The 114,628-nt window shown below is 41.1% G+C and carries 128 protein-coding genes, 1 tRNA gene, 1 other RNA gene, 1 pseudogene and 4 riboswitches (2 of these 135 running past the window's edge); of the genes and pseudogenes, 24 read left to right on the forward strand and 107 right to left on the reverse strand.

All coding sequences use genetic code 11. The annotated features are described in order from the left end of the window. The 26 genes from IRB79_RS24615 to IRB79_RS24740 all read right to left on the reverse strand — a co-directional run. Positions 1-75, reverse strand: partial view of a CD1375 family protein gene (locus IRB79_RS24615; protein WP_243505787.1) — the beginning only. 75 nt of this gene lie to the left of the window's left edge; the window shows 75 of its 150 coding nt (coding positions 1-75); its start codon is at positions 73-75; its stop codon lies off the left edge, out of view. A 50-nt stretch (positions 76-125) separates the two neighbouring features. Beyond that, positions 126-452, reverse strand: coding sequence for a hypothetical protein (locus IRB79_RS24620; protein ID WP_243505788.1), 327 nt, complete (start codon positions 450-452; stop codon positions 126-128). Positions 453-467: 15 nt separating this feature from the next. After that, positions 468-5,444: a phage tail spike protein gene (locus IRB79_RS24625; RefSeq protein WP_243505789.1), complete on the reverse strand. Its 4,977-nt coding sequence runs from the start codon at positions 5,442-5,444 to the stop codon at positions 468-470. Continuing rightward, complete coding sequence (locus tag IRB79_RS24630; protein WP_243505790.1) at positions 5,441-6,910, reverse strand: distal tail protein Dit; 1,470 nt, start codon at positions 6,908-6,910, stop codon at positions 5,441-5,443. The genes IRB79_RS24625 and IRB79_RS24630 overlap by 4 nt, the downstream gene beginning before the upstream one ends. Then, the gene (locus IRB79_RS24635) at positions 6,907-10,020 is read right to left on the reverse strand and encodes a phage tail tape measure protein (RefSeq protein WP_243505791.1); all 3,114 of its coding nucleotides are present in this window, start codon (positions 10,018-10,020) and stop codon (positions 6,907-6,909) included. The genes IRB79_RS24630 and IRB79_RS24635 overlap by 4 nt, the downstream gene beginning before the upstream one ends. A gap of 184 nt (positions 10,021-10,204) precedes the next feature. Then, positions 10,205-10,672, reverse strand: coding sequence for a hypothetical protein (locus tag IRB79_RS24640; protein WP_243505792.1), 468 nt, complete (start codon positions 10,670-10,672; stop codon positions 10,205-10,207). Positions 10,673-10,754: 82 nt separating this feature from the next. Beyond that, a complete protein-coding gene (locus IRB79_RS24645; protein ID WP_243505793.1) occupies positions 10,755-11,342 on the reverse strand; it encodes a phage tail protein in 588 nt (195 codons plus the stop codon). Then, a complete protein-coding gene (locus IRB79_RS24650) occupies positions 11,342-11,779 on the reverse strand; it encodes a hypothetical protein (RefSeq protein ID WP_243505794.1) in 438 nt (145 codons plus the stop codon). The genes IRB79_RS24645 and IRB79_RS24650 overlap by 1 nt, the downstream gene beginning before the upstream one ends. Further along, positions 11,769-12,173 (reverse strand): hypothetical protein, encoded by a 405-nt coding sequence (locus IRB79_RS24655; RefSeq protein ID WP_243505795.1) that lies wholly within the window; start codon positions 12,171-12,173, stop codon positions 11,769-11,771. The genes IRB79_RS24650 and IRB79_RS24655 overlap by 11 nt, the downstream gene beginning before the upstream one ends. Further along, positions 12,166-12,516, reverse strand: a complete 351-nt coding sequence (locus tag IRB79_RS24660) for a phage head closure protein (protein ID WP_243505796.1) — start codon at positions 12,514-12,516, stop codon at positions 12,166-12,168. The genes IRB79_RS24655 and IRB79_RS24660 overlap by 8 nt, the downstream gene beginning before the upstream one ends. Beyond that, positions 12,503-12,808: a head-tail connector protein gene (locus tag IRB79_RS24665; protein WP_243505797.1), complete on the reverse strand. Its 306-nt coding sequence runs from the start codon at positions 12,806-12,808 to the stop codon at positions 12,503-12,505. Before IRB79_RS24665 ends, IRB79_RS24660 begins: the two co-directional genes overlap by 14 nt. Before the next feature lie 8 nt (positions 12,809-12,816). Further along, positions 12,817-13,029, reverse strand: coding sequence for a hypothetical protein (locus IRB79_RS24670; RefSeq protein ID WP_243505798.1), 213 nt, complete (start codon positions 13,027-13,029; stop codon positions 12,817-12,819). A 31-nt stretch (positions 13,030-13,060) separates the two neighbouring features. After that, complete coding sequence (locus tag IRB79_RS24675; protein WP_243505799.1) at positions 13,061-14,272, reverse strand: phage major capsid protein; 1,212 nt, start codon at positions 14,270-14,272, stop codon at positions 13,061-13,063. Positions 14,273-14,311: 39 nt separating this feature from the next. Continuing rightward, positions 14,312-15,037, reverse strand: a complete 726-nt coding sequence (locus IRB79_RS24680; RefSeq protein WP_243505800.1) for a head maturation protease, ClpP-related — start codon at positions 15,035-15,037, stop codon at positions 14,312-14,314. A gap of 1 nt (position 15,038) precedes the next feature. Beyond that, on the reverse strand, positions 15,039-16,184 hold the full coding sequence (locus IRB79_RS24685) for a phage portal protein (protein WP_431833452.1): 1,146 nt from the start codon (positions 16,182-16,184) through the stop codon (positions 15,039-15,041). Positions 16,185-16,214: 30 nt separating this feature from the next. Next, positions 16,215-17,864 carry a terminase TerL endonuclease subunit gene (locus tag IRB79_RS24690; RefSeq protein WP_243509651.1) on the reverse strand — a complete coding sequence of 550 codons (1,650 nt, stop codon included), beginning with the start codon at positions 17,862-17,864 and terminating at the stop codon, positions 16,215-16,217. Beyond that, positions 17,857-18,366: a P27 family phage terminase small subunit gene (locus tag IRB79_RS24695; protein ID WP_279401039.1), complete on the reverse strand. Its 510-nt coding sequence runs from the start codon at positions 18,364-18,366 to the stop codon at positions 17,857-17,859. The genes IRB79_RS24690 and IRB79_RS24695 overlap by 8 nt, the downstream gene beginning before the upstream one ends. A gap of 155 nt (positions 18,367-18,521) precedes the next feature. Beyond that, positions 18,522-18,689 carry a hypothetical protein gene (locus tag IRB79_RS24700; RefSeq protein ID WP_243505802.1) on the reverse strand — a complete coding sequence of 56 codons (168 nt, stop codon included), beginning with the start codon at positions 18,687-18,689 and terminating at the stop codon, positions 18,522-18,524. Positions 18,690-18,703: 14 nt separating this feature from the next. After that, on the reverse strand, positions 18,704-19,033 hold the full coding sequence (locus IRB79_RS24705) for an HNH endonuclease (RefSeq protein WP_243505803.1): 330 nt from the start codon (positions 19,031-19,033) through the stop codon (positions 18,704-18,706). Further along, positions 19,030-19,230, reverse strand: a complete 201-nt coding sequence (locus IRB79_RS24710) for a hypothetical protein (RefSeq protein ID WP_243505804.1) — start codon at positions 19,228-19,230, stop codon at positions 19,030-19,032. Before IRB79_RS24710 ends, IRB79_RS24705 begins: the two co-directional genes overlap by 4 nt. Before the next feature lie 474 nt (positions 19,231-19,704). After that, entirely contained in the window at positions 19,705-20,247 is a 543-nt protein-coding gene (locus tag IRB79_RS24715; RefSeq protein ID WP_243505805.1) for a site-specific integrase, read from the reverse strand. Beyond that, positions 20,244-20,705 (reverse strand): ArpU family phage packaging/lysis transcriptional regulator, encoded by a 462-nt coding sequence (locus tag IRB79_RS24720; protein WP_243505806.1) that lies wholly within the window; start codon positions 20,703-20,705, stop codon positions 20,244-20,246. Before IRB79_RS24720 ends, IRB79_RS24715 begins: the two co-directional genes overlap by 4 nt. Before the next feature lie 93 nt (positions 20,706-20,798). Continuing rightward, positions 20,799-21,515: a BRO family protein gene (locus tag IRB79_RS24725; RefSeq protein WP_243505807.1), complete on the reverse strand. Its 717-nt coding sequence runs from the start codon at positions 21,513-21,515 to the stop codon at positions 20,799-20,801. A 148-nt stretch (positions 21,516-21,663) separates the two neighbouring features. Then, a complete protein-coding gene (gene ssb, locus IRB79_RS24730) occupies positions 21,664-22,098 on the reverse strand; it encodes a single-stranded DNA-binding protein (RefSeq protein ID WP_243505808.1) in 435 nt (144 codons plus the stop codon). A gap of 63 nt (positions 22,099-22,161) precedes the next feature. Next, positions 22,162-22,497: a hypothetical protein gene (locus IRB79_RS24735; protein ID WP_243505809.1), complete on the reverse strand. Its 336-nt coding sequence runs from the start codon at positions 22,495-22,497 to the stop codon at positions 22,162-22,164. Between the two features lie 70 nt (positions 22,498-22,567). Then, positions 22,568-23,242: an Ntn hydrolase family protein gene (locus tag IRB79_RS24740; RefSeq protein ID WP_243505810.1), complete on the reverse strand. Its 675-nt coding sequence runs from the start codon at positions 23,240-23,242 to the stop codon at positions 22,568-22,570. Between the two features lie 207 nt (positions 23,243-23,449). Here IRB79_RS24740 and IRB79_RS24745 point away from each other — a divergent pair, with 207 nt between their 5' ends. Then, positions 23,450-23,608, forward strand: a complete 159-nt coding sequence (locus IRB79_RS24745) for an aspartyl-phosphate phosphatase Spo0E family protein (RefSeq protein WP_221877901.1) — start codon at positions 23,450-23,452, stop codon at positions 23,606-23,608. A 601-nt stretch (positions 23,609-24,209) separates the two neighbouring features. On the opposite strand, the gene IRB79_RS24750 is transcribed toward IRB79_RS24745, so the two are convergent. After that, positions 24,210-24,380 carry a hypothetical protein gene (locus tag IRB79_RS24750; protein ID WP_243505811.1) on the reverse strand — a complete coding sequence of 57 codons (171 nt, stop codon included), beginning with the start codon at positions 24,378-24,380 and terminating at the stop codon, positions 24,210-24,212. Between the two features lie 425 nt (positions 24,381-24,805). Here IRB79_RS24750 and IRB79_RS24755 point away from each other — a divergent pair, with 425 nt between their 5' ends. Further along, positions 24,806-25,225 carry a hypothetical protein gene (locus IRB79_RS24755; protein WP_243505812.1) on the forward strand — a complete coding sequence of 140 codons (420 nt, stop codon included), beginning with the start codon at positions 24,806-24,808 and terminating at the stop codon, positions 25,223-25,225. 7 nt (positions 25,226-25,232) lie between these two features. Here the strand turns inward: IRB79_RS24755 and IRB79_RS24760 are convergent, their stop codons facing one another. The 13 genes and pseudogenes from IRB79_RS24760 to IRB79_RS24820 all read right to left on the reverse strand — a co-directional run bounded on the left by IRB79_RS24760 (position 25,233) and on the right by IRB79_RS24820 (position 31,035). Next, the gene (locus tag IRB79_RS24760) at positions 25,233-25,517 is read right to left on the reverse strand and encodes a hypothetical protein (protein ID WP_243505813.1); all 285 of its coding nucleotides are present in this window, start codon (positions 25,515-25,517) and stop codon (positions 25,233-25,235) included. Positions 25,518-25,622: 105 nt separating this feature from the next. Further along, positions 25,623-25,709: riboswitch (cyclic di-GMP riboswitch) on the forward strand. Between the two features lie 285 nt (positions 25,710-25,994). Beyond that, on the reverse strand, positions 25,995-26,159 hold the full coding sequence (locus IRB79_RS24765; protein WP_243505814.1) for a hypothetical protein: 165 nt from the start codon (positions 26,157-26,159) through the stop codon (positions 25,995-25,997). Between the two features lie 13 nt (positions 26,160-26,172). Then, positions 26,173-26,463, reverse strand: coding sequence for a MazG nucleotide pyrophosphohydrolase domain-containing protein (locus IRB79_RS24770; RefSeq protein ID WP_243505815.1), 291 nt, complete (start codon positions 26,461-26,463; stop codon positions 26,173-26,175). A gap of 17 nt (positions 26,464-26,480) precedes the next feature. Beyond that, positions 26,481-27,022: pseudogene (locus tag IRB79_RS24775) on the reverse strand (site-specific integrase). After that, a complete protein-coding gene (locus IRB79_RS24780; RefSeq protein WP_243505816.1) occupies positions 27,022-27,228 on the reverse strand; it encodes an XtrA/YqaO family protein in 207 nt (68 codons plus the stop codon). The pseudogene IRB79_RS24775 and the gene IRB79_RS24780 overlap by 1 nt, the downstream one beginning before the upstream one ends. Before the next feature lie 208 nt (positions 27,229-27,436). Then, positions 27,437-27,622 carry a Fur-regulated basic protein FbpA gene (locus IRB79_RS24785; RefSeq protein WP_243505817.1) on the reverse strand — a complete coding sequence of 62 codons (186 nt, stop codon included), beginning with the start codon at positions 27,620-27,622 and terminating at the stop codon, positions 27,437-27,439. Next, positions 27,622-28,704, reverse strand: coding sequence for a DnaD domain-containing protein (locus tag IRB79_RS24790; protein ID WP_243505818.1), 1,083 nt, complete (start codon positions 28,702-28,704; stop codon positions 27,622-27,624). The genes IRB79_RS24785 and IRB79_RS24790 overlap by 1 nt, the downstream gene beginning before the upstream one ends. Before the next feature lie 3 nt (positions 28,705-28,707). Further along, complete coding sequence (locus IRB79_RS24795; protein WP_243505819.1) at positions 28,708-28,878, reverse strand: hypothetical protein; 171 nt, start codon at positions 28,876-28,878, stop codon at positions 28,708-28,710. 24 nt (positions 28,879-28,902) lie between these two features. Continuing rightward, positions 28,903-29,256 carry a zinc-finger domain-containing protein gene (locus IRB79_RS24800; RefSeq protein WP_243505820.1) on the reverse strand — a complete coding sequence of 118 codons (354 nt, stop codon included), beginning with the start codon at positions 29,254-29,256 and terminating at the stop codon, positions 28,903-28,905. A 188-nt stretch (positions 29,257-29,444) separates the two neighbouring features. Then, positions 29,445-29,795, reverse strand: a complete 351-nt coding sequence (locus IRB79_RS24805) for a hypothetical protein (RefSeq protein WP_243505821.1) — start codon at positions 29,793-29,795, stop codon at positions 29,445-29,447. 107 nt (positions 29,796-29,902) lie between these two features. Further along, entirely contained in the window at positions 29,903-30,415 is a 513-nt protein-coding gene (locus IRB79_RS24810) for a helix-turn-helix domain-containing protein (RefSeq protein WP_243505822.1), read from the reverse strand. A 76-nt stretch (positions 30,416-30,491) separates the two neighbouring features. Then, positions 30,492-30,782 carry a group-specific protein gene (locus IRB79_RS24815; protein WP_243505823.1) on the reverse strand — a complete coding sequence of 97 codons (291 nt, stop codon included), beginning with the start codon at positions 30,780-30,782 and terminating at the stop codon, positions 30,492-30,494. Positions 30,783-30,807: 25 nt separating this feature from the next. Continuing rightward, positions 30,808-31,035 carry a helix-turn-helix domain-containing protein gene (locus IRB79_RS24820; protein ID WP_243505824.1) on the reverse strand — a complete coding sequence of 76 codons (228 nt, stop codon included), beginning with the start codon at positions 31,033-31,035 and terminating at the stop codon, positions 30,808-30,810. A 160-nt stretch (positions 31,036-31,195) separates the two neighbouring features. Here IRB79_RS24820 and IRB79_RS24825 point away from each other — a divergent pair, with 160 nt between their 5' ends. The 5 genes from IRB79_RS24825 (at position 31,196) to IRB79_RS24845 (ending at position 34,135) form a co-directional block, all read left to right on the forward strand. Then, on the forward strand, positions 31,196-31,519 hold the full coding sequence (locus tag IRB79_RS24825; RefSeq protein WP_243505825.1) for a helix-turn-helix domain-containing protein: 324 nt from the start codon (positions 31,196-31,198) through the stop codon (positions 31,517-31,519). Between the two features lie 74 nt (positions 31,520-31,593). Then, positions 31,594-32,214, forward strand: coding sequence for an ImmA/IrrE family metallo-endopeptidase (locus IRB79_RS24830; RefSeq protein WP_243505826.1), 621 nt, complete (start codon positions 31,594-31,596; stop codon positions 32,212-32,214). Then, on the forward strand, positions 32,214-32,570 hold the full coding sequence (locus tag IRB79_RS24835; protein ID WP_243505827.1) for a hypothetical protein: 357 nt from the start codon (positions 32,214-32,216) through the stop codon (positions 32,568-32,570). The genes IRB79_RS24830 and IRB79_RS24835 overlap by 1 nt, the downstream gene beginning before the upstream one ends. 5 nt (positions 32,571-32,575) lie before the next feature. Further along, the gene (locus IRB79_RS24840; RefSeq protein WP_243505828.1) at positions 32,576-32,956 is read left to right on the forward strand and encodes a hypothetical protein; all 381 of its coding nucleotides are present in this window, start codon (positions 32,576-32,578) and stop codon (positions 32,954-32,956) included. Between the two features lie 12 nt (positions 32,957-32,968). Then, positions 32,969-34,135, forward strand: a complete 1,167-nt coding sequence (locus IRB79_RS24845; RefSeq protein ID WP_243505829.1) for a tyrosine-type recombinase/integrase — start codon at positions 32,969-32,971, stop codon at positions 34,133-34,135. Positions 34,136-34,227: 92 nt separating this feature from the next. Here IRB79_RS24845 and sufB read toward each other — a convergent pair whose 3' ends face one another. From sufB to IRB79_RS24950, 21 genes are all read right to left on the reverse strand, one after another. After that, on the reverse strand, positions 34,228-35,625 hold the full coding sequence (gene sufB, locus IRB79_RS24850; RefSeq protein ID WP_243505830.1) for a Fe-S cluster assembly protein SufB: 1,398 nt from the start codon (positions 35,623-35,625) through the stop codon (positions 34,228-34,230). Positions 35,626-35,733: 108 nt separating this feature from the next. Then, entirely contained in the window at positions 35,734-36,183 is a 450-nt protein-coding gene (sufU, locus tag IRB79_RS24855; protein ID WP_009331729.1) for a Fe-S cluster assembly sulfur transfer protein SufU, read from the reverse strand. Continuing rightward, positions 36,173-37,402: a cysteine desulfurase gene (locus IRB79_RS24860; RefSeq protein WP_243505831.1), complete on the reverse strand. Its 1,230-nt coding sequence runs from the start codon at positions 37,400-37,402 to the stop codon at positions 36,173-36,175. Before IRB79_RS24860 ends, sufU begins: the two co-directional genes overlap by 11 nt. Next, positions 37,402-38,712, reverse strand: coding sequence for a Fe-S cluster assembly protein SufD (gene sufD / locus IRB79_RS24865; RefSeq protein WP_243505832.1), 1,311 nt, complete (start codon positions 38,710-38,712; stop codon positions 37,402-37,404). The genes IRB79_RS24860 and sufD overlap by 1 nt, the downstream gene beginning before the upstream one ends. A gap of 17 nt (positions 38,713-38,729) precedes the next feature. After that, complete coding sequence (sufC, locus tag IRB79_RS24870) at positions 38,730-39,515, reverse strand: Fe-S cluster assembly ATPase SufC (protein ID WP_048008468.1); 786 nt, start codon at positions 39,513-39,515, stop codon at positions 38,730-38,732. 339 nt (positions 39,516-39,854) lie between these two features. Then, a complete protein-coding gene (locus IRB79_RS24875) occupies positions 39,855-40,007 on the reverse strand; it encodes a YuzK family famiily protein (RefSeq protein WP_169799774.1) in 153 nt (50 codons plus the stop codon). A gap of 292 nt (positions 40,008-40,299) precedes the next feature. Next, a complete protein-coding gene (locus IRB79_RS24880; RefSeq protein ID WP_009331734.1) occupies positions 40,300-40,671 on the reverse strand; it encodes a carboxymuconolactone decarboxylase family protein in 372 nt (123 codons plus the stop codon). Between the two features lie 133 nt (positions 40,672-40,804). Next, positions 40,805-41,650, reverse strand: a complete 846-nt coding sequence (locus IRB79_RS24885) for a MetQ/NlpA family ABC transporter substrate-binding protein (RefSeq protein ID WP_243505833.1) — start codon at positions 41,648-41,650, stop codon at positions 40,805-40,807. Positions 41,651-41,662: 12 nt separating this feature from the next. Then, complete coding sequence (locus tag IRB79_RS24890; protein WP_221879456.1) at positions 41,663-42,331, reverse strand: methionine ABC transporter permease; 669 nt, start codon at positions 42,329-42,331, stop codon at positions 41,663-41,665. Further along, positions 42,324-43,349: a methionine ABC transporter ATP-binding protein gene (locus IRB79_RS24895; RefSeq protein WP_243505834.1), complete on the reverse strand. Its 1,026-nt coding sequence runs from the start codon at positions 43,347-43,349 to the stop codon at positions 42,324-42,326. The genes IRB79_RS24890 and IRB79_RS24895 overlap by 8 nt, the downstream gene beginning before the upstream one ends. A 154-nt stretch (positions 43,350-43,503) precedes the next feature. After that, a riboswitch (SAM riboswitch) is annotated at positions 43,504-43,607 on the reverse strand. Between the two features lie 139 nt (positions 43,608-43,746). After that, on the reverse strand, positions 43,747-45,063 hold the full coding sequence (locus IRB79_RS24900) for an O-acetylhomoserine aminocarboxypropyltransferase/cysteine synthase family protein (protein WP_243505835.1): 1,317 nt from the start codon (positions 45,061-45,063) through the stop codon (positions 43,747-43,749). An 86-nt stretch (positions 45,064-45,149) separates the two neighbouring features. Continuing rightward, a riboswitch (SAM riboswitch) is annotated at positions 45,150-45,251 on the reverse strand. 51 nt (positions 45,252-45,302) lie between these two features. Then, the gene (locus IRB79_RS24905) at positions 45,303-45,641 is read right to left on the reverse strand and encodes a hypothetical protein (RefSeq protein WP_243505836.1); all 339 of its coding nucleotides are present in this window, start codon (positions 45,639-45,641) and stop codon (positions 45,303-45,305) included. Positions 45,642-45,783: 142 nt separating this feature from the next. Next, on the reverse strand, positions 45,784-47,055 hold the full coding sequence (locus tag IRB79_RS24910) for an MFS transporter (RefSeq protein WP_243505837.1): 1,272 nt from the start codon (positions 47,053-47,055) through the stop codon (positions 45,784-45,786). A gap of 152 nt (positions 47,056-47,207) precedes the next feature. Beyond that, positions 47,208-47,516 (reverse strand): thioredoxin family protein, encoded by a 309-nt coding sequence (locus tag IRB79_RS24915; RefSeq protein ID WP_217033893.1) that lies wholly within the window; start codon positions 47,514-47,516, stop codon positions 47,208-47,210. Positions 47,517-47,532: 16 nt separating this feature from the next. Continuing rightward, a complete protein-coding gene (locus IRB79_RS24920) occupies positions 47,533-47,886 on the reverse strand; it encodes a toprim domain-containing protein (RefSeq protein WP_243505838.1) in 354 nt (117 codons plus the stop codon). 522 nt (positions 47,887-48,408) lie between these two features. Then, positions 48,409-48,648, reverse strand: a complete 240-nt coding sequence (locus IRB79_RS24925) for a YusG family protein (protein WP_221879462.1) — start codon at positions 48,646-48,648, stop codon at positions 48,409-48,411. A gap of 166 nt (positions 48,649-48,814) precedes the next feature. Continuing rightward, positions 48,815-49,198, reverse strand: a complete 384-nt coding sequence (gene gcvH, locus IRB79_RS24930; protein WP_009331744.1) for a glycine cleavage system protein GcvH — start codon at positions 49,196-49,198, stop codon at positions 48,815-48,817. 89 nt (positions 49,199-49,287) lie between these two features. Further along, positions 49,288-49,647 carry an arsenate reductase family protein gene (locus IRB79_RS24935; RefSeq protein WP_243505839.1) on the reverse strand — a complete coding sequence of 120 codons (360 nt, stop codon included), beginning with the start codon at positions 49,645-49,647 and terminating at the stop codon, positions 49,288-49,290. A 213-nt stretch (positions 49,648-49,860) separates the two neighbouring features. Then, positions 49,861-51,645: an acyl-CoA dehydrogenase family protein gene (locus IRB79_RS24940; protein WP_243505840.1), complete on the reverse strand. Its 1,785-nt coding sequence runs from the start codon at positions 51,643-51,645 to the stop codon at positions 49,861-49,863. Positions 51,646-51,713: 68 nt separating this feature from the next. Further along, entirely contained in the window at positions 51,714-52,889 is a 1,176-nt protein-coding gene (locus IRB79_RS24945; protein ID WP_243505841.1) for an acetyl-CoA C-acetyltransferase, read from the reverse strand. A 40-nt stretch (positions 52,890-52,929) separates the two neighbouring features. Next, entirely contained in the window at positions 52,930-55,311 is a 2,382-nt protein-coding gene (locus IRB79_RS24950; protein WP_243509654.1) for a 3-hydroxyacyl-CoA dehydrogenase/enoyl-CoA hydratase family protein, read from the reverse strand. 269 nt (positions 55,312-55,580) lie between these two features. Between IRB79_RS24950 and IRB79_RS24955 the strand changes: the two genes are divergently transcribed. The 3 genes from IRB79_RS24955 to IRB79_RS24965 all read left to right on the forward strand — a co-directional run bounded on the left by IRB79_RS24955 (position 55,581) and on the right by IRB79_RS24965 (position 56,507). Continuing rightward, positions 55,581-55,712: a YuzL family protein gene (locus IRB79_RS24955; RefSeq protein ID WP_076258846.1), complete on the forward strand. Its 132-nt coding sequence runs from the start codon at positions 55,581-55,583 to the stop codon at positions 55,710-55,712. A gap of 158 nt (positions 55,713-55,870) precedes the next feature. Next, complete coding sequence (locus IRB79_RS24960) at positions 55,871-56,143, forward strand: hypothetical protein (RefSeq protein ID WP_243505842.1); 273 nt, start codon at positions 55,871-55,873, stop codon at positions 56,141-56,143. A 16-nt stretch (positions 56,144-56,159) separates the two neighbouring features. Then, entirely contained in the window at positions 56,160-56,507 is a 348-nt protein-coding gene (locus IRB79_RS24965; RefSeq protein WP_206840266.1) for a spore coat protein, read from the forward strand. A 126-nt stretch (positions 56,508-56,633) separates the two neighbouring features. Here the strand turns inward: IRB79_RS24965 and IRB79_RS24970 are convergent, their stop codons facing one another. The 5 genes from IRB79_RS24970 to IRB79_RS24990 all read right to left on the reverse strand — a co-directional run bounded on the left by IRB79_RS24970 (position 56,634) and on the right by IRB79_RS24990 (position 60,756). Continuing rightward, positions 56,634-56,882: a YusU family protein gene (locus tag IRB79_RS24970; protein ID WP_243505843.1), complete on the reverse strand. Its 249-nt coding sequence runs from the start codon at positions 56,880-56,882 to the stop codon at positions 56,634-56,636. Positions 56,883-57,039: 157 nt separating this feature from the next. Next, positions 57,040-57,789, reverse strand: coding sequence for an IucA/IucC family C-terminal-domain containing protein (locus IRB79_RS24975; RefSeq protein WP_243505844.1), 750 nt, complete (start codon positions 57,787-57,789; stop codon positions 57,040-57,042). Next, complete coding sequence (locus tag IRB79_RS24980; protein ID WP_243505845.1) at positions 57,786-58,610, reverse strand: ABC transporter ATP-binding protein; 825 nt, start codon at positions 58,608-58,610, stop codon at positions 57,786-57,788. Before IRB79_RS24980 ends, IRB79_RS24975 begins: the two co-directional genes overlap by 4 nt. A gap of 89 nt (positions 58,611-58,699) precedes the next feature. Next, positions 58,700-59,755 carry a FecCD family ABC transporter permease gene (locus tag IRB79_RS24985; RefSeq protein ID WP_243505846.1) on the reverse strand — a complete coding sequence of 352 codons (1,056 nt, stop codon included), beginning with the start codon at positions 59,753-59,755 and terminating at the stop codon, positions 58,700-58,702. Next, complete coding sequence (locus IRB79_RS24990) at positions 59,755-60,756, reverse strand: FecCD family ABC transporter permease (RefSeq protein ID WP_243505847.1); 1,002 nt, start codon at positions 60,754-60,756, stop codon at positions 59,755-59,757. Before IRB79_RS24990 ends, IRB79_RS24985 begins: the two co-directional genes overlap by 1 nt. A gap of 224 nt (positions 60,757-60,980) precedes the next feature. Here IRB79_RS24990 and IRB79_RS24995 point away from each other — a divergent pair, with 224 nt between their 5' ends. From IRB79_RS24995 to IRB79_RS25010, 4 genes are all read left to right on the forward strand, one after another. Beyond that, on the forward strand, positions 60,981-61,949 hold the full coding sequence (locus IRB79_RS24995) for an ABC transporter substrate-binding protein (protein ID WP_243505848.1): 969 nt from the start codon (positions 60,981-60,983) through the stop codon (positions 61,947-61,949). Positions 61,950-62,174: 225 nt separating this feature from the next. Continuing rightward, positions 62,175-63,668 (forward strand): spore germination protein, encoded by a 1,494-nt coding sequence (locus IRB79_RS25000; RefSeq protein ID WP_243505849.1) that lies wholly within the window; start codon positions 62,175-62,177, stop codon positions 63,666-63,668. Positions 63,669-63,703: 35 nt separating this feature from the next. Beyond that, on the forward strand, positions 63,704-64,804 hold the full coding sequence (locus IRB79_RS25005; protein WP_243505850.1) for a GerAB/ArcD/ProY family transporter: 1,101 nt from the start codon (positions 63,704-63,706) through the stop codon (positions 64,802-64,804). After that, on the forward strand, positions 64,801-65,859 hold the full coding sequence (locus IRB79_RS25010) for a Ger(x)C family spore germination protein (protein ID WP_243505851.1): 1,059 nt from the start codon (positions 64,801-64,803) through the stop codon (positions 65,857-65,859). Before IRB79_RS25005 ends, IRB79_RS25010 begins: the two co-directional genes overlap by 4 nt. Positions 65,860-65,892: 33 nt before the next feature. On the opposite strand, the gene rodA is transcribed toward IRB79_RS25010, so the two are convergent. The 3 genes from rodA to IRB79_RS25025 all read right to left on the reverse strand — a co-directional run bounded on the left by rodA (position 65,893) and on the right by IRB79_RS25025 (position 69,381). Next, on the reverse strand, positions 65,893-67,065 hold the full coding sequence (gene rodA, locus IRB79_RS25015; protein ID WP_243505852.1) for a rod shape-determining protein RodA: 1,173 nt from the start codon (positions 67,063-67,065) through the stop codon (positions 65,893-65,895). Between the two features lie 472 nt (positions 67,066-67,537). Continuing rightward, a complete protein-coding gene (locus IRB79_RS25020) occupies positions 67,538-68,320 on the reverse strand; it encodes a DUF4931 domain-containing protein (protein WP_243505853.1) in 783 nt (260 codons plus the stop codon). Between the two features lie 314 nt (positions 68,321-68,634). After that, the gene (locus tag IRB79_RS25025) at positions 68,635-69,381 is read right to left on the reverse strand and encodes a FixH family protein (protein ID WP_243505854.1); all 747 of its coding nucleotides are present in this window, start codon (positions 69,379-69,381) and stop codon (positions 68,635-68,637) included. A gap of 297 nt (positions 69,382-69,678) precedes the next feature. Between IRB79_RS25025 and spoIIP the strand changes: the two genes are divergently transcribed. The 3 genes from spoIIP to IRB79_RS25040 all read left to right on the forward strand — a co-directional run bounded on the left by spoIIP (position 69,679) and on the right by IRB79_RS25040 (position 71,795). Beyond that, complete coding sequence (spoIIP, locus tag IRB79_RS25030; protein ID WP_243505855.1) at positions 69,679-70,812, forward strand: stage II sporulation protein P; 1,134 nt, start codon at positions 69,679-69,681, stop codon at positions 70,810-70,812. Then, on the forward strand, positions 70,799-70,981 hold the full coding sequence (locus IRB79_RS25035) for a hypothetical protein (protein ID WP_243505856.1): 183 nt from the start codon (positions 70,799-70,801) through the stop codon (positions 70,979-70,981). Before spoIIP ends, IRB79_RS25035 begins: the two co-directional genes overlap by 14 nt. Positions 70,982-71,048: 67 nt before the next feature. Next, complete coding sequence (locus tag IRB79_RS25040; RefSeq protein WP_243505857.1) at positions 71,049-71,795, forward strand: (S)-benzoin forming benzil reductase; 747 nt, start codon at positions 71,049-71,051, stop codon at positions 71,793-71,795. 31 nt (positions 71,796-71,826) lie between these two features. Here the strand turns inward: IRB79_RS25040 and IRB79_RS25045 are convergent, their stop codons facing one another. From IRB79_RS25045 to IRB79_RS25065, 5 genes are all read right to left on the reverse strand, one after another. Beyond that, entirely contained in the window at positions 71,827-72,462 is a 636-nt protein-coding gene (locus IRB79_RS25045) for an adenine nucleotide alpha hydrolase family protein (RefSeq protein ID WP_243505858.1), read from the reverse strand. Between the two features lie 246 nt (positions 72,463-72,708). Further along, complete coding sequence (locus tag IRB79_RS25050; protein ID WP_243505859.1) at positions 72,709-73,443, reverse strand: amino acid ABC transporter ATP-binding protein; 735 nt, start codon at positions 73,441-73,443, stop codon at positions 72,709-72,711. An 18-nt stretch (positions 73,444-73,461) separates the two neighbouring features. Then, on the reverse strand, positions 73,462-74,163 hold the full coding sequence (locus IRB79_RS25055; RefSeq protein WP_243505860.1) for an amino acid ABC transporter permease: 702 nt from the start codon (positions 74,161-74,163) through the stop codon (positions 73,462-73,464). After that, on the reverse strand, positions 74,150-74,971 hold the full coding sequence (locus tag IRB79_RS25060; protein ID WP_243505861.1) for an amino acid ABC transporter substrate-binding protein: 822 nt from the start codon (positions 74,969-74,971) through the stop codon (positions 74,150-74,152). Before IRB79_RS25060 ends, IRB79_RS25055 begins: the two co-directional genes overlap by 14 nt. Positions 74,972-75,081: 110 nt before the next feature. Beyond that, positions 75,082-75,909 (reverse strand): DUF2935 domain-containing protein, encoded by an 828-nt coding sequence (locus IRB79_RS25065; RefSeq protein ID WP_243505862.1) that lies wholly within the window; start codon positions 75,907-75,909, stop codon positions 75,082-75,084. 129 nt (positions 75,910-76,038) lie between these two features. On the opposite strand from IRB79_RS25065, the gene IRB79_RS28095 reads away from it, so the two are divergent. Next, complete coding sequence (locus IRB79_RS28095) at positions 76,039-76,170, forward strand: hypothetical protein (protein WP_279401040.1); 132 nt, start codon at positions 76,039-76,041, stop codon at positions 76,168-76,170. Positions 76,171-76,203: 33 nt separating this feature from the next. Here IRB79_RS28095 and IRB79_RS25070 read toward each other — a convergent pair whose 3' ends face one another. From IRB79_RS25070 to IRB79_RS25090, 5 genes are all read right to left on the reverse strand, one after another. Next, positions 76,204-76,416: a hypothetical protein gene (locus IRB79_RS25070; protein WP_221879487.1), complete on the reverse strand. Its 213-nt coding sequence runs from the start codon at positions 76,414-76,416 to the stop codon at positions 76,204-76,206. Between the two features lie 103 nt (positions 76,417-76,519). Then, positions 76,520-77,098: a peptide deformylase gene (gene def, locus IRB79_RS25075; protein ID WP_243505863.1), complete on the reverse strand. Its 579-nt coding sequence runs from the start codon at positions 77,096-77,098 to the stop codon at positions 76,520-76,522. After that, positions 77,091-77,282, reverse strand: coding sequence for a helix-turn-helix transcriptional regulator (locus IRB79_RS25080; protein WP_009331775.1), 192 nt, complete (start codon positions 77,280-77,282; stop codon positions 77,091-77,093). Before IRB79_RS25080 ends, def begins: the two co-directional genes overlap by 8 nt. Before the next feature lie 213 nt (positions 77,283-77,495). After that, positions 77,496-78,986 (reverse strand): potassium/proton antiporter, encoded by a 1,491-nt coding sequence (locus IRB79_RS25085; protein WP_243505864.1) that lies wholly within the window; start codon positions 78,984-78,986, stop codon positions 77,496-77,498. Positions 78,987-79,364: 378 nt separating this feature from the next. Continuing rightward, a complete protein-coding gene (locus tag IRB79_RS25090; protein WP_243505865.1) occupies positions 79,365-79,907 on the reverse strand; it encodes a GNAT family N-acetyltransferase in 543 nt (180 codons plus the stop codon). A 270-nt stretch (positions 79,908-80,177) separates the two neighbouring features. Here IRB79_RS25090 and liaG point away from each other — a divergent pair, with 270 nt between their 5' ends. After that, on the forward strand, positions 80,178-81,032 hold the full coding sequence (gene liaG, locus IRB79_RS25095) for a LiaG family protein (protein ID WP_243505866.1): 855 nt from the start codon (positions 80,178-80,180) through the stop codon (positions 81,030-81,032). Between the two features lie 129 nt (positions 81,033-81,161). Beyond that, positions 81,162-81,854, forward strand: coding sequence for a C39 family peptidase (locus IRB79_RS25100; protein ID WP_243505867.1), 693 nt, complete (start codon positions 81,162-81,164; stop codon positions 81,852-81,854). A gap of 240 nt (positions 81,855-82,094) precedes the next feature. Here IRB79_RS25100 and IRB79_RS25105 read toward each other — a convergent pair whose 3' ends face one another. Beyond that, entirely contained in the window at positions 82,095-83,093 is a 999-nt protein-coding gene (locus tag IRB79_RS25105) for an LLM class flavin-dependent oxidoreductase (RefSeq protein ID WP_243505868.1), read from the reverse strand. 141 nt (positions 83,094-83,234) lie between these two features. Between IRB79_RS25105 and IRB79_RS25110 the strand changes: the two genes are divergently transcribed. Then, positions 83,235-83,951 carry a 3-ketoacyl-ACP reductase gene (locus IRB79_RS25110; RefSeq protein ID WP_009331790.1) on the forward strand — a complete coding sequence of 239 codons (717 nt, stop codon included), beginning with the start codon at positions 83,235-83,237 and terminating at the stop codon, positions 83,949-83,951. Between the two features lie 110 nt (positions 83,952-84,061). Here IRB79_RS25110 and IRB79_RS25115 read toward each other — a convergent pair whose 3' ends face one another. The 3 genes from IRB79_RS25115 to IRB79_RS25125 all read right to left on the reverse strand — a co-directional run bounded on the left by IRB79_RS25115 (position 84,062) and on the right by IRB79_RS25125 (position 88,897). Continuing rightward, a complete protein-coding gene (locus IRB79_RS25115; RefSeq protein ID WP_243505869.1) occupies positions 84,062-87,166 on the reverse strand; it encodes an MMPL family transporter in 3,105 nt (1,034 codons plus the stop codon). A gap of 217 nt (positions 87,167-87,383) precedes the next feature. Beyond that, positions 87,384-87,833, reverse strand: a complete 450-nt coding sequence (locus tag IRB79_RS25120; RefSeq protein ID WP_009331792.1) for a MarR family winged helix-turn-helix transcriptional regulator — start codon at positions 87,831-87,833, stop codon at positions 87,384-87,386. Positions 87,834-87,907: 74 nt separating this feature from the next. Beyond that, a complete protein-coding gene (locus IRB79_RS25125; RefSeq protein WP_243505870.1) occupies positions 87,908-88,897 on the reverse strand; it encodes a nuclease-related domain-containing protein in 990 nt (329 codons plus the stop codon). Positions 88,898-89,198: 301 nt separating this feature from the next. Between IRB79_RS25125 and IRB79_RS25130 the strand changes: the two genes are divergently transcribed. Continuing rightward, positions 89,199-89,738, forward strand: coding sequence for a flavodoxin family protein (locus tag IRB79_RS25130; protein WP_243505871.1), 540 nt, complete (start codon positions 89,199-89,201; stop codon positions 89,736-89,738). Positions 89,739-89,772: 34 nt separating this feature from the next. Here IRB79_RS25130 and IRB79_RS25135 read toward each other — a convergent pair whose 3' ends face one another. The 9 genes from IRB79_RS25135 to secG all read right to left on the reverse strand — a co-directional run bounded on the left by IRB79_RS25135 (position 89,773) and on the right by secG (position 98,009). After that, positions 89,773-90,873, reverse strand: a complete 1,101-nt coding sequence (locus tag IRB79_RS25135; protein ID WP_243505872.1) for a mechanosensitive ion channel family protein — start codon at positions 90,871-90,873, stop codon at positions 89,773-89,775. A 99-nt stretch (positions 90,874-90,972) separates the two neighbouring features. Then, positions 90,973-91,341, reverse strand: a complete 369-nt coding sequence (gene crcB / locus IRB79_RS25140) for a fluoride efflux transporter CrcB (RefSeq protein WP_019383291.1) — start codon at positions 91,339-91,341, stop codon at positions 90,973-90,975. Then, complete coding sequence (locus IRB79_RS25145) at positions 91,338-91,748, reverse strand: fluoride efflux transporter FluC (protein WP_243505873.1); 411 nt, start codon at positions 91,746-91,748, stop codon at positions 91,338-91,340. Before IRB79_RS25145 ends, crcB begins: the two co-directional genes overlap by 4 nt. A gap of 28 nt (positions 91,749-91,776) precedes the next feature. Continuing rightward, a riboswitch (Fluoride riboswitch) is annotated at positions 91,777-91,837 on the reverse strand. A gap of 228 nt (positions 91,838-92,065) precedes the next feature. Beyond that, on the reverse strand, positions 92,066-92,782 hold the full coding sequence (locus tag IRB79_RS25150; protein WP_217026100.1) for an MOSC domain-containing protein: 717 nt from the start codon (positions 92,780-92,782) through the stop codon (positions 92,066-92,068). A 549-nt stretch (positions 92,783-93,331) separates the two neighbouring features. Next, positions 93,332-93,691: a transfer-messenger RNA gene (gene ssrA, locus IRB79_RS25155) on the reverse strand. A gap of 144 nt (positions 93,692-93,835) precedes the next feature. Next, complete coding sequence (gene smpB / locus IRB79_RS25160; RefSeq protein WP_009331807.1) at positions 93,836-94,303, reverse strand: SsrA-binding protein SmpB; 468 nt, start codon at positions 94,301-94,303, stop codon at positions 93,836-93,838. A 154-nt stretch (positions 94,304-94,457) separates the two neighbouring features. Beyond that, on the reverse strand, positions 94,458-96,782 hold the full coding sequence (gene rnr / locus IRB79_RS25165) for a ribonuclease R (RefSeq protein WP_243505874.1): 2,325 nt from the start codon (positions 96,780-96,782) through the stop codon (positions 94,458-94,460). 36 nt (positions 96,783-96,818) lie between these two features. Then, complete coding sequence (locus tag IRB79_RS25170; protein WP_243505875.1) at positions 96,819-97,565, reverse strand: alpha/beta hydrolase; 747 nt, start codon at positions 97,563-97,565, stop codon at positions 96,819-96,821. Positions 97,566-97,775: 210 nt separating this feature from the next. Further along, the gene (gene secG, locus IRB79_RS25175) at positions 97,776-98,009 is read right to left on the reverse strand and encodes a preprotein translocase subunit SecG (RefSeq protein ID WP_243505876.1); all 234 of its coding nucleotides are present in this window, start codon (positions 98,007-98,009) and stop codon (positions 97,776-97,778) included. A gap of 201 nt (positions 98,010-98,210) precedes the next feature. On the opposite strand from secG, the gene IRB79_RS25180 reads away from it, so the two are divergent. After that, positions 98,211-99,125 (forward strand): nuclease-related domain-containing protein, encoded by a 915-nt coding sequence (locus IRB79_RS25180; protein ID WP_243505877.1) that lies wholly within the window; start codon positions 98,211-98,213, stop codon positions 99,123-99,125. 158 nt (positions 99,126-99,283) lie between these two features. On the opposite strand, the gene eno is transcribed toward IRB79_RS25180, so the two are convergent. From eno to IRB79_RS25225, 9 genes are all read right to left on the reverse strand, one after another. Further along, positions 99,284-100,579 carry a phosphopyruvate hydratase gene (gene eno / locus IRB79_RS25185; RefSeq protein ID WP_243505878.1) on the reverse strand — a complete coding sequence of 432 codons (1,296 nt, stop codon included), beginning with the start codon at positions 100,577-100,579 and terminating at the stop codon, positions 99,284-99,286. A gap of 41 nt (positions 100,580-100,620) precedes the next feature. Further along, complete coding sequence (gene gpmI / locus IRB79_RS25190) at positions 100,621-102,156, reverse strand: 2,3-bisphosphoglycerate-independent phosphoglycerate mutase (protein WP_243505879.1); 1,536 nt, start codon at positions 102,154-102,156, stop codon at positions 100,621-100,623. Further along, positions 102,149-102,910 (reverse strand): triose-phosphate isomerase, encoded by a 762-nt coding sequence (gene tpiA, locus IRB79_RS25195; RefSeq protein ID WP_221879524.1) that lies wholly within the window; start codon positions 102,908-102,910, stop codon positions 102,149-102,151. Before tpiA ends, gpmI begins: the two co-directional genes overlap by 8 nt. A gap of 66 nt (positions 102,911-102,976) precedes the next feature. Further along, on the reverse strand, positions 102,977-104,161 hold the full coding sequence (locus tag IRB79_RS25200; protein ID WP_243505880.1) for a phosphoglycerate kinase: 1,185 nt from the start codon (positions 104,159-104,161) through the stop codon (positions 102,977-102,979). A 399-nt stretch (positions 104,162-104,560) separates the two neighbouring features. Then, positions 104,561-105,568, reverse strand: coding sequence for a type I glyceraldehyde-3-phosphate dehydrogenase (gene gap, locus IRB79_RS25205; protein ID WP_243505881.1), 1,008 nt, complete (start codon positions 105,566-105,568; stop codon positions 104,561-104,563). 45 nt (positions 105,569-105,613) lie between these two features. After that, complete coding sequence (locus IRB79_RS25210; protein WP_243505882.1) at positions 105,614-106,636, reverse strand: sugar-binding transcriptional regulator; 1,023 nt, start codon at positions 106,634-106,636, stop codon at positions 105,614-105,616. A gap of 135 nt (positions 106,637-106,771) precedes the next feature. After that, positions 106,772-107,020 (reverse strand): glutaredoxin family protein, encoded by a 249-nt coding sequence (locus IRB79_RS25215; protein WP_243505883.1) that lies wholly within the window; start codon positions 107,018-107,020, stop codon positions 106,772-106,774. Positions 107,021-107,037: 17 nt separating this feature from the next. Further along, positions 107,038-108,369 carry an RNA polymerase factor sigma-54 gene (gene rpoN, locus IRB79_RS25220; protein ID WP_243509656.1) on the reverse strand — a complete coding sequence of 444 codons (1,332 nt, stop codon included), beginning with the start codon at positions 108,367-108,369 and terminating at the stop codon, positions 107,038-107,040. A 358-nt stretch (positions 108,370-108,727) separates the two neighbouring features. Continuing rightward, a tRNA-Arg gene (locus tag IRB79_RS25225) sits at positions 108,728-108,799 on the reverse strand. Positions 108,800-109,104: 305 nt separating this feature from the next. Here IRB79_RS25225 and clpP point away from each other — a divergent pair. Continuing rightward, the gene (gene clpP / locus IRB79_RS25230; protein ID WP_009331821.1) at positions 109,105-109,710 is read left to right on the forward strand and encodes an ATP-dependent Clp endopeptidase proteolytic subunit ClpP; all 606 of its coding nucleotides are present in this window, start codon (positions 109,105-109,107) and stop codon (positions 109,708-109,710) included. Positions 109,711-109,753: 43 nt separating this feature from the next. Here the strand turns inward: clpP and IRB79_RS25235 are convergent, their stop codons facing one another. The 6 genes from IRB79_RS25235 to trxB form a co-directional block, all read right to left on the reverse strand. Then, on the reverse strand, positions 109,754-110,011 hold the full coding sequence (locus IRB79_RS25235) for an HPr family phosphocarrier protein (RefSeq protein ID WP_243505884.1): 258 nt from the start codon (positions 110,009-110,011) through the stop codon (positions 109,754-109,756). A gap of 29 nt (positions 110,012-110,040) precedes the next feature. After that, positions 110,041-110,991: a DNA-binding protein WhiA gene (whiA, locus tag IRB79_RS25240; protein WP_221879529.1), complete on the reverse strand. Its 951-nt coding sequence runs from the start codon at positions 110,989-110,991 to the stop codon at positions 110,041-110,043. 118 nt (positions 110,992-111,109) lie between these two features. Beyond that, on the reverse strand, positions 111,110-112,087 hold the full coding sequence (locus IRB79_RS25245; protein ID WP_243505885.1) for a gluconeogenesis factor YvcK family protein: 978 nt from the start codon (positions 112,085-112,087) through the stop codon (positions 111,110-111,112). Next, positions 112,084-112,977, reverse strand: a complete 894-nt coding sequence (gene rapZ / locus IRB79_RS25250) for an RNase adapter RapZ (RefSeq protein WP_221879531.1) — start codon at positions 112,975-112,977, stop codon at positions 112,084-112,086. Before rapZ ends, IRB79_RS25245 begins: the two co-directional genes overlap by 4 nt. A 28-nt stretch (positions 112,978-113,005) precedes the next feature. Next, positions 113,006-113,464, reverse strand: coding sequence for an 8-oxo-dGTP diphosphatase (locus IRB79_RS25255; RefSeq protein ID WP_113883709.1), 459 nt, complete (start codon positions 113,462-113,464; stop codon positions 113,006-113,008). 512 nt (positions 113,465-113,976) lie between these two features. After that, positions 113,977-114,628, reverse strand: partial view of a thioredoxin-disulfide reductase gene (trxB, locus tag IRB79_RS25260; RefSeq protein WP_243505886.1) — the 3' portion only. The gene runs 299 nt beyond the window's last position; the window shows 652 of its 951 coding nt (coding positions 300-951); its start codon lies beyond the right edge, outside the window; the stop codon is at positions 113,977-113,979.

Consider the following 114,628-nt stretch of genomic DNA (forward strand, 5'->3'; position numbering starts at 1 on the left):
CTTTAGTGATTCTGGAACATCCTCAAAAGCAGTCTTTCCTAAAATCACTCGCTGTGCAAAAAACATGGCCATCATGAAATCATCTCCTATTAGTTTTAGTATTTTATATATAAAAAATCGGACTATCATGGGTACACTAGCATTGCCATCTCAGCAATGAGCTCCTCGTGAAAGTCCGATCTATCTGAAGACGCTTGAATCTGCGCTTTTAATAAAGTGTTTTCTTGTTTTAACAAATCAAGTTCTGCCGTTCCTTTTGTTCGGTTATCTTCGTATTCTATATATTCTGCCGTTGCACCCTCTACCCATCCATTCTCTGTCCACCGCGGTTTATACAACAAAGGCGGGACAGGTTCTTTTATTAGGTTTGACTCCAATATGTCCGTATCCTTCACGATAACGGGATCAATAATAAAGCCATTTTCATCGATGATGTTAGCTTCGATAAACAAGTTATTCACCTCTTTTTAATTACCATACAAGAAATAAATTCCGTCAAGAGATAGCCAATTACCTGAAACCGTCGCAGTAACAACACCCGTTGTACTTATGCTTATACGTGATGTTCCAACGGAAGAGTTTGACCATGTGGTGAAAGTTAATAACGCGCTTGGACGATACCCGGCAGGAAGTGTAAAAATGTGTTTCCCGTCAGCAGATCCTGTTAAAAATCCGCGTAAATGAACATGCCCCAATGCGTCTTTATAATAAGCAGCTGTTTGATAACCTCCGCCATAATTTGAAACCCCATTCAGCAGCGTTGGCGCAATCCATCCTCGGTCTGCTGTTGAAATAATATTATCTCCAATCATACTCATGCCCGTGGCTATTAATCTGGCTTTCTCAGCTCCATAAGCTAACAACCTCAAATAATTATCAGCAAAGATATCTATATGAGTAACACCGTTTGTGTTCCCAGCTGAAACGGAACCGCCTTTTAGGTCTTTGTTCAAATTATTCATGAAAAGGCCATTGCCATTTACTTTCGCACTGGTGAGCGCACCTATAAATGCCTCAAGTTGGCTTCCGGACATTTGAACATACCAACCATCTTTCTCTGACTTTATGGTGTCATTTTCAATTGTGACTGTACCTTTTGCGCCTGTTATAGAAATCTTTCCCGAGAAGGTTCCGGAAGCTCCTGTAAGATTTCCTTTGAACCAGACATTACCGGCATTATCGACAATAAATTGATCATTTACATTAAGTCCAAGCAATGACTTTATATGTTTTGCTAAAATAGCCCCATCAACAATTAACTCTTCGGTAACCATTCTATTGACGTGAATATTGTCTACATAGAACCTATTTGTTGTCTCAGTATTGTTAGTGAAAGATACCCACAGTTGAAGGTAATAACAGCCTGACGGAACAGTGTAAACCCCTTCTTTAGTTTCAAAGGAGAGGTTTTTAGTAGCCCATATAAGAGGTGCATCCCAGTTACTTAAAGCTTGCTTAGCAGCATTATACCGCCTGAATCCAATTCTTCCATGGTTTGTTCCGGCTGTATTTAAGTAACGGGCCTCAGCAGTTACATAAAACTTTTGACCAGGGATAACGGGAATTAAATTAGAAGCATAATAGTCTGCATTTCCACCGTTTCTAGCATCTAGCTCCATACATCGATTGGAACCGTTCCCTTGCTGAAAGCTTGAAATGTCTGCTACCCTTCCATAAACAGAGTAAGTCCAAAACTTAGGAGTAGTTCCAGGCGCATCATCTTCAAAATGACCATTTTCACAAAGGTTATGTCCTCCAGGTAGTCCTTGTGGTCCTTGAGGACCAGGGTCTCCGGTATCACCTTTATCGCCTTTAGGACCTTGGATAAGAGACCAAGAATATTTTGTTGGGTCGGTTGAATCAGCTTCGGTATAGTCGCTATAAACACCAATATATGTCTTACCAGTGGATACAGTAGTTGAGAATCCTGCAGTACCTGTTGAGTTAGTAGCCCATGCTGTATGAAAATACGGAGTCCTTCCATCGCTACCAGGATCTCCAGGGACCCCCTTATCACCTTTATCTCCTTTACTTCCCATAGGGGCAAAGAATATGTCGGTAATTTGATTCTTTGAAGAAAGGTCAGTGATTGAGCTATCGATATATAGCTTCAATCCAGCCGATACAGCTTTTGTCCTCTTTAGCTCTCCGTTATGATAGTATCTAATACTTTCTCCATCATAAGTAATCTGAAGAGAATCTCCTTCTGCATACGCTCCACAAGTTTGAACATTAGACCCATTTTCAAATACAAATAAGTTACCTCTATTCATATAGAACGCATAGTCTAAAGACGGATAGTTAGCATCGGTAGCTGGGTCTGAATTCAAACCGAACATTGAGTTTGTTCCAATATCTCCTGCTTTGAAACTTAAGAACGCACCACCAGTAAACGATTCTTGTGTATACGCTTGTTCATTCCAACCAGTTGTTCCTCCAGACTTTCGAATATTACCCTTAGCATCGATTGCAATGTTACTTGTTTTCACCCAATTATATGATATAACTGGTGATAATAAGTCATCGGGATGAGGCGCATATGGAGGGACTTCATCCTCTTCGGATAACATAATATCAGTAAAGAAGAAGTCTCCAGTGGCATCACGAACGTACATTTGAATACGAATTTCTGTAAATCCAGAACTAATTGTCGTAAATGTTGCACTTCTTTTTACAAATGATGTTGACGGATCAAGCGATATTCCATTAGAACCAGATACATAAGCTCCGTTGTTATAGTACTCAATATATAATCGAGTATGGGGGTTAGTAGGTCCCACAGCTTTATTAATAACTTTCAGTAAAGCCGATAAGGTATATTGAGTGTTAGGTTTAGCAGCGAACGATTGCCAAACTATTTTGCTAATACCTATAGCACCTGAAATCTTAAATGCTTTTCTACCATCCTCAACAACCAAAGAGCCATTACCTGTGCCTGTCCAACTTTCAACACCTTTATCAAAGTTACCATTTCTCAAAAGGTTCCAAGTAAAGGAATCGCCTTTATCACCTTGCGCCCCAGTCTCTCCTTTTACCTTATTCCAAGTATACAAAGCGACATTAGTACTATCAGCAGAGTTAAAGTCAACGTAAGTTCCGATCCACTCCCCAACAGTTTCTCCACTATTTGCTGTGAAAGTTTTCCCACCATCATTAGAGTATTTAATATGCAAGTAACTTGTTTTTCCGTCAGCACCCGGCTCCCCTGGTAAACCATCAGTACCTTTTATTAAACTCCAAGAGTAAGATGCGTATCCGGTAGGTGCTGTCGCTGTAGTTGTAACTGCTGTACCGATATATTTAGCATTAGTAGGATCGGTAGCCATTGGGTTTCCGTTGGCATTTTGACTATATCGAACCCATAGATAAGCACTTGTTCCATTGGCACCATCTTTACCATCGAAATAGTCAACCCCTTTAACAGGAGTATAACCAGGGTCACCTTTATCGCCCTTATCACCTTTTACTTTATTCCAAGTATAAGCAGAAACACTTGTACTATCGGTAGAAGTAAAATCAACATAGGTACCAATCCATGTACCTACGGTCTCTCCGTTATTGGCTGTAAAAGTAGCCCCTCCATCGTTTGAATATTTAATGTGGAGGTAACTTGTTCGTCCATCTGATCCACTTTCCCCTGGTAAGCCCTGATCCCCTTTAATCAAACTCCATCGATAGGAAGTATTAGCTGTAGGTGCAGCAGAAGTTGCAGTTGTGGCTATCCCTATATATTTCGCCCCTGTGGGGTCAGTCGTCATAGAGCTACCATCAGCATTTTGGCTGTATCGGACATGCAGATAACTGGAGTTCCCATCCTGCCCATCTTTACCATCAAAATAGTCAACACCCTTTATTGGGGTATATCCGTCATTTCCCTTTTCCCCTTTCGGTCCTTGAATTAATGCCCAGGTGTAATCTGCAGGATTATTCGACTCCTCTTGAACCAACTTATTTTGAGCAATACCAATGTACTTTTTACCGGTTGGATTATCCGAAAGTCCGTACCCGCTTGAATCATCTCCATATTTAATCCATGTATAGGTAGGTTGTCCATTCTCTCCAGTTGGTCCTGGCACCCCTTGAGGCCCCCTGAAAAGTGACCAAGTATAATCGGCAGGATCCATAGAAGGAGTTTCGTCTGTCTGATTATAGGCAATCCCAATATAGTTTTTCCCGGTAGAGTCCTGGCTCATATTGAGACCATTTGCATCATCCGCGTACATAATCCAGGTAACGCTACCGTTCAATGGGATCCATTTATTTAAAATAGAATCCCATGTGTGTGCAACCTCCACGGACCCTCCTGTTTTAATCCAAATAATATTCGGCTTTCCTGGTGGTGCAGTCGGGGATTTTATGACCTTTGTTGCATAGAGATCCTGTAGCTCTCTCCAAGTTTTCATGATATCTTCTTTTTTATATTCAATGACCTCTCCGAGCTTGAAGGTCTTTTTTGATTTATTGAAGACAGAACGATCAACAAAAATAACCCTCGAATCCAAGTACATTGGAGGGTTAAAATGCTCATCTTTGATTTTTGCGGAATCTCCTAACCTGGTTATCTCGTGCTCATAACCGAGGATGTGTTCCAGGCTTACTGCTTCTACTTCATATTCTACAGTTGCAGATATCCGTTTTTTCAACTCCATTTCCCCAAGTTGAGTGAGCCTTTCTAGTGTCATATCCTGATCAGAAGTCTCTGGCTCATATAACGCAATTCGGTGTTTGCCCTTCCGATTCCAGTTCTGATATGCAGCATCATTTTTTACAATCACTTCTAGCCTTGTACCATCCTGTCTTTCTGGTCCTAAACAGTGAAGGGCAGTGACAATACGATTGGACAGCACTCTACGTTTAATGCCAATAAGATCCTTTCCAAATGTAATTTCTTTTCCACGGTTAAGTCCTTGTCTCTTAATAAAATCCACATATCGTCCTGTAACGGTATCTCCATTAGTGGTTACCCTGAACCTCAGCTCGCATTCAAATAAAGAAGCAATAGCCAGAAGAGCATCATAAGCATCAAGATGCTTTTCTACTGTCCATTTTCTAGTACCGCTATAATCTACAATTCCAACCTGCCATTCTAGCCCTGAAAGAACTAATCCAGCAGCTGTTTGAATTGATTGGCTATCCAGAACTTGTGGTGAAACTATTTTGGATTGACGGATTTCGGCAAATGAACCTATTGCTTCAACTTCTTTTGTCATTGACGCTGTGTCTTCAAAAGTATAATTTATAACAAATTCTCGATAGTCCCCATCCTCGTCGGGTATCAGAACACGTGATAGACTATTTAGTTTATCAGCATCAGGTTCATTTACTGTAACCGAAAATTTATAAATATCCTCATTATCCTTTATCCCATTTTGATGGCTGTCCTCAATCACTTTTGTTAACCAACCAATTATTTGGTCAGTTTGATGGTGAAGAATATGAATCATCTATATTTATCCCTCCATTCTCCCTCAACTCGACTTATCACATTTGGTGGGTTAAAAACTAAAGCATTGTCGCCTGGTTGGAGATGAAAGAAACGAGATCCGAAATCTTTGCGCATGAAAAAATCCCCATTCTTGAGGATTCTGCTGGCTCCCATATCAAATTCGAATACGTCTCCGTCTTCCCCAATATACGGAATTTGACTTTCTGTAAGTTGATTAAGTTTATAAACCTCCAAGTCCTGGATGCTCATTCGGGAAGGTGTAGATGTGCCGTATGTGGCAATGTGTACGACAACATGTGCAACTTTTCTAGTAAACTGATTTTCCCTATCCTCCCATTCCACGAATTTTCGTGAGGTACGGTTATTTCGGTCACCATTTATAAACTTGGCTACATAAGCAGTCCATTTATTGCCTTTTTTCGTGATCTGCAGTAAGCCATTGAAGTTATGCCAGGTATTCCAGTTGGTGCCGTATTCCGCAATCATAAAATGATTGACAACATTATCCCCGACACGAAGTTCAGCGATATTTCCACCCTGACCTTTTGACATGTCCTTAATCGCAAGCTTAGCTACAGCCTTTTTATTGACGTCCAATAGGTAGACTTCAATTCTTCCTATTTTTGTTAAATCATCATTATCCAGGATGGGCTGCACTGCTACATCAAAATCAGTTAATTCTTGGCCAAGTGATTTTATTTTTGCCGGTCCATGCCATGCAGTACCTGAACCGAGAGAAGACGCAATGAATTTTGTGCCATCACTTGTCATTGTCCCGGCCACAACTCCTCCATCGATGTCAGAACTCTGGGCATCTCCCCATCCCGTTGTTGTGGACATGGTATCATGAAGGATTAATTCACGCTCGGCAACCGCAAACTCATCGATATTAACAGGCCTGCCAATCCTCATATAATCCTCATCGCCAATGATATCTAAGAAGGTGGTATTATCTTTTAGCCAAATTTTAAAATTTGGAGGAGTACTGACTGTACCTTTGGTGTTTAATACCACAGGCAACGATAAATCAGTAAAAGGACCCTCAGCTTTTGCTGGACCGTATTTATATGGATCTGGGCAGATAAAGGTAATTGTATCTCTATGAACCCCTCCCCATTCAAATGTCTCCTTTACTCCACTCGTAATGGCATAATAAATTCTGTCTATTTCATCTTCAAATACAAGCGATTTTGCTTCTTTTGTAATGAGGACTCCATTTACGATTTCGATTACTTTTCGTAATTTAAAATCACTTACCTCATCAAATGCTATATCAACCTCAATAATACGAACAGGCGTCTTTGTTGATGATACGAGTGCTCCATCCATTCCTGAGAATTCAAGCAGTTCGACATCTTGGCCTAATACTCCTCTACCTCTAATATCTTCTATGTGAAAATATTGACTTAGGATAACGCTATTAAATATTAGAGAGAAATCATCATCAATGGTTATGGGATTCACCCCCTTAAAATGCCAATGTTTTCTTCATAACGTTCATTTTCAGATATCAAATGAGTTCTCAAAATTTTGCCTGCTTTCCGACCATCGATATAAACGTCCCCGTTTTCTCTTTGATTGTTTAAGAAGTCTAATGATGATCTAAATGCATCTTGAATGGCTTTGATTTCCCCAATTTGAGAAGAAAGGTTATAGCTAATGTCTTGTTTAGGAATAGCTGCCGATTCAAGATCCAGATCCGGGGTTGCCCACCTTGCTAATTGTTCTGCTGCATTTTGAACGAACTTCTTCATTTTCAGAATTCCGTTACCTAATCCCTCTCCCGTAAATTCACCTAGCACCGTTGTAACACGGGAAGGTGAATTAATATCCAATATCTCTTCAATCTTACTTTTAACAGAATTGGCTACTTCTCTCACTTTTTCCCTAACAGCACCAATCATAGATCCAATTCCATTGATCAAACCTTGGATAATGTCTTTTCCTACCTGGCTCAAATCAATATCAGTCAAGAAGGATTTTGCTTTATTCCATATTTCCTCGATTTTAGTTTTGACTGCATTCATTTTTTCCTGAACAGCATTTTTCAAAGCTTCAAATTTTGCCCGCACTGTGTTTTTAATTGTCTCAGGCAAATTGGTGGAATTGGTTTTAATGGCATTCCAGATTTCAGAAACTTTCGCCCTTGCTGCATTCATCTTTTCTGAAATAGATGCTCTTAAATTTTCAAATCTGCTGATTGCTGCAGATATAAGGTTTATAATAATGGTCTGTACAGTTGTCTTAATAGACTGCCAAGTATTAGCCAAAAAGCCTTTAACGGAATTAAATATTGTGAGAGTATTTGTCTTGAGATGATCCCATGCCGTGGAAACCAATCCTTTGATAGCCTCTAGAGCACCGCTGAAAATCAGCTTCAAACCATTCCATATACCCAATAACGCCTGGCTTAAATTTTGAAAGATCTGAGTTGCATGTACCTTCATGCTTTCGAAGTCACCTGTAACCAGATCTAAAAGCAATAATAAAGATCCAAGGAATAAGTTTTTGATGAAGTCCCAAACACTAGTAAAATACAGCTTTAATCCTTCGAAAATCTGAGAGACTCCATTTTTCATATTGTTAAAGAAATCTAAAATTCCTTGAACAAAAGGAGCAAGAATGGCTTGAACGGTTGTAACAATAGCCATCCAAGCTACCGAAATCCCCGTTTTTATCGCTTCCCAGGCAGCAGCCATCCCATCTTTAATCGTTGTCCAAGTATTGGTTAGAAAAGCTACAAAGCTATTCCATATATTTGTTATGGACTCTTTGATGGCTGTCCATGTCTCTGACGAAAAAGACTTAATGGATTCCCAGGCGTTCCTTAACCATTCCATTGTCGTTGTCCAGATCTCAATGGTTTTAGCTTTAATGGTGTCCCAATTTTTATAAATAACGATGGCTAACCCTATTACTAGTGCAGATATTATGCCTATAGGTCCGGATAAAGTCGCAAGGGCAGTTCTTAGGAAAGTCATGATGGCCGCAGATTCCCTGACCTTTTTTATTAACATTCCTATAGGACCTACTATTGATCCAATACCTTGCAGAAACATACCCACCATCATTAATAAGGGGCCGATTAAAGCAAGGAAACCTCCTAATGCAAGAATTACCATATGGATAGTTGGTGAAAGATTTGCAAAAGTGATTGCGAACTCTCTAATATAGGGCAGTGCTGTTTGAATAATCTCAAGAAGTGTTTCCCCTAAAGGCATAACAGCCTCTTGCAATTCTCGCAAGGTAGATGTCAGCTCTGCTCCAAGATTATCTTTCATGGAATCAGATGCCTTCTGGGCTGCTCCTTCAAAATCGGTCATACCCTCTGAGGCAGTCGCAAAGAACGCCTGATATTGAGGTCCAAGATCTTCCAAAGGGGTACCCATCAATTCGATTGCTAATCGGTTCCTATCTGCTTCATCACTTACACCAGCGATGGCAGTCATAACCGCCATAAACGCAGCATTGGCTTGATCACCGCCAGCAGCCAAGTCCCCTTCGATTTGTTTAAAATCTAGACCTAGTTCAGAAAGAGAACTCCGGGTGTTGTCTGCTCCATCAGTAATCTGTAAAAAACTTTCTTTGACTGTATCCCCCAATTTATCAAGGCTAAAAATCCCTGATTCCACACCACTGGCGAACATCCCTACCATTTGCTCTGCTGTATATCCCATATTGGCGAACTGAGTGGAATACTCGGATATACTGTCAAGGAGCTCATCCGAGTAATCCCCGCCCCGTTGGAATGCAACGGTTATTAAGTCCATGGCCTTAGTGGAATCTACACCAAACTGCTGCATTAGTTGTCCTGCAGCCCTTGTCGTTTCCTTGATGTCTCCTCCGAAAGCTTCAGCTATCATAAAAGCACTTTCAGCTACAGCTTCCAATTCTCCAACTGGTAGATTCCCTAATTGCTGATAAACGGTTGCAACAGCATCAGTCGTTTCCTGAAGGTTTTCACCAAAGGCATTTCTCCATAAGTTTGCAGCCACTTCCTCTAGCTCTTCCGCTTTTTTCGCTGTGAGTCCCAACTGCGTCTGCAATCTGTCTCCAACTGCATCAAAGTCGTCGGCGGTTTTAAGCGCTAAGGTGCCAATTCCTGTTAACGGAAGTGTTAGTCCTGCCGAAAGAGTTTGTCCAATTTCATTCATTTTCCCGCCGAAATTTGACATTCTGTCTGCTGTCGATTCAACTTGCTCCGCTTGTTGTTCGATTGACTGGTTGGTTTCTATAACTTGATTGGCAAAACGTTGTTCCTCAATTCTTGCCCTGTCAAGTCTTGCAGCCATTTCCTGTGCTGCCCTGGAGTTTTCCCCATACTGGGCTTTAACTGCTTCATATTGCCTCTGTGTTTCGGCCACCCTGCGTCCAGCCAATTCCTGCTGCTTCTGCAGATATTCAACTGTAGCACTTAGTTTCTCTGTTTCTGATGCAGTATGTTTCATCTGCTCCTGCTGAAGTTGAAACTCCCGTTTTAGCTTGGCAGATTCTGAGCTCATTTCCTTCATGCCCTTATTAAATTCCTGATTAAAGACAGAGACCTTAATTTGGGCTTCATTCCTACTTGCCAACTATCACACCTCCTTCACAATGTGGATGGATTGTTGATCCAGCCTTTGAAAGAGATTGCCCCCTGGAAAACCCGTTCGACATTCGCAATTGGCTCATGCCAAAAAAAGTCCGGGTCCATTCCTTGGCCAAGAACAAACCAAACATATTTATCCTCCACGCACTCAAAATCAAGTTGTGGAGGCTTTACTTTTTTTCTTTTGAACTTGGTTTTTTAGTTGATTTTCGAAGGCCTGCAGCAAATTTATTATTGGAATCACCAATGGAGGATTTTAAAATTTCCATATAAAGAGTAAGAGTTTCCGTATAATCGCCATGGTATCTCTGAAGAAAATCATCAAGAGTATATTCGGATTTTGGATTTGCTCCAATAAAGGCTAAATAGATTACGTTTTGCATTTTTTCTTCTGAAAGATCATCGAGTAAGCTTCTGGCAGCTTCATCATCCTCTTTACCTTTAACATTCTTTTCGAGTCCTAATAAATCCTGAATCATACTTGAATCAATGATTCCTAAATCGCGTCCGCGTCTTAAGGAGTGATTGCTCAAAAAAAGTGGGTATTTTTTTTCATTTTCAACCACTTCTTTAAACTCACCTTCAATCTCCACAAACTGAATATCTTTCAACACAACTGAATGAATTTTTTTAACCATCTAAACCCTCCTAAAATAAGTAATTTAAAATAAAAAGAACCTACTTTAAGCAGGTTCTCAAACAGTTTTTGTATATATCGTTTTAAGGAACCGGTACTGCTTCCACTAACTCTCTAGAAAATGCAGTGTGCCATTGCTGCGCCACAGTTGTATCATCCAACTCCGGAACGAGAGCTTCATAATAAAACTGGCCAGCACTATCCGGAAGAACAGTAAACTCTAATTCAATTTGTGCCACTTCTTCCGCTCCATTTTCGATGGACTGAATTTTTAGTCCCGTCGAACTTGTGACAGCTGGGAAGGCAATCAATTTTGTTACATCTTCAAATTCATCGACAACATCACCCGTTAATATAAACTCTTTGCCCTTTGAACTTTGGCCATATGAATAAACACCAGGCTTTAAACCCGTATTGGAAAGTCCAAATACATCTCGCAATACAGCCACAGGAAGATGACCTGTATAGGTTAAGTTCATTTTTTGAGGTTTTGCCAGCGACTTTTTAGTCATTCCAGCACACCTTTTTTCAATAACAATACTTTCTGTTTCCCCTTCAACAGACCCTGTGCACCCAAAAGACCTTGCGCCTCCTGATGTTCCACCGTCCTTAAATTGAGCATTTACATTTTTAACCGAAACAGCATCAAAATCAGTAACCACTGTAGCCACTACAATTCCTCCTCTATTCTTTTGATTAAATCTTCTTCTAAAACATCAACTAAATCTGGCGTACCCTCTTCTAATCCTCTGGCCATAAATTCATGAGCAACCGGGTTACTGCTTCCACGCCCTTCATCTGGAAACACAAGATAGCCAAGAGATCCTCTTTTATTTGCTGCCCCACCTCTTGATTTTATGGTGACGGAGAGGTTACCAAGTTCTTTCTTATGCCACACTAAGTTTCTGGCATGGACCTTATTTCTAATCCCTCTTCCATTAGGATTTCTGGAAATGGGAATAAGGCTTGTAATTCTAGGGACAATAGCTTCCTCTGTTCTCTCCGCCAAAGACTTATTCATGGTTTCTTCTGCTTTGTCACCAAGCCTTGAAATATTCTCCTGGAGTCGATCAAATTCTAAATGGTTAAAGTCAAAATCAGCACGCATATTTAACAGACCTCGTGAAATCAATGGTTACGACATCCACATAACGATCCATGTTCGCAACTTTCATTCTGACCTTCCGTGTTCTTCTAAAACTAACCGTTGGGACTGCATCGATAATCGTTATAATATCAAGGAGAAATTCATCAACATCATCACGATCTTCTGAGTAGTACTCAACAGAAAATGCTTGCGTAAGAATAGCAGCAGAATTGGATGATGGTGAAAAGTCTCCCATGATTAATATGGCAAGATGATACTTAGAATCAATAAAGACTTTCTCCTCATCTTCTGCAATTTCATCTTCAAACAGAGGGAGATTAGGAAAGTTCATTTTTAAGCCTTCTACAATCTTTTTTTTCTGTTCAAGCATCTTTGCTTTTGATTTTTCATTCACTCTTACCACCAACCTTCTGAAGGTAAAAGAACAAATACAATTTGGAAGCATCATGATCTACATTAATTGATTCGTATTCTTCACCATCAATTTGAATCAATAATTTATTCTTATTAATTTTTCTGAAAGAAGGTGGATAAGGAGTCTTCACTTTTATATCAAGCTTTGAACCCGACGCATTGGCGAGTTCATAATCACTTTGCCTGCATGACATTTCGCGATAATATAACTTGCCTTCAGCTGTGAAAACCTCCCCAATCCTCTTCCCAGTTTGTGACCGTTGCGTGGTTTTATGTCCGTATACAAGTACTCCGTCATTAAAGGTTTCTCTATACTGATCCATCTTCAATAACCACCTGCTCAATACCAACCTTAAAAATCAACCGGGAAAGCTCATGTTGAAAATTCCCTTCAAACTCATCTGCTGCATTGTTATATACATACCGGCATCTTTCCAATAACAATGTTTTGGGTTGGCTTTCTTTTGAAAAATCAAGAGACGCCCCGCATAATTCCTGCAGGTACGCCTCCGCTCGTTGGATAATCTTTTTTAAATCCGTATCCTCATCAGCCCAAGTAATCCTCAGAGTACTTTTCAACTCTTCCAGAAGGACTCCTGTCAGTTGATCATCCATTTGACTACCTACTCTTTGGAATCAGACTTAGAGGATTTCTTTTTGCTTTCCTTTTTTATTTCGTTACCAAGAAAAGCAACCTTATATTCATTTTCATCCTTTTGCAGATAAGCTACACGTTCCGGATCAGCATTATACGGCTCTTTCGGATATGTCTCTCCTTTTTTATACAAGGTGTTCTTATGATCTTTTTCATAAAAATCATGAATTACTTCATACATGTGAATCCCTCCAAATATTATTATTGTTTTATTAAGGTGTTGGTGTAGTAGAACCAATAGCCGTGATATCAAATACAGTGAATGAATCTGCGTCTAATGGCTTCCCGTTTGCCAGCTGTCGGATTAGGTAAAGGCGTTGATCTTCAATCATACGTAAAACATCAGTTGATTCCAGCTTCTGATTTGTAGCAATGCCCATAAAGTAATCTTTTGGTTTACCTGCAATCATCCGGTTTAACGGCACAGCAGGCGATTGAACCATTGTTAAACCTGGAACAGAGAAATTATCATAAGTCCAAGTACCATCATCTTTTTGCTTGGCTCCCAAAGCAAAGAACTTAGCAGCATAATCCAGAGGATTGACGATCAATGTGACTCCTGTGTATCTGCGTGTCCCATTTTTTGTTGTAGGTGCTAAGATCTCTTTCCCGATTGTTGCTGGAGTAAAATCACTTAGAGTTACAGGTGTTTTAAGTGGATACTCTCCTCCAACAACTGCTCCGTTTAAATCCCGTGTCATACCAATTGGCTGCTTATTTCCTGTGCCATTAACCACGACGTTTTCTAACTCTTCAGCTACTACTTCAGCCATGAAAGTCCGTACATATTTATCAAGCCAATCAGGCCCTAACTCGAACATCGCTTTGGAAACTACCAGGAATCCACTTAACTTGAACATTCCCATTTCCACAGTGTAAAAACCTTCATCGACCATTTCTTGAATGGCTGCAGTTACATCACCCCAAAATGCTGCAGAAGCACCAGGACGGCGAAGAACCCACTGTGTCACTGCTCCGGTTGTCTGCATGTTAATTAAAGATAACAGAGGATGCTCTTTCTCTAAATCTTCAAATACACGCTGAAAAACAGTAGGAGGCATTAATTTATGAACCTCATCAAAGGACTGTGCTTCTATGGCTGCGTTATAGAACTTCTTTTCCTCGCTTGTAAGAACGCGAATTCCACGTGAAGCAAGAACTTGAGCATCCCAATTTTCATCCTTTGCCTGCTGGGCTTCTTTGATGATGGAATTCATCATATCCTGGATGTGTACCATATTGCTTTCCATATTGGTTACAATGCGCTCCGCTACAGCTTGGGCATCTCCCTTTTCAAATGCTTCCTGCATTGCTGTAATTTGTGCTTCTTTATTTTCAATGACAGATCGGTCAAGATTTTGAACTCCTGTACCACCGAACAATTGAATATTTAATGGCATTAGAAATCTTTTTGGGTTTTTCATTTTGTCATTTCCTCCTATTTTTAGGCAAAATAAAAACGCCTATTGGCGCTTGAAATTATCCAGTATACTCTTAGCAACTATTTTTCCATTGCCATCGTGAGCTACTATTGTTGTTTGTTGATTTTTGTTTCGGAATTTTTGAAGAATAGAATTCTTAAATTCTTCAGGGTCTAACTCATCATCTTCCTGAACATCATTTACTTTATCTGCAAGGCCTAATTCTACAGCCTCACTTGAAGTAAACCATGTCTCATTTTCGATTAAAGTTTCAATTTCAGATCGGTCCCCCTGGTAACGGGTCATATAGATATCTGCAATCGATTTATCTATACCTTGTAATGCATTTAGTGTTTTCTTGATGTCCGCTTTAGTTCCCCAAGTAAATGTAGACGCTTCATGAATCATCAGCATTGAGCCAGTATTCATAATCAATTCATCCGCTGCCATGGCTATAATGGATGCAGCTGAAGCCGCAAGTCCATCTACGTAAACTATGACTTTCGCTGAGTGATTTTTTAATTGATTATAAATTGCTATGCCATCAAACACATCACCACCAGGACTGTTTAAGTGAACTGTCAGTGTGCCTGATGTGACAGTTTTCAAGGCGCTTTCCACATCCTTTGCAGAAGTGGACTCGCTCCACCATGACTCCCCTATATCTCCATAGATGGTCAAAGTAGTATTATCCTCTCCAGCATCTGCTTTGAATTGATGATTCACTGACGCAAGATGATTGTACTTTTCATTTTTAAATCTCCTCAACTCATTCACCCCCTTCCAATCTATCTACATCTTCAACCATTTGATAATTCTTAGTAACAAATCGTTTATTTGCCCAAACCTCATTAAGTGGCTCTCTTCCTAAAAGCTCCAAGTTATCATTAATGCTGTTTACACCAATCGCAAAGAACTTGTCGGCAGCTGTAGCCAGATTAACAATATCTAAGATTTTTATTTTAGAAGTATCAATTTTTATATAGGACCTTTCAAGGTACTCCTCTTTCCGGAAGATTTTCCTATTAAATTCAGCATTAAGGAGATTAGCAATCGGCTTAATACAAAACATCAGGAAGCTATCCACCTGCTTTTCAATATCTGCAAGATCTCCCTTTAATAAAGCCTTCGGCACATGGAATCCCAAAGCAGTAAAGTCGAAAATATCATCAACTAAAGCACGAATATCACGGCTGTTAGCTACAGGATTTCCTCCCTTCCCATTGCCGCTCATGTCTTCTAGTGCAACATTTTCACCTATATGCATCATGGCCCCGGCTTTATCAGCCTCTAACCAGGCTTTAAATTGCCGATTAAATAATTCATTGGCAGCTTCTTGTTCCTTTTCATTGTGAGATTTCAAAAACTTTCCTTTAACCAGGAACCTTTTGGCATTCGCCCTTTTATAAATTCCCATGGCTGAAGAAAGGATCTTTCCATAAGACTCATAAAGAAGATCTATCACTTTACGAATATTTTCATCACTTAGCTTAAAATGCAGGACTTCACTTTCCATAAATATTTTGTTAAAGGTAAACTCTCCAACCTGAACATTTTTGTAATAATTTTCTTTCATGGCGTACTCAACGGTTTCATAATCATCCGCCACATAGAGCATACCATCCTGCATAATGACCAGACATTCATTGTCATAACATAAATGATGAACAAGCTTATGAAGAAACTCTGATGAATTTTGATTTTGGTTGGGAGATACATTGAATAAATAATAATTATTTTTTCTTACCTGTACACCCTTTTCAAAGGTCTGAAATTCACAAGTAGAGATGGCATTAGCGATTAGATCAATGCATGTCTCTATAGCAAGCTTTTTATACTGGTATTCCAATATTATATCTAAGCTGATTTCGTACCCGGATAGAGTACCATCCTTAAACAACAGGCCCTTAAACATATCTGTCCATCCCAATTCATTCACCCCCTTCTAGAACGTCGTTACATTAAACATAAATGGATCAAATGGTTCCGATTCAAATAATTGATCATCAAGGACCAAACTATGCAGCAACGCAAAAAAACCATCCGTTTTCCGTTTCTCTTTATCTATTTTCAAATATTCCACATTGCCATTTGCTCTTTCTTCTTTATAAACATTATTCACGTACCAACGCATAAGGGGATCATCCCCGAATACAATTTCCTTTTTAACAAACATTTCTTCAACCAAGGGAGCAAGCATCCCATGAGTCGCTGGTCCTCTTCGAACTATTTCAACTTCAAAACCAGCTTCTTCAAAAGCATCTTTTAAAATAGTTGAACGGTATAAGTCCATGGCTACTTTTAGAAAATGATACTTTTGAGCTTGTTCAACAAACCAATTTACAACATGCTTACGATCAATCGAAGCTTCATGGACAACAGTAAGCAGCCCTTTTTTTATTGCAAGTTGAATAATATCTTTATTGATATCTTGAAGCTTAGGTGCTGTGTGATGCATGAAAGTATGTTGTTTAAAATACCGCTTACCTTCATGCTTAAATAAAGCTCCAACTGAACAAAAGTCTCGTATTTGCGCAAAGTCAACGGCACCGATGCACTCAAACCCTGAGAAATCAGGAACCGGCTGTTCGGTAGCAAGAATATCTTCATAAGTTGCAACAGCTTTTCGAGTATCTTCAACAGGACTGTTCATCCTTTTTGTCATGAACTCAATTCGAATAGCTGCATTCCTTTGCATTTGGGAATATTCGCTCTTCATCTTTCTTAATAAAACCTCATTGTAAGGTAAAGATGGATTAGCTTTTGCCCAATTGTTTATATCTTCTACTTCTTCAGGCTTGTCCAACTTGCATATGAATGGTAATAACGAAGACTCATCAATTCCGATTTCGCCGTTCAGGATCATTTTTGCCTCATCTTTTAAATCATCCAAAGGACCGCCACGGACATTTCCATCAGTTGATATATGGAATTCACGATAATCCTGAACCTTACCCCCACCACTTGTAAACACCTTGATCGTATCGTAATTGTCGTATTCGTGTTCTTCATCGAATATCACACAGCCTGGACGTTTACCATCTTTGGTTCTCGCATTTGAAGTATTATATTGCATTGAACTCTTTGTGGAGTTATTTCTGATTTCAACTTTCGAACGATAAAAAGCTTTCTTTAAACGCTTTAAGTTTTTTTCATCTTCTAGAACATTGTAAACATCCAGAAATGAACGCTTCGCTTGATCCTCACTTGTAGCAACAATATCAATATCATAGTTTGGTATGCCATGCTGCTTAGACAACATAAAAAATGAATTGTAAGAAAGGTATCCATTCTTTCCGCCACCGCGTCCCATGTATATGAAATACCGATTGAAAACCAAGGTATTGTCAGATTTCCAGCGCAAACCAAAGATAAAGACATTTACGAACTTTTGCCAAGGATAAAGACTATAAGGAAAATATTTTGCTGGTATCTCAATACTATTTTCCACCATCTCGGCATCAATATAGACATCATCACGCTCTAGAATTTTCTTAACATAATCAATCAACAAATGCTGCTCTTCGCACGCAGGGAGCTCTCCTGATTCAATAAGATGGAAGTAATCATCGATGAACGGATGGGAGTTACACATCGTCACCTGAACCATCTCCCTTGCCTATCTCTGTTGCCTTAAGGCCAAGTTCGGAAAGAATTTTTAGCATTTGAGCATTCGTTTTATTAAGTTCAGAAATACTATCGTTCTTTTTTTCACTCACTTGCTTCCCGTTAGTCCATAAAACTACCACACCACGACGTTCGATATCAGCAATTAAATTATTCTTCACGTCCCACATGGATAAGTAATCATTAACAAGATCTATATAATGTGCCTGGGTAGCCCCGGACTCTTCAAGCTGCCTTTTTAAATCTGTCTCGATCAGCTTTCTTTGTTTGGAAATTTGAGGTTTTTTCTTGTGTGCGACTTCCTTGGGATTTTGCATACTTTTCGGTTTGTCCGAAATTATTTCCCGAGACCAATCATACCTTCTCTTCCATGATTTGACGGTATTGATAGAAACGTCATATTTCTCTGCAATGTCCTTGTATTTCATGCCTTTCACATAATCCTCATGTGCTTGCTCAATGTAGTTCACGCACCCTCACCGCCTCCTTTTTTTCGACATAGAAAAAAGGGTGCTGTTTGTGTGCACCCCCTATCACGTGAGAATTTCAAAAAATCTTTTCTCCGACTTCCTCTCCCCGTTGAACAGTTCTCCTAAAAATGTTCAAAATTTTTGACCGGGGGGTATTATTTTTTCAAAAATACTTCGAGCTTTTCTTTTTCATTTTCAATTTCTTTTAAATGATTTTTTTCTGCTTCCAATTCCGCCTGTAGCTGCTTAACATGGTTGTTATGCATTTCTTTTTCTCGTCTTAATCTTTCCAACCTATCCTCTACCAATCTTTCAACGTACATATTGTTCTCCTCCTTTACCATCTTTCTTCGTTTACGAATTTCTTTCCTTGCTCCTGCAGATGAATACCTATCCGATCATGAACTTTATTGTGACAAGGATTACATAATGATTTGAGATTAGATAAGGTCATAGCAAGATGAGGATATGGCTTTACTTCTTTAATGTGATGGACACATTCTGCTTTATGGTACTTACCATTCTCTTTACACATCTGGCATTCATAGTTATCCCGCTCCAAGGCTTCGACTCTAAGTGTTCTCCATTCCTTAGACTTATAGAATTTCATTAACTGACCGGACTTGATGTATTCTATAAGATGTTCACTCGTGGACACCAAACTCATTTCCTCCTAACTGATCCTCTCACCCTTTTGTAAGTATCGCGGTTAGTTCCCATCAGTATAAGTAAATCCCTTTGGCTTAGCAGCTCTTGTTGCTTAGCTATTGGTTTTGATTTCTTTTCCTTCTGATTCCTTGATGTATGTCTTAGTTGGTTAAACTTACGAATCTGTTCTTTATTTAAATGATCAGCAAACTTCATAAGCTCACCTCTTATCTCCATAGAAAAAAGACGCTGCTGGACCCAATCAGCAACGTCTTTATGTACAGATTATCCGCTCTGTACCTGCGCACTCTTTAAAACACCAGGCAAACACCATCTGCCATCGTCCCGCTGTTTCCGCAGCAAGATTGGATGGCGACTTAAATTTTGTCGTTAATATCATATTAGCATGCTTTAAACAAAATGAACTGCCATTATCCTGCCAAAAGTCTGCCACAATCCTGCCAAAAGTCTGCCACTTTTCCTAATCTCTTCACCTTTCCTCATCAGTGTAAGAATCCAATGCTAGATCATCCTCTCTGAATTACCCATATCTTAAATACTGTGGAATTCACCCATAGCCTGTAACGCTATATTTATCAATGGTTTAAGATAATCCTTAAAAATCAATTCCACACTTCAAAAATGAAGGGAATTAATAAAAACAAATAAAAAAATAAGCTTGCTTCAGCTCTAAATTTTGAAACCTTTCATGGCCCGATCCATCTCATCCTGGTCAATGCCGATGTACCCTAGTGTGACTTTTGGGTCTGAATGATTAAATATTTTTTGAAGGATTGCCACATTCTTATATTGCTTGTAGAAATGATAACCGAATGTTTTTCTTAATGTATGTGTTCCAATATCATCTAAATCAACTTGATCTGCAGCTCGCCTTAATATTTTGTAAGCCATGCTCCTGGTGATTGGCTTATTCACACCTTCTCTGCTTTTAAATAAGAATTCATGATCTTCTCTTCTTTCGATGTAATCTTTGAATTCCTTTCTAAGCCCAGGAGTCATTTCAATACGCTTTTTCTTTTGTGTCTTCTGCTCAATGATATTAAAGTATGGCTTCTTAGCATCGCTCACTCTTAATTGCAAAATATCAGAAATCCTTAATCCGCTATTAATACCCGTAACGAACAGCATGTAATTTCTCTCGCTGTCCTCACGTAAAAATCTCTTTATTTCCCTGATTAATTCAGGATCTCGAATAGGTTGGACAAAATTCATACCTCAGCCACCGCCTGCTTTTCATGATAAACAACTAAATTCAGAGCAAAGGCCAAGCGATAAAAAGCCTTGGATTTATGACGATGATACGTCCTTTCACTCATGTGCAAATCAGAATATACCTGATAATCAAAAATATCATCTTCAGTCATATACCGCCTTATTAAAATAGCTCTCTCTTTGTATGCCAAGCGATTAACAGCCATTGATACCCTTTTAATAAATTTACTTCTTTCTATTTCATATTCAGCATTATTAATTGCTGTAGTTTCAGTAGAAGAATGAAATTGATTGCTGAAGGCAGGAAGCTCCAAGGAGAAATTTTGAGTGACTTTTGGAAGTTGGTTTAATTCCTGTGTCAGGAGCATGATCCGATACTTTTCCAAAGCCTCCTCAACTTTTATTTTTGTTTCTTCTCGATTAATTTTCTCTAATTGAAATTCTAACTGTTCTTTCATTATTATCTACCCCCGCCATTTTCAAATAAAAAAGACACTGACAAAACAGCACTAAACTGTTCAATCAGTGTCCTCACGCTTTCGGTCTTGGACTTATGAGACTAGCTTTTTCATTAATATCCGGAACGTTTCTTTCCCTTTAGGTGTTATCAAGGTTTGAACATCCGCCCGGCCATTCCGTTCATATTCCTTTAACTTAAATATTTCTGGTACGAACTTGGAGTATGGCTTTAGCTTACTTTTTGGATCACGATATAAATATTTGTTCTCTAATAGCCATTTAACAAACTGGCGCTCACCTACTTCCAGTTCCTTGGCTGTGTCTCGGAAATTAGTCAATAAATTACGGTCTACCAGAGCATCGAAGTAATCAGCTTTCGGCTGCATAAGAGATATTTGTTCATTTTGCTTACGCACTGTCTCTAAAGTCGCACGAAACATGAGTTTTGTTTGATCGTCAGCATGAGGAAGATAAGTTTGCAGGAACATGTCCTCATTCGAAACATACCCACCGGTTTTTCGAATAGTCGGGAGAACATCGTGAGTAACCCATTTCTTAAACTTTCTCGCCTCTGCTTTTCGGCTAGTTAAGATTAATGAGTAAAGCCCGGATTCATTGATTAGCCATGTTTCCCGGTTTTGACCTGATAGGAATATTGTTCCCATCAGCTTTTCATCATCATCCAGCCTTTCAACTGCTTTGCTGACCTGGCTATGATCTAAGATTTCACAAACATCTTTCGCGACAAACCAGACAGTATCTTTTTTTACAACCGACCTTAACACTTTATTATCAAAATTAAACTCCACGATTTCCCCTCCTTAATAAAAGAAAAAGGACACTAATCACGTGCAAATCAATGCAACATAATCAGTGCCCTCACGCTTTCGGTCTTGGACATATTTGGATTTATTTACATTATACTACAATTTTTATTGAGTTACACATTCTCCATTTCTAAAATGGAAGATCATCATCACTAATACCTGAATAATCATTGTCAGGAAAGGGATTGTCATTCCGATTGTTGTTATTATAATTCGCTTCCTGTTTTTTCGGGCTATCGCTATCCCTTTTAGGCTCTAAGAATTGAACTGAATCTGCCCGTACTTCTGTTATATAAACACGTTTTCCATCTTGACCTTCGAAATTTCGGGTTTGTATCCTGCCGTCTACTCCTGCGAGAGAACCCTTTTTAAGAAAATTGGCAACATTTTCAGCCGGCTTTCTCCAGATCTGGCACTGAATAAAGTCCGCTTCTCGATCGCCTTGCTGATTTGTAAAGGACCTATTCACAGCAAGAGTGAAACTCGCTACTGGTACACCATTAGGAGTATATCTTAAATCAGGATCTTTGGTTAAACGGCCCACAAGGACCACACGGTTCATCAATATTAACTCCTCCTCAATATATACTTGGCTAAATACTCTGTATAATACAACACTCTATTTAATTTAATTTACTTTGACTCTAACTTCATTCACGCGTTCAATTTTTCTGCGTACTGACTTAATTGAACGACCTAATTTAATAGCAGCTTGATATTTTAAGAGTTCACCACTCATCACCTGTTCGATAATTTTCATTTCTTCTTCCGTCCAAGGTTGATACACACGCTTCGGGCCTTTTTTATTAAATCGGTCAGCCTCATATTTGACCACTTCAATATTCTCACCGCAACTAGGGCAGAAATACTTCCTTGGTCTTCCGTTTTGCTTTTTGCCAAAAGTCTGGAATACAAAGGTGCAATCCTCACACAGCCAGTTCTTAATTTGTCTTCTATCTATCATTTATTAACACCTTCTATCTTTTGTTTCCTATACTGGACTAAAGTTATTTGCTTCTTATGATCCAGATACTTTAGAACAATTTATCATCATCATTAAAGAAATTGTTAGAATAAATTCGCTCTGTATTAACTAAAACGCCATCATCTTCAACTTCGAATTTATAAAAACCTTGTGTAGATAAATAAACAGAATATGTTGATTGACTTACTTTTTTATTATCTATGTTTCTAATTGCTTCAGAAAAAGTTAAAACAAAGTCCTCAACATTTTTGAAGTTAGCAAATTGCTCTATCTTGTACCCCAAATATTTTTTTACTTTCTCTTCTTCAGTCGGAGGTTCCACCTTAAATGCCATTTCAAAAGATTTTATTTCATCAAATTCTTCCCCTTCTGAGCTGGTACCAAAGAAAAAAGGCTTTTCTTCTTTGTCAAATCCTCCAAGAAAAAATATTATAATGCATTTTTGATCAGGAAATTGTTCTTTGAAGATCTTCATATTCTTTTTAAATAACAACACTGCTCTTTGGTAAATTTTTATCGGGTCATTATTGTTCTTTGCAAAACTTCTAAGATCTTTCAATGAAGAGTTATACACATTACCTTTACCTACACATCCTAAAATTACTTTTTCATTAATAAAACTATTTTTAATATCATCAGAAGTTTCACCGTTATTAAACATTGCTCTTTTATCTGCAGTAAATAAAACTCCATCACTGAATTTCATTCCTATAAAAGCTGTCATAAATTCCCTTCCTCCTACAAAAAAATAATTAATCTGCACTTATGCTTATTACTTATACTCAAATGATACCTTTTAAATAAACAAAACCTACCTTTTGTTTTATAAATTTCTTGTCGTTTAGAGACAAGTTTTGTCGAAATCATTCATAAATTTCCTTTAATCTGTAATAATTGTTTTTGAACTTTTATCATTTAAAGGAGCAAATTAATGTGTAATTTCTGCCGAGAGCTTAGCAAAAAGATTCAATTTTTTAGAAAAGCACTGATTGAAACTGGTATCACTAAAGGATTGAAACATCCTGAGACAATAAAATATAGTCAGATGTTAGACGAACTAATTTTTAGGTTCCAGTCCAAATGTAAGTAATAACATTTAAAGAACTCATATTATTGACCCCGATTAGGGATTTTTATTTCTTAACTCCTCTATCATTTTGTTTCACCAACATTTTTCTCCACTAGTCTTTAAAAAACTTTAATTCTATAGTACTTTTGATATACTGAATAAGTTGTTTAATTTGTTTATTTATCAGGGGAAATACAATTTGAGCTTTATGAAAAAGTAAAAATAATTCTAGCTTTAATTTTAGGAACTATTTTCATCGAAGGCATTCTAGCAATACAACTTTTACGTGATAATGAATTTAGCACCTTTATTTTTATGATTTTAGTTTTACTAGGTTCAATTATCATTGGAGCGATTACAATTAATAATAAGAAAAGTTTCTAGACTATCTATGGGAAGGCTTATACTCCATTAACCTTCCTCAAAAGACATCTCTTGCAACATGCCATTGACTATCATCCTTAGTGAACTTAATTGATCAAAAACGCATAAAACTGCTTAACTTGGACAAACTACCTGCACGAGCAAGGCCAGACGCCATAACCCCATGGTAAACCCCTATAAGTTCTGGTCCTTGCTCGCAACACAATGCTTATTTTGTTTCTCAATATCTGCGTAACATTTACTTGTTTTTATCGTATCTTTTATACCTTTCAATCTCTTCATTTAATAATTTTAGGGCATCATCATCACTTTTGAATTCTAAGTGACCCAATAAAATCCATAGAATAGTAGTTTGCCGACCATCACTTAATTTTTTTAAATCATCTTTCATCGTTTCCCATTTATCCATTAATAAATCTCCTTTCAAATATGCACATTAATTGTTAAGAACGATACACAATTACTCTTTTGTTAATTACTCACACAATCCATATTGACTGGAACAAGTTTTCCTCCAGATAACATTTACCGTGTCCATTAGCTCACTTCCAATCTAGTAAACTTAATATTCTTTCAAAACCAAATTCCTAGGTTGAAAATTATGGTATAATTTTCAAATACTACATAGAAGTGAGGTTTTGTATATGCCAGAAATTAAATGGGGATCCCCAGTGAGTTTAGCTTGTTTAGGTGTATTCTTAGGCGGACTTGGAATCTTTTTTTATGCAATATGGAGTACTTTTTTGTAAGCAGACTATTTTAGTCTGTTTTTTATTGGAAACTTAATTATTCATGTGATCATTTTTAAGATTCATATTTTGCTGAGGTGTTTATGTGAAAAAATTTCTGAAAAAACTTCTTTTAATGCTACTTGCTATTTTAATTTCAGCTCCCCTAGCACCTATAATTATGACAATAGTTGAATTTTTAACGGGTGAACTTGAAAGATACGATATTTGGGGAGAACTATCTTTGGTTGCAATTTTCTCAATTCCTTTTTACATAGTTTTAGGAATCCCTGTAACTATAATAATTGATGCCCTTAATTCCAAAACAAAAGAACCCTTTGGTTTGGAGTCTTATTTATTTCAATTATTTTTATATTCTTTATCAGCAATTGCAGTAAATCTTTTGCTTTCCCCTCCTAATTATAGGGAAGCAGTAACTTTACTTTTCTCAATACCGGTTTATACATACTTCCATGTTTTGTTTTATTTGAGAAAACGTAAAGCAGCTAAATCTCTTTCGATATAATATTTCTCTAAACAGAGCCTTTTATGGGCTCTGTTTCATTCCATCCCCGGCCATCCAGCCACCGTTCAATATTTGCTACAAAGATATCTAATCCACCAGATAAACCTTTTTTATCAATATGAAGGGCATAGCCTGAGAAATCCGGACCTTGATAAGAGCAAACGTCCTGGTACCTTTCATGCTTCTGTATCAGCAGCCGTTCCTTCCCTCTGAAAAACTCCATCTCCTCACCCTGTCTTAGATCGATGATTTGATCTTCCAGTGCGAAGGAGAATAAGTCTAATTGCTTCATTTCTTCACCACTTTATGTCTGATTTGAGTCTATTCTTTGTAAATTTCATTTCCTTTTCATTACAAATTATTACCATGGAGGAATCACAAACCAAAATATGATAGTATTTCCTATGGGCAAATTTTACGAAAGTAAAAGACGCAAAGCCACGGGCCTAAAACAACTAATTGTCATGGCAGCCGGGTTGCAAAAGTATTTTTTATCAATACATACCTTTCTAGTTTGCCTGTATCTTAGCTAAGAAGGGTTGGAAGTCATGATTTTCCCGACAATTTATAGTAGAGAATCTGGTCTAAGACATATAGTTAAGGATCAAAACAGTTGTATATGTGGTTTTAAATATCATGTGTTTTTTACTTTTACTAAAAGTGATTTTAAAAAGATTCAGTTTAAACGAGCTGATGATATCAACTGTCCTCACTGTAAATCCATCATTGATTAATTGATGGATTTTTCATTTGGAAACACAATACAAATTCAGCTTCTACTTTCTTTTACTGCATATCCCATTGTTAAAAGTGATTGCACGATGCCATATTCTTCATCAGAATTTCGTGCATTTTTTAACAGTGATATAAATCTTTCCTGCTGGCTTTTAGATAACTTGGTTAGTGGAGCATTTACAAATGCCTCTAAGCGCAATTGGGTTCCCCCTTTAATAAGCCTTTCCACCGTGTTTATATGACCTTCCTTTATTCCGTTCCATCTTCTGAGTGACCGCCTTATCAAGATCTATCTCCTTAGCACCACACAAATCAAAAATCCGGATAAGAACGTCTGCCAATTCTTCAGCGAAGTTTTCTTGGTCGCCTTTGCGATCTGCTTCCAGTGCTTCACTGACTTCACTGTGTATCAGAGCCAATAGTGTTCCTGTTTCCCTTGGCTCGTCATGCCATCCCTTAGATTTAGCTGTTTCAAAAGCTTCTTTGCATAATTCGTTAAGCATCTTTTAGCCCTCCTGTTTTATAAACTAAAACCATCTACCGCTTCATCGATAATGTCTTGGTTAATACGATATATCTCATGGTGACTGCCGGTGACGAATGATTAAATATCTGCTGCAGGACGGCTACGTCCTTGTATTTTTGATAAAAGTGGTACCCAAAGGTTTTCCTTAACGTATGGGTACCAATTTCTTGTAATCCGACTTGCTGTGCTGCTTGATTTAATATCTTCCAAGCCTGCACTCTTTTGATATTTTTTGTACCGCGATATGACTTAAAAAGGTACGTATCATCTGTCATACTTTGGGTATAATCATTTATTAGTGTTTGAAGAGTATGATTAATTCTAAATCGTTTGAGCTTATTTGTTTTCTGCTCCTTGATAATGATGTGAGATCTACCTCTGACGTCTTGTACCTTCAGTGATAGTAGATCACTAATCCTTAGTCCAGTGTTAATTCCCATCGTGAATAGAAAACAGTTTCTTTTGCCCTTTTTTAGTAACTCTGTTTTCATGGCCGCTACGAGTCGAAGATCACGTATAGGCTGGACAGTATTCATCAGATTAGCTCACTCTCACGAAAGTGAATTCGCTTAGCATGGCCGTTTACTGTTTCAATCACCGTTTCACCGTGCTTAACAGCTTCAAACGAGCTTACGACACCTTTTTGTCCATCCAAAACAATAATTTTTATCTTGCCGGATTCTAATTTTTGCTCAATGGACATATTATCAATATTGACATGAAGTTCATTAACTCTTTTCACATCTAACACCCCTTTGTGTGCTATAATTAAGGTGTTATTAATGGATTTTTGCCGGGCTGATTGCCTGGCCTTTTTTTATGTCTTGCGTGTTCTCTTCTTCCTGAAAGAGGCTGTGTAGTCCCTTGCATTCCAGAGAGCAATATAAAACCTCATCTGAAACAATGAGATATACTCTCCCGCAGCAGGAACACTGACTAATATTGCTCATTTAGTTCACCTGTTTAATCTCATATTGTGGTGCTGTTTGGCATTTGTACTCAATGTGTAACCTTTCTAGATCTGCCAATGGAAGTTCATATAACTGTCTTCCATCATGGGTTTTGGTGAATCCTGTTTTTATCAACCTGTTGATTAGGTGACTTTTTCGACGCTCAACAGCCTTCTTTAATTCCATTACGGTCCCTCCTTTAATCTCTTTAATTTTTCCTGCAGTTCTTGTTTCTTTTTTGCCTTTTCATCGGGGCCCGATTTATTATCTGCTACTGGATGGTTAGTATTTTCATCAAACCAATCAGGAAGCTGTTCTTGTCTTACTGGACGCCCATATCCTTTCCTTGCTTGATTTGATTGTTTAGACCTTTTTTCTTTGTATTCAAGGATTAGCGCTTGAGCTTGGGAAACAGTTGATATCTTTTTGTCTGACCAGTTGATTAATATTTTCTCTACATAACTCCAGCTCTTAGCTCCACGCTCAACTGCTATTTTCATAGCTTCCAGTACTAGCTCATCTGATAAATCATCGCACCATGTTGAGATTTTCTGGGATATGTATCCTCCGATTGCTCCGAATCCATTTTCCTCAAAGAAACGAAAAGGATTTTCATCGGCTGCAGGCGCTTCTTCATCTTCTTCTTTTTTCTTTGTAGTATTCTCTGTAGTAGTCTCTGGTAATGGTCTGTCCAAGTTGGACAGTCCGTCTGTCCAATCTGAACACTCCGACTGCTCATTTTGAACAGATGGACTGCTCATACCCTCAAGCATTTCATAATTAATTCGATACCATTTTGTTTTATCGATTTTTAATTTGTTATACTTTCCGATAATTAGCAGATTCAGATTTTCAAGTTTGTTAATAATTCTCCTAATCGTACTTACCGACCAAAATGGAAATTGCTCACTCCAGTCCTCATAAGTGTTATAGACCCATTTATGATTATCCCGGATATTATTGCTGTCCTTTAGCCAGTAATGCAGCTGTTGAAGAAAAATTGATTCGTTCAGCCCTATCCTTGTTGCTAAAGAAGGCAAAACTAATATTGGACTTTCATCTAACAAGAGTTTGCTCATGTTAACCATCACCTTCTTCCATCCTCTACATTCAGCAAAACCATTTTTAACACAAAGCAATTTATAGCCTGGATAGCGAGTTAAATATTTCCGTACTTCCTCAAAAAAAATATCTTCAGAATCACGGTTTTCTTTATCCAGCAACCATAAAGGAAGCAAGACCTTAGATTCATTTTTTAGCACACTCATTATTTAATGCTCAATGAAAATATGAATTTTTTGATCCGTAAGCTCTGGCAGTTCTTCTAAGATATCTTCCGCCACGCTTTTACATTCAGTTACACTCATTGCGTGGATTAAAGCAGTATGAACTGTAGAAAAGCCACCATTGCATTCAATTGTAAAATCAACTGAAAATAACAAAACTTTCCACCTACCGCATAATTATTAACTAACGCGTTTTCGCTTCGCTTTTATTCGATGAATTTTTCCTGAAACATGTTTGGGATCTCTATTCAACCTCATAGCAAGATGATTCACGCTGAAATAAGGTAAATGGTTTATTAAATAGTTAACCTCTTCTTGTTCCCATCTTCCCTTTTTTACTGAAGTCTCTTCATCATTTGGATTGATATCGCCAACTAATATTGCAGTCAAACTCCTAAATTGCTCTCCTATATGGCAATCATTTAAACACTGCTTATGATTCTCATATCCGCTTTTAAATTCACACCCACCACAATGCCGATCCAATAAATCATTCAATTCCAGACGGATTTTACGCTTTTCCTCGCGTGTCATTCCAGCTATACTCCTTTCAAAATTATTGGTGCGCACCGTCATGACCGGGAGCCTGGTATTTGGTAGATACGCTGCTCACTTGAAAGAGGTGGGAGGGGGAGATCTCTCCCGGTCATGACGGCAAGCCCAATACTCTTGCCGTATTATTAAAAGAATGCTAATCTATATTTAACTGAATTGGTTTTTCTCTAGGCAGTAAGTGTTCCAGCACTTGCTGTCTTTTCTTTTTTAATTTTTGGCCCATTTGTACGCTGAAAGTTAATTCGAATTCGTTCCATCTCCATAGCCATAGAACGATAAGTGCCAGCTTCATCATATAAGCGACTCCCAACTAGCTTTTTTCCATAAGAATTCAATGCCTGTGATACATACATCATCTCCATGCCATCCAATTCAAGGCTGTGATCCATCTTTAATATCTTGTTGTATGCAATATCGAAAACCCTTTTTCCCGTCCCTTTTAACCCCTGTCGATGGACTTCCATTGATGTTAGAATCATTTCCTTTTGAGTGTCTGGGATATGTAATATTTGCTTCATAATTATTTCTTTCCCTCCGACGTGAAATCACCAATAATAATGCCCATAATAAGAACAAAGGCAGTACACAAGTAGTAAATAAAGGCTTCTTCCAAATTAATACCCTCCTATAATTTGTATTTTCTAGCTTTTAGACTGACTTGCCATTTTTGAAATAATGACTTCATGGAAAATCCATGTGTTTTGCTTAAAGATGCAACCATATTTATCATGGAAGCAGCAGCATCTAGATTTTCTAACAGTGCTTTTTCAAGTTGTGTCATTTCCTCCTGCGTATAAGCTTTTGCTGGCTTACCCCAATTTAAATTGTCAAGATGATGCATTGCTTCCTCGGTTTCTTTTGTAACCAGGTACACCATACTGGCCGGATGCTTATCTATGTGATCTCCGTTAAAATAAGGGATACTAACAAACCCTGTTGTTTCTCCCCATGTTTCAAAATAAAATTCCGGATCGTCTATTTGTTGCGTGACAGTGGGATACATATCTCTTGGTAGTTTTCTAGTTCCGGTCTCAAATTTTGCAATTGATTCGCGTGAGTAGCTGACCTTTTGGCTAAGATCCAGCTGTGTTATCCCCTGCCTTTTCCTAGCCGCGGCCATCTCTTCCCCAATTGCCATTTGAATCACTCCTTTTAATCATTTGTACCAATTCACATCTATATTAGTTACATTCAAAAAAGATATAATTCAGATATTACATAGCTCTTCTTTCACTATAGTTTTGAGCCATAGTATCAGCCCATCTAAGTAAGAAATCACGGCATTCTTTAGCTGGGAAGTACCATTTTTGATTAAGTTTAAATTTCGGAAAGTTAGGATCATGAAAAAAACATTCTTGAATAGTATTCCAACTCATATTGGTTTGACGTTTAAGTTCTTTGGTGTCCCAGAAGACCACTTCGTTCTCCAATTGTTCAAGACGCTTTTGAAGTTCTTGCTGGTACATTGCTTTTATCTCAGCTTCATTAACCTGAATTGCAATCATAAGATCACCTCTTATCATTTTGATTTTATGCAAGATTCTTATTATGCTCCGTTTTGTCGCAATTATTAACAAAAAAATTTGCATTCGGATCTACTTTTAAAACTTTAGCGATCGATACCATTTGACTTAAATTTGGCTCACTTCTCCCTCTCTCTATGTGGGAGTAATTTGCCCTAGATAAACCAGATTTGTCAGCAACTTCTTGTTGTGACAACCCTAACTTTATTCTCTGATCTTTCATTTTTTTTCTCATCAATCCACCACCTTTGCGACACCTTGTATCACCTGTTAATTGAATTATATGATACACAACGGAACAAGTCAACGACTTTTGCGACTTTTTGTATCTTTTATTTTTTTGATACATTTTGTATAGTATATTGGAGGAAACAAATACGATGGTGGTTACCTTTATGAGTATAGGAGTAAGAATTACCAAGTTGCGTAAAGAACTAAAGTTAACTCAACAAGAGTTGGCAGATAAAATTGGAATAACACGCGCTGCGCTATCTCACTATGAAAAGGATCGAAGGGAGCCTGATACAGATACTTTGGTTAAAATGTCTGATTTCTTCAGCGTTACTACCGACTACCTTTTAGGCAAAACCGATGATTTAAAAAATGGGGAGAAAATTAATTCTGCATTTCATGAATTTGAAAAACTTACCGAAGAAGAAAAAGACTATCTAGATATGCAACTGGAGATTTATAGGAAAATGAAAGATAAGAATAAATAAGGGACATCCCTTATTTATTTTCACTCCAAACAGAACATATATTCTATTTCTATACTTACAACGGGAGAGCCTTCATGTTTAAATACTACACAAAAACCGAACTTGAATTAATTATTGAGAGTATCTATAGAGAAAATGACATTCTTACGCCATCGGATCTAACAATTAAAAAACTGGAAAGAACCTTTAAGGTGAATGTTTGTTTTTTAGATAATGCCCCCAATAGGGCAATTTGGGAAGAAGAGTTTGCTGTAATATTTTTAAAACCCAAAATGCCTAATAAAGAAATTCGTTCATTATTATTTCATGAAATTGGTCACCCATTTAGACACATTGGTAGCCAGGAAGAACAGACTGAACTATTTAGGGCTTTACAAGAAGCGCAAGCCGATGTATTCCAGCTGTATGCAGCTATCCCGATTTTTATGTTGGAGCAATTAGATATACCCCCAACCGAAGGCGATTTTATAAATTTAATAGAAGAAACATTTCAAATTAATAGAGAACTAGCTATAAAAAGAATGGAACAAATTAAGGCAAGGATTTGGTGTAACAAGCTCGATATTCAATTAAAAGAAAAAGAAAAACAAAGGTATCGAAAAGCTTCTAATGAACTATCTGGGGAAACTTTACGGTTACTTGCTCAATTAGAAAATCAAGTTTACAAAAAGAAGAAAGTTAAGGTGAATCTTTAATGGTAAGACAAGCCGTTTACTATGATGTCATAGATGAGAAAACTTATCCCTATTGGTACGGAATAAAGTTTGATGAGGGAGACGTTGATTGGAAAAAGGAGACTTATTACTTTGAAGTAAGTGCACCGTTCGAACGAATAAGAACTGCCGACTTAGATAATTCACTAATAAGTGTATCAGTCGATTCTGCAGACATTGTTAAAAATCTTGAGCACCCAACTAAGTTAGGGATTAGCCTAAAAAGAATTAGAAAAAGGGTGTTAGAGTACGATGCTGATGTAAGAGATATTAATCAATTTATTATCTTGGTGGCAGACATTGAGGAAATCTTATACTCATCACACTGGGAGAGATAATTAACATGCCGAGACAACGCCTTTATTTTGAAAATGTGGATAACCTGTTGATACCTTATGTCTACGTCCTAACTTTTAAACCTGGAGAACTAAAATGGGACAAGCCTGTGCATTATTATGATGCAATACCTCCTTTTAACTATGTAGGAATTGAAGAACTTGATGAATCTCTTAACAATGCCGTTATTTATTTTTCAGACTTTATATTTCATGAAAATTATAGCAAAAGATTTGGTTTAAATATTAATGTAATTAAATCACGGATTCAAAGTCACGGTGTGGATCCATACGTGATCCATCAGTTAATTTTGCCAACTGATGATATCAGCAAACTTATGTCTATGATTCCTTCGTCTGAAAGAAAAATGGACTTTATTCTTATATAGGAGGAAATAGAAATGGCAACCTTCAGGAAACTGAAAAGTGGTCGATGGCAGGCAAGAGTATCGAGAGATGGCCAGGAGTTTAGCATCGGTACTTTTAGAACAAAAAAAGAGGCCGAAATTGAAGCTGGAAAAGTTGAAGAACGGATTTACTACGGTCAAACCTTAAATGACAGGCATATGTCATTTGATGAAGTTGCAAAGGAATGGCTCTACGATCACAAACAAGCAAATTTAAAAGAATCCACCTTTGAACAAGTTGAAGTAATTGTTAGGTTGCATATACTCCCTTACTTCGGGAAGAAACGAATTATGAAAATCCGAAGATCAGACATAAAAAAATGGATAACCAAATACTCCTCCATGTTAGATGATAAGGGAGAGAATAAATATTCATTTGGCGCCCGATTAAAATATCTTTCAGTACTAAAGAGTATTTTTCATTATGCCGTTCACGAATTAGAAGTTCTAGAAAAAAACCCTGCAGATAAACTAAGGATTCCGGTCCAAGATACAATAAGCATCAAAGCCGAGGTAAAGTATTTGCAGCTAGAGGAACTAAATCAGCTTTTAGATTACATGAGGGACTATAAGCAACAAAAATTCCCCGAATATCAGCTTTATTACATGTTGATTTATTTTCTTTCTCAAACCGGTCTTAGAATTAGCGAAGCATTAGCTTTAAAGTGGAGCGATATTGAAGGTAACAAATTAAAAGTGGAACGACAAACAAGAAGGAAATCCAATAATGAAATCGTAATTACAACATTAAAAAACTCATCTTCTTATCGGATTATTGGACTTAATGATGAAGTCGTCGTTGAATTGAAGAAATTTAAATTAAAGCAGAATGAGTTAATCATCGGCAGGAAAAATTTTTATAAAAATGAAGATAGTATTATTTTTCAAAACTATTTAGGAAACTACCTTACTCCTTCAATTGTTAGAGAATCCATTCAAAAATATTGCAAGCTAGCCGGAGTTCCATATAGAGGCACACATGGATTTAGGCATACACATGCAGTGCTGCTACTTGAATCTGGAGCAAGTTTAAAATTTGTATCGCAAAGGTTGGGCCATAAAACCATTAAAACAACCGCAGACACTTACCTGGATATTACTCAAAAAATAGAAGAAGACGAACTAAAAAAGTTCGCCTCCTACACTTCAAGAATGTCCTAAAAAAATTCAAATCGGCACGAAATCGGCACGTACGGATTTATAACTATCATTAAATGAATGAAAACCCTTGAATAATCAAGGGTTTTCGTGATTTATCCGATGGAACCTTCCATTTCGAATTTAATCAGGCGGTTCATCTCTACTGCGTATTCCATTGGAAGTTCTTTCGTAAATGGCTCGATGAAGCCCATTACAATCATTTCTGTTGCTTCTTCCTCTGAAATTCCACGGCTCATAAGATAGAATAGCTGTTCTTCTGATACTTTTGAAACCTTCGCTTCATGCTCAAGAGAAATGTTGTCATTCAAGATTTCATTGTAAGGAATCGTATCCGAAGTTGACTGGTTATCCATGATTAACGTATCACACTCGATGTTGGCACGTGCACCTTCCGCTTTGCGGCCGAAGTGAACGATTCCGCGGTATGTTACTTTACCGCCCTGCTTGGAAATCGATTTCGATACAATCGTTGAAGAAGTGTTTGGTGCAAGGTGAATCATTTTTGCACCGGCATCCTGGTGCTGCCCTTTACCAGCTAATGCAATGGAAAGGGTCATGCCGCGTGCGCCTTCTCCTTTAAGAATAACTGCCGGATATTTCATTGTCAGTTTTGAACCGATGTTTCCGTCAATCCATTCCATTGTTGCGTTTGATTCACAAACCGCACGCTTCGTAACCAGGTTAAATACGTTGTTTGCCCAGTTCTGAATGGTTGTATAACGGCAGTATGCGTCTTTTTTGATGATGATTTCAACAACCGCACTGTGAAGTGAGTTTGTTGTGTAAACAGGTGCAGTACAGCCCTCTACATAGTGTACATGTGCGCCCTCATCAACAATGATTAATGTACGCTCAAACTGCCCCATGTTCTCAGAGTTAATGCGGAAATATGCCTGCAATGGCGTATCAACCTTAACCCCTTTAGGAACATAAATGAACGATCCGCCAGACCAAACCGCTGAGTTTAATGCAGCGAATTTGTTGTCTGTTGGAGGGATAACCTTTGCCCAGTGCTCACGGAAAATATCTTCATTTTCGCGAAGAGCGGAATCAGTATCTTTGAACACAATTCCTTTCGCTTCAAGGTCTTCCTGCATGTTATGGTAAACAACCTCTGATTCATACTGTGCGGAAACACCAGCAAGATACTTCTGCTCTGCTTCAGGAATACCCAATTTATCAAATGTCTGTTTAATCTCTTCAGGAACTTCATCCCAAGAGCGTTCAGTTTTTTCAGAAGGCTTTACATAATACGTAATTTCATCAAAGTTTAATGACGCTAAATCTCCGCCCCATTGCGGCATAGGCATGTTATAGAAATGCTCCAATGATTTTAAACGGAAGTCAAGCATCCATTGTGGCTCTTCCTTCAATTTTGAAATCTCTTCAACAATTTCTTTTGTCAAACCGCGTTTTGATCGGAAAATGGAAACGTCTTTATCGGCAAAACCATACTTGTAATCGCCGATCTCAGGCATTTTTTTTGCCATCGTCGTATTCCTCCATTCGTATAAGAAAGGGTCTTCACACCCCATCATTTCATTATATTTTAGCACACAAGGCAGATGAAAAAATTTCTAATCAAACGTTTGATTGATTTATTCCTGTTCTTCTTTCTCCGTGCTAACGCCTTTTTCCATTGCTTTCCATGCCAATGTAGCGCATTTGATTCTGGCAGGAAATTGGGAAACTCCCTGAAGAGCTTCAATATCGCCAAGATCCAAATCATCTTCATCATATTCTTTTCCCAGCATCATGTCTGAGAAAACTTTGGAAAGCTTTAATGCTTCTTCAATATTTTTACCCTTGATGGCTTGAGTCATCATGGAAGCCGAAGACATGGAAATGGAACAACCTTCGCCTTCAAACTTCGCATCTGCCACTTTGCCATCTTCAAGCTTCAGCGTCAATTGAATCCGGTCTCCGCAAGTAGGGTTATTCATATTGATCGTCAGGCTGTCATCTTCAAGTACCCCTTTGTTACGAGGGTTTTTATAATGATCCATGATAACCTGGCGGTAAAGGGTATCTAAATTTTTAGAAGACATCGCTGAAATACTCCTTTGTTTTGACAAGCCCTGAAACAAGCTTATCAATATCTTCTTCCGTATTGTACAGATAGAAGCTTGCACGTGCAGTTGCCGATACCTTGAGCCACTTCATCAGCGGCTGTGCACAATGGTGGCCGGCGCGGACTGCAATTCCTTCTGCATCCAATACAGTAGCCACATCATGTGGATGAACATCGTCAATATTAAAAGTAACAAGGCCAGCGCGTTTTGAAGCTTCTTTCGGCCCATATATGGTCATTCCGTCTATAGCAGACATTTTTTCCATAGCATAAGCGGCCAGTTTGTGCTCGTAAGCCTCAATTTCGTCCAGGCCAATCTGCTCAAGAAAATCAATTGCAGCACCTAATCCAATGGCACCTGCAATAATTGGCGTGCCGCCCTCGAATTTCCACGGAAGTTCCTTCCAGGTTGATTCATACAGGCCGACAAAATCGATCATTTCACCGCCAAACTCAACCGGCTCCATTTTTTCAAGGTGCTTTTTCTTTCCGTACAGAACACCAATGCCGGTAGGGCCGCACATCTTATGGCCGGAAAAAGCAAGAAAATCACAATCCAGGTCCTGAACATCAATCTTCATATGGGGAGCACTTTGTGCACCATCCACAACCATAATTGCGCCATTCTCATGGGCAATTTTTGCAATTTCCTTAATCGGGTTCATAACACCTAGTACATTTGATACCTGCATGATGGATACGATTTTCGTATCAGCTGTCACGGTTGCCCTTACATCCTCAAGTGAAACCGTTCCGTCTTCCTGCAGAGGAAGATACTTAAGTGTTGCTCCCGTGTGTTTCGCCACCTGCTGCCAAGGGATGATATTGCTGTGATGTTCCATATAGGAAATTACAATTTCATCGCCTTCAGTCAGTTTAGTGCGTCCGTAGCTTGCCGCAACTGTATTGATAGCAGTTGTTGTCCCTCTTGTGAAAATAACTTCCTCAGTCGATTTAGCATTAATGAATTTACGTACCTTTTCCCTGGCACCTTCATAGCCATCCGTTGCTCTAGTGCCCAGTGTATGGACTCCTCTATGAACATTCGAATTGTATTCCCGATAATATTTATCAAGCGCTTCAATTACCGGAACAGGTTTTTGGGAAGTAGCAGCACTGTCCAGATAAACAAGAGACTTTCCATTGACTTCCTGGTCCAGGATGGGAAACATCTGCCGAATCTCACGGGCATTCATTATTTTACTTTCCTTTCGATAACTGCTGTCAGCTGCTTTTTAACTCCTTCGATAGGAAGAGCATTAACAACAGGCGCTAAGAAGCCGTGAATAACAAGGCGTTCTGCCTCTTTTTGAGAAATGCCGCGGCTCATTAAATAGTAAAGCTGCAATGGATCCACTCGGCCAACTGAAGCTGCGTGTCCTGCTGTTACATCATCTTCATCGATTAATAGAATTGGGTTAGCATCCCCGCGCGCTTTTTCGCTTAGCATCAGTACGCGTGATTCCTGCTCGGCATTTGACTTAGAAGCTCCATGCTCAATTTTGCCGATACCATTAAAGATGGATGAAGCAGAGTCTTTCATTACCCCATGCTTTAAAATGTAGCCTTCGGAGTTCTTTCCGAAATGAACTACTTTCGTTGTAAAGTTTTGAGTCTGTTCTCCGCGTCCTACAACAACTGTTTTGGTATCACCGAAAGAACCGTCTCCAATAAGATTGGTTGTATTCTCTGAAACTGTATTGCCGTCGTTCATTAGGCCAAGAGCCCATTCAATGCGGGCATCGCGGCCTGCAATACCACGGCGGTTCACATAAGCTGTTGTTCCTTTAGCAAGTGTGTCAACAGCACCATACTGAACTCTTGCATTTGCATTGGCAATTACTTCTGTAACTATATTGAAAATCCCGTTTGCTTCCTCAACTGTAGAAATATAGTTTTCTACATATGTCACAGAGCTGTTATCGTCAGCTGCAACCAATACGTGGTTGAATAGGTTGGCTTCTTTATCATCATGAATATATACAGCCTGAATCGGGGCTGAAACTTCCACGTTTTTCGGAATATACAAGAACGCTCCGCCGTTTAAAAGAGCCGCGTGCAATGCAGTTAAACGGTGTTCATCCGTTTTGACGCCGACCTTCATAAAATACTTTTGAAGCAGGTCGCCATGTTCTCTTGCCGCCGTAAAGATGTCTGTGAAAATAACACCTTTTTCCTGCAATTCTTTAGAAACAGCCAAATGAGTTGGTCTATTATTACGCTGAATGTATAGGTTTTGATCGCCGGCTTCTGTGTCAATCAGATTTCTGACATCCTCAGGAAGGTCGTTCAGTGAAGAAAAATCTTCGCTTCCGACGATATGCTTTTCGAACTGTGTAAAGTTCCATTTATCTATTTTTGTTTTATCAGGCTTTGGCATTGGCAGGTTTTCCGCGTTTGCAAGCGCATTTAGACGGAGTTCTGTCAGCCATGCCGGCTCGCCCATATCTTTTGAAAAGGAACTTACATATTCCTTATCAAATGGTAGTTTTATTTCCGTTGTCATAATGATCCCCCTAACGCTTACGCTTCTTGCCCAACTGTTTCGTCTTCAATGCCCAATTCTTTTTTAATCCAGTCATATCCTTCTGCTTCTAAGCGCTGTGCAAGCTCTGGTCCGCCAGATTTTACAACGCGTCCCTGCATCATCACGTGAACATGGTCAGGAGTGATGTAGTTTAGAAGGCGCTGGTAGTGTGTGATGATTAAGCAGCCAAACTCTTCGCCGCGCATTTCATTGATTCCTTTAGAAACAACCTTCAATGCATCGATATCCAAACCGGAATCAATCTCATCAAGGATCGCCATTTTAGGTTCAAGCATCATTAATTGAAGAATTTCATTGCGCTTCTTTTCACCGCCTGAGAAGCCTTCATTTAAATAACGCTGAGCCATATCAAGGTCCATTTCAAGAAATTCCATCTTGCTGTCCATTTTGCGGATGAATTTCATAAGAGAAATCTCATTGCCTTCCTCAAGGCGGCTGTTAATTGCAGAACGTAAAAAATCGGCATTTGTTACGCCGCTGATTTCACTTGGATATTGCATTGCAAGGAATAGGCCTGCACGTGCGCGTTCGTCAACTTCCATTTCAAGAACATCTTTACCATCTAATGTGATGCTTCCCTGCGTTACTTCATATTTAGGATGGCCCATGATTGCAGAAGATAGAGTTGATTTACCTGTGCCGTTCGGTCCCATAATGGCGTGAATTTCTCCGCCTTTGATTTCAAGGTTTACACCTTTTAATATTTCTTTTCCCTCAATAGAAACATGAAGGTCTTTAATTGTAAGTACTGATCCTGCCATAATATATACCTCCGTCAATAAAAGAAGATTTGTAAATCAGCCTGCAGCCGCAAATCTCTATTCTCATTTTATTCTCATTACAATCTTATAACAAATCAAATTTCATAGCAACTCTTTAAGACCATTAACAAACTTTTCAAACAAAAATGTTTAGAAAGCCTTTAAATATAGATTTTATCATATTAATTTAATGGCATCAAAGTGTAAAATAACCGGGAACCTGGCATGTCCTAACTATTTTTTCCCGGGACTGTAATTTCATGTATTGCAAAAAAGAAAACCAGTGCATTATTGGCACTGGTTTCTATTTTCTTCATTAATATATATATATACCTTAACCTAGGAATGAATTTTTCTTTCAAGATCTGCAACTAAGCGCTGGCTTTGAAGATAATCTTCCTCGCGTCTTTTTTCAACTTCCATTCGAATATCATGTTTCCGGCTGTACACTTCATATCCAACTCCATGGGCAGCTTGCATAGCTTTTTCCATTTCACTCGTGTAGTTCAGCTGTAACTGACTGATAATGAATCAATCCTTTCGGTTTTTATGCTTTTCGCATTTTGTTTTACATCTAAAATCTTAACACTCAACATATACCCCGCACAAAGCGGAAAAAACCTGATTTTTTTAGCAATATAAGGAATGAGAACTGGTGAAGCGCTTTCATATTCCCTATCCTTAAAATACTGGCTGAATCCTCTTGATTAATGGTTGTATTAATAATTTTCTGAAAAATAATCATGATAAAATAAAACTCCTGCTATTGAGCAGGAGCTGGTTATCAGTGATTTTGCTGATTCAATTCTGTCATGGCCTCCTGGACGAGCGTAACCGCCTGGCTCATTGCAGCCCCCCCGCCAAAAGCTGCTGTAACTCCAACTGCCTCAAGAATTTCTTCTTCTGACGCACCTTGATCGATGCATCCTTTCGTATGATAAATAATGCAGTATTCATCCTGAGAGTATAAACTGATTCCAAGTGCAATCAGCTGCTTCTCCTTTTGGGATAAAACCCCTTCCTTAAAACAGGCTTCTGTAAAAGCATTATAATGCTGTGCTAAATCAGGCATTTTTTCAGTGAATACACCCAATCCAACTTTATAGTCATGAAGGGCTGCTTCTATCGAGTTTGAAGGTTCATGATAATGTTCCATTCGGCTCCACTCCATTTCGAAATAGTATCAAGGTTAGTATGTTTGATTATTTTTCAAACTATGCGGGTGCAGAGCCCGGACATTAAATGGAAATTAAAAAAACAGGCGTTTGGACGCCTGCTTTTTACAATGCTTATTCAGATACAGGCACAACGGCACCTTCATATTTTTCAAGAATGAAATCCTGGATTTCTTTAGAACGAAGCACTTCTACAAGAGCTTTAATTCCTTCTTTTCCTTCATCACCTGTGCGGACTGCAATTACATTTACGTATGGTGAATCTTTGTCTTCGATAGCAATTGAATCTTCAAGAGGATTCAATCCGGCATCAATTGCATAATTGGAGTTGATCAGGACTGCATCCCCTTCTCCATTATTGTAGATTTGAGGAAGAAGTGATGCTTCATATTCAGTATCAAACTTTAACTTTTTAGGATTGTCTTTAATATCTTCCAGAGTTGCTTCCGTTTTTTCTGCATCTTCATTTAAAGTAATAAGTCCCTCTGCTTCAAGCATGGAGAGAATACGGCCATGGTCTGCTACTGAGTTGCTCATGATGATTGATGCACCCTCAGGAAGTTCATCAAGGCTCTTATACTTTTGGGAATATACTCCGATTGGCTCAATATGAATTCCGCCTGCATTTGTAAAATCATATCCATGTTCGGCTTTCTGTGACTCAAGGTAAGGAATGTGCTGAAAATAGTTTGCATCCAGCTCCTTAGACTCAAGAGCCTGGTTTGGCAATACATAATCCTGGAATGTCACAACATCAAGTTCAAAGCCTTTTTCTTCAAGTAATGGCTTTGCCTCTTCTAGAATTTCAGCGTGAGGTACGTTGGAAGCCCCTACTGTAATTTTTGTGCTTTCTTTACTTTCTCCGCCTTCACCGGCATTGCCGTCTTCTTCTGAAGTTCCGCAAGCTGCAAGAACAAGTGCTACTGCAAGTGCAAGAGCAAGTGATAACCATTTTTTCATGTGAATCTCTCCTTAACGTTTGTCTAATTTTGTTGTTATGATATCTCCAATAAACTGGATGATAAATACTATGATTAGAATAATGACAGTCGCCATAAGCGTCACATCACTGCGGCTCCTCTGGAATCCTTCCAGGTAAGCAAGGTTTCCAAGTCCGCCAGCACCGATAACACCGGCCATGGCTGTGTAGCCAACCAGCGCGATGGCTGTAACGGTAATTCCTGAAACAAGGGCGGGCATTGATTCCGGAAGCAGAACCTTCCAGATAATCGTGCTTGTTTTTGCGCCCATAGACTTGGCCGCTTCAATTACACCCTTATCTATTTCCCTCAAGCCGATTTCAACCATACGGGCATAAAACGGGGCAGCACCAATAATTAATGCAGGCAGTGCTGCATCTTCCCCGATCATTGTTCCAAGAAGAAACTTGGTAAATGGAATCAATAACACGATCAAAATAATAAACGGAATTGAGCGGAATATATTGACGAAAGCGGAAATGATTTTATTAATTGCTGCGTTTTCCCAAATGTTACCCTTGGAAGTCAGGAAGAGCAGCAGTCCCAGAATTGCACCTAAAATAAAAGTTGCGAGAACAGAAATAGCTGTCATATATAGGGTTTCCATTGTAGCTTCCCACATGGAATCCCACTTCACATTTGGAAACCATTCGTTAAGCATTGGAAATCACCTCCACGCCCACCTGCTGAGAATGAATAAATTCGATGGCTTTTGCAACTTCCTCTGCTTCTCCATCAACATGGATGAATAAAGTACCGTAAGAACCATTCTGTGTCTGGGAAATCTTCCCTTGAAGGATATTCACGGTTACCTGGAAATTACGGATCAGGTTTGTAATCAATGGCTGTTCAGCTGATTCGCCGACAAACCCTAATTGCACTACTTTTCCTTTTGGATACAAATCGACCAGGTGATCAATCGTTTCCTTAGTTTCTTCAGGCTCTGTCACCTGATGTACAAAACGCTTTGTAATTGAAGCTTTTGGGTTTCTAAATACATCCAATACTGGACCGATTTCAACAATTCGGCCGCCTTCCATAACAGCAACCCGATGGCAGATTTTTCGGATAACGTGCATTTCATGAGTAATTAGGACAATTGTTAAGCCCAGACGCTCATTGATGTCAACAAGCAGCTCCAAAATGGAATCTGTAGTCTGCGGATCAAGTGCAGATGTCGCCTCATCACAAAGCAGTACTTTCGGATTGTTGGCAAGGGCTCTAGCAATTCCAACTCTTTGCTTTTGACCGCCGCTAAGCTGGGAAGGATAGGCATCTTCTCTTCCTTCAAGACCAACGAGTTTAATGAGTTCGTCTACCCTTTTCAGCCTTTCCTGCCGTGAAACACCAGCGATTTCAAGCGGAAATGCGATATTCTCCCTTACTGTTCTCGACCATAATAGGTTGAAATGCTGGAAAATCATGCTTATTTCCTGACGCGCTTTTCTTAGCTTGCTTCCCTTTATCTTTGAAACTTCATTTCCTGCAACTGTTACACTGCCCTGGGTAGGAAGCTCTAACCCATTCAGCATGCGGATCAAGGTACTTTTACCTGCACCGCTATATCCGATAACTCCGAAAATTTCTCCCTCTTTCACCTCCAGGTTTACATCATCAACTGCTTTTACCTGGCCATTTTTTGAAGAGAAAACCTTCTGTACATCTTTTATAGAAATCAACGTGAAATGTCACCTCTTTAATCGAAAGATACAGATTATAATTAATAGACTGCTCATATTCCCCTATTTTTTACTCCTTATAAGCTTTCATGCGCTAAAAGCAAAAATGCCTTTCTGCACATGAGCAGAAAGGCATTAAAAAATTAAGTCCTTTCTCTCATCTGTCAAAGCTATGCTTTGAGTGAATTGGCACCATTTCAACTAATTGACGGTTGCCGGGCTTCATAGGGCACTTCCCTCCACCTCTCTTGATAAGAGCGTAACGTTCTATATTCAATTATTGCTTTAAATAAATTTAGCAGTTTTTAATTACGTTTGCTATCGTATCATAGCCATCAAAAAGGTGTCAACGAAGAAATTTTAAACTTTCGGAAAAAAATGAATGGTAAATTTTCCTTTATGCTTTTGCAGCAAGCGATGTGATGCCTGCAGCTGCTTCTATTGCCTGTTCCAGATCCTCAATCAAATCTTCCGCATTCTCGATTCCGATAGAAATCCGAATTAGATCTTCCGGCACTCCTGCAGCTTTTAAACCTTCTTCATCCAGCTGCTGGTGAGTGGTGCTTGCAGGGTGGATAATCAGGCTCTTTGCATCCCCTACATTAGCCACGTGTGCCCATAGCTGCAGGTTATTGATTAGCTTGGCTCCAGCCTCTCTTCCGCCAGATATTCCAAACACAGCCACAGCGCCTGCTCCTTTAGGCAAATATTTATTTGCCAATTCTTTGTCCGGATGGCTTTCATGACCTGGATAAAGCACCCAATTAACGGCTGGATGCGCCTCAAGGTATTCCACTACTTTTTTTGTATTGGCAATGTGTTCCTTCATTCTCACATGCAAAGTCTCAAGCCCCAATGTAAACTGAAATGCACTTTGCGCACTCATCGCAGGCCCTAAGTCTCTTAACAGCTGAACGCGTGCTTTGATAATATAAGCCGCCTCGCCAATTGCTTCGCTATAGACAATATCATGGTAGCTCGGATCCGGCTTTGTAAAGCCCGGGAACTTAGGGGAATTCCAGTCAAATTTTCCGCCGTCTACAATAATTCCTCCCATTGTTGTTCCATTGCCGAGCAGCCATTTAGTCGCAGAGTGTATAACAATGTCAGCACCATGTTCGATAGGCCTGCAAAGATAAGGTGTAGCAAAGGTGTTATCGACAATAAGCGGCACACCATTCTCATGTGCAATTGCTGCGACCTTTTCAATATCCAGAATTTTTAAGCTCGGGTTTCCAATCGTTTCCGCAAAGATGGCCTTTGTTTTATCTGAAATCGCGTTACGGAAATTTTCCGGATCTTTTGGATCGACCAGTTTCACTTTAATTCCATACTTGGGAAGTGTGACTGCAAACAAATTATAAGTACCGCCATATAAATTGGACGCAGCAACAATTTCATCGCCTGCTTCAGCTATGTTTAATATGGCAAGAGTAATGGCAGACTGTCCGCTTGCAAGAGCCAATGCACCAACTCCTCCTTCGAGCAAGGCCACTCTTTCCTCAAATACACTTACAGTCGGGTTATGTATCCTGCTATAAATATATCCTGGCTCTTTAAGAGCAAAGAGATCTGCAGCGTGATCTGTATTCTTGAACTGGTAAGCATTATTCTGGTAAATCGGTAACGCCCTTGCACCAGTTACAGGGTCAGGCTTCAGTCCCCCATGCACTCCAATTGTTTCAAAACGGTAATTTTTTTGTTTGTCAGTCATTGCTTTCTCTCCTCTATAAAAATTTTAGTATTTCTTATCGAAGAGCTGAAAAAACCCTCTTCATAAGAAGAGGGCTGTATCGTCTCTTCTTATCTACCAGAGCATCCCGCTCTGCTGGATTTAGCACCGTGTACTTTACCGGTTGCCGGGCTTCGCTGGGCCAGTCCCTCCGCCTCTCTTGATAAGAATATTCAGTTAATTAATATTAAAACGATATTATCATACTATTAAAAAAACGGTCAAGTATTGTGATATGAAATTTTCCCTAAACAGAAAAAAGACTCGAGGAGCAATTTTTTTCTAAAGGTGGTATCCATCATTATTTTATTTTGGGAAAGTGCATCTCTTAACTTTAACTCTCCTGAAATCAGTGACAGCACAGCTTCATCAGAGCCCAAGATCTCCACATCAAAATGGCTGGTGTGACTTACCTTCCGGATTTCCCCATTCGAAACCATCAGAGGAATGCTTATATTTCCCGCCTTAATAAGCAAAGAGAAATTTGATTTTCTTAAAAAGTATCCAAGATGCCCTTTAGCCTTTAATTCCCGGATAAATACATCAGGTAAATCCTTCACAGCCTCACCTCTTTTAATGGGTCTATCATCTTTAATATTCAGTAAGGAAGATCTTCAATCCTTTATTTTTCATTCGACAAATACAGAAAGACAATGCCTGTTTATTAGGCATTGTCTTTCATTTCCCGAGAAATATGTCAGATTATACTATTTTTACAGAAGGCGCTTCAGCTTTTGTCTTATTATAGCTTCTGAAAACAAAGAAAAAATAGAGAGAGCCGATCAAATATAAAGAAGCAGTAATCGTGAATACGAGTGCATATCCCCAATAATCTCCATATCTCATGACGATTCCTGTTGAAACAGGCCCCATTACAGCCCATCCCAGATTGAAAACCATCTGATTGACGGAGTTTGCCAGTCCTTTCATCGAATCATTTACCTTAGACATCATTAGCGACATTTGTATAGGATTTCCAGCATTCATTAATGCCTGCCGGAACAAAAAGCCGATCGCAGCAAGCCAAAGATTCTCTGTATAAGCAGTTAAAAGCAGAAAAGGAAGTGACATGAGCTGCAGGATTACAACTGCTTTGACTTCTCCCACCTTCCTTACCACAACCGGGCCGATAATCATAGCAAAAGCAGTGGCAGCCTGCCCTAATGAAATAATAATGCCAATGGCTGAATTGGAAGCTTCAAAACGGTCTGCGAAGTATAAATTCAGATAAGGGATAACCAGTCCTGCTCCAATTCCTATTAGCAGCTGCGCAAAAGCAAACATGGCGATAATTTTGACGCCTTCATTTTTAGCGGAAAGGTTTTTGAGCGAAAAATCCTTTAAGCCTCTTACATCGTTTCTATCTTTGGGAGCTTCTGCGAAACGCAAGATAGGGACAAGGCCTGCTATGAAGAAAACACTTGCAATCAGAAGGGTAATGCGGATGCTGGTGAGCTGATCCACAAATAAAGAAAATACATCCGTTAAGATGCCTCCGCTTAAGTTACCGATTACATTTGCACCCGTCATAATGGCAAAATGGATGCTGAATAAATGAACCCTTTGGTCAGCCTTTGAATTCTCAGCCAGCCATGGTATGCCGGATACTTGCAGAAATGCTGTTGTCAGCCCTGTAAGAAAAGCAAATAAAATCAGGAGTTCCTGCAATTCAACCATACTTCTGAAAAGCATAACGACACCCGTAGCAACAGCCCCAAACAGCATCGCTCTTTTTCTGCCAAATCGGTCGCTGGCGATCCCTGCCGGCACAAGAATCAGTGCTGTGGCGAGAGCAGTCATGGATATGATTTGCCCATTAACACTTTCGGTGTAGCCGAGCTCCCTTATGTAGAAATTATAGATTACCATGAATATCCCAAAACCTATTTGTGTAAGGATATTCGCCATAAAGGCCAATTTTATATTGTGGTTATAGCCTTTAAATTGGCCAGTCCACTCCTTGTAAAATGCCATCCGGATCCCTTCCTGCACTGTGTGATTATTTCGATTCCCTAAGTATCATACTCTTTCGGAGGGGGTTTGTAAATATATTTTGAATATTGAAAAGGCGGATTTCAATGTTTTTAAACATGCAAAAAACCAGGCAGCTTTGCTCCTGGTTTTTCTCAATAGATGCTTCTGATTCTATCCAACAAATAGGGAACTGACCGGAATGCATATAATTTTTCTTGTAAATTTCCTTCCTTAAAGATGAGGAGACAAGGTACGCTTTCTACTCCCCATTGTTCAGCCAATTGCGGCATATAATTTAAGTCCGCTTTCCCAATCTTTTGATCAGGCAGCAATTGTTCAGTAACTGTCAGCATCTTCCCAGCCATCTGACAGGTTCCGCACATAGGCGTGTACAAATAGATAAGGGCCGTTTCTTGCCCGTTAACCGCTTCCTCAATCTCCAGCTGCGACCATTCCTGCATTTTATCATCCTTACTTTTATCTGTCTAAATATTGTGTATAAACGTCAATATTAGCTCCCAGCAGCACTGTAGCCAAATGATGTTCCGGTGCTGTCGCTACTTCTCTGTACATTCTATCGATGTATAGATGCTCTGCCTCTGGAAATTCCCTTTTAAACTGTTTTCTCAGCTTTTCACCTGCTGAATCGGCATCCACCAATATATATACATCCTTATCAAACAGCATGTCAATTAATTCATCTAGTTTGGTAATGCTTATTGTTCCATTTGTGCAGATAATCTCAACAGGTTCTCTTATAATGTTTTTAACCTTCGTTTTATCTGACTTTCCCTCGACAATAATAACTTTTTCCGGAATTCCCTCGTTCATCGTCATCACCTGAAAGGAGTTATTTTGAAACTGTTACTTTAATGTTAAGGCTCTCTTCGTATAAATTGTTGTTTTTTGCCTATCAAGATTGTCCGTTGATTTCCGCTTCAGGCTGCTCGCTTTCCGCGGGGCGGGCGGTGAGCCTCCTCGACGCTCCGCGTCTGCGGGGTCTCACCTGTCCCGCTACTCCCGCAGGAGTCTCGCACCTTCCGCTACAATCAACACAGCAAATAATATAGAAAAAGCAACACACCTAAGAAAACAGCCAAATTTTAAAACCAGTCATGCATTGGTTTTTATCTTAATATATTCATTATTCTCGATTATGGTGTGAATCTCCTGCCCATATTTAAGGTTAGGACTGCGCTGATTTTACATATTAATTCTACAGCTTAGTAAAGGAATGTTTTTGAAGAAAAATAATCATTGCAGCCTCTTAAACGGCCTATTTCATTGTATGCCCGGTTATATTGCTTTAGCCTATTAAATAAACAGCGGAAATCATTCCGCTGTTTACAGTAGTCAGCACCAGCCGCCTTCGTCACAGTCTGTGTAGCGCTCTTGCGCTTTATCTGGAACGGAGACATTCTGATATATTTTTTGGTGGTCGGTTTCAAAATGATGGGCCAAGTTAAAGGAAGAGCCTTCAGGAAGGCTGATTTGGCCTATTTTTTCGTTTTCAAGATAAAGATCAATCCCATTATTTTTAAGCTTGCCGACAACCCGATCTGTAATATCGATTTTCTGCTGATTCAATGTCATGGGTAACCAATCCTTTCATGCTTTTAGGTATCTATAGTTTGCCCTTTCTCTGTAAAAGAAAAATAGCAATTAAAGCCAGAAACAAAAAGCAGCAGCACTTGGATCAGACTCGGATTCAGCCATAAACAGCATAAAAGCCGGTTCTTAAAGAACCGGCTTTCATTCATTAGTCTTCGTTTGTCATTTCTTCATATTGCTCAGCAGTCATCAAGCTTTCTACTTCGCTTAAATCTGAAGGCTCCACCACAACCATCCATGCTTTTTCATATGGGGATTCGTTCACGAATTCAGGGTTGTCGTTAAGGTCTTCATTTACTTCAACCACTTTACCGCTTAAAGGCGCATAAAGTTCAGAAACTGTTTTTACAGATTCTACGCTTCCGAATGGCTCGTTTGCACTTAGCTCATCGCCAACTTCAGGAAGCTCAACGAATACGATGTCACCAAGTTCTGATTGCGCGAAATGCGTAATCCCAATGCGTACTTTCCCATCTTCTGTTTTTACCCACTCATGCTCTTCTGAATAACGTAATTCTTTTGGTGTGCTCATTATGTATCCCTCCATATTAATATTTCAATTTATGATCAGTAAATCGATCTCATGGTTAAATATGGCTTAAAAAGCTAAAATCCAGGCGCTTAGGAAAGCCATGTCTTTTCATATTCCTCTTCTTTAAAGCCCACTGTTGCCTTTTCTCCATCTGTCAGCAGCGGACGCTTAATCAGCATGCCGTCTGTTGCCAAAATATCGAGCAGTTCTTCTTTCGAAGAGGTCTTCACCTTGTCCTTCAGCCCGAGTTCCCGGTATTTTTGGCCACTCGTATTAAAGAACTTCTTTAGTTCCAGTCCGCTCTTTTTATATAGCGTTTCAAGTTCGCTTTGAGAAGGCGGATTGTCTGTTATATGTATTTCATCATAGGACAGATTATGTTCATCAAGCCATTTCTTGGCCTTTCGGCATGTCCCGCATTTAGGATACCAATAAAAAGTCAACGCCATTTTTTCACCACCCATTTTAGGAAATTCAGGCTTATCCAAAATTGCTGCCTTTTAATTGAATAGTAACATAAATGGATGACAAAGCATAACATTGATCACCAATTTAATATTCGACAAATTTCTATATAATCCTCCTGTCAGAAAAAAAGTTTTTAAAGGTTTATTTTGGAAAAAAGTAAAGCCCCCTTCATGATGAAGGGAGCCTAATAGCAATTAAACTGTAAAACGTTCTGCGTCGATCAGTTTTTCTGATGCTTCACGCTTCTTTGCTATGACGTTGATTGGGGTGTGGCGGGTGAATTTGCGAAGTGCTGACATCATCATGCGCAGGGCATCGCCGTTTTCTACTGCCACAAGTGTTTCTTTTGCATCCTGCTCGATTTTGTTAAATGCTTCCTGGCAGAAGATTTGGGTGTACAGAAGTTTTTGCTTACTCTTTTCAAGTCCTGCTTTTTCAATAGCCTTTTCCGTACGGAGAACAACCGACTCCATTGCATAAGCATTTGATATAATATCCGCAATGTTTACGAGTACTTCCTGTTCTTTTTCAAGAGCTTTTCCGTACTTCTGTGCTGCTAAACCAGCTGCAAGCAAGCCGATTTTCTTCGCGTTTTTCACCAGATATTTTTCCTGTGCAAGCGGCTCGTCACCAGGCTCTTCAGGCATCATCATCATGAGCTCTTCCTGCAGCGCCTGGGCTTTCTGGAATAATGGAAGCTCTCCTTTTAGTGCTTTGCGAAGGTACGTGCCTGGCACCAGCAGACGATTGATTTCGTTTGTTCCTTCGAAAATACGGTTAATGCGTGAATCACGGTAAGCTCTTTCAATCTCATATTCAGCCATGAATCCGTAGCCTCCATGGATCTGGACACCTTCATCTACTACGTAGTCGAGGACTTCCGTATTAAAGAATTTATTCATGGAGCACTCAATAGCATATTCAGCGATTGACTTCGCCACTTCTTTTCCATCTTTCACTTCTTCGTCCGAAAGCTTGCTCATACGGTCCTCGAATAAGCCTACAGTCCGGTATACTGCACTTTCAGCGGCATAAATCTTAGAAGCCATCGTTCCCAGCTTTTCTTTTGTCAAATTAAACTGAGAGATTGGTGTCTTAAATTGCTGGCGCTGATTGGCATATTGAACGGCAAGTTCGAATGCGCGCTTCGCACCGCCAACTGCTCCTACACCTAACTTATAGCGGCCAATATTTAAGATATTAAATGCAATCACATGTCCCTTGCCAAATTCACCAAGAAGATTTTCCTTTGGCACCTGGGCATCTTCAAGAATTAACGTACGGGTAGAAGAGCTCTTAATTCCCATTTTCTTTTCTTCTGCCCCTACAGATACACCTGGGAACTCTCTTTCAACGATGAATGCAGAGAAGTGTTCCCCGTCAATTTTTGCGTATACTACGAATACATCTGCAAAGCCTGCATTCGTTATCCATTGCTTTTCTCCGTTTAATACATAGTGCGTACCCTCAGCATTCAGCTTGGCAGTCGTTTTTGCTCCAAGAGCATCAGAACCAGAGCTTGGCTCCGTCAATGCATAAGCAGCAAGCTTTTCGCCAGTAGCCAGTGCAGGAAGGTATTTTTGCTTTTGCTCTTCATTTCCGAAAAGAACAATCGGAAGGGAACCGATTCCAACATGTGCACCATGCGATATGGAAAAGCCGCCTGCACGCGCCATTTTCTCGGCAATAAGTGCAGAGCTTACTTTATCTAAAGCAAGTCCGCCGTATTCCTCTGGAACATCTGCGCCTAATAAGCCAAGTTCTCCAGCTTGCTTCAATAACTTTACCGAACGGTCAAATTCGTGGTTTTCCAGATGCTCAATTTGCGGAACAACTTCATTTACAACATAATCTTCAGTTGTCTTAGCAATCATAACCTGCTCATCTGTATAATCTTCAGGCGTAAAAACCCGGTCATAGGAAACATCTTCAATTAAAAAGCTTCCGCCTTTGATAAGGTTTTCAGTTTGATTTGACATTTTCTTATTTCCTCCATTCTGTTTTTATGGAGAAAAGCCTTTGGCTTCTCTCCAAATTTCGGCTCATATTATAAAAGTTCAAATACTCCGGCTGCGCCCATTCCGCCTCCGATGCACATTGTTACAACCCCGAATTGCTGATTACGGCGCTTCATTTCATGGATTAGAGATAGAGTGAGCTTGGCACCGGAGCAGCCCAGCGGGTGTCCAAGTGCAATCGCCCCTCCATTAACATTTACTTTCTCTTCATCTAAGCCCAGCTCACGGATAATTTGAATGGATTGGGACGCAAAAGCTTCATTCAATTCAAATAAACCGATATCGGAAAGCTCCAGCCCTGCAAGCTTTAACGCTTTAGGAATGGCCACAACTGGACCGACACCCATGATTTCGGGAGGAACACCGCCTACTGCAAAGCTTCTGAATTTAGCCATTGGCTTCAGTCCAGAAGACTCCGCCTTTTCCCGGTCCATTACCATTACGGCTGCAGCTCCATCACTTGTCTGCGATGAATTTCCAGCTGTGACACTGCCGGTTACCGAGAATGCCGGACGCAGTTTTCCGAGTGTTTCAACTGTGGAATCTGCACGGACGCCTTCATCCTGGCTGAACTGGATTGTTTTTTCTGTAAGCTTATTGTCTTTTCCAACGGATCTAAACGTTACGTCTACTGGCACAATTTCATCTTCAAATTTGCCTTCCCGGATTGCCTGCGCAGCCCTCTGATGACTTCTGACCGCAAATGCATCCTGGTCTTCTCGTGTAATGCCATACTTCTTTGCAACTTCTTCAGCTGTATGTCCCATACCCATATAGTATTGGGGAGCTGTTTCGGCCAGTTTGGCATTCGGACGGACTACATGCCCCATCATCGGCACAAGGCTCATAGATTCCGCTCCGCCCGCAATGATTGTATCTGCATGGCCAATCATGATTTTTTCAGCTGCATAAGCAATTGCCTGCAGGCCTGAAGAACAATAACGATTGATTGTTATCCCCGGCACTTCATATGAAAGTCCGGCAAGGGCTCCGATATTCCTTGCCATGTTCAGCCCCTGTTCTGCTTCAGGCATAGAACAGCCGATAATTAAATCATCGATGTTTCCTTCATAATTTCCTGCGCGCTTAAGGGTTTCCTTTACTGCAAGTGCACCTAAGTCATCCGGCCTGACATTTGCAAGCGTACCTTTTTTGGCTTTTCCGACCGGTGTCCTGGCACCTGCAACTATTACCGCTTCTCTCATTATTTTCCCTCTCTTTCTCATAATGTCTCAATCTATTGCTTTAATTGCGCAACGGTTTCCCCTTTAAAAGCATGTGCTGCATTCGCTGCTGTGATTTCGGTTCAGCTACAAGGCTTAGGAATGCTTCTCTCTCCAAGTCAAGCAAATATTGCTCATCCACTTCTGTACCGAATGGCACTTTTCCGCCTGCGATTACATAAGCAAGCTTTTTTGCGATTTTTAGATCATGCTCTGAGATATACCCTGAGTAGAGCATTGCCTGCGCTCCAAGCAGAAGTGTTGCATATCCTGTTTCGCCGACAACCGGCACCTTCTTCCGGACAGGAGGCTTATAGCCTTTTTTGTGCAGAGCAATAACTGCCTGCTTTGCATCATAAAGGAGATGGTCCCCATTCACACTGATGCCATCTGCCAGGTTCAGGAAGTTATTATCCCTGGCTTCCTCGCCTGATGTTGAAACCTTTGCCATTGCAATCGATTCAAATACTTTATTGGCAACCTTTTGAAGGTCAAATTCCACACCATTTGGCATACTTTCAAGATGCTTAATATAGAGCTCCTTGTTTCCGCTTCCTCCTGGGATCAGGCCTACCCCCACCTCAACAAGTCCCATATATGTTTCGCTTGATGCCTGAATATGTGCTGCCGGCAGACAAACCTCCGCCCCGCCGCCAAGCGTCATGCCAAATGGAGCAGCAACAACCGGTTTCGCACTGTACTTAATTTTCATCATGGCATTCTGGAACTGGCGGACTACCATATCCAATTCATATATATTGTCATCCTGCGCTTCCATGAGGATCATTCCGAGGTTGGCGCCTACACAGAAATTTTTGCCTTGATTCCCGATAACAAGTCCTTTGTAGTTCTTCTCCACTTCATCCACTGCAAAGTTGATCATTTGGATAATATCCAATCCAATGGCATTGCTTTGCGAATGGAACTCAAGCAGTGCAACACCATCGCCTAAATCAATCAGGCTTGCACCGGTATTCTTTTTAATTACACCTTTTTGCTTCTTTAGCTGTTTCAAATTGATTGCTTTAGGGTTTTCCTCGATTAATCTATACTCGCCATTGTGATAGAAATATTGCTTGCCTTCCTCTTCTTTATAGAAAGTACCAAAGCCTTTTTCCAGCATATCTTTTACCCACGCAGGCACTTCCTCACCTGCATCTTCCATCTTCTGAACAGATTTCTCTACACCAATGGCATCCCAGGTTTCAAATGGCCCCATTTCCCAGCCAAAGCCCCATTTCATCGCCTTGTCTATTGCTGTTACATCATCAGCTATTTCGCCGAGTAATTGAGCCGAGTAAATAAGAGCCGGACTCAGGATGTTCCACAATAATTGGCCTGCACGGTCCTCTGAATATACAAGCGCTTTCAATTTTCCAGAAGTGCCTTTTTCCTGCTTGCTCAGTTCCGTCGAAGCTGTCTTAAGCTTTTTGCGAGGACCGTATTCCAGCGATTCAGGATTCAGCTCAAGAATCTCTTTGCCCTTTTTCAGGAAAAATCCTTGCCCTGACTTGCTTCCAAGCCAGCCTTTTTCCTGCATCACTTTCATAAAGCCCGGAACTTCAAATACTTCCTTTTCTTTACCGTCCACCTGGTCATAAACATTGTTTGCCACGTGTATAAATGTATCAAGCCCTACTACATCAAGTGTTCTGAATGTAGCACTTTTCGGCCGGCCAATCAGCGGTCCAGTTATAGAATCGACTTCGCCGACACTGTACCCGCCCTTTAACATCTCCTGCACTGTAACCAGCAAGCCATAAGTGCCAATTCGGTTGGCGATAAAGTTTGGTGTATCTTTTGCTTCAACTACTCCTTTTCCCAGTACATCTTCGCCAAATTGCTTCATAAATGACAGCACTTCAGAAGAAGTGTTTTTAGTAGGTATGACCTCAAGAAGCTTTAAGTAGCGAGGAGGATTAAAGAAATGTGTTCCAAGGAAGTGTTTTTGGAAATCTTCCGAGCGCCCTTCTGACATTGCTTCTACAGATATTCCAGACGTATTGGAGCTGACGATGCTTCCAGGCTTGCGGTATTGGTCTACTTTTTCAAAAACCTGCTTCTTTATGGCGAGGTTCTCCACAACAACTTCAATAATCCAATCGACATCCTTTAAACGCTCCATGTCATCTTCAAAGTTTCCTGCCTCAACTAATGCAATATTCTTTTTGGAAGTTAATGGAGCCGGTTTTTGCTTTAATAATTTTTGGAGATTCCCTTCACTGATTCGATTGCGGACTGCTTTATCTTCAAGAGTAAGCCCCTTTGCCTTTTCAGCATCCGTTAATTCGCGAGGCGCGATATCCAGTAATAATGTCGGAATTCCGATATTGGCCAGATGGGCTGCGATCCCTGAACCCATGACTCCGGAGCCTAAAACTGCCGCCTTCTTTATTTGTTGGATCAACTTTATTTCCCCCTTTAACTTTTTTGAATGAATACTCATTCATTTTATTCTCAAAAAAAATATGCTTCTCTTCTGAATGAGTTCTGTTAGTTATAACTATAAAATATTTGCAAAATTTACGCAATGATTTTAAGCGGAAATTTAAAAATGTTTTGAAATTTTTTTAATGCCTCAGCTGTAATTTATATATTTTATTCGAAATGTAAATAAGTGTTTTGGACACTCTAAAAAGGAAACATCTTTTGTTCGTTACGGAGGTGAAAGAAATGGGAAAAATGAAGAAAGATCCTTCTAAGGCAGGAGTCAGCGCTGCAAGTGTCCAAGGAGATGCGGGTCCTACCGTTGAAAGGGAAGGGCCTAAAAAAAGGAATAGCCAAAATAATCAATATAAGCGATAACCCGCTGTTTAAAGGCTGGCTGACGTCAGCCTTTTATAGTTTCCATTATGTATATAGGTAATTCATTTTCTGCAGAATAGCAAACGTTTTTAAGAGGAAAGATATCCTCGAAAAGAATTGCAGCTATTATAGCGCAAAAAGAATTGGAGGGACAATTAATGCAACAGCAAAATATGAATATGCAGAACCAGCAGGGCATTATGCAGCAGCCTCCTGCTGTTATTTCCACTAAGGATGCCCTTTACTTAACAGATATGCTTTCCTGGAACCTTCTCGCCTGTAAAAAAGCGCATTTTTACGCTCAGCAATGCCAGGACCAGGAGCTAAAAACACACTTTGAGCAATGCGGCCAAATGCATCAGCGTCACTACGAACAGCTGCTTGTTCATTTAAACCAGCAAAATCAGCAGAATTTTATGGGAATGCAATAAGGAAGGAGCCTTGAAAATGAACCAGAACCAGAATCCAAATACGATTCAAAATCCTGAGACACAGGTAAATAAAACTCCGCAAATGAATGAGCGGGATTTTACAAATGATATTTTATCTACAGAAAAATATATGACAGATGCCTATTCTGTGGCCCTAAATGAAGCAAGCCATCAGAGTCTGTATCAGGATATTCTTGCGGCTTTTAACGAAACACAAAACCAGCAAAGAGAATTTTATAATCTAATGTTCAAAAAAGGCTGGTATAAAGTTGAAGCGGCTGACCAGCAGAAGCTTCAGCAATCTTATCAGCAGTTTCAGGGTTATACAAATCAGTTGCCTTATGGCAATGGGCAAATGCAATAAGAAAAGCGGAAGCGCCTTGCCCACCCCCGACACCTCGAGGGGGTAGGCGCTGGAGCTAGACAATTATCGAAGTTGCACACTTCAAAAAAACAAAAACCGCTGCTTTGATTGCAGCGGTTTTTTACTTCACTTTTTATTGCTTCTCATCTCTTCATTCATTGTTTTAATTTCAGTTATCAGTGCCTTCATTTCCTCTTTTGCATCAGGGTATGTATCATTCCAGTGCTTGGCTAAAGGCGGCATTGATTTCGCAATAAAAGAGTACAGCGCCCAAGCTTCAACCTTTTCTTTTAATTCTGGAGAGGTCTCGCCGATTAGGAGTTCGGTATATTTTTCAAGCAGGCCATCCAGCTGTTCCTTTAACTTCTCATTCATTGCTACTCCTCCTTTTTATCGCTGTCTAACGGGCAGTAAGACTCCTGCTTCAAACCTTAGAGGAATCGAAGAGGGATAAGCAGGAGTCTTACTGCCCGTAAAGGCCCGATTGGTTCAACTATCAATCATTGGGATAAAGCCCCCACTGATTGAAGTTTCACTTTATCCTGCAGGCCAGAGGACATGTCCCGCATCGTTTGCCGCTGCTGGTCAAATAGGAATAGCAGCATGTTTTTCTTGGCCTCACCGTTTTGCCGGTACTTTCAATCAGTATTTTCTTACTGTCAAATTTCTTTAAGGGATTCGTATTTTCGCAGCCGAACAAATTGCCTGAAGCCTCTTCCAGGATAAACTTAAAATCATCAGCAGCCCTTTCCGAATGTGTTTCCAAAGGTAAAATCTTTTCGTAAAGCCAGAACAGATAAATCGCTATATTCTCCCAAAGTATTAGTTTAGAAACATTTGCTTCGTTTGCTATTCTATTCAACACCGGAAAAATATGGCCATTAAAAAGAGTTCCTACAGCATCCTCTCTCCATTTTTCCCTTTCCATCTCAATGCCTTGGCCTTGAAGGTGAATAAAACTAAAGCCGGGAAGCCATAGTCCATCTTTTTCCTGACTGACAAATGTTATATTTTCATGGCTGATATCCAATTTTATATTCCAGGACGTCATACTATACAAGTAAATTACAGGCAGAAAGGCATATCTTTTAATTAAAATAGAAGCAGCCGTTTTTTTATCAGTTGCTCCTATATGGTTTTTCACTTTATCCAGGTATGGACCTGCCTGACTGGTATCCAGCAACTTTTTCACTTCAATTGTTAAAGGAGAGCCTTCCTCTGAATGCTGGGCAAGTCTGAACTGCCCGAGAGCTTCTGCCTGTTCTCCTGTTAATTTAATCATCCCTGGAATCCTTGCCCTTTTAAAATACATCTGCCTTTCCCATAAGGGATGCAAAGCGGTGTGCCGAATAATGGATCTATCGTAACCTCGCATTCCATGCCGAATACGGTTTTGACTAATCCGCAATTGATGACATGTTCGGGCTTGCCCTGAGCGAAAACCTTCTGATCCTTTATGGCAACAATATTATGGGCATAGCGGCAGGCCAAATTCAGATCATGCAGCACCATGACGATGGTACGCTTTTCTTTTTCATTTAATTCAAATAATAAATCCAGTATTTCAATTTGGTGGGTCATATCTAAATACGTAGTAGGCTCATCAAGCAAAATCGTATCAGTATCCTGAGCCAAAGTCATGGCAATCCAGGCGCGCTGGCGCTGTCCGCCGGATAATGAATCCACTGTCCGGTCTTTCAATTCTTCCATGCCTGTAGCCTTTAATGCACTTCTGACCTTTAATTCATCTTCAGTTGACCATTGCTTCAGCCATGTTTGATAAGGGTATCGCCCCTGTTTGACAAGCTGAAGCACTGTGAGTCCTTCTGGGGCAGAAGGGGATTGGGGCAGAATCGCCATCTTTCTGGCAACATCTTTGGTTGAAAGTCTGGCTATAGCCTCACCTTCCAATAAAACGGCACCTGATTTCGGCTTTAGCAGCCTGGCAATGGACCTTAGCAATGTCGATTTTCCACAGCCATTTCCACCAATAAATACTGTGATTTCTCCCTTTGGAATTTCCAGGTCCAATTCATTAATAATAATGGTGTCCCCATATGACAAGGTTAAGTCTTTTGTTGCGATCGCTTGCCCTGCTGTCATTTCTGCCCCTCTCCTTTTCCTTAATATCTATATCTATATCTATAGGCTATCCAGTTACCAGTACGATACGAGTTTCAAGCTTTTCCAGCTTATGCGTTTCTTGTCTTGAAAAGCAGGTAAATAAAGTAAGGTGCGCCAATGCTGGCTGTAAACACACCCGCCGGGATTTCAAGCGGTGAGAACAAAGTCCTGCCTATCAGGTCGGCTGCCATCACAAGGATTCCTCCAATAAGTGCGGAAGCCGGAAGCAAAGCGCCAAAAGCAGAGCCAACCAGCCTCCGGGCCATATGAGGAGCCATTAATCCAACAAAGCCTATCCCGCCGCCAAATGCAACAGCTCCGCCAATTAATGCCGTGCTGACCATCAGCAGAAGAAACCGGTATTTCTGTACTGTGCTCCCTACTCCCTTTGCAATATCATCGCCAAGTTCCTGGATATTGACATTTCGTGCTAAAACAAACGCCAGTATCAGAAACACGATTGTCCATGGGACCAAAATTGCGACATTATCCCAATTTGAACCGTAAACAGTCCCGGTTATCCAAATATTCGCCTGGCTTGCCTGGTAAATCGGCCCAAAGACCATCATCAAGGTTGTCAGTGCCTTCATTAGGCTTGCAAGTCCGATCCCAATTAAAACAAGCCGTACTGGCGATACTCCATCCTTATAGGCGAGAAAATAAACAAGAAAGGCCAAAATAGCAGCACCCGCAAAAGCTGCAAGAGGCATCCAATTTATACTTACAGTTAATGCATTATTTTTATCACTAAAAAAAGCAAGAAAAGCTACAACTGCTACAGATGCCCCTCCTGTAATCCCGATTATGTCAGGAGATGCAAGCGGATTTCTGATGATTCCCTGCAGGATGCCCCCCGCTGCAGCAAGCGCCATTCCTACCATTAATGCAACGATAATTCTTGGAAGTCTGAATGACTGAATGACCAGCCTATCCATATCCGAACCCCCGCCAAAGAATACCTGTACAACCTTCAGAGGGCTGATTTTCATTTCACCCGTGCCGGTGCTGATGATAAAAACTCCGGCAGCAGCTGCTGCCAATAATAAAAAAGTGATAAGTGCTTTGCGGTTTACTAAAAAAGAAATTCTATCGCCAAACAAGCGCAAGTTATAATATTTTTTCATTACTGATTGAACCCCCTTCTGGCAATATACACAAAGAAAGGAGTTCCAATTACAGCCGTCATGACGCCAACAGGAACTTCCTGCGGCATGATGATATACCTTGATGCTATGTCCGCTACAAGAAGGAGCATCCCCCCGAATAGACCCGCATAAGGAATCACCCAGCGATGGTCAATGCCGACAACTGCCCGGGTTAAATGGGGAATGACAATGCCTAGAAAGCCAATAGGACCAGCAACAGCTACCGCTCCTCCTGACAGAAGCACAATAACAATGCCCGCACCCAATTTCAGCAATCCTGTTTTCAAGCCCAGCCCCTTCGCTACATCCTCGCCCATTGATAAGACGTTCAATTTCCCCGCAATGATCAGGGAAAAGATCCAGCCGGCTAATAAATATGGGAATACAGCTGCGAGGGTCTCCAGCTTTCTTCCCGATACGGATCCTGCCAGCCAAAATAGCACCTGTTCCAGGGCAGTCTCATTAATAACGAGAAAGCCTTGTGTCATCGAAGCAAACATGGCACTCATCGCCGCACCGGCAAGGGTTAATTTCATGGGTGTCAGCCCTTCCCTGCCGATAGAGCCAATTATATATACGAATATAAATGAAACAGCAGCCCCCAGAAATGAAACCCATGTAAAGGCCTGCAAATTACTAATTGAAAAAAGTGTTACTGTAATAACGACTGCAAATCCAGCACCTGCGTTTATTCCGAAAATTTCAGGAGCAGCAAGGGGATTCTTTGTCAGTGTCTGGAGCAATACACCCGCAATCGCAAGGCTTGCCCCTACTGCCGCCGCAATCAATGCTCTCGGCAGACGGACTGATTGAATGATTATGTGTTCATTCGTTCCATCGAATTTTGTAAATGCATCAATTGCCATCTTCCAGGTTGTGTCGGTATATCCGTATACAATACTGAAAGACATTAATACTAATAATAGTAGGATAGCTGCAAATAGCCCAGCCCATCTCAGAGAATTTGTTTTTAATAGCATAGCGAGACCCTTCTTGCGTCTATTTAGTAAGGTTTAGTTACATTTTCAGTCTATTGTACAGAGGATTAGCTGTCAATGAGTTTGAAAATCATTTTCATTGATCATTGAAAAATTAAATGAAAATGATTTTCAATTACCTATTGACAATTTAAAGTGTCCACAGTACTATAAAATTGTCAAATGAAAATGATTATCATTAACAACGCAAAATGGAGGAGTACATAATGAAATTCAAGTCTTTACTTGCCATTCTTTCAGTTTTCACTATCTTGTTCCTGGCTGCCTGCGGGAATAACAGCGAACAGGATGAGAAAGCTGATAAGGAAAAAGAAGGAAACAAAACAGAAGATACAGGCTATACAGTTGAGCATGCAATGGGCACAACTAAGCTTGATAAAGCGCCTGAAAAAGTTGTCATTCTGACAAACGAAGGTACAGAAGCATTGCTTTCCATGGGGGTTACTCCAGTCGGTGCCGTTCAGTCCTGGACTGGCGATCCATGGTATGAACATATCGCTGATGATATGAAAGATGTTCAGGTTGTGGGGACAGAAAGCGAAGTCAATGTAGAAGCAATCGCAGCGCTGCAGCCGGACCTTATCATCGGCAACAAGATGCGCCAGGAAAAAATTTATGATCAGTTAAATGATATTGCCCCTACTATTTTCGCTGAAACATTGCGCGGAGACTGGAAGGAAAACTTTGAGCTTTATGCAAAAGCACTTAACAAAGAAGAAGAAGGCAAAAAAGTCCTAACTGATTATGATAGCCGCATAGAAGAAATTAAAACAAGCCTTGGCGATAAATTGAGTCAGAAAGTTTCCATTGTCCGTTTTATGGCTGGAGATGTCCGTATCTACCATAAAGACTCTTTCTCAGGCGTAATTCTTGATCAAATTGGACTTGCGCGCCCGGAAAGCCAGAATGTAGATGACTTCGCTGAGGTAAATGCAACAAAAGAACGCATTCCTGCTATGGATGGAGATGTATTATTCTACTTCACATATGAAACAGGCGATGGCGAAGCAAACAAGCTTGCAAAAGAATGGATTGAAGACCCATTATTCAAAAACCTTAAAGTAGCACAGGAAGGCAATGTTCATGAAGTCAGCGATACCATCTGGAATACTGCCGGCGGCGTTATTGCTGCTAACCTGTTATTGGATGACATTGAGAAATATCTTGTGAAGTAATGCTAAACTCGTGATTGCGCTCCCATAATACCCCCTCTTTTATAGGAGCTCAAATATATTAAAAGGAACCTGAACCAACCAGGTTCCTTTTTTATTTGTCCATATTACATTTTCCCGATCTTACTGCCATACATCCAAACCCTTCTTTTTTTATTGCCTTCCATTCATAAGTTTTCCAAAACCGGCAACAATAAGCGTAATGCCGAAAATGATGGTGATTTTCCTATGAGAAATTGGTTGAAAAACAAACGGATTAAAGAGGATATCCAGCATAAGGAATGGGAAAAATCCTTGATTAAATCCAAAGACTTCAAAAAAATCTTTTATTATAACAAAAAAACAAATGTGCGCTTTGGACTTACTTTCATGGCTACTTTAATTGATGAAAATATTATTCAGGATGGTATTCTCCCTAATCTTCTGGAAGAAGAATTCCGGGAAATAGAGGATATTAAACAGCTTGTCCCTGTGGCTGATGTGCAGATTTGTGATGACCCTTCTCTAATCGAACAAAAGCTTTTAAATGGCTACGTCATGCTGACGATTGAGACAGAACTTAAACATTTCGGCTTTATAGCTGCGCAAAAAGAAATCGTCAGGGGGCTAAGCCAGCCTGAAGTTGAATTTTCCGTTATCGGTCCTAAAGAAGCCTTTGTCGAGTCAATGGGCCAAAATTTAAATTTAATCCGAAAACGTCTTCCGGTAAAAGAACTGATTATTGAAGAGTTTAAGCTGGGGACCCTGTCAAAAACCGCTGTCGCCATGCTTTATATGGAAGATATCACAAATGAGGATAATGTAAATACTGTCAGGCAGAGACTTACAAACGTGAAATTTGATGCCATTACAGACAGTTCCTATATTGTACAGCTGATTAGTGATAACTCCAATTCCCCTTTCCCGCAGCTGCTTGATACAGAGCGGCCTGACAGGGTCGCGGGAATATTGGCAGAGGGAAAAATCGCCATTGTGGTTGACGGCTCACCCCATGTGTTAATTACACCAACCACACTTGTTGAATTTTTCAGTTCTTTTGAAGATTATTTTTTAAATTGGATTTTATCTTCTTTTTTCCGGCTCATCCGTTTGTTCGCGGTTGCGTTTTCCATTCTGGTTACACCTATTTATGTAGCAACCCTTTCATATCATTATGAGCTTATTCCAAAAGATTTGCTGAGTACATTAATTACATCAAGGCGGGAGATTCCACTCCCTCCCATTCTGGAGGCATTGTTTCTGGAGCTGACCATTGAATTGCTGCGTGAGGCAGGAGCCCGCCTTCCGACCAAGGTCGGCCAGACGATCGGTATCGTGGGAGGAATCGTAATTGGGACTGCATCTGTAGAAGCAGGCTTGACGAGTAACGTCCTTCTCATTATTGTAGCTCTCGCCGCTCTCGCCTCCTTTACAACACCTGTATACAGGATGGGCAACACTATTCGTCTGCTGCGCTTTCCCTTCCTGTTTTTTGCAGAACTATGGGGCCTGCTCGGGATTGTGTTTTGCTTCTGTTTACTGCTGACTCATTTAATACGGCTGACTTCACTTGGCAGGCCATTCCTTGAGCCGCTCTATCCGCCTCGGGTTATGGATATGAAAGATGCCCTTATCAGGCTTCCATTTGAAAAACAATCCAAAAGGCCGATATTTTTACGGACTAAAAATCCAATCCGCTTCAGTAAGAAAAAGGCCGAAGAGAAAAAAGATATCGACGAGTAATACCAAATGTATCAACTTAAATGGAGGTGAACCAGATGAAGGAACAGCCAATACCAGAAAGATTGCAGATTTCTCCCTTTTTAGTATTTTACTTGGTCATGTCCATGCAAATTGGGATCGGTGTATTAGGATATCAGAGGATTATCGCAATGGATGCAGGATACGATGCCTGGATATCCATATTATTTGCCGGCGCATGCATTCATGTAATTGTTTGGATGATCTATAAAATAGGCGAGACTGTTGGCGGTGATATTGTAACAGCACATAAATACGTCGTGGGGAACTTTTTCGGCAAGGCTCTCTGCTTCATTTTTATTGGCTATTTTATCCTGTATTCCTTAACAGTAATAAGGACATTTATTGAAGTCATACAGGTTTGGATGTTCCCTGAATTAAGCACCTTCTGGTTCTCCTTCGGTTTTATGATTCTTTGTGTCTATATTATTTTTGGAGGATTTAGAACTGTAGTCGGTACAGCCTTCTTTGGGCTTGTTCTGCCGGCTTACCTCCTCCTTACATTCAGCTGGGCGATTAAATTCTCCAACTTTTACAACCTGCTGCCCATTTGGGATCATTCCATTAAAGAACTGCTTACAGCTTCTTATCATATGTCCCTTACTTTTATTGGGTTTGAAATCATCCTTTTTTTCTATCCATTTATTAAAGAACCAAAAAAGTCGCAGAAATGGGCTCATCTGGCCGTATTAACAACTACTCTTATTTACACGATTCTAGCCATCATTACTTTTGCCTATTTTGCCGAAGACCAGCTGGCAAAACAAATTTGGGCGAGTTTAACGATGTGGAAAATAGTTGAAATGCCCTTTGTTGAACGATTTGAATATATCGGGATAGCGAACTGGAACTTAATCATTCTTCCTAATGTTTGCATTTCCATTTGGATCGCCTCCAGGCTTATTAAAAGGGTATTTAACATCCGCCAGAAAGTGGGAGTGTTTTTTGTTGTGGCAGCAGTGCTTTCCGTTATACATTTTTTGGATACAAGAGAAAAAATTAATACGCTTAATAACTATGTGGGAAAAATGGGATTTGCTTTTACCTTTATTTATATTCCTTTGCTTTTCGCTGCTGTGATGATCGCCAAGAAGCTGAAAAAGGGGAAGAAGAAATGAAGAAGCTTATACTACTCTGTCTCGTCTTGCTGCTTTCCGGCTGTGTGGACAAAGAAATACTGGATGATATTAATATTGAAGTAGGAGTTGGCTACGATTTATCAGAGGACGCAAAAGAAAAGTATAGGGGAACTGTATTATTTCAGGAATTCCAGCCTGATAAAAGCGTAATAAACAGGACATTTTCCGGAAGTGGAAAGCTGCGCCAGGACCTTCTTCTCGAAGTGACTAAACAATCATCAGAGCCAGTCGTAACAGGCGGGTTAAAACTGGCTGTTTTTGGACCTGACCTTGCCAGGAAAGGAATTTATGATCTTGTAGATTCCTTTCAAAGAGACGCAAGTATCGGAGCACGTGTAATTGTTGCAACTTCGGAGGGGAAGGCAGAAGACATGTTAAAAGGTGAGTATGGAACACGAGGAAATTCAACCTACATCTACAATCTTATCCAGCATAATATTGAACATCGGGATATTCCCAAAACCAATCTGCATATCTTAGCCAATGATTATTATCAAAATGGCAAGGACCCTTTTCTGCCGCGTATAAAAAAAACCGGTGATGATAAAGTGGAAATAGTCGGCATCAGCCTTTTCAGCAGGGATAAGGAAGTAGAGGTCCTTCCTGTGAAAGACATGTTCTTTTTTAAATTGCTGGTCGATAAATATAGTGAAGGAAACTTCGATGTTAAATTAAAAAAAGGAGATTTAGCTGCTGTAAAGAGTTTAAGGTCCAAGCATAAAATTAAGATAACTGATCATCATGCTTCCATAACTATTAACATTGAAGGGATTATTCGTGAGTATTCCGGTGATGAGTTAGCATCTGAGGTTGTTGGCGCCGTTCAAAAGAACCTGGAGAAAAAGGTCGAAAAGGAATGCCTCAGACTATTAAAACAGTTTCAGGAACTCGGAATTGATCCAATTGGGCTCGGCCAAATGAAAAAATCCAAGCATCGAAACTTTGATTTTAAAAAGTGGGAAGATGATTACAAAACGCTGAGTTTTGATGTGAAATGCAATGTAAAAATTGAAGAAACCGGCGTAATTGAGTAAAAGAGCGGGCTTTCACAGCCCGCTCTTTCAATTTTAATCATTTGTCGAGAACATATATTTTTTATAGTGATAGCGGATCGAGAAAATCAGCCCCATGGCCAGCATATTCCCCATCAGCGAGCTTCCTCCATAGCTGATGAAAGGAAGCGGTATGCCTGTGATTGGCAAAAGGCCGATGGTCATCCCGATATTTTGAAAGACATGGAATGTAACCATACTGATGACACCTACACAAATATAGGTATAGAAATTATTTTTGGTTTCCATGCCAATCTTGGTAATATGGTAAATCAGCAGAAAGAAAAGGCTGACGACAATACTTGCGCCTACAAAACCAAATTCTTCACCTACAATACTGAAAATAAAGTCGGTATGGCTTTCAGGCAGATAGACTTCCCTCGTTCCATATCCTTTCCCGCTTGTTTCCCCTGATCCAATGGCAAGGAGAGAGCGTGTCAGCTGAAACCCGGTTGAACTTTGATAGTTATAAGGATCAATCCAGGAATAAATGCGCGCAAACTGATATTCCTTTACCCCTAAATACTTCTCTAGAATATCCGGATGCCATAAAACAAAATACAAAATAGTGCCTGCAAGAGCGGCTCCTGTTCCAAATATTGGCGCCAGAAGCTTCCAGCTGATTCCTGAAATGAATATCATGCCAAGCATGATTGCCAGAAATACCAGGCTTGTCCCTAAATCGGGCTGCTGCATAACCAGCAGCAGCGGCACCATTGTTAAACCAACCAGTTTAATGAGCAGCCATAAATCAGTCTGCATGGTTTTGTATGCATTTTTTTGATGATGCTCGTCAATTGTTTTCGCCAATACCAGAATAATAAACACTTTAACAAGCTCAGCAGGCTGCAGTGAACCCATGCCTGGAACCTTGTACCATGCCTTCGCCCCATTAATGACAGGGGCAATGCTTGTTGGCGCCACAATCAGGAATCCAAGCAGTACAATGCCCAGGCCGTACACATACCAGGAAATCTTCTTCAGCTGATCGGAATCCAGTGTGATTACCGCAGCGATGATTCCTGTTCCAACGGCATACCAGACAACCTGCTTCAAAAGGAAGTTTTCTGTATATTGTCCTGTTGTCTGTGCGCTGTAAATGGAAACGGCGCTTACCAGGAATAAAAGCATCAATATTAATACTAAGCCCCAATCCAGCTTAGGAGGTGTATATCGATTTGAGGTCATGATCATTCTCCTTTAAAGAAAAGCGGAAGCGCCTTGCCTACGAAGGAACGCAGACTAAGAACGCCACGTCCTGTGGCAACGTCTGCATGACCCTCATCCTGCGGGCCTCAAGCACAAGACGAGCCTTCCGGAAAGGCGTCCTTTGCCTTTTTGGGAGGCTTGGCTTGTGACCTCGAGGGGGTAGGCGCTGGAGCTAGACAGTTATCTAACTTCTGAATTTATACATTCTTATCAATTAAACAAAACCATTTGCCTTTACCTTTTAAGGCATAACGGAGCACAGCGCAAGGAATAGGATATGTGCCTCACATAATTCCTCGCTACAATATTTCATTATATTTTTTATAGAGATAAATCACAACTTCTAAAAGCGAATGGTTATTATTTCAAATTTTTACTATTACTGAGAATGGCTATTTCCGTCCATATTCAGCATCCGTCTAAGGTACCCATCAATCGGGTACACCAGGCATTAAGGCCTGGCTTTAAACTCCCCGCTGAAATATCTCACTTTTATATCATCTCTCATCCATTCAAGATTATTAGGAACCTGAGGGATGCTGTAGCCAATAAAAATAGGCGTGGTAATATAGCGGGGAACAACTTTTGCGTAAATATCCCTGCCCAGCTTGTAGAAAAACAAATTATAACTATTGCTTGGAAAAGGAAAGGCATTCAGAATATAATGGGCAGCTGCCTGGATGCATTTTGCAAAGTACGGAATATCATCCTGATCGGCAAGCTTTACATTGAATTCATAAAAACCGATTCTCGGTGAAGTGGATAAATTGAACATAGTATTGCTCTCCTCATGAATAAGGAGACCTTCAAAGTCCTCTGCCTGGATTTTTTCCTTGTAATCAATATTTCTCAATCCGACAATTTGCATATGCGGATGGGCGATACTCCCACCGGATAATGGGCCGTGGTTTTTGAAAAATAAAACAGACTCATATTCTCCGCTCTCTTCCATCTGAAGCCAATGTTTTAACCCAAATGAAATCAGCCTGACCAAATGCTCCTCAGGATAAATGGACAGCTCACCGTCACATTGATCCGTTTCAATCAGCACGGTCTGATAGGAGTTTTCAAGAACAGGAAACTTATTTTTCAGCAAAATGATTGAATCCTCAACGGCGATGATATCCGTCAGCTCCTCCCTTGCACAAAAAGGGCATCTTATATCCTTATTCCGAATGCTATTAGGCTTTTGGACCCCAATTCCCGTATTAAAATGCAAATGTGTATGTGACATCTCTTTGACACCTGCTTTTCTGTAATCTCTCCTATTATATTATCATGAAAATGAAAGCGGAGTACTTGAGGCAGTTTCTTGGGTACTTTTGTCCGAAGCATCCCCGGGTTCGGACAGACTCAGGCATTTTCCTGGCCTTCCTGGCTTTCCTGTCCGAACTTGACCCTGATTCGAACAGCCTCAGGATTTTTCCTGGCTTTCCTGTCCGAACTTGACCCTGATTCGGACAGCCTCAGGATTTTTCCTGGCTTTCCTGTCCGAACTTGCCCAACAAAAAATCAGCAGGGCATGAAAGAACCCCACTGATTAATGCTTTAATGCACCGTTAATTCAGTTTCTGTGTGCTCGTGAATATCGTCGCCTTTTTCAACATGGGTCGTGATGGTGTATGTGCCCGCATCTGTAAACTGATGGTCGGCAGTGTATTTGCCCGGTTTTGTTTCAGACATGTTTACCCATTGAGGCGTTGCGCCATTAAGTGAGATTTCAAGCTTTACTTTAGCATCCGCCAGCGGTTCCCCTTCATTATCAACCATGGCAGATAAAGCTGTTTGTTCGTTTGCATGGATTTGGTCAGGTGCCTGCAGCTCAATGGATACCTCTCCGCCATGGCTGTGAGAGTGGCCTTCTTGTTCATGCCCCGTTCCTGAGTCCTCCGCTTTTGCCTCGCCAACTTGTACGGAAACCATTGGCATTGTATGCTGGCTTCTTGCCGTTACATGGGACTGAACATAGTAGAGGCCTTCTTCTGTAAATATATGATCAGCGGTATATTTCCCCTCTGAGTCGTGCTTTGCCTCTGCCATTTCACCGTTTTCTTTTTGTCCTTCCTGCCATATTTCAAATTTCACCTCATCCGCATCGGTTACGGCCTTATCGCCTTGTCTGACAGTGACCGCAAGGGTTGCCTCCTCACCAGGATCAATGGTTTCAGGCACCTGGATGACGGCTTCAATGATTTGCGGCACTTCGTCGTTTTTTGCAGGCTTTTCTTCTTCTGATTGGCTGCATCCGCCAAGAACAAGCAAGCTCGCCATTATGCTGAATAATATCTTTTTCAATTTAGTGTCCCTCTCTTTATCTATATTGTCTTTTGATATTATCAATATAAAAGCCATTTGTGATAAAACAATGAAATCTTTTCAAAAAATAAAAGACCCTTTCAGGCCTTTCGAGATTTAGTACAAAGGATTGCTTTTTATTATGTGTTTTATACTGGATGGACGCAAGATCATTCAGGACCACTTTTTTGTCCCCTTCTTTCGCGATCTCTTCTGCTGCCTCTTTTCATATTAAGGGCAGCCCCCATCTTCTAAATCAGCTTATCCGTCATATATTTAGAGAGTGGAGGGATTTATATGAACTTTAAATTAAGAGTCCATTCTATTTTCTTTTATATAAACAGCTGGCTTTTCAGTATTTGTGCAGCAGTGGCGCTCGCTGGGATTGTTGCGCTTTATCCGGCTGCCTTCTCTTCGTCACATATGAATGTGCTGCTTAAGGACATTAAAGCCGACCAGCTCTTCATTCACATTTTGAAAGCTGAGAATCATTATTTTCACAAGGAAGTTCCTGCTGAAAGCTACTCCCTATCCGGAACCCTATTTAAGCTGGCAACCAACACACAGCCGAAGGATATCAGAACGTTCCTTGGCCGGGAGCTGCCTGGTTTTTCGATCTTTGACACTGGTATTGCCGTTGCCGGAGAGGGTACCGATTTTACCAACCTGCCAGTGGAATCTGCCCCTCCCCTTGAAGTTCTTTTAAAAGAGAAAGAACTTGCTATGAATAACGGTCAAAGTGAAGATAATACGGCTCCTCCAGTTATTCCGGAAAAAAAAGGGGTCCTCATTTACCATTCCCACAGCTGGGAATCGTTCGCTCCGCTATTGAAAGATGTAAAGGATACAGATGAGGCCGTTAGTCCAAATGAGCAGGTTAATGTTATTGCTGTCGGGAAAAAGCTTAGTGAAGAGCTGGCGAGAAAAGGCATTGGTGCTGAGCATGATAAAACCAATATTGCCTCAGAACTGAAAAAGAAGGGCTGGAACTGGGAAAATTCCTATGCCATGTCCAGAGAGACTGTACAATCCGCCATGACAGAGAATAAGGATGTTAAATTCCTAATTGATATCCATAGGGATTCGCTGCCCCGAGGGAAAACAACCGCAGTAATTGGCCAGGAACCATACGCTCGACTGTTTTTTGTCGTCGGCAAAGAGCACAAAAACTATGAACAGAACTTAAAAGTGGCTACCGAGCTCCATAAAGCACTGGAAGCAAAATATAAGGGAATAAGCAGGGGAGTATTTGTTAAAGGAAAAAGTGAAGGCAACGGGATTTACAACCAGGATCTTTCCGAGCGGGCCCTTTTGCTGGAATTCGGAGGTGTGGAAAACAACCTGGATGAACTGAATAACTCTATAAAAGCATTTGCTGATGTGTTTAGTGATTATTACTGGAAGGCAGAGCCAGTCAATGCGGAAAATTAATGCCTGCCATTATTGTCTCCTGTTTACTTTTTTCAGCACATTTATTCTTTACCTTCTGTTTGGCATAAGCACCATTACGGTTGCCTGCCTGTTTTCAGGAATTATCCTCTCAATCATCAATTTAATAGAAGATGAAATGAAGGCATTCAGACAGGACCACAATGGCTGATAAAGGAAAAAATGATTATTTTCTGTTTTAATAGAAGATAATGAAACAGGAAATAGGAGTGATCAAAGTGAAATTAGCTATCATAACAGGTGCATCCAAAGGTTTAGGAGCTTCCATTGCCAAGAGAATGATAACAGAAGGAACAGGCATCATATCTTTATCAAGGACTGAAAACCCCGAGTTGGCAAAACTTTCTGCAGAGAATCAAGTATTCTTTGCCCAATATTTCTGCAATCTGTCCTCACCGGATGAGCTTGAATCTGCTTTCAGAGAACTGACAGCACTATTGCAGGAAAAACAGCCGGAAACCCTATATGTATTTAACAACGCAGGGGTCATTGATCCAATAGGTACAGCCGGGAATCTTGATCATGCGGCATTAATTCACAATGCTCACGTTAATCTGATTGCTCCTATTATGATTTCCAACATCCTGCTGCGTGAAGTTTCAAGTGAAATGACCATTGTCAACATTACTTCAGGTGCTGCTGAAAGGCCCATACAGGGGTGGAGTGCTTACTGCAGCACAAAAGCCGGAATAAATATGTTTACAGAAACAGCTGCATTGGAACTGCAGAAAGCAGGCAGCAGCCATAAGATTATTGCCTTTAGTCCCGGTGTTATGGACACCGCTATGCAGGGAACCATACGTTCTTCAGCGAAGGAAGCATTTCATGATCTTGAAAAATTCCAGGCATACAAGGAGAAAGGAATGCTAAGGGATACGGAAACTGTGGCAAATGCACTAGTCGATTTGCTTCTGCAGAAGAAAATTGAGAGCGGAAAAGTTTATTATGTAAATGACTTAATCTAAAAAGCAGCAAAAGCCGGCTAAATGAGCCGGCTTATTTATCTCCCAATATATTACTATCTACAACACCATGGTGGATACGGAGCACTTCATGATTATTATCTTTTTGTATAACAAAAAATCCGTTCGAGAAGTCGGAGGATAATTCTTTAAAAAAGATGCCCTTTATTCCATTTTCATGATCTTCTCCAACGATTAGATGATAATCGGAGCCTTTCTTGACGATCTGGGCCGGCAGCCCTTTATCCCAGTCGTCAGAGGGATCATGAACCTTTCTTGAAACTTCTACGACATGTATATCTACCCCTTCAAGCAGCTGGAATAAATCATTGATCAGCGAATGCTTTACCATCCGCTCCAGCTTGGTTTGAACAGCCTGCCCAAGGATAATCTGGGTAATATTATACTCCTGAACCACATCAGCTATCACCCTGGCGATTTTTTTGTCCTCAGCATACTTGGAGAGCATCTTCAGCCCGTATTTCTCTGCTAAACTTTCGAACAAGTATTTTGTCTGAAGCTCGTTAAAGCTAAGCTCTTCGTGCTTCCGGTTTTCTACGGAGAGAATATAGCCATCCCCCTGAAATGCTTCCTTCAGTTTTTTGCCTCTCTGGGCCAGTGCTTCCGCATGATTGGGATTGCTGACACATATTAAAATATTTTCCTTCATTTTTACACCTCTCTCACCGGATTCTATAATCAGTATAGCACGAATACCATGGAATAAACCCCGCGGCAAAAGGGCTCCATAAGAATGTGTTTAAAGCAATTGATTATTTTTTTGAAAATATGAATAAGAATTTTTCTGCCCGGACATACTAATCCTACAAGTGTAAATCCCCCTTTTTTTCCGCTTCCTGTTAAGGAAGCATTTTTTTTGATAAAAATTGACCTCTGCCTGTCTGCAGAGGTCTGTTTATTGAATTAAATTCAGGAACTGGCTAGTGCGCACTTCTTTTGGACTGGAGAATATCTGTTCAGGTTTGCCGCGTTCCACGACAATACCGCCGTCCATGAAAATGACTTCATCCGCTGCTTCCCTGGCAAATCTCATCTCATGAGTAACGGCCACCATTGTCATACCTTCAGCGGCCAGATCCTTCATCACCTTCAGCACTTCTCCAACTAGTTCAGGGTCCAGTGCCGAAGTAGGCTCATCAAATAGCATAACCTTTGGCTCCATTGCAAGAGCCCGTGCAATCCCTACCCGCTGCTGCTGGCCGCCTGAAAGCTGAAAAGGATAATAGGCAGTTTTATCCGCTAAACCAACTTTTCTTAAAAGCATTTCCCCCTTTTCCTTTGCCGTTTCCTTTGATTCGCCTTTCACTGTAACCGGCCCCTCCATGACATTTTCGAGTGCAGTCATATGAGGAAATAAGTTATAGTTCTGAAAAACCATTCCCGTAAGGCGCCTGAAGGGAGGTATTTGCCTTTTCAAGACCTGCTGAGAAAAGTCGAGGACTTGATCGCCAATGGCAAGCAGGCCTGAAGTAGGCTGCTCCAGTACATTTAAGCACCGCAGCAAGGTCGTTTTTCCGGAGCCGGATGGCCCAATCACTACAACCACTTTTCCTTTCTTCACTTCCAAATTAATTCCTTTCAGTACTTTCAGCTGATCAAATTGCTTATGCAAATCCTTAATATTAATCATTAATAGCACTGCCTCTTTTCATGAAGAAATATATCGGTCCAGACGGCGTTCAAGCCTTCCCTGCACGATTGAGAGCATAAAGCAAATCACCCAATATATGAAGGCAGCCTGCGTATATAGAAGCAAAAATTCATAATTAGTTGCGGCTATTTCCTGTGCTCTTCGGAACATCTCTGTAACCAGAATCATGGAAGCCAGAGAGGTATCTTTTACAAGACTGATGAATGAATTGGATAGCGGCGGTATCGATACTCTGGATGCCTGCGGAAGGATAATCCTCTTAAGCGTCTGCGAATAAGACATGCCTATGGAATATCCCGCTTCCCATTGTCCTTTTGGGATCGAAAGGATGGCAGCCCGGATAATTTCAGAGGCATACGCCCCTACATTCAGCGAAAATCCTATGATCGCTGAAGGGAAAGGATCTATAATGACACCAACCGTCGGAAGCCCGTAAAAAATGATGAACAGCTGCACAAGAAGCGGCGTGCCCCTTATTGCTGATACATAAATTCTGGCTATCGTCTCCAGTGCCTTATTTCCCGAAATGCGGGCAAGTGCCGTAAATATTGCCAATGCCAGCCCGCATATAAATGAAATCAGTGTTAATGGGATGGTATAAACAATGGCACCCTCCAGCAATGGCTGGAATGAATTCTTACCAATTTCTATAAGTCTTTCGATCCTTTCCGGGTTGGTAAAAATACTACTTAAGTACATCTTCGCCAAACCATTTTTCTGAAATTTTCAAGTAAGTGCCATCTTCCATCATTTCGGTCAATGCTTTATTGACTTCATCAACCAATGTATCGCTTCCCATTCTGAACATTAGGCCGCTTTGAGAAGCATCTTCGGATTCATCTGCGATTTTGACTGGAGCATCAGGCTTATGTTTTTTAAAATCCAAAAAAGACAAATTATCGTTGAGTGTAACATCTGCACGCTTTGAATTAATCAGCTCAATCGCCTGGTTAAATCCGTCTACTCCTACAATTTCTGCCCCATAAGACTTTGCCAGATCAGCATAATTGCTTGTCATGGACTGTGCGGCTTTCAAACCCTCTATGTCTTCAAAGCTTGAAACTGAATTATTGGATTCATGTGTAATCAAAACAGCTGCAGAAGAAATATAAGGATCCGAAAAATCGTATTTCTCCTGGCGATCAGGGCGAATCCCCACCTGGTTTGCGATCATATCAAATCGTTTTGAATCCAATCCGGCGAACATGGCATCCCATTGTGTTTCCAGAAATTCCGGCTTCACACCAAGCCTTTTGGCCACTTCCTTTGAGATTTCCACATCAAAACCGGTAAGCTCACCTTTATCGTCATGGAACGTGAATGGCGGATAAGTGCCTTCCGTTCCTATTAACAGCTTTCCCTCATCCTGCACTTTTGCCCATAAATCCTGCCCCTGCTCTTCTGACGCAGGCTGATCCTGATTGTCCGGGTTTGCTTTATTCGTTCCGCACCCTGAAATGATTAAAACTAAACAGATTAGAACAGCACTAAAAAAAGTATTTTTCATGTGTTTGCCTCCTGTTTGAGAAATGATTTTATTTTATCTTTTCCTAAAGTGCTTAGTTTATAGGAGGCCAAAGAAAAAAACCCTCTTTCTAAAAAGAAGGCTTTAGGATACTAAGAATAAGATGGTTTTTTCAAAGAACATTTAGAAGCTTCTTCCGCCAGTTCAGGAGCATAGTAGCTGAGCTTTTTAATTAAATAGCAGGCTTCAGGGAAATGATGTTCGAGAAATCTCAGGGTTGTTTTATTGAGAATCCTTTTGCCGGCGTATTTCTGGACTATTCCCTTAATGTATTCATTCATTTCAATCACAGCCAGCCCTACATCCCGGGCCATTTCCTGCTGGCGCGGAAACCCTGGCTGCGTAAACCGGAGATATCCTTTCATATGTCGATTCTGCACCATAAAACCCTGAAAAATCCGGGTATAAATTTCTGCCTGTTCATCTACAAATACCTCAATTGGATCGATTGAATTTCTCAGAAGAATGATGTGTCCCAGCTGATCCTCCAGCCACAAATCCAGCAAATCAAAAAGGGATTGCTGTGGCGGTGTGAGTCCTTTTGCATAATAGGACAGCAGACGCAAATATTCCTGATTTTCACTTAATGTGCCGTTAAAATAAGTTGGCGAAAGATTTAGATTGATAAAATTATTGATTCTCAGATTCTGAAGCTTTCCTTCAAATTGAAAATAGCCGTTTGCAATTGGCCATATCTCCATGGCCATGGCGATTGCCTCCTGTGAGTTCGCTTCTGCAGACGGAGATAACTGATTAAGCCTATTCCTAAGATTACGGAAGGCTTGTCTGTATTCATCCGCTCTTTTTACGTACCTGCTTTCTGTTGAAGAAAGATGGTCCCTGACAAAAATCGCATGGTCTTCAAGAATCTCCAGCCAAAAGGCATGCTCCTCCCAAGGCGTCAATCCTATTTCATTCATTAAAGATCCCCCCATCATAATCCTTTTAAATGTATATGCCTTTTAAAAAGGAAAGATGAAGGCAGGTCCGGATAAAAAAGGAGCGATTTAGAAAAAATAAGGAAGCATTTTTAAGAAAGGAGAATCATCATGACAAAAAAGTTCAATAAAGGCAGCAAAAATCAAAATTCACCAAGAGGAAATCAATCAGCCAACAGCGGAGATAACAGCAAGGGCAATAAGAGGAATAAAGATCAAAAGGATAAGACTGATTTGGATTAAGAGAAAACCGGCTTCCTTGTCGAAGCCGGTTTTCTATTCGTCATCGCCTGAAATTTTAATGGCTGGCGTGTTGTTATAAAGATAGGTTGGAGCCATGTTTTGTTTCTCATCACGATTATTCATAGCTTCTTGCAATTTTAGATTAGCATCCTCTGTTTCTGTCTTGCTGTTAATTTGGGAGTGAACAGTCTGATCCTCCAGCTTTTCATTAAGCTTGATATTGGTTTCAGCAGTTTTATCATCCATTTGCCTAATCCTCCTTTTGTTATAGTTTGTTAAAAGTGGTTAATAAATATTTACCACATCCTGTTCCCATAAAACAAAAAGCATAAACCCATGGTCTATGCTTCTAAAAGTTCTCCATAACCGAGTTTTCCGGAACTCTGAATGGATCATTTTTATCAATTCGATCATAAAACATTATTCCGTTCAGATGGTCGATTTCATGCTGCATAATGATAGCCGGGATACCCTTGAACCGGAGTGTCACTTCTTCGCCATCAAGATTATGGGCTTTTACCTTAATGCGCTCATAACGGGGCACATACCCTTTTACGTCACGGTCTACAGACAGGCAGCCCTCACCCTCCGGCAGGAAAATGACACCGACAGAGTGGCTGATGATTTTCGGATTAATTACGAAATACTCCTGAGGCTCAGCTTTTCCATTGGTAAAATAGGCGGTAAACATGCGTTTGTTAAGGCCAATTTGGTTGGCAGATAGCCCAATGCCCGGACGCAAGCCGTATTTCTTTGCAAATGCAGGATCCTGACTGTTCTTCAAATACTGCATCATCGCAATCAGCGTTCCGCGATCTTCTTCAGTTAAAGGCACTGTGACTTCTTTTGTTACCTCTCGCAGGATGGGATCCCCTTCCCGCACAATATCTTTCATAGTAATGATCGTATCAGCATTAAATTTACTCATAAATAAACAATTCATCTACCTTTACTTTTAATGTTTTAGAAATTTTAAAAGCGAGCTCCAGTGTGGGATCATATTTATTATTTTCTATGCAATTGATTGTCTGCCTGGCCACACTGCATTCTTGAGCAAGCCTTTTCTGCGTTATTCCCAGCTTTTTTCGTATTTCCTTTATTTTATTTTTCATACTATCACCTTTTGGGCCGAAACTGTTTTTATGGTAGCATTTCAGATGGCAGGATGTCCAACACTTTGGACATTAGTAGCTGCACAAAAAATTTTTCCGCGAAAAATTGAAGATAACCGCGAAATTTTGATTTTATCCGCGATTTTACTTGCTTTATCCGCGAAATTGCAAAAAAACCAGTGCAGATCTCCTCCACACTGGTTCCTTATTTGACTACGCTTCTGCTTCTACCAAAGTTTCAGCTGTTTTTTTCTTTTTCAGCAGCAGCTTGAGCTCTCTTTTATATTTTCTCTTAGTAAGGATGTAAAGAAAATCTCCCTGCTCAATTTGGGTGTTGCCTGTTGGAGTAATTAACTCATCTTTACGTATGATTGCATTGACGAGTGCGCCTTCAGGAAAAGGGATCTCCATCAGATTTTGCCCGATAATGAAGGCATCTTCTTCTATTTCGAATTCAATCATTTCAGCATCTGCTTTTCCAAGGGAAACCAATTCCAGGGAATGCATGGGAGTAGCCTTCTCTGGCCCGGTCAGACCGAGCTTTTCGGCTAACAATGTAATCGTTGATCCCTGGATAAGAGCGCTGGTCAGGACAACGAAAAAGACAACATTGAAAATTTCGTGACTTCCTTCCACACCGGATAACAGCGGGAAAGTGGCCAGAACGATTGGCACAGCTCCTTTTAATCCTGCCCAAGATAAGAAGACCAGTTCTTTCATCGAAAAACCCATCTTAATGGTGGTTAGAAACACAGCAGCAGGTCTGGCAACAAATATGAGAAGTGCTGAAAGAGCCAGGCCTTTTAGCAAAATATCAGATTGGAAAAGTTCATTCGGAAAGACCAGAAGACCTAAAATAACGAACATCGCAATTTGCATCATCCAGGCAAAACCTTCCGTAAAACGGAAAACAGAGTGGCGATAGGCAATGTCTGCGTTCCCTATCATAATACCCGCCACATATACAGCAAGAAGACCGCTGCCTCCCAGATAAGCAGTTATTCCATATGTCAGCATGGCAAATCCAGTTGCAAACACAGGATAAAGCCCGCTTGAATCCAAGTTAATTTTATTCAATGACCATATTGCGAATTTGCCAAACAAGAGACCGGCTATAGCTCCCACTCCCATTTGGATAAAGAAGGAACTAACAAGTGAGAAAATGCCGGAGCCGGGAGTCATGATCAGCTCAATCATGGCAACTGTCAGGAACACTGCCATGGGATCATTGGAGCCAGACTCGGCTTCCAGTGTTGCGGAAATCCTGGGCTTTATATTTTGCCCTTTTAATACAGCAAAAACGGCAGCTGCATCAGTCGAACCGACAATCGCACCAAAAAGCACCGCCACAGGCCAATCTACCCCGAGAATAAACTTTGCCGCCACGGCAACAAGCCCGGTGGTAATCACAACACCTAAGGTTGCCAATGATAAGGAAGGTGCAATGACTGTCCGAGCTGTTTTCCAGTTCGTCTGCAGTCCTCCTTCAAACAAAATAATGATAAAGGCCAAAACCCCAATCATCTGCGCAATTCTCGCATTATCAAAATAAATGAATTGCCCCAATCCCATCCCGACTGCGATAAAGAGAACAAGAGCAGGCACGCCAAGCCTTGCAGAAAATTTAGTTGTCATAACACCAATAATAAAAAGAATAGCAGCCAATAGGATGAGTGCATCTGTGTGCCAAATAAATTCAGCCAATACGATCACCTTCTTTATTAAGATTTAATCAAAGGATATAGGTTGTAAAAAACGTCTTTCAATAGTGAAGAATGACTTGTGTTTTGTAAGAAAAAAAGGCGGAATTGAGTTTAACCAGTGTAGTGCCTGGAGAGATGATGACAGCAGCTCATGACAACCCTTTAGTATGGTGCAGAGCTGATATTAGTATTTAAGAAAAGAAGTGAAGTGACAGTGAATCGCCGGCTTTGTTTCCAACATAAGATTATCTTTTACTGCTTACACTGTCTTTATCGATTTTTTAATGTAACATAAATACATTATAACATATATTATGTAACATCGCACTTCATATGCATGCTTTTTTAAAAAAATCGGACTTGCCATTAGGCAAATCCGCTAAATTTCTTTAGATAGATGAATCATCTCATCTTCCGTTTTATACTCCTTATATCCGTAGCGTTTGTAGAGGTTCACTGCACTATCCCAGGCCATATTTGTTTCGAGAACAACCTTTCTATAACCGGCTGCTTTGGCGCGATCCTCCAGTTGCCGTACCATCATTCCGGCAATGCCCTGACCCCGGAATTCCTTTTTTACAGACATTCGCTGCAGCCTGCATTCCCCTTTGCCTTCATTGGTAATTGCACCCGTACACACCAGTTCATTTTCAATCAAACCTGCCAGAAAAAGGGCACCTTCAGCGTTATACGTGTCTGTAAGGCAATTCAAATCAGGATTTAACGAATGGTCAATAAACCCAAAGCGTTCCTGGAATCCTTTCAGTATTAATTCTTTTGCAGCAGTCTCGTAATCCTTTGAGATCTGTACAATCTTAATATCCGATTTAATCTTTTTCAGCTCAGCCTCAGCCCTTTTTTTATCGCATAGCTCAGGCATACCGGCATTAATTGTTTTTCCATTGACAGTTGTGGTTTTCATAGATTCTCCTGTTTTTTCCTTTTATAATAAGATATTAGCAGTGAAAAGAGAATTCTTTTTAGACAGTTAATATATGCAGAGCCTCTCTCTAGAACTTCTGCTGCTCTGTATATATTCAAGTTTGCACATTCCCGCCGGACAAAAAAGCGTTATACTATATTCCGTACGCCTCAAGTCTTAGCTGAAATTAAAGCTGGGGCTCAATGTGCATGAATTGGGATTACCTTAAAATATAAATAAGAAATTTATGAAGGAAAGCAGGGGTTCATAGTGAAAAGGATTTTCGCCATTTTTATCATTTTAGTCTGTTCCTATTTGCTCTTTACTGGTGTAAACAGCTGGCTTAGTTTTGGAGAAAGCAGTACCGAAGCTTCTCTCAGCAAGAGGACAGATACTATCAGCATAGATGTATCAAGTTCCGATACAGTCATTATTCCTGAAAAGAGGAATGATGTTAGAGCAGAGCTTGACGGAAAAGGGAAAGTGACCGTAAATAAGGCGGGAAACGAAGTTCGTGTAGAATACAAAAGAAAGTGGCTGGACGGCTTTCAGTTTTTCAATAATAAAAGCAATCTGAAGATTTACATTCCTGAAGATTTCAATAAGTCCTTGTCAATTGACATTGGTTCTGGCCGTCTGAATTTTGCCGGTGAATCTGAAAGCAAGCCTTTCGGGCTTGAGAGTCTGGATGTTAATATGAGCTCCGGCAAAGTCAGCCTTGCCAACATTAAGACTGATGAATTTGAGCATGAAGGATCATCAGGGATGATGGAAGCAGATCATATCATTACCCGTACTGGAGAAATAGATATGAGTTCAGGCAAAGTGAAGATCCGCAACTACCAGGGCAAGCTTGATGCCGGGGTATCGTCTGGACAGCTGGATATAATGGTCGGCAAACTGATTGACTCTATTAAAGTGGAAGCAAGTTCAGGCTATGTCCGCCTTGATTTGCCTGATGATGCTGACTTCACCTTAAAAGGCAAAGCAAGCAGCGGCCATATCAGCAGCAATTTCGAATTGGATGATGAGAAACGCGATAAAAATGATATTTCCGGCAGGCATGGATCAGGAGAACATGACATCCGTATCTCTGTATCCAGCGGGAAAGCCGAGATTAATTAACTTCTGCATCGAAGTCCGGGAAACCGGGCTTTTTTTGATGCTGAATGAGGATTAAGGCTGGACACTATGGGGAAATAGTCTTATACCCATTATTTTGACAAGCGAAATTTTCACAAAGGAGTGTGAGTCTTGAAGAGAGCTATGTTACTGGCATCCATTCTGCTGTCAGGCTGCTCTTCACCTTCCTGGATTACCGGCCAGGAAAGTGAAACCGAATACGCAGAACAGGAAGACGGCAAAGTGTTAATTGATGCCCCTCATTATTCGCAAAAGCCCGAGCTTGAAAGAGGATGTGAAGTAACCAGTCTTGCCATGCTCCTGAATCATGCAGGAGAAGATACCGATAAAATGCAATTAGCCGAAAAAATAAACCGTGTTCCTTTCGAAAAAGATGGCTATCGGGGAAATATTCATAAAGGCATTGTTGGCAATATGCAGACATTGGATAAACCTGGACTCGGCGCCTACCATGAACCCGTTGCAGAACTGGCGGAAAGCTATTTGCCCGGAAAAATTGAAGACCTGACAGGCAGCGGGTTTGACAAAGTAATCGAGCAGCTTGATGACGGGAGACCAGTCTGGGTGATAATCACCAGCACTTACGACGTATTGCCTGATTCAGAATGGGAAACCTGGGAAACAAAAGATGGCCCGGTCAAAATAACCTACCGAATGCATGCTGTATTAGTCACAGGCTATGATGAAGATCATATCTATGCAAATGATCCGCTTAAGGAGAAAAATACCCAATACCAAAAGGACAAGTTCATTGCCGGATGGGAACAGATAGGAAGACAGGCAATCACTTATGTGGATAAATAAAAAACGCGGGTGTATGTGGATAACTTTTTGTCTCGATCATGATCACCTATGTGGATAACTCTATTGTCTCCTTGGATTATCCACTTAGTGTGGATGAATCGAACAAAAAACCCCTTTAATTGTGGATACTTCTGAAAAATTGAAAAAATCAATGAATTAGTTATGCACATTTGGAGATAGTGGGAAGCTCAAAAAGGAAAATAATCCTCAATCGGTGGATTAATTGGGGATTACAAATTCTCAACTTAAGCCGAAAGCTTCAGCCAGCAGGGTATACGAATTCAGCTTGCCTTGAAAGTCATGAATATTGGTGATGACCATAAACTCATCTGTTCCGTAGACTTCGCTGAGCAGCTGCAATTCTTCTTTTATTTTTGCTGGGGTACCAACTAACATCCGCTTTCGGTTTTCAGTAATTTTTTCTTTTTCCGCATGTGTGAGCTGGATACCTTCAGCTTCTATGCTTGGGATTAATCTCGTATCTCTCCCTTTTTCAACTGCCAAAAGCCACATATCCTGGCTCAAAGCCAGCTTCTCGGCCTCTTCCTGTGTCTCAGCGCATACAACAAAAATACACACATTAGCTTTCGGCTCAGCCAATGCTGCTGAAGGCTGGAATTGGCTGAAATATGTATCCATTGCTCTCTTTCCGTTGGCAGGAGTAATAAAGTGGCCATACGTAAAAGCAGCTCCATGTTCCGCTGCCAGTCTTGCTCCGCGATGCGTGATTCCAAGAAGCCACAATAGTGCAGGATCTTCAGCCTGTGGAAAAGCTTTTAATTGCTGATAAGGATGGCCTTCCGGAAGCTCTTTGTTCAAAAACCCCTGCAAATCCCTAAGCTGTCTCGGAAACTCATTCAGACTTTTCCTTACTCCATCTGTCAGGGCAAGCCGGGTGGTTGCGGATCCTCCGGGAGACCTCCCAATGCCCAAATCTATTCGTCCTGGAAATAGAGTTTGGAGCACATTAAAATTTTCGGCAATTTTATAAGGGCTGTATTGCGGCAGAAGGATTCCGCCTGAACCGACCTTAATTCGGCTGGTGCTTGATGCAATATGGGAGATAAGAATTTCCGGTGAGGAGCCAGCCATTCCATTAGAATTATGATGCTCAGCCACCCAAAAACGAGTGTAGCCAAGCTCTTCTGCCTCTTGGGCGAGCTTGACTGTTTTACGAAAAGTTTCAGCTGCAGTATCCCCTTTTGCCACGACAGATTGATCCAAAACACTGAGCTTCATTAGAACTCCCCCTTTTATTGAAGATGATCTTATCACAATGGATATAGCTTCCTCAAATGTCTCGACTGCTCAAGCGATTTATTAGGAAATTTACAGCCTTTCTGGTAGTATATGAATGATTTTTTTAGAGGAGGAAAAACGATGCATACATTAAAAGGCAAAACAGCTCTAATCACAGGAGCAGGCAGAGGGATCGGACGTGCAGCAGCTATCGCGCTCGCGAAAGAAGGCGTCAATATTGGTTTACTTGGCCGCACGATTGAAAATCTTGAAAAAATGGCTGATGAACTTAGCCAGTACGATGTGAATGTATCTGCTGCAGCAGCCGATGTAGCCGACCTTGAAGCCGTTACTCATGCAGTCGAGCATATTAAGTCAGATCTTGGCTCTGTGGATATCCTGATTAACAATGCCGGAATTGCCAAGTTTGGAGGGTTCCTGGAGCTATCTCCCGATGAGTGGGAAAGCATCATCCAGGTCAACTTGATGGGTGTTTATAATGTTACAAGAGCCGTTCTTCCTGAAATGATCGAACAGAAGTCCGGAGACATTATCAACATTGCATCCACAGCCGGCCAAAAAGGCGCACCTGTCACTAGTGCATACAGCGCATCAAAATTTGCCGTTTTAGGCTTAACAGAGTCCCTGATGCTTGAGGTTCGAAAGCATAATATTCGAGTTAGCGCATTGACTCCAAGCACGGTTGCCACTGACCTTGCGATTGAAACAAACCTGACAGACGGCAACCCGGAAAAGGTTATGCAGCCGGAAGACCTCGCAGAATTCATGGTAGCACAGCTGAAATTGAACCCCCGGGTGTTTGTGAAAACAGCAGGCATGTGGTCGACAAATCCATAAGATTTTGGAGAAGCCCCAATTGAGTAATGATTGGGGCTTTATGTTTCTTTTTGAAATAAACACTTTCTCCCATCAAAAAGAGACTGCCTTAAAGACAGTCTCGACTTAAATTAATTTGCACTTCTTTTAAACGGCCACCAGTTTGCCTGGCCGAAGTTCTTGACCATAACCGGAATAAATAGCGGCAGCACCACAAGTGCATAAAGCATCAACCCGACCAGAACGATGGACGCGATCTGCAATAGCGACAGCATTCCAGACGGCATCATTGCCGCGAATGTGCCACCAAGGATTACGGCAGCTGAGATAATAACAGTGCCCATCTTTTTCATGGATAACAGCATTGCATCTGCGATTGAAAGGTCACGATATTCATTAAAGCGATCCATTAAGAAAATGCTGTAGTCAACGCCAAGCGCGACAAGAATAACAAATGCAAAGAATGGAACCGCCCAGCTGATTCCCGAATATCCAAGCAGGTTTACAAAAATGGCTTCATTCATTGCCATACTAGTATAATAGGTCAAAATTAATGAACCAATTAAATAGATTGGCATTATGATAGACCTGAAAAGGAACACAAGAATAATCGAAATACCAAGCAGCATCAATACAACTGTACGGGAATAATCCTGATCTGACATTGTGCTCAAATCAGCATTCGTACTTGTAATCCCGCCTACTGCGACAACCGCATTTTCAAGCTTAGTCCCTTTTGTCGCTCTTTCCACAGCTGCTTTGATCTCATCCACCTGGTTAATGGCTTTGTTGGAATACGGATTTGCTTCAAGCACCACATCCATTGTCATAACTTTACGATCCTCTGACAAATAGACATCAAACACCTGGGCAAACTCTTCATCCTCCAGAACTTCAGGAGGCAGATAGAAACCATCCATATTTTCCGAATTCGATAAGCCTGCCAGGTAATCCTGTGCCGAACCGAGACCTTCTGATACCTGTTCCAGCCCATCTGCACTCTGGCCAAGACCATCTGTCAGCTGGCTGATTTGTCCTCCAAGATCCCCAAACCCGGCAAGAAGCTGTTCCTGGCCCCCGCTGATTCCAGTTAAACCGTTTGTCAGCTTCGGAAAATTATCGACGATTTGCCCCTGGCCGTCAGCAAGCTGATTAAGGCCTGCCTGCTGGGCTTCGATTCCGTCGATTAGCTGCTGGAGACCTGCAGAAAGATTTGATTGTTCATTTAAAATCACACCAAATCCATTATTTGCTTCTGCCATTCCACTATTTAACTGAGTTAGCCCCGAATTCAACTCCGTTAAAGCCCCTGTAAGTTCACCAAGGTTCGTTTGAATAGCCTGTTTGTAAGTTTGGTAGGTTCGATCCGTTTCTAAGTCATAATTTGCCTCAAGATGCTTATACAAGTTATCATTTGCTGCACTAATTTCACCAAGTCCTGAACCCACCTTGGCATATCCAGCTTGCAGCTGGGTTAACCCCTCTTGGGTAACCTGGTAACCATTTAATAGTTTTTGATAATTAGCTGTGAGTTTTTCCACTCCAGCCTTGGATTTTTCCAAACCATCTTTAATTTGATCTGAACCCACAGACCCCTGACGAATACCATCTTCAATTTTAGCAAGGTTTGTTTGTATCTCACCAAGGCCGGACTTGATTTCATTGGTACCGGAGATCAAATCGCTGATGCCTTTTGTGGCATTCTGCAGCTCAGGCTCTGATTTGGACAGTTCGCTGCTTGCTTCATTTAAGCCGTCTGAAATTTTGTTTAATCCTTCCTTACCTTCTCCGAGGCCTTCTTCAAGAGTCTCAGCTTGTTTGGCAACAAAGAAGTCTTCGATTGGCTCTCCAGTTGGTCTTGTGACAGATCGGACTGTATCCACCAGATCTACTTTTTCAACCTCTCGGCTGATTTTTTCAGCCAGGCCAACATATTCTGCCGAGTCCATTTCCTCATCGTTTTTCAAGACGATTTGCGTTGGCATGGATTCTCCTGGCCCAAAGCTGTCAGCAATGGCATTAAATGCCTTAATGGAATTAACATCTCCACCGATTTCCTCAAGGGAGTTGTAAGAAAGTTCTCCGTCATATGTCACCAGGAAGGGCACACATACGGCTGCTACTATAAGCAATGCCAGGAATGGACGCGCCAGTGAGAAACGGCCAACCGTACCCCATAACTTGCTTTCTCCATGCTCGGCACTCTTTTTCGAAGGCCAGAAAATTTTCTGTCCCAGCACCGCCATAAAGAAAGGCACAATGGTAAATAAAGCAATTAAGAGAATCGCTACACCAATGGCAACAGCAGCTGCTGACTGATAAAGAATAAACTGCGAGAAGCCTATTGCAGCAAATCCAATCATAACAGCCAAGCCGCTGAAAAATACTGTGCGGCCCGCATTGCGGTATGTTGCCACAATGGCGTCCGATGTGCTTTCATTATAGGAAAGTTCTTCTTTGAAACGGCTTAGCAGCAGGATACAATAATCTGTTCCAATCCCAAACAGAATCGCAACAAGGAAAATCTGGGTATAGTTCGAAATCGGGAAATCCAGCCTATCCACTAAAAATGCCACAATGGACTGTGAGGCAAGGTAGGTGAATCCCACTGTCAGCAGAGGGATAATTGGCGCAACCACTGACCGGAAAACCAGCAGCAGAACAACCAGAATAAAGACGACTGTGATTCCTTCTGTCTTTTTCAGTCCTTCCTGCGAACTGTTCATGAGGTCTTCATTGATCAGCCATTCACTCGTATAATAGTGATCTACCTTTGCATCATCAATAGCTGAATAAAGCTCTTCACTCAGCTCCGCTGGCTCACGGTCGTTCCAGCTTACATTGACAGAAGCCAGAATCGACTTGCCATCTTCTGAAACAAGCTGTTCTTTCAAGCTTTCTTCATTAAAATGGGTAAGAATTTCCGTAATTCCCATTTCTTCGCTTTTGTCTTCAAGCGTCCGGATAGCTTTCTCTGCTTCTTTGATTTCTTCTACTGTGAGCTTTTTATCATTATGAAAAACAAGTGCGACCTGGGTCTCATCCCCGCCGCCTTCCTGTTTCTGCACTTCTTGCATGATATCCCCGGCAAGTGTGGAAGAATATTCTTCAGGCACAGTAATCTGCCCTTTATCACGGACGAGTTCTGCCATGTTCGGCGCTGCCATAAACAAGCCGGAAACCACTGCGATCCAAACAACAATGACAAGCCATTTTCTTTTAATTATTGAATACACTCTTTAATCCCCCGCTTTGTTTTCTGATAAAGTGAAACTTCAATCAGTGGGGTTCTCTCCCCCACTGATTGTTAGTTGAGGCCCACAGGAAGTGGGTCACAAAGACGTTGCCACAGGACGTGGCGTTTCTTAGTCTTTGTCCCTCTTTCGGGCCTATACGGGCAGTTTGACTCCCGCTCATACTCCTTCGATTGCTCTGAGTCTATAAGCGGGAGTCTTACTGCCCGTTAGACTGCGATAGTACTTTATCCAATTTTTCAAAGGTTTCAATAAACTGCTGGATTTCGGCCTGATCAAATCTGTTTATCAGCGATTCTACAAGGTTATGAATCTTTTCTTCTGCTTTGACGTACAACTCATTCCCTTTTTCGGTAAGTGTCAGATAGACAACCCTGCGATCATTTTCATCTCGCGTTCGCTGAATCAGCCCTTTTTCCCACATGCGCGTGATCATCGCCGTAATCGCGCTCTTTTTCACGTCAAAGACTTCTGCAAGCTCTGACGAAGTACAAGATCCCACCTGATTTATGTACCTCAGTGTAAAATGCTGGTCATTGGTCAGATCGCTGCCAATCTGATTTTTCACAAGTGATGCAGCCTTTTTCTCAACGGAAAAAGAAACTGCAATATACCGGTCGACCAAATCCTTAATGTTTGGCACATTCACTTATATATTCACCTCACAGAGTAATTATTCTATCGTTTAACTGTTCAACTGTTTAACTATTAACGTAGTTAACTTTAATGGAGGGTACATGGATTGTCAATAAAAAAATCAAGGGGATATTTAGTTCCACGTTTCTCACCTGCCTTCTTTCCGCTAACTGATTGGAGAAGCCTTTTAACGGAGTCTCTTGATTCTATCCCTAAATATTCCTTTGCTTGAGCATTGGAGATTGATTGGTTAATTAGAAGAGAGTATTCCTGAAGGGATTGAATATGTGCATCATTGGAGAGATGTTTGCAAGCTGAACAGATCCATCTCCCATGCATTCTTATCATCGGAAAGGAAGAGCATTTCTGGCATTGGACCCCTTGTTTCAGCTCAGCGGGACGTATTTGATATCGCTGGAGGATCTCTGTTAAAAGGGGAGTATGACTGATTTTCAGTTTATTGATTAGCTTCTTTAACTGCCCGGTGGAATGAGCTTCAGTTTTGTATTTGTTTTTAAAGTAATTAATTTTATTGGGAATTTCTGAGGAAGGTATAACAAATTGAGGGGTGTTTTTATCGCGGGGATCGAATTTGATGACCGATCGTTCATTGCCTATAACGACCAGAGGCTCGATCGGCGGCACGGGAAATCTTTGTTCTTGTATCCAGCTTTTTAAGTGATAGGCTTGTCTTTTTACCTGTTTTACCGGGTCTGGAAATCCCTCCTCTTTATCTTCGATCGTACGAACCAGCTGGTTAAATGCAAGATTAAAATAGAGTGAACCTGAAATATTCTTAACCTCCAGGATGGAGATGAAAAATGGGGTGAGAATGAGGATATCTATTTGAAAGTAATGTTTACCAGCAGAGAGTCTTAAATCATGGAAAATGTAATAATCCTTCTCTGGAAGATAGCTTAAATGATATTCAAGAGACTTTTCACCTTTGTATCCTGCCTTTTGTTTAGCATAATCCTCTTCGATGAATCTCCTTTTTGAATGGTTATCGGGAATTCTGTTCAAAAGTGCCTCCAATTGGTGCAGCAGGAATGGCTTTGTTTTTGATTTTACAATCATATTTAGACTCCTTCTTTAAAATTCAATTAAACATTCTGCTTGCAGGAATCAGATTCCTGCCTTATGGGCGAAATTTCAATTTTATGAGCGAAATTTGAGATTTATGAGCGATTTTTTAATTTTATGAGCGAAATTTTAAATTTATCGGCGAAAAACCACGATTTATGAGCGAAACTGCAAAAAGCACCATAAACAATCCAACTGCAGATAAAGCAATAATGTTATGTAAAATTACTTTCGTTGCTTCCCCAAATATTTTTATGTAAAATTCAAAGAAGATAGTAACGAAGGGGCGATTTTGATGAAAGTATTGGCCTTGCTGGGCAGTACCAGAGAACACGGGAACTCGGAGTATTTAGCGAAAAAGATTGTAGAAGGTACTGATCACACCCTGGTAAAATTATCAGAAATGCAAATCGAACCGATTGTGGATCAGAGGCATGCGGATGGGGGCTTTACACCGGTTGATGACGACTATGAACAATTAGTGCAGCACATGCTTTCACATGATGTTTTTGTATTTGCCACCCCTTTATACTGGTATGGCATGAGCGGTCCGATGAAGGATTTCTTTGATCGCTGGTCACAGTATCTAAGGGATGAACGCTTTAACCTGAAAGAAGAGCTGGCAAAGAAGAAAGCTTACGTTGTTATTACCGGCGGCAGCAGCGCGAAAGTAAAAGGACTTCCCCTTGTTCAGCAATTTCAATATATCTTCGAGTTTGTGGGCATGGAGTTTGCTGACTATATCATTGGAAGCGGAGTAAAGCCGGGAGAAGTTAAAGAGGACACTTTTGCTTTAGCGAAGGCCGAACAGTGGAATTCATTATTTTCAAAATAAAAAGGCGGACTCATGGTTCCGCCTTTTTTTCATATCACGATTCCTGTCTTACCCTGGAATCTTTTTTCAGCTGATTTTCCCCTTCAGGGTCTAAATATAATTTCCTGCTTGGCATAGCGACATAAACACGCTCATTTTCAAGAATGTCCATGATCTCAAAATTGATTTCTTCCTTAATTTTCAGGAATTCGCCCCAATTTGTCGTTTTGGTAAAGAAATAAAGGAAAATATCGAGCCCATTTTCTTTGTAGTCGTCAAAGGTAACAAGAATGGTTTCCGGATGTATATCCGGATGATTTTTTAACAGATACTCGATCTGCCCTACCACATTCGCCATTTGATCTTTAGTTGTATCATGAGTAACGCGCAATCTGAAGCTGATTTGCCTTTTCCCCATCTTGCTCCAGTTTGTAATCGATTCATTTGCTAAAGTAGCATTAGGAACTGTAACCAGAGCCTGGGCAAATGTTCTTACCCTGGTGCTTCGAAAAGAAATATCTTCAACCGTTCCCTCCACACTTGGCGTCATAATCCAATCGCCAATCGTGAACGGCTTTTCCGTAATAATGACAAATCCGCCAAACAAATTGCCCAGTACATCCTTGGCAGCAAAGGCAATGGCGACTCCGCCTAATCCAAGCCCCGCTACAAAGCCATTCACATCATAATCAAACTCCTGGGCAACCACGCTGATACTGATTGCCACAATAACAACTCTTAAGGCCTTTGAGATAAACGGAATGAGAATATCATCAATTTCCAGATTGTACTTAACCTTTAGACTGGTAAAAAGGGCAGATGATGCAGCTGCCATATTGTACAAGCCCCAGGTAATCATGATGATAACTGACGCTCTAATAATATCTAAAAATAAGGAATTATGCTGGTTTAAGTAAGGAAAATAACCGACAGAAACATAGATTCCTATAATGATAAATAACCACTGAATCGGCTTTTGAAATGAAACAAATATATGAGAGAAAAAGTCATTTGGCGCTTTTCGGCTAAGCCTTAATAATAGTGTAAATACATATTTGGTGAAAAGCTTCCGGAAAATGAGAAACAGCAGGAAAATCCCAATTGATATTCCCAGATCCACCAATATATCTTCTTTCATGTAAGTATCCCAGAACATATGAATAACCTCCTTGATGCTATTTGTTATCATAACATAATTCTATAAGACAGGTTATCATACGAATTTCCCTAAAAAACGTATTGGAAAATCCTTTCTTCATCCGAAGAGCTTGCCCAGTTCAATACCCAGCAAAGCCAGGAGTATTCCGCCGCCATAGCTCAATACATTATAAAGAATGAGCTCTTTTTTCCTTTTATCCATATGGAGCTGTATTGCTTCCAGCTTAAATGTAGAAAAAGTAGTGAAAGCTCCCATAAAACCAGTGCCGAGCAGCATAAAAAGACTGCCTTCTATTCCTGAGCCCACCATGATTCCAAGAAGAAGGGAACCAATTAAGTTAATAACAAGCGTAGCTGCAGGGAACCTCGACACAATCCTTTTATTTATAACCTGACTGACCCACAGCCGACATATCGCTCCAAAGAAACCGCCCATCCCCACCATCAGAAAATGAAACATACTCATTCTGCTTCTTCGCCTTTCGTGACTCGGAATCCTAGTCGGCTCATCCATAATCCGCCGAATACACTCGCTGTAACATACAATACTGCCAGAGCTGTCTTTCCATCGAGAAAGAGTGTTACCGTTTCAACACTTAAGGTTGAAAAAGTCGTAAAGGAGCCAACAAAACCAGTTCCCAGAGCTGTTTTTAAATGGACTGGCAAGGAAAAACGCACAAGCATCCCCGTCATAAGCCAAGCGAGAAGAAAACTTCCCAGCAGATTAACCGTCAAAGTAGCAAATGGAAAAACCGCACTCTCATGAAAGAGGAAAATACCAATGGAGTACCTCAAAGAGGCTCCAAGAAATCCTGCAGCCCCAACTAATAAATAAACCACCCCTATCCCTCCCTTTTTTCTTAGTTTGTCCAATATAAAAAGACTCCTGCCAGCTACCTCACAACTGACAGGAGTCATTAGCCTAAAGGCGGTTAAAGGTGAACTCCATCACCTATTACTTTTTATCTTCATTAACACTATAAAACATATGAACAGGGATTAAAAGACCTTTAAAAAATCTTCTTTAACAACATCATCACTATCAAGGCGAAAATCCTGGTCTCGTCATCCACCTCATATTGGTTTCGGTCACTTTATATGTCCTCCTGTTAAATTTCTTGGAGCAAAAGGTGCGAGGCATCTATTTTTTATTGAATTACTATTCTTGCAGAACAAATACTCAGCACATTTTATTTAAGTAATATTGCCTCATCCCCAACTCTTATCTCACCACATCGTTCAACTTTTGCCCAAACCCCAAACATTGCAGCATGGTGAGTTGCCAAGGTTTTCAATATACGAGCATCCTGCTTTAGTTCCTCTTGAGGATTGTTTACCATAATACACCTTTGAAGCGGGGCAACAATTTTCAGGGTAACACTTTCTCCTACTTGAATTAGCTGATCCACCCATTCATCCTCAAGATACCCTGTTGCTTCTGTTTCGATTACTAGGTTTGCCCGAAATCGACGAGAGTCTGCTATTTCCCCTAAATCCTTACTTAACATTTTTAACGCAGAGGTTGTGATGATACTTATGGGCCCTTCATCAAAATGTGATATTGACTCTTCCTTTGCCAATGTTACTGGAAACCCTAACAGCTCACTTAGTGCCTTGTTTACCCTTTCCTGATCACCTCGATATTCTGTTCCATCGGGCATAGTGATAAGGGGGGTGTCCCGCTCATATTTTGCTTTAAAGTTAAACAAGCCTTCCATCTGCTGAAAGCGCCGTGTAGTCTTTCCACTGCCAAATTTTCCATCCTCATTTTTAATTGCCCATAAACGGTCTCCGAGTATACCTCGACTATCAACTGGGGCAGAGGATAAAGACTCCCCCAAAACTGATTTCACTGGAAACCTATTGATTTCTTGGACTCTTCCAATACGTTCATTCTTTTGATTCAAAGTTTCTCCCCCCGTATTTGGCCTAAACCTGCAGTTCGTAAGATTAACTCTCCTTCATTTTACTTCGTATCCCTTTAAACTTGATCAATAGCAAGTTCGACAAAAAAGAGCGTTAACCCTTTTTGGATCAACGCAACCGTAACTTATTTATATTTATTAAAAAGTGAGATAAGAAGGCAAGACCAATCTTATTGAAGAAAAACACCGTTAGGTAAGTAAGGAAAAAACAGTATCAGGTAATTGCTGCGGGGTTAAAAAGCGTGTTGAAATATTTATACAGCCACAACAGCCAGTGATTTTGTCTGCGGAATATTACTGTGGGCTTTAAGAATGTAACTTCAAATTTTTACGATTGGAAGAGGACACCATATTGCAATGTCCCCAATAATTAAAGTGACTTCTCGAAATGCATTAGCACTTCTCTTTGTTTCGAAAGATAGAGTTACACTTAACTTTATTCAATGCTTTTAAAGCATAACATTGTCAAAAACTCTTTAAAGAATCATATAGTTTAAGTTACAACAAATAAAAAACCACCAAATATGTATTTGGTGGAGACGGAGGGAGTCGAACCCTCGTCCAGAAATATCGGCACTTAAGCTTCTACGAGTGTAGTCGATATATTCGCGATTCGCTGATCCTTATGCCTATCGACGGGCGTCCGGCCAGCTAGCCTGGTTGTTCTCTTCCTTCATCCTCAGGCGGTGGAATCCGGCGTAGCCCACTAAGAGTGAGTCCGCTACCCTACCACATGGGCGATGGAGGGGCGAACCGCTAAAGGCCTATTAGGCAGCTAAAGCGAAGTTGTTTTGAGTTTTGCCAGTTATTGGCTTTGACGTTTTAACGAGGCCGATCCCCTCGACTCGCAACCTAAGCTCGAACTATCCCTGTCGAATCCGTAGCGTCCCCATTATAATAGGTCTGCGTCGAATCTTATTCAGCACGCTGACGTTCGGATAAGCTCGAAATAGATGAGCTAAAGATTGTGTCACTCGCTGTGACAATTACTATTATAGCACACTGAGCTAATTTTTCAATTGTAAGGTTCTGGATTTACATTTTCTGCCTTTCGCGGAAAGCACGCTCTACTTCACGCTTGGCTTCTTTCTTCTTCAGATCCTCACGCTTGTCATATTTCTTTTTACCCCTTGCCAGGCCAATTAAAACTTTTGCATAGCCATTCTTAAGGTACATTTTTAATGGGACGATCGAATAGCCGACTTCCTTTGACTCGCCAATCAGCTTGCTGATTTCTTTTCTATGCAAAAGAAGCTTTCTTGTCCTTAGCGGATCGTGATTGTAGCGGTTTCCTTGCTCATAAGGACTGACATGCATGCCGAAAAGATAGATTTCATTGTTTTGAATTCTGGCATATGAGTCCTTCAGATTCACCTTGCCCGCACGGATCGATTTAATTTCCGTCCCCTGCAGAACAATGCCCGCTTCGTATGTTTCTTCTATAGCATAATCATGATAGGCCTTTTTATTTTGCGCAACCATTTTGCCAGTTCCTTTTGGCATGTTGAATCCCCCTTTGCTCCTCTTTCCTGAAAACAGGAAATGCAGCATCCGTTCTATAGCGGTCTCTCTATTATAGCAAAATTGCGTGCCCCTCTCAACGAGTAGCCCTGCTGTGAAGGGAAAGAGAGAGCCTTTTAGGCCCTCCCAATTTTCTTTACCTCTTCTTTTTCTTACGCTTTGCTTTTGGCGCATTTTCGTAATGCTTTTTCTCTTTTTTCTTTCTCTGGCCGCCTGAACTGTTTCCTTTTCCCTGTTCAGTCTTACTTCTGCGCGGCTTTTTCTCGGTGCTGCCTGTCTTGAACACCTTTGGAGCTTCACGTGGTTCCCGTCTGCGGGTTCCCTTCATGCCGACGATTTCAAAATCAATCGAACGTTCGTCTTTATTTACATTGACGACACGAACAGTGATCTCGTCGCCTATGCGGAACACATTGCCAGTACGCTCCCCAATCATCGCCATCTGGCGCTCGTCATAGCGGTAATAATCATCCGTCATATAGCTGACATGAATAAGGCCTTCAATCGTGTTTGGAAGCTCGACAAACATTCCAAAATTCGTAACAGAACTGATGATTCCATCATATTCTTCGCCAATTTTATCAGCCATATATTCCGCTTTCTTAAGCTCATCTGTTTCGCGTTCCGCTTCCACTGCACGGCGCTCCATATTGGAAGAATGCTCAGCAATATCCGGGAGCTGTACATTCCACTTTTCCCTTGTCGCCTGATCCAGCTTGCCTTCAATTAAATAGGTGCGGATTAGTCTGTGGACAATTAAGTCCGGGTAACGGCGAATCGGTGATGTGAAGTGTGTGTAAAACTCTGTTGATAACCCGAAATGGCCTAGGCTCTCTTCATAATATTTCGCCTGCTGCATGGAGCGGAGCATCACTGTGGATACAACCATTTCTTCCGGCTTTCCCTGAACCTCTTCAATGATTTCCTGAAGGGCACGCGGGTGAACGGAATTGGCTGTTCCTTTTACAATATAGCCAAAGTTCGTGATAAACTCGAAAAATCTTCTCAGCTTATCTTCCTTCGGGTCTTCATGGATACGGTAAATGAAAGGTACATCCATCCAATGGAAGTGCTCAGCAACAGTTTCATTGGCTGCGAGCATGAACTCTTCAATCAGGCGCTCCGCAATCGAGCGTTCACGCAATGCCACTTCTGTCGGATTGCCCTCTTCATCCACAATGACTTTTGCCTCTTTAAAATCAAAGTCGATGGCTCCGCGATGCATTCTCTTTTTACGTAAAATCAGAGAAAGCTCCTTCATCAACTCGAACATCGGCACAAGCGGTTGGTACCTGTTGATAAGTTCTTCGTCCTGCTCTTCTAAAATCTTATTCACATCTGAATAAGTCATCCGTTCCGTTGTTTTAATCACACTCTGGAAAATCTCGTGATTCACGACTTCCCCATCCGGTGTGATTTCCATCTCACAAGAAAGAGTAAGACGGTCCACTTTCGGATTCAATGAGCAGATGCCGTTTGATAAGCGATGCGGTATCATCGGGATTACCCGGTCCACTAAATACACGGAGGTTGCCCGCTCTTCCGCCTCCCGGTCGATTGGTGAGTCTTCGCGCACATAATAAGTAACATCCGCAATATGGACACCCAGTCTGTAATGGCCGTTTTCAAGCTTTTGGACCATTACCGCGTCATCAAGGTCTTTCGCATCAGCACCGTCAATGGTAACGATGACTTCGTTTCTAAGATCCCGGCGGTTTTCCAGTTCGCTTGGATCAATCGTATCCGGCGTTTCCTCGGCATGCTTAAGCACCTCATCCGGAAACTCCAGCGGAAGGCCATGCTTGTGAATAACAGATAGAATATCCACACCCGGGTCGTTTTTATGCCCAAGTATGTCGATAACTTCTCCTTCTGCACTCTTTCTGCCTTCTGGATAAGTGGTCAGTTTTACAACGACCTTGTGCCCTTCAACAGCACCTTTTGATGCTGATTTGGGGATAAAAATATCACTGGCAAACTTTTTATCATCCGGGATAACAAATCCAAAATGCTTGCTTTCCGTATAGGTTCCGACAATTTGTGTCACACCGCGTTCTAAGATGCGGACAATCGTACCTTCCCGCCTCTGTCCTGAACTCTCAGTCGTCACACGCGCAAGAACGATATCGCCATTTAAGGCATTATTTGTTTCATTGGGCGGGATAAAAATATCATCCATTCCCTGCTCTTCCGGAATGACAAAGGCAAATCCCTTTGCGTGGCCGGAAAGCTTGCCGCGGATCAAATTCATTTTTTCCGGCAAGCCGTAGCGATTGCTTCTCGTCCTGACGACAAGCCCTTTTTCCTCCATGACAACAAGTGCCTTGACGAAATCTTTGAAGCCAGTGGAATCCTCTATTCCAAACGCAGCTTCAAGCTCCTGAACCGTCAATGGCTTATACGCTTCATCTTTCATATAATGAAGCAGCTTCTCGATCAGCTGTTGTATATTATTTTCCATATCTTTATCCCTCCTTGGGGAGTTTTTCTTCTGGTATTATTCTTCCCAATCAAGCTTTTCTAAAAACCCATACACATCTTCATGCAGCTGGTCACGCTCTTTATCGAGAGTAATCACGTGCCCGGATTCTTCGTACCACTTCAGCTGCTTTAAGTCATTCTCCACTTCATTAAAAATGATATTAGCACTGTCCGTGTTGATCATATGGTCATGTCGTGCCTGTACAACAAATGTTGGGGAGTAAATCATATCCACATGATTGCGCACATCCGCGATCAGCTCCTGGAGTGCCTTTAATGTATTCATCGGTGTCTTTTGGAACTCTTCCATTTCCTGTTCAATTTGTTCTTCCGGCTTTCCTTCAAGTCTCTTATATTCTCTTGCGTAGCTCAGAATTCCTTCATACATGACTTTTTCGCTTTTTATGTACATAGGTGCGCACATCGGAACAATACCCTTTACAGGTACAGTGTAACCCAATTTAAGGGAAAATACGCCGCCAAGGGAAAGTCCGGCCACTGCAATTTCTTTATGTCCCTTGTTTTTTAGAAATTCGTACCCTTCCATCACATCTTTCCACCAGTCTTCCGGGCCTGTATGAACAAGCTCTTCTGGCGGAACTCCATGTCCCTTATACTGCGGGGCATGGCAGGTGTATCCCTTTGTTTCAAGAAATCTTGCCATCATTCTTACATCTGCTGTATTTCCAGTGAAACCATGCAGCAGCAGGACTGCTCTTTTTCCATTTCCAAATGTAAATGGTTTTGGCGCAACAACTCTCATGGATAAAACTCCTTTTACCTTTATAATTCCTATAATTTTATTAATCAAACGTTTGATTGAATCTGCATTCCTTATTTTTAGCAAACAGCGGGGCAACATGCCAATAAAAAGCTTTCTTACGTAAAAAATGTGGACATTAGCCAACCATATGCAGGTGTAGAGAGGCAAAAATAAAAGCCTGACCTTCTGAAGGCCAGGCGCTGCATTCATTTATATAGCGAAATAAGAAACCAAAACAGTAAGGATAAAGAATAAAACAGAAAGAACGATTGTGATGCGGTGAAGAACCAGATCAATCCCGCGTGCTTTTTGCTTTCCAAAAAGCTGCTCAGCTCCCCCTGAAATGGCACCGGAAAGACCTGCGCTTTTACCAGACTGAAGGAGTACAACTACAATAAGGCCAATCGAAACTATGACTAAAAGGGTAATCAATAATGTATGCATGAAGCCACCTCCTGAAAACGTACAATCACATTATTCTTAATTTATCACATTTTTATTGTATAAACAATAAGATTTTGGCAGGACCTGTTAGTTGGAAGGACTTTTATATCAGTTGAGAGAATTTATATTGTGAAAGGAATGATGCCTGTGATATTAAAAGAACGAAAGGCTCCTGATTTTATAAGAAGTATGGAGGTACTGTTGAGGAGGCTGCCAGGAACACATTCAAAAAGAGCATTGATTGAAAATGATCTGGTCAAGCGGAGGGCTGGTTTTCGCGGAGAAGAAGCCGTGGATTATTTCTTAAAAGATTTAGCTGGGTTCTTGATACTTAAGGATATACGGCTTTCCAATGGAAACGGCGACTTCTATCAAATCGATGTGCTGCTCCTATGTTCAAACTTCCTTCTTATCCTCGAAATTAAGAACATCTCCGGCACTATTTATTTTGACCCCACATTTAACCAGCTGATTCAGAGCAAGCAAGAGAATGAAAGAGGGTTTCTTGATCCTTTGATACAAGCCGAAAGACAGCAAAAGGAACTTGCAAAATGGCTAGCTGATAGAAAGATTCGCACACCCATTGAGTACCTTGTTGTAATCAGCAATCCTTCCACTGTTATCAAGACTTCCTCTTATCATAAATTGGCCTTAGAAAAAGTGCTGCATGCGGGCCATTTGAGAGAAAGGATAGATAAACTAAAGGAGAAATATCCGGTAGAGAAATTAACAGTTAAAGAAATCAGAAAAATAAGCAGAGCTGTTTTAAAACAACATACTCCTGCCAATTACAATGTCCTAAAATACTATGATATTGATATAAAAGATATTATTACCGGCATTCAATGTCCTGCCTGTAGCAGGTTCTCTATGAAACGAGTAAGAGGCAGCTGGAAATGCAGTGCCTGCCATACAGCTGATAAGGCAGCACATGTAAGAGCCCTCCAAGATTACCTCATGCTGATTGATTCCTCTATTACAAACCATCAATTTCGAAAATTCACCCATGTATCTTCCTCAAATATTGCAAAAAAGCTGCTGACTGGTATGGATCTTCCCTATTCCGGAGAGAAAAAGAGCAGAATCTATCAAATACCGAAAGATTTTTTTGAGTGAGAATGTTCTTGCCTGAATTTATCGGCCAAATATGAAGGTTTATCGGCCAAATCAGGATGTTTATCGGCCAAACTGGCCAGTTTAACGGCCGAGCAACAATTTACGGAATGAACTCCAAAAAAACAGCCGCCCCCAAAGGAACGGCTGCACAAGCAAGATTACTTGCTCAAGTTATAGAAAGATTTTAAGCCATCGTATACAGCTAAATCGCCAAGCTCGTCTTCGATGCGAAGAAGCTGGTTGTATTTAGCAATACGGTCTGTACGTGACATTGAACCAGTTTTGATCTGGCCAGCGTTTGTTGCAACAGCGATGTCAGCGATTGTAGCATCTTCTGTTTCACCGGAACGGTGAGATACAACTGCTGTGTAGCCGGCGCGCTTCGCCATTTCGATTGCTTCGAAGGTTTCCGTTAATGTACCGATTTGGTTTACTTTGATTAGAATTGAATTGCCTACGCCCTGCTCAATGCCTTGAGCAAGCTTCTTCGTGTTTGTAACGAATAAGTCGTCACCAACAAGCTGAACTTTTCCGCCGATACGGTCAGTTAATAGCTTGTGGCCTTCCCAGTCGTTTTCGTCAAGACCATCTTCAATTGAGATGATTGGGAACTCGTTTACAAGCTCTTCGTAGAAGTTAACCATATCTTCTGAAGTTAAGCCAGTGCGGCCTTCGCCTGCAAGATCGTATTTGCCAGTTTCTTTGTTGTAGAACTCAGAGGAAGCAACATCCATAGCAAGGTAAATGTCTTTGCCTGCTTCGTAGCCAGCATTAGTGATTGCTTCAATGATTACTTCAAGAGCTTCACGGTTAGAGCCAAGGTTTGGAGCGAATCCGCCTTCGTCACCTACAGCAGTGTTCAAGCCTTTGCCAGATAGAACTTTCTTTAATGAATGGAATACTTCAGCACCCATGCGGATTGCTTCCTTGAAAGTAGGAGCTCCTACAGGCATGATCATGAATTCCTGGAAGTCTACATTGTTGTCAGCGTGAGATCCTCCGTTGATGATGTTCATCATTGGTGTTGGAAGCTGCTTCGCGTTGAAGCCTCCAAGGTAACGGTATAAAGGGAGACCTACAGACTCAGCAGCTGCATGTGCACAAGCCATGGATACGCCAAGGATTGCGTTCGCACCAAGCTTGCCTTTGTTTTCAGTTCCATCTAACGCGATCATTGTGCGGTCGATGCCAACCTGGTCTGTTACATCCAAGCCGATAACAGCGTCAGCAATCAGATTGTTCACGTTGTCTACTGCTTTTTGAACACCTTTTCCAAGGTAGCGCGACTTGTCGCCGTCACGAAGTTCTACTGCTTCGTGCTCACCAGTGGATGCTCCGGAAGGAACGATGGCACGGCCAAAAAATCCTGATTCTGTTAAAACTTCAACTTCAACTGTTGGGTTACCGCGGGAATCTAATACTTCACGAGCATATACTTGTTCGATAAATGGCATAGTAATTCTCTCCTTTTTTATAAAAGATCTTTTCAGTAAAGTTATTTTTTCAATAAAGAGGTTCCTGTCATTTCAGCAGGTTTTTCCAGTCCAAGCAGGTCTAAGACAGTTGGAGCAAGGTCTCCTAAAATTCCGTCTGTGCGGAGCTCTGCACCATCCTCAGTAACGATGACTGGAACTGGGTTTGTCGTGTGGGCAGTCATTGGGCTGCCTTCCAAAGTAACAACTTCATCGGCATTGCCATGGTCAGCTGTGATGATCGCTTTTCCGCCTTTAGAAATAATCAGATCAACAATTTTGCCAAGGCATTCGTCAACCGTTTCAACCGCCTTGATCGTTGGCTCAAGCATGCCTGAGTGCCCCACCATGTCCGGGTTGGCAAAGTTCAGGAGGATCGCATCGAAATTGTCAGCCTCTATTTCCTTCAGCAACGCGTCCGTCACTTCATAAGCACTCATTTCAGGCTTAAGGTCATAGGTAGCTACTTTAGGTGAGTCGATCAGGATCCGCTCTTCGCCAGGGAACTTCTCTTCACGCCCGCCGCTCATAAAGAACGTCACATGAGGATACTTTTCTGTTTCCGCAATGCGGAGCTGTGTTTTTCCGTTTTGGGCTAAAACCTCACCCAGGGTGTTATCAAGGTTAGTCGGTTTGAACGCCACATACCCGTCAACCGTTTCACTGAAGTGGGTCAAACAAACAAAGAACAAGTTTTCAGGATGTCCTGGCCCTCTATCAAAGGAACGGAAGTCTTTATTTGTAAAAGTGTTCGAGATTTGAATTGCCCGGTCCGGACGGAAGTTATAGAAAATAACTGCATCATTGTTCTTAATCGTTGCAACCGGTTTACCATCTTCTGCAGTAATGACAGATGGAATGACGAACTCATCAAAGATACCATTTTTATAGTTATCTTCAACTAAATCCAAGGGATCGCTGTATGAAGGGCCATCACCATACACCATGGAACGGTAAGACTTTTCAACACGCTCCCAGCGTTTGTCGCGGTCCATGGAATAATAGCGTCCGGAAATCGTCGCAAATTCGCCGACTCCGTACTCCTCCATTTTTTCCTGCGCTTCTTTAATGTAGCCTGCTGCTGTTTGCGGGCCAACATCACGTCCATCCAGGAATCCATGAACATAGACATTCTTCACACCTTCTTCAGCGGCCATACGAAGCAGTGCGAATAAGTGCTGAATATGGCTGTGAACGCCTCCATCTGAAAGAAGTCCCATCAAATGAAGATCCGTGCCATTCTTTTTAACATGGTCAATCGCAGAACGGAACGTTTCGTTTTTCTCAAACTGTCCTTCACGAATGGCCACGTTCACTCTTGTTAAACTCTGATATACAATCCGGCCTGCACCGATGTTTAAGTGGCCTACTTCAGAGTTTCCCATTTGCCCTTCCGGAAGACCTACTGCTTCGCCGCTGGCTGTGAGCGTTGCGTTAGGGTAGGTATTCCAGTAGCGTTCGAAGTTTGGCTTCTTTGCCTGGGCAACGGCATTTCCCATCCGCTCGCCGCGCAATGCGAAACCATCTAAGATGATTAATGCAACTGGAGATTTACTCATTCTTGCCTGCCTCCAATAATTGAAGGAATGATTGCGGCTCAAGGCTTGCGCCGCCTACAAGAGCTCCATCAATATCAGGCTGGCTCATATATTCTTTAATATTTGCAGGCTTTACGCTGCCGCCGTACTGGATGCGGACTGCATCTGCTGCAACTTGCGAAAATTGCTTCGCAACAACAGATCGGATATGTGCACATACTTCATTCGCATCTGCAGATGTGGAAGATTTGCCTGTTCCGATTGCCCAGATTGGCTCATATGCAATAACAGTCTGTTTTACCTGATCTTCTGTTAAGCCATTAAGAGCTTTTTCCACCTGCGAGCCTACAAGATCCATCGTTTCACCGCTTTCACGCTGTTCAAGCGATTCACCGACACAAACGATAGGAGTTAAATTGTATTTAAAAGCAGCCAAAGTTTTTTTGTTAACCGCCTCGTCTGTTTCATTAAACATTTCCCGGCGTTCGGAATGACCAAGGATTACATATTTTACCCCAAGGTCTTCAAGTGCTACAGGGCTGACTTCGCCTGTAAAAGCACCGCTTTCTTCGAAGTGCATGTTTTGCGCGCCGATTTCAACATCTGAACCCTTTGAGCTTTCAACAAGTCGCTCCAGGAATAGTGCAGGTGCACATACAACTGTTTCTACCTGCTCTTTTCCAGGCACTAAGCCATTGATTTCTTCAAGAAAGACTTTCGCTTCCGGAAGTGTTTTATGCATTTTCCAGTTTCCTGCGATAATTGGTTTACGCATGTTGCACGTCCTTTCATGCATTTTATTATGGTCAATAGGCAGGGCAAAAACTGCCCCTATCATAAATTATTTATCGTTTAAAGCAACTACGCCAGGCAGAGCCTTTCCTTCCATAAACTCAAGGGAAGCGCCGCCGCCTGTTGAGATATGGCTCATGCGGTCAGCAAGATGGAATTTCTCAACTGCTGCTGCAGAATCGCCGCCGCCGATGACTGAATATGTATCATTCGCTTCTGCTAAAGTCTCAGCCACAGCTCTTGTTCCGCCTGCAAATTTCTTCAATTCAAAAACACCCATCGGCCCATTCCAGATTACCAGCTTGGAATTCTGGATTACATCGCTATAGATTTCACGAGTTTTAGGTCCGATATCAAGTGCTTCCCAATCAGAAGGAATTTGTTCAATTGCTACTGTTTTAATATTGGCTTCCTCGGAAAAATCGTCTGCTACCACGACATCAACAGGCATATAGAAGTTCACGCCTTTTTCTTTCGCTTTTTCCATAAACGATTTTGCAAGGTCAATTTTATCTTCTTCTAAAAGTGACTTTCCTACTTCATGGCCGTTAGCTTTTACAAACGTATAGGCAAGTCCGCCGCCAATGATCAGGTTGTCTACCTTTTCAAGAAGGTTTTCTATTACACCGATCTTATCTTTAACCTTTGCACCGCCGATAATGGCTGTAAATGGACGCTCAGGATTTGAAAGAGCTTTTCCAAGTACATCAAGTTCTTTTTCCATTAATAGTCCTGATACTGCAGGAAGGTGCTGCGCAATTCCTTCCGTTGAAGCATGTGCACGGTGTGCTGCTCCAAAGGCATCGTTCACATACACATCAGCAAGCTCAGCAAATGCCTTAGCAAGTTCAGAATCATTCTTTTCCTCGCCAGGATAGAAACGCACGTTTTCAAGAAGAAGAACATCTCCTTCACCTAACGTGGCAACCATTGCTTTTACAGAATCTCCATATGCTTCATCGGCCTTCTTCACTTCTTTGCCAAGAAGCTCGGACAAACGCTTTGCTACTGGTGTTAAACGCAAGTCTTCAACAACAGAACCCTTCGGACGGCCCAAATGGCTTGCTAAGATCACTTTAGCACCCTGGTTAGTCAAATACTCAATCGTTGGAAGAGCTGCTTTGATGCGAGTTTCATCTGTTACCTGTCCATCCTTCATCGGCACGTTGAAATCAACCCGGCAGAAAACACGCTTACCTTTTAACTCAACATCTTTTACGCTTTTTTTGTTCATAGCAAAAGGACCTCCTTACCAGGAAAAGCGGAAGCCCCTTGCCCAAGAGGTAAGCAGACTAAAAACGCCACGTCCTGTGGCAACGTCTGTATAAACCGCATCCCTGCGGTCCTCAAGCATAAGACGAGCGCTGGCAGAAGGCGTTCTTTGCCTTCAGAAGCGATTGGCCTATGACTCGAGCCCCTAGGCGCTGGAGCTAGACACCATCCCAGTTAAATATTTTTACTTTTTGCTTTAAAACAAAAGGGAGAGGGATTGTTTCCCTGCTCCCCTTTTACCCTTATCCATTATAGACGTTAGCGATTTTAATATCCAACAAGATGAGGTATTTTTTTAGAGAAAAATTTCACCTTGAGAATGCTTCGCAAAACGAATATTTTTCTGGAAAAGATTTATCTATTAAAGCCCTTTTTGAGCGATGTAGTCAACAAGGTCAACTACACGGTTAGAGTAACCAGACTCGTTGTCATACCAAGAGATGACTTTCACCATGCTGCCTTCCATAACCATTGTAGAAAGGGCATCAATTGTAGAAGAAGCCGGGTTTCCGTTGTAGTCGCCAGATACTAATGGCTCTTCGCTGTATGCAAGGATGCCTTTTAGTTCGCCTTCAGCAGCTGCTCTAAGAGCGCTGTTTACTTCTTCTGCTGTTACATCTTTGTCAAGCTCAGCAACAAGGTCAACTAGAGAAACGTTTGGAGTTGGAACACGCATAGCTCCACCGTTCAATTTGCCTTTTAGTTCAGGCAATACTAGAGATACTGCTTTTGCAGCACCCGTAGTTGTTGGGATGATGTTTTCTGCTGCTGCACGGGCACGGCGATAGTCTTTGTGCGGCAAGTCAAGGATCTGCTGGTCATTTGTGTATGAGTGAACAGTCGTCATCATACCGCGCTTGATTCCGAAGCTGTCGTTCAATACTTTTGCAAATGGAGCCAAGCAGTTTGTTGTACAAGATGCGTTTGAGATTACATGGTGGTTTGCAGGGTCATATTTATCATGGTTAACACCCATAACCACTGTGATATCTTCGTCAGTTGCAGGAGCTGAGATGATTACTTTCTTCGCGCCAGCTTCAAGGTGTTTCGCAGCGTCAGCACGCTTTGTGAAACGGCCAGTAGATTCTACTACTACTTCTACGCCAAGATCTCCCCATCCTAATTGAGCAGGATCGCGCTCAGCAAGCACTTTTACTTTATGGCCGCCAACAACAAGGTAATCGCCGTCAACTGTTACTTCTTCATTTAATGTTCCGTGTACGGAATCATATTTTAAAAGGTGTGCAAGCATGTTTGCATCTGTAAGGTCATTTACTGCTACAACCTCTACATTAGGGTTATTAAGAGCTGCACGGAAAACAACACGCCCGATTCTTCCAAATCCGTTAATACCAACTTTAACTGCCATGAATATTTCCTCCTTAGAAAGGTAGATTTTATATTTGAAAAGGGATTACCCTTTTAACAACTGTTTTGCTGCACCTTCATCTGTCACTAAAATGGTAGAGGATGGTGCCCGTTTCATGTATGCCGCGATGGCTTTTGCCTTTGAGGAACCGCCTGCCACTGCAATGACATGTTCAATATGGGATAGGTCATCCAGCTGAAGGCCGATGGTCTGAACCTTATGTACAACCTCGCCGCCTTCATTGAAGTAATAGCCAAAAGATTCGCCTACTGCCTTGGCATGCTTGATTTTCTCAAGATCTTCTTCACTGGTTTTGCGGCGTTCCGCCATTGTAATAGCGTCCCCAATCCCGTGTAAAACCATGCTTGCAGATTTGATCTGGGTGATTACTTCTTTAATATTGGGTTCTTTAATGATGCTTTCATACATCTCCCTGCTCACCTGGTCCGGTACATAAAGAACGCGGTGCCTGGAATCTGTATGATCAGCCATTTTTGCACAAATGGTGTTAGCCTGGTTTTTAACATCCTCGCCAATTCCGCCCCGTGCCGGCACAAACAGCCAATCCCGTTCAGCAAGATCGGGAGTAAGCATCTCCGCTACGGCTGCCATTGTGGATCCGCCGGTAACTGCGATGATATTTTTTCCTTTGAGCCTTGATTTCATACACAGCGCTGTGGCCCTGCCAAGTTCCTGCTTCACCCATGGAGATTCATCGCTGTTTCCGGAAACAATGATAGCCCGGCGAATGCCAAGTTTTCGGGATAACTCCTGCTCCATTACGGCTATACCCGAAATATCCCTCATTATTCCTTCAAGAGCTTCAAGCAACTCCTTGCCATCGGAAGTAAGACTCATTCCCGTACTTGAAATGCGGATCAGGTTCTGGTCTTTTAAAAACTCAACCTCACTTCTCAGCACTCTTTCCGTCAGGCCTAAACTTACTGCAAGGCTCCTTCTTCCAACCGGCTCCATCAGCCCTATGTAATGAAGAATCCCATAGCGCTTCTGCATAACCGCAAGCATATCAGGCAATAATCTTTTTTGAATATCAATTAGTGAGTACATCCGGAAAGCTCCTTCATCATATGTGGTCGTTTTTTGTCCCGCATAGACATATTATGTCCCACTTGCCACAAAAAAAATCACCCTTGCTTCTCCTTCATAATAGCAAGAGTGAGTATTGAAATCAACTGATAAAACTCAGTTTTTTTCTGTAAGCGCTTCACTTAATGTAATGGCATCAATATGCCCGAACTGCACTTCGCTCCCATCAATTTCAACAACCGGAATCATGAGCCCATACTTCTCGGTCAGTTCATCGCTCTCATCAATGTCTTTCTCAATTAAGGTAAAATCATATTCTTTCTTTAATTCCACTATTACTTCCTTAGCTTTATCACACAGCGGGCATCTGCTGCGTGTATAAAACACTATCTCTGGCTGTTTCAATCAGCAAATCCCCTTTGTCAGTCATACCTTTTCCGTTTCGATGATGATGGGATGCCCAGCTGATCCCGATATTTTGCAATCGTCCTTCTGCTGACAACCATCCCCTCTTGTTCCTTCAGCAACTTCACAAGCTCTTGATCGGATAAAGGCTTTTGCTTATTTTCCTCTTCAATCATTTTACCAATAATCGTCTTTACCTGCTGTGAAGATGTATTTTCATCAGATGTTGTTTTGATCGTGCTTGAGAAGAATGATCTCAGCTCATACGTCCCATATGGCGTTTGCGCATATTTTTCCCGGACAGCACGGCTGACAGTTGATTCATGTATTTCGAGTTCATCTGATATTTCCTTCATGGTCATCGGCTTCAGATGAGAAGGCCCTTTTATAAAAAAGTCCTGCTGTTTTTCAACGATTTTAAGTGTCACATTCGCAAGAGTCTCTTTTCTCTGCTCGATGCTCCTCATGATCCATTGGTAATCCTGGTGCTTTTCCTGTAAAAAGCGGCTGACATTTCGGTCTCCAGTGGCCGAAAACTTTTTATAATAGCCTTCATTAAAACTGATTTTAGGAAGCACTTCATCAAAAACACTGACGGAAAAAGAGCTTCCATCCCACTTAATAATCACGTCCGGTGTTATATATGCGGATTTCTCGCTTTGAAAGGATGAAGCCGGTCTTGGATTCAAGGTCTGCACGAGGTCGAATACCTCCTGAATCTCTTTTAGCTCCACACTGAGCTGCTTGGCAATCTCCTTCCATTTCTTTTCCGCAAAAAAGGTAAAGTAGTCATCTATAATGATTTCAGCCAGTTCATTTCTCTCTGGCAATCTCTTAATCTGCAGGGACAGGCACTCCTGAAGATTTCTCGCGCCAATGCCAGCAGGCTCAAGTTCCTGCAGCTCTTCAAGCATTTGTTCCACATTTTCAAGGGGCATCTGGAGAGTCTTGGCAGCTGTCTGCAGATCCCCTCGAAAGTAACCGTTTTCATCAAGGCTCTCAATAAGATGCTCAATCACTTTTTGTTCGTCCTTGTTTAATTTCAAATGAAGCTGCGATTTCAAGTATTCATCCAGCATCATCGTCTTTCCGCAGCCAATCTGCTCAATCCAATTTATTTTATCTTTTTCGACTTTTGTTCTCGTCAGTTTGACACGGTCATAACGGGGATCCATCGTCTTGACATGACCGGACTCTACTTTTAAAAGGGGATTTTCAAGCGCTTTGTTTTCCAGGAATGCAGAGAGCTCCTGTGTGCTGTATTGCAGAAGGGCAATCGCCTGCGTCAGCTCCTGTGTCATTGTTAATTTCATTGTCTGCTGCTGCCATAACCCAGCTTTCAAATTCATCATACATTCCCCCTGTCCCCATTTTACAATATTCCCGGTAAATGTTGTATGGAAATATCTTGGCAAATGTCAATCGCACCGGCACTTCTCCATCTTTCTGAATACTTCACAATATGCATGGCAGAGGGGAGAATATTCATTTTTTATGGTGAAAACTGCGGATTTTAAGGATTTTTTAGTAATTCAGGCTTAAATTCAGGAAGTTTTTTTGATTATGTGCGGATAGAGGAAATTTATTTGTGGATAAGGCCAATTTACTTGCGGATAAAATTTTTTATGTGCGCATAGGCCGAATTTATTTGCGGATAGCGTAAAAAGTAAAAACTCCCTGTCCATATCAGACAAGGAGTTTTGGCAGCGCCCTCGGCAGGAATCGAACCCACATCTCAAGAACCGGAATCTTACGTGCTATCCGTTGCACCACGAGGGCAAATATTTTAATAGATGGCTGACCATGCGCTCAGCCGCTACGATAACTAATTATATGATATGTTTATTCACTTTGCAAGCCTCCTTTTAGTTTAAAAATTGGAACAATGGGTATCATGGAATGAGATAGCACAGCACAGAAAAATGTGTCGAACGAATCAAACACAATTTCCATGCGATTCGTTTGACCTTAATTGACCATCAGTGTATCATGATAATACATAGGAGTTAAAAAATTTTCTTTACTTGGAAGAACATGCTTGTTCATCTTGTATGTTGACCTTATCTTGAAGGAGGAATTGGAAAATGAACTTAATCCCTACAGTCATTGAACAAACAAACCGCGGTGAGCGCGCTTATGATATTTACTCCCGCCTTTTAAAAGACCGCATCATTATGCTGGGAAGCGCAATCGATGACAATGTGGCAAACTCAATTGTTGCCCAGCTTTTATTCCTTGAAGCAGAAAATCCTGAAAAAGACATTTCCATTTACATTAATAGCCCGGGCGGAAGCATTACGGCTGGTATGGCTATTTATGATACGATGCAATTCATTAAGCCGAAGGTACAAACCATTTGTATCGGTATGGCAGCATCCATGGGTGCATTCCTTCTTGCTGCTGGAGAGAAAGGCAAGCGTTTTGCCCTTCCAAACAGTGAAGTCATGATTCATCAGCCGCTGGGCGGAGCTCAGGGACAGGCGACTGAAATCGAAATCGCTGCAAAGCGCATTCTTTTCCTTCGCGAAAAATTAAACACAATTCTTTCAGAGCGCACTGGACAGCCGCTTGAAGTCATTGCGAGGGACACTGACCGCGATAACTTTATGACAGCTGAAAGAGCTCTTGAATACGGTTTGGTTGACCAAATCATTACTAGAAACTCTTTAGATGAGAAGAAAGATAAATAATAAGCATAAAAAAACAACTCGCATCTTCCCGATGCGAGTTGTTTTAGTTTTCCTTCTGAATATAGTTTGACAGTGCTTCAAGAGCTTCGTTTTCGTCGTTCCCCTCAGCCTTGAGGGTAATAACTGATCCTGAGCTTACAGCCAGACTCATTAGCCCCATTATGCTTTTCGCATTTACCTTCTTTCCGTCCTTCTCCAGAAAAATATCGGATGAGAACCGATTGGCCTCCTGTACGAACAATGCCGCCGGACGTGCCTGTAATCCTGTTTTCAGCTTAACTTCAACCTGTTTTTCCGCCATTGTATATCTCCTCCCTGCTGATACCTCTGTCAGTGAGCATCTATAGTGTCGCCCGCCCGGAGTTTCTCAGCGATTTCATCTATTTTTCTTAATCTGTGATTAATACCCGATTTACTGATATTTCCGCCTGAGACCATTTCCCCAAGCTCTTTTAAGGTGACATCCTGGTAAGCTACACGCAATTCGGCAATTTCCCTCAGTTTGTCAGGCAGAACCTGAAGTCCGACAGTTTGATCGATGAACCGGATATTTTCCACCTGACGCAAGGCAGCTCCGATTGTTTTGTTTAAGTTCGCTGTTTCACAATTTACGAGTCGATTGACCGAGTTTCGCATATCGCGGACAATCCGGATGTCTTCAAATCGGAGCAGAGCAGCGTGTGCTCCAATAATATTTAGGAACTCCGTTATTTTTTCGGCTTCCTTTAAATAAGTGATATAGCCCTTTTTCCGTTCAAGCGTTTTGCTATTCAGCCCGAACGTATTCATCAGTTCACAAAGGGAGTCATTATGCTCCTTGTAAAGTGAAGAGATCTCTAGATGATAGGAGGAGGTCTCCGGATTATTAACCGATCCCCCGGCAAGGAATGCACCGCGCAGATAAGAACGCTTACAGCATTTCTTTTTTATGAGCTCATTGGAGATATCGTGTGTAAATACGAATCCCTCGCTTAAAATTTTCAGATCATCAAGAATTATGCTGGCCTGTTCCGTTAGCCTGACAATATAAACATTGTTCTTTTTCAGCCGCATTTTTTTCCGGACCAGGAGCTCAACCTGAACGTTGTAATTCCTTTTAATCAGTGTGTAAATCCTTCTTGCGATTGCTGCATTCTCCGTCTGAATATCCACAATCAATTTCCGGCTGGAAAAAGAAAGGGAACCATTCATCCTGATCAAGGCGGACAATTCCGCTTTTCCGCAGCAGTCTTTTATTTCCAGGTTCGTCAATTCTTTTTTCGTTTCCGAAGCGAAAGACATCCCTTCACCTCCTATCCGCAAAAGCGCTAAGCCAGTGGCATATAAAAAGATATTCTTAACTGAGCAAACGTATGCACAGTTTATTTTTTACCGGCAAAAGCCCTTTCACACCTATATATTACGCGTTAAAACGCCTATTGGTTTCATGTAAAAGCAAATTATAAAGCATCTGGGCAACTTCTTTTGTATCATGGCGAATGATCCCGCCTTCGTGGCTGACAATTTCACCATGCATAATTTCAAGGCCCAGTTCGGTAAGAGCACCTGTATCATACACAACAGGCTTTGCCATTTCCTCGCTGTACCGCTCCTGAATATGAGGAGGAATTTCTTCATTGTTTACCAGAATGGTATTGATAAAAGCACAGCCCATATGATCATATAGTGCTTTTACATGATCGCTTGCCGTATAATCGAGTGTCTCCCCTGCCTGTGTCATTAAATTGCATATATACACCTTTTTCGCTTTCGAATGACAGACCTCACGTCCCAGCCTAGGGACAAGCAGGTTTGGAAGAATACTGGTATATAAGCTTCCAGGCCCAATGATGATCATATCAGCCTGTCTGATTGCCTGCAGTGATTCAGGCAGGGCTTTAATATTTTTGGGCGTTAAAAATACCCGCTTAATTTTTTTACCGGAATAAGGAATTTTTGATTCTCCCGATACTATGGTCCCGTCTTCCATTTCAGCATGAAGGACCACACTCTGGTTAGCAGCCGGCAACACCTTGCCCCTTACGTTTAACACCTTGCTCATTTCCTGAATCGCATGAACAAAGTTTCCTGTAATCGAGGTCATTGCCGCGAGAATTAAATTGCCAAGCGAATGCCCGGATAACTCATTGGATGTCGCAAAGCGATGCTGGAACATCTCCTCAATGAGCGGCTCCACGTCTGAAAGAGCTGCCAGCACATTGCGGATGTCACCGGGCGGCGGAATATGAAGATCATTTCTCAATCTTCCTGAACTGCCGCCATCATCGGCAACTGTCACAATGGCAGTTATATCAACAGGGTATTGTTTTAATCCCCTTAAGAGGACAGGAAGCCCTGTTCCTCCTCCGATGATGACGATTCTTGGCTGTCGGTTCATTTGATGTTTTCCTTTCTCCTCTCGATGTCACGGTGCGTGATTGCCGTATGGTAATCCTTGCTGTAAAAGTCAGCGATATATTCTGTCAGCGCTACCGAACGATGCTGGCCTCCCGTACAGCCGATTGCAACGACCAATTGAGCTTTCCCTTCCCGTTTATAATGCGGAAGCATAAAGCTCAGCAGCTCCGTAACCTTTTCGAGAAATTTACTAGTTTCGGTCCATTTCAGCACATAGCTGGATACCTCTTCATCTAATCCTGTCTTCGGCCTCATATGCTCAATATAATGCGGATTCGGAAGGAATCGGACATCGAATACCAGGTCGGCATCAATTGGAATTCCATGCTTAAAGCCAAAAGACATGACGTTAACCGTAAATATTGTTTTTTTATTCAATGAGAATTCCGTTAGAATTTTCTCGCGCAATTCCCTCGGCTTCATTTGCGATGTGTTATAAATAAGCTGGGCCCTGCCTTTTAATTCTTCGAGCAGCTCCCGTTCAAGCTTTATGCCTTCAAGAGGCAATCCTGATGGTGCAAGGGGATGGAATCGTCTTGTTTCTTTATATCTTCTGACGAGTGTCGAATCATCCGCATCAAGATATAAAATTTGCGGGGTGACCCAGGATGTCTCGGATAATTCATCCAGCGCTTTAAATAAGTGGTCAAAAAACTCACGGCCGCGCAAATCCATCACCAATGCCACCTTATTCATTTTATTCCCTGATTCCTTCATAAGTTCAAGGAACTTCGGCAGCAGCGTCGGCGGCAAATTATCTACACAGAAGAAGCCAAGATCTTCAAAGCTTTGGATGGCTACTGTTTTCCCTGCCCCTGACATTCCCGTAATAATCACCATTTGAGTATCATTAACTGCACCCGTACTCATTTATAATTTCCCCCTGTTTCTGTCAAATTCAGCTTGGATCCAGCCTATAACTAAGCAGTTCAAAATCTGGCGTATACGTAAATGTTCCATAAATCATGCCCTGTCCATGAATCATATACTCCAAAATATGTGAATCTCCGGCAGCCATCGGCAGATTCTTAATCTCTGAAAACGGATGCCAGCGAAGCTTGCCTTCCTCTGATTCATCCAGGTTCAGCCCATCAGAAGCTGTAGCCAGAAAAGTAAACATCATCCACTCCTGTACGACCTTATCGCCATCCTTCATGATGAACGTAAAAATTCCTTTAATATTCGGATTGCGCAGATAGATGCCTGTTTCTTCCCTGAACTCACGGATGCACGAGTCCCTCACTGATTCACCAGGCTCCATCTTTCCGCCCGGAGCCACCCACCAGCCTCTTCTCGGCTTTTGTAAAAGCAATACTTTATCGTCTTTAAGTAACACACAGTTCGTGACTCGCTGCAACACATTTCACCTCTAATTTCCGAAATCATACCGCTGCCGCCTTTCCATGAAATCGCTTAAAGCACAGGCTGGCTAACGTTCTTTTCCTATTCATTTCATTATACTATTTTTGTCTTAGAGCCACAATGAATACAGATTTCCAAAAAACATTCTTCAAAAGTTACAGTATTTTACGCAAAAAAAGAGCACAGGCATATGCCTGTGCTTTAAAAAGGATTATATCTTTAAAAGGGGGTCAATTTCTATTCCTATATTACCCGAAATTTATTTCATCAAGGTTACAGGAGAATTAAAACCACATGACTTTTTGTAAATCTTTTCAACCAGTGGCTATTTTTTCTAAGGAACAAAAGCAGAAGCGCCTTGCTCACCCCCGACAAGCACAAGTCGAGCCGACCGGAAAGGTGTTTTTTCCTTTCTGGGCGGATTGGCCTGTGACCTCGAGGGGGTAGGCGCTGGAGCTAGACGTAAATAAAAGGCATACAATCCATAGGACCATATGCCTGCTCACATTATTTTTTCGCTTTAAGGCTTTCTTGTAATTCTTCCACATAGTGCTGGGCGCTTTGTGCTGCGATGCTTCCATCACCTGTAGCTGTAACAATCTGGCGAAGGGATTTTTCGCGGATATCCCCAGCTGCAAAAATGCCTTCCACCTTTGTTTCCATTCGGTCGTTTGTTTCAATATAGCCATTGCTGTTCGTAATGCCAAGGCTTTCAAATGGCTTGGAAAGAGGAACCATGCCGATATAGATGAAGACACCATCTGCCTTGAATTCTCTTTCTTCACCGGTTTCAGCAGACACAAGAGTTACGCTGCCTACCTTTCCGTCCTTATCATTGACTTCCTTCACTGTAGTGTTCCAGATAAAGTCGATTTTTTCATTATCAAACGCACGCTGCTGCAGGATTGCCTGCGCACGAAGCTGATCCCGTCTATGAACGATTGTCACTTTAGAGGCGAAACGGGTCAAATATACGCCTTCTTCAACAGCAGAGTCACCGCCGCCGACAACAACAAGCTCTTTGCCTTTAAAGAATGCGCCATCACAGACCGCACAATAGGATACACCGCGCCCGCCAAGCTCTTTTTCACCAGGAATGCCAAGCTTTTTGTACTCCGCACCAGCAGAAATAATTACAGAGCGTGCTTTATATTGCTTC

The sequence above is a fragment of the Cytobacillus oceanisediminis genome, assembly GCF_022811925.1.
GTDB classification, from domain to species: Bacteria; Bacillota; Bacilli; order Bacillales; family Cytobacillaceae; genus Cytobacillus; species Cytobacillus oceanisediminis_D.

Bases quoted from the DNA above. Each gene is read 5' to 3' on its own strand.
- IRB79_RS24735 (WP_243505809.1), bottom strand. From the start codon at position 22,497: ATGATAGATAGAAGACAAATTAAGAACTGGCTGTGTGAGGATTGCACC.
- crcB (WP_019383291.1), bottom strand. From the start codon at position 91,341: ATGAGTATGTTTCATTTTCTGATGGTGGGGATGGGCGGTTTCTTTGGA.
- rodA (WP_243505852.1), bottom strand. From the start codon at position 67,065: ATGACCTCAAATCGATATACACCTCCTAAGCTGGATTGGGGCTTAGTA.
- IRB79_RS25050 (WP_243505859.1), bottom strand. From the start codon at position 73,443: ATGATTAATATTAAGGATTTGCATAAGCAATTTGATCAGCTGAAAGTA.
- IRB79_RS24745 (WP_221877901.1), top strand. From the start codon at position 23,450: ATGTGTAATTTCTGCCGAGAGCTTAGCAAAAAGATTCAATTTTTTAGA.
- IRB79_RS24715 (WP_243505805.1), bottom strand. From the start codon at position 20,247: ATGAATTTTGTCCAACCTATTCGAGATCCTGAATTAATCAGGGAAATA.
- secG (WP_243505876.1), bottom strand. From the start codon at position 98,009: ATGCATACATTATTGATTACCCTTTTAGTCATAGTTTCGATTGGCCTT.
- tpiA (WP_221879524.1), bottom strand. From the start codon at position 102,910: ATGCGTAAACCAATTATCGCAGGAAACTGGAAAATGCATAAAACACTT.
- IRB79_RS25080 (WP_009331775.1), bottom strand. From the start codon at position 77,282: ATGAAAAATAAAATAAAGGAAATACGAAAAAAGCTGGGAATAACGCAG.
- IRB79_RS25020 (WP_243505853.1), bottom strand. From the start codon at position 68,320: ATGTCACATACACATTTGCATTTTAATACGGGAATTGGGGTCCAAAAG.
- IRB79_RS24710 (WP_243505804.1), bottom strand. From the start codon at position 19,230: ATGAAGTTTGCTGATCATTTAAATAAAGAACAGATTCGTAAGTTTAAC.
- IRB79_RS24825 (WP_243505825.1), top strand. From the start codon at position 31,196: ATGAGTATAGGAGTAAGAATTACCAAGTTGCGTAAAGAACTAAAGTTA.
- IRB79_RS24885 (WP_243505833.1), bottom strand. From the start codon at position 41,650: ATGAAAAAATGGTTATCACTTGCTCTTGCACTTGCAGTAGCACTTGTT.
- IRB79_RS24815 (WP_243505823.1), bottom strand. From the start codon at position 30,782: ATGATTGCAATTCAGGTTAATGAAGCTGAGATAAAAGCAATGTACCAG.
- IRB79_RS25055 (WP_243505860.1), bottom strand. From the start codon at position 74,163: ATGTACTTAAGTAGTATTTTTACCAACCCGGAAAGGATCGAAAGACTT.
- IRB79_RS24900 (WP_243505835.1), bottom strand. From the start codon at position 45,063: ATGACTGACAAACAAAAAAATTACCGTTTTGAAACAATTGGAGTGCAT.
- gcvH (WP_009331744.1), bottom strand. From the start codon at position 49,198: ATGAGCACACCAAAAGAATTACGTTATTCAGAAGAGCATGAGTGGGTA.
- IRB79_RS25060 (WP_243505861.1), bottom strand. From the start codon at position 74,971: ATGAAAAATACTTTTTTTAGTGCTGTTCTAATCTGTTTAGTTTTAATC.
- sufC (WP_048008468.1), bottom strand. From the start codon at position 39,515: ATGGCAGGATCAGTACTTACAATTAAAGACCTTCATGTTTCTATTGAG.
- IRB79_RS24925 (WP_221879462.1), bottom strand. From the start codon at position 48,648: ATGACATTGAATCAGCAGAAAATCGATATTACAGATCGGGTTGTCGGC.
- IRB79_RS24640 (WP_243505792.1), bottom strand. From the start codon at position 10,672: ATGGTTAAAAAAATTCATTCAGTTGTGTTGAAAGATATTCAGTTTGTG.
- sufD (WP_243505832.1), bottom strand. From the start codon at position 38,712: ATGACAACGGAAATAAAACTACCATTTGATAAGGAATATGTAAGTTCC.
- IRB79_RS24760 (WP_243505813.1), bottom strand. From the start codon at position 25,517: ATGAAGCAATTAGACTTATTCTCCTTCGCACTGGAAGATCAAATCATC.
- IRB79_RS24960 (WP_243505842.1), top strand. From the start codon at position 55,871: ATGCAACAGCAAAATATGAATATGCAGAACCAGCAGGGCATTATGCAG.
- IRB79_RS25070 (WP_221879487.1), bottom strand. From the start codon at position 76,416: ATGGATGATAAAACTGCTGAAACCAATATCAAGCTTAATGAAAAGCTG.
- IRB79_RS24720 (WP_243505806.1), bottom strand. From the start codon at position 20,705: ATGAAAGAACAGTTAGAATTTCAATTAGAGAAAATTAATCGAGAAGAA.
- IRB79_RS25235 (WP_243505884.1), bottom strand. From the start codon at position 110,011: ATGGCGGAAAAACAGGTTGAAGTTAAGCTGAAAACAGGATTACAGGCA.
- IRB79_RS24955 (WP_076258846.1), top strand. From the start codon at position 55,581: ATGGGAAAAATGAAGAAAGATCCTTCTAAGGCAGGAGTCAGCGCTGCA.
- IRB79_RS25210 (WP_243505882.1), bottom strand. From the start codon at position 106,636: ATGTACTCACTAATTGATATTCAAAAAAGATTATTGCCTGATATGCTT.
- IRB79_RS24985 (WP_243505846.1), bottom strand. From the start codon at position 59,755: ATGAAAAAATATTATAACTTGCGCTTGTTTGGCGATAGAATTTCTTTT.
- IRB79_RS25005 (WP_243505850.1), top strand. From the start codon at position 63,704: ATGAAGGAACAGCCAATACCAGAAAGATTGCAGATTTCTCCCTTTTTA.
- IRB79_RS25105 (WP_243505868.1), bottom strand. From the start codon at position 83,093: ATGAAGCTCAGTGTTTTGGATCAATCTGTCGTGGCAAAAGGGGATACT.
- IRB79_RS25000 (WP_243505849.1), top strand. From the start codon at position 62,175: ATGAGAAATTGGTTGAAAAACAAACGGATTAAAGAGGATATCCAGCAT.
- IRB79_RS25245 (WP_243505885.1), bottom strand. From the start codon at position 112,087: ATGAACCGACAGCCAAGAATCGTCATCATCGGAGGAGGAACAGGGCTT.
- IRB79_RS24860 (WP_243505831.1), bottom strand. From the start codon at position 37,402: ATGAATGCCCGTGAGATTCGGCAGATGTTTCCCATCCTGGACCAGGAA.
- IRB79_RS24800 (WP_243505820.1), bottom strand. From the start codon at position 29,256: ATGACACGCGAGGAAAAGCGTAAAATCCGTCTGGAATTGAATGATTTA.
- IRB79_RS24705 (WP_243505803.1), bottom strand. From the start codon at position 19,033: ATGAGTTTGGTGTCCACGAGTGAACATCTTATAGAATACATCAAGTCC.
- IRB79_RS24935 (WP_243505839.1), bottom strand. From the start codon at position 49,647: ATGGCGTTGACTTTTTATTGGTATCCTAAATGCGGGACATGCCGAAAG.
- IRB79_RS24830 (WP_243505826.1), top strand. From the start codon at position 31,594: ATGTTTAAATACTACACAAAAACCGAACTTGAATTAATTATTGAGAGT.
- rnr (WP_243505874.1), bottom strand. From the start codon at position 96,782: ATGGAAAATAATATACAACAGCTGATCGAGAAGCTGCTTCATTATATG.
- IRB79_RS24995 (WP_243505848.1), top strand. From the start codon at position 60,981: ATGAAATTCAAGTCTTTACTTGCCATTCTTTCAGTTTTCACTATCTTG.
- IRB79_RS24750 (WP_243505811.1), bottom strand. From the start codon at position 24,380: ATGGATAAATGGGAAACGATGAAAGATGATTTAAAAAAATTAAGTGAT.
- IRB79_RS25200 (WP_243505880.1), bottom strand. From the start codon at position 104,161: ATGAACAAAAAAAGCGTAAAAGATGTTGAGTTAAAAGGTAAGCGTGTT.
- IRB79_RS24840 (WP_243505828.1), top strand. From the start codon at position 32,576: ATGCCGAGACAACGCCTTTATTTTGAAAATGTGGATAACCTGTTGATA.
- IRB79_RS24890 (WP_221879456.1), bottom strand. From the start codon at position 42,331: ATGCTTAACGAATGGTTTCCAAATGTGAAGTGGGATTCCATGTGGGAA.
- IRB79_RS25010 (WP_243505851.1), top strand. From the start codon at position 64,801: ATGAAGAAGCTTATACTACTCTGTCTCGTCTTGCTGCTTTCCGGCTGT.
- IRB79_RS24675 (WP_243505799.1), bottom strand. From the start codon at position 14,272: ATGAAAAACCCAAAAAGATTTCTAATGCCATTAAATATTCAATTGTTC.
- IRB79_RS24650 (WP_243505794.1), bottom strand. From the start codon at position 11,779: ATGCGTGCTGATTTTGACTTTAACCATTTAGAATTTGATCGACTCCAG.
- whiA (WP_221879529.1), bottom strand. From the start codon at position 110,991: ATGTCTTTCGCTTCGGAAACGAAAAAAGAATTGACGAACCTGGAAATA.
- IRB79_RS24770 (WP_243505815.1), bottom strand. From the start codon at position 26,463: ATGCTTAACGAATTATGCAAAGAAGCTTTTGAAACAGCTAAATCTAAG.
- IRB79_RS24880 (WP_009331734.1), bottom strand. From the start codon at position 40,671: ATGGAACATTATCATGAACCTTCAAACTCGATAGAAGCAGCCCTTCAT.
- gpmI (WP_243505879.1), bottom strand. From the start codon at position 102,156: ATGAGTAAATCTCCAGTTGCATTAATCATCTTAGATGGTTTCGCATTG.
- IRB79_RS24665 (WP_243505797.1), bottom strand. From the start codon at position 12,808: ATGGATGATCAACTGACAGGAGTCCTTCTGGAAGAGTTGAAAAGTACT.
- IRB79_RS25170 (WP_243505875.1), bottom strand. From the start codon at position 97,565: ATGAGAGTTGTTGCGCCAAAACCATTTACATTTGGAAATGGAAAAAGA.
- IRB79_RS24965 (WP_206840266.1), top strand. From the start codon at position 56,160: ATGAACCAGAACCAGAATCCAAATACGATTCAAAATCCTGAGACACAG.
- IRB79_RS25045 (WP_243505858.1), bottom strand. From the start codon at position 72,462: ATGAAGGAAAATATTTTAATATGTGTCAGCAATCCCAATCATGCGGAA.
- IRB79_RS24915 (WP_217033893.1), bottom strand. From the start codon at position 47,516: ATGCAGGAATGGTCGCAGCTGGAGATTGAGGAAGCGGTTAACGGGCAA.
- IRB79_RS24820 (WP_243505824.1), bottom strand. From the start codon at position 31,035: ATGAGAAAAAAAATGAAAGATCAGAGAATAAAGTTAGGGTTGTCACAA.
- eno (WP_243505878.1), bottom strand. From the start codon at position 100,579: ATGCCATTTATCGAACAAGTATATGCTCGTGAAGTATTAGATTCCCGC.
- IRB79_RS24625 (WP_243505789.1), bottom strand. From the start codon at position 5,444: ATGATTCATATTCTTCACCATCAAACTGACCAAATAATTGGTTGGTTA.
- IRB79_RS24845 (WP_243505829.1), top strand. From the start codon at position 32,969: ATGGCAACCTTCAGGAAACTGAAAAGTGGTCGATGGCAGGCAAGAGTA.
- IRB79_RS24685 (WP_431833452.1), bottom strand. From the start codon at position 16,184: ATGTTTAAGGGCCTGTTGTTTAAGGATGGTACTCTATCCGGGTACGAA.
- rpoN (WP_243509656.1), bottom strand. From the start codon at position 108,369: ATGAATTTGAAAGCTGGGTTATGGCAGCAGCAGACAATGAAATTAACA.
- IRB79_RS25130 (WP_243505871.1), top strand. From the start codon at position 89,199: ATGAAAGTATTGGCCTTGCTGGGCAGTACCAGAGAACACGGGAACTCG.
- IRB79_RS24700 (WP_243505802.1), bottom strand. From the start codon at position 18,689: ATGTACGTTGAAAGATTGGTAGAGGATAGGTTGGAAAGATTAAGACGA.
- spoIIP (WP_243505855.1), top strand. From the start codon at position 69,679: ATGAACTTTAAATTAAGAGTCCATTCTATTTTCTTTTATATAAACAGC.
- IRB79_RS24660 (WP_243505796.1), bottom strand. From the start codon at position 12,516: ATGGATCAGTATAGAGAAACCTTTAATGACGGAGTACTTGTATACGGA.
- IRB79_RS25035 (WP_243505856.1), top strand. From the start codon at position 70,799: ATGCGGAAAATTAATGCCTGCCATTATTGTCTCCTGTTTACTTTTTTC.
- sufB (WP_243505830.1), bottom strand. From the start codon at position 35,625: ATGGCAAAAAAAATGCCTGAGATCGGCGATTACAAGTATGGTTTTGCC.
- IRB79_RS24810 (WP_243505822.1), bottom strand. From the start codon at position 30,415: ATGGCAATTGGGGAAGAGATGGCCGCGGCTAGGAAAAGGCAGGGGATA.
- IRB79_RS25135 (WP_243505872.1), bottom strand. From the start codon at position 90,873: ATGTTCTGGGATACTTACATGAAAGAAGATATATTGGTGGATCTGGGA.
- IRB79_RS25110 (WP_009331790.1), top strand. From the start codon at position 83,235: ATGCATACATTAAAAGGCAAAACAGCTCTAATCACAGGAGCAGGCAGA.
- IRB79_RS25125 (WP_243505870.1), bottom strand. From the start codon at position 88,897: ATGATTGTAAAATCAAAAACAAAGCCATTCCTGCTGCACCAATTGGAG.
- IRB79_RS24975 (WP_243505844.1), bottom strand. From the start codon at position 57,789: ATGATTAAATTAACAGGAGAACAGGCAGAAGCTCTCGGGCAGTTCAGA.
- IRB79_RS24990 (WP_243505847.1), bottom strand. From the start codon at position 60,756: ATGCTATTAAAAACAAATTCTCTGAGATGGGCTGGGCTATTTGCAGCT.
- rapZ (WP_221879531.1), bottom strand. From the start codon at position 112,977: ATGAGTACGGGTGCAGTTAATGATACTCAAATGGTGATTATTACGGGA.
- IRB79_RS24740 (WP_243505810.1), bottom strand. From the start codon at position 23,242: ATGACAGCTTTTATAGGAATGAAATTCAGTGATGGAGTTTTATTTACT.
- IRB79_RS24690 (WP_243509651.1), bottom strand. From the start codon at position 17,864: ATGTGTAACTCCCATCCGTTCATCGATGATTACTTCCATCTTATTGAA.
- IRB79_RS24940 (WP_243505840.1), bottom strand. From the start codon at position 51,645: ATGTCAAATCAAACTGAAAACCTTATCAAAGGCGGAAGCTTTTTAATT.
- IRB79_RS24970 (WP_243505843.1), bottom strand. From the start codon at position 56,882: ATGAATGAGAAGTTAAAGGAACAGCTGGATGGCCTGCTTGAAAAATAT.
- IRB79_RS24910 (WP_243505837.1), bottom strand. From the start codon at position 47,055: ATGGCATTTTACAAGGAGTGGACTGGCCAATTTAAAGGCTATAACCAC.
- IRB79_RS24835 (WP_243505827.1), top strand. From the start codon at position 32,214: ATGGTAAGACAAGCCGTTTACTATGATGTCATAGATGAGAAAACTTAT.
- IRB79_RS25090 (WP_243505865.1), bottom strand. From the start codon at position 79,907: ATGAAAACCACAACTGTCAATGGAAAAACAATTAATGCCGGTATGCCT.
- IRB79_RS24920 (WP_243505838.1), bottom strand. From the start codon at position 47,886: ATGAACGAGGGAATTCCGGAAAAAGTTATTATTGTCGAGGGAAAGTCA.
- sufU (WP_009331729.1), bottom strand. From the start codon at position 36,183: ATGTCTTCTAAAAATTTAGATACCCTTTACCGCCAGGTTATCATGGAT.
- IRB79_RS24670 (WP_243505798.1), bottom strand. From the start codon at position 13,029: ATGTATGAAGTAATTCATGATTTTTATGAAAAAGATCATAAGAACACC.
- IRB79_RS24980 (WP_243505845.1), bottom strand. From the start codon at position 58,610: ATGACAGCAGGGCAAGCGATCGCAACAAAAGACTTAACCTTGTCATAT.
- IRB79_RS24790 (WP_243505818.1), bottom strand. From the start codon at position 28,704: ATGAGTGTGCTAAAAAATGAATCTAAGGTCTTGCTTCCTTTATGGTTG.
- def (WP_243505863.1), bottom strand. From the start codon at position 77,098: ATGAGTAAATTTAATGCTGATACGATCATTACTATGAAAGATATTGTG.
- IRB79_RS25065 (WP_243505862.1), bottom strand. From the start codon at position 75,909: ATGAATGAAATAGGATTGACGCCTTGGGAGGAGCATGCCTTTTGGCTG.
- IRB79_RS24805 (WP_243505821.1), bottom strand. From the start codon at position 29,795: ATGAAGCAAATATTACATATCCCAGACACTCAAAAGGAAATGATTCTA.
- IRB79_RS24945 (WP_243505841.1), bottom strand. From the start codon at position 52,889: ATGAGAGAAGCGGTAATAGTTGCAGGTGCCAGGACACCGGTCGGAAAA.
- gap (WP_243505881.1), bottom strand. From the start codon at position 105,568: ATGGCAGTTAAAGTTGGTATTAACGGATTTGGAAGAATCGGGCGTGTT.
- clpP (WP_009331821.1), top strand. From the start codon at position 109,105: ATGAACTTAATCCCTACAGTCATTGAACAAACAAACCGCGGTGAGCGC.
- IRB79_RS28095 (WP_279401040.1), top strand. From the start codon at position 76,039: ATGACAAAAAAGTTCAATAAAGGCAGCAAAAATCAAAATTCACCAAGA.
- IRB79_RS24785 (WP_243505817.1), bottom strand. From the start codon at position 27,622: ATGGAATTAAAGAAGGCTGTTGAGCGTCGAAAAAGTCACCTAATCAAC.
- IRB79_RS24875 (WP_169799774.1), bottom strand. From the start codon at position 40,007: ATGGAAAAAGCTATGCAAGCTGCCCATGGAGTTGGATATGAAGTGTAC.
- smpB (WP_009331807.1), bottom strand. From the start codon at position 94,303: ATGCCAAAAGGAACTGGCAAAATGGTTGCGCAAAATAAAAAGGCCTAT.